The organism is Devosia ginsengisoli (assembly GCF_007859655.1).
Taxonomy (GTDB): Bacteria; Pseudomonadota; Alphaproteobacteria; order Rhizobiales; family Devosiaceae; genus Devosia; species Devosia ginsengisoli.
The window spans coordinates 113,906-224,678 of sequence record NZ_CP042304.1; the positions used below are offsets into that span (position 1 = coordinate 113,906).

A 110,773-nucleotide genomic window follows, 5' to 3' on the forward strand; every position below is an offset into this window, starting at 1 on the left:
CACCATCGCCATTCTCGACGCCATCTACCCCCACATCGTCCCCGGCGGCGGCATAGTGGTCGACGATTGCCTGGCCGAATCCCCCTGGGATGGCTCGCTCCAGGCCTACCAGGAATTCATCGCCAAACACGACCTCCCCTTCACCCGCGCCGGCCACAAAGGCGGCCTGATCCGCAAGGCCTAAGCCCGGCCATTGCCGACCAGACTGCCATACCCTCGGCTCCTGCTACCCCTCTCCCCTCGTGGGAGAGGGTGGAAATCCGCGTCCAGCGGATTTCCGGTGAGGGGGCTGCGCTCTCCCATGCTTTAATGATCGCAGATAGCTCCGTGCCCCCTCATCCGCCCTTCGGGCACCTTCTCCCACAAGGGGAGAAGGCAAACGCCCCAGAGCCAGAGGTAGACACGCCCATTGAAGGAGCAGAAGCGCTTATGGCAGCTGGAGATCAGTATCTTCAGCTCCTGCCCACCCTCCCCCTTGAGGGGAGGGTAGCGTCGCCTGGCCCGCAGGGCCTTGGCAGAGCTAGGGAGGGGGTGTCGAGGGTTCATCTAGCATCGAAATCGTGGCGGACTCGACACCCCCACCCTCACTCCCTCCCCACAGGGGGAGGGAAGTCCGCTCAGCGGTTGGCGGGATATCGAGATGACCCTTGAGGATCGATCTGGCGCCTCCCTCCCCTTGATGGGCTTCGAGCCGGCCGAAGGCAAAATCGCTCCAGTGGAGCGATTTTAGGTGAGAAGGAATGAGGGTGGGGTGGCGGGAGCCACAGAAGCTTCAGGTGAACACCCTCTCGGAGGTCAAGGTCCCCGCCCTCAGGCCTCATGTATCCGCGGCTCCCGCCCCGTCGCACCCTTCAGCGTCATCGGCAGCCCGGCCACGATGAAATGCACTTCCTCGCAAATTTCCGCCAGCCGTTGATGCGCAGATCCCGCCAGGTCGCGGAATGTCCGCGCCATGGCATTGTCGGGCACGATGCCCAGCCCCACTTCATTGCTGACCATGATCACGTGCGCGCTCTTGAGCTGCACCAGCGTCGCCCCCAATTCGCTCACCGCCTTGGACACATCCTCGTTGGCCACCAGCAGGTTGGTGATCCACAGCGTCAGGCAATCCACCAGGATCACATCATGCTTTTTCGCTGCCGCCATCAGCGCGTCGGACAGCGCCAATGGCTCTTCAATCGTGGTGAAACGGTCCCCGCGCCCCGCCTTGTGGCTGGCCACCCGGTCGCGCATTTCGGCGTCCAGCGCTTCGGCCGTCGCCAGATAGGCCGGCTTTTTGCCGCTGCGAATGGCCAATTGCTCGGCAAAGGCCGTCTTGCCCGAGCGCGCCCCGCCCAGCACCAGCACATGTCCTGTCATCGTGTCCTCTCCAACCATCCGCCGCTGAACCCTAGCAGCAAAAAGCCTGAGCGCCGAACCGGTTGCGCCGCTTGCGTCCACAAGCCAGGCGCGCCGCCCTCCGGGCAGGCATTTTTTGTGCCTTATTCTACTTTCGTCTTAGCAGCTTTCGCATTATGGTCCGCGCCGAACCGACACCCTAGAATCCCTCCAGACTCCGGAGAAACTTCGCGTGACCAGATATTATCTTGGCGTCGATGGCGGCGGCACCAATTGCCGCGTGCGTCTGGCCGATGAGAATCTGAAAACGCTCGCCGAAGTCAGGAACGGTCGCTCCAATCTGCAGATCGATGATGGCGAGCCGGCCTTCAAGGCCATCAGCGACGGTACCCGCGACGTGTTCAAGGCGGCCGGCATCGACTATGCCGAAACCGCCAATACCTTTGCCTGCTTCGGCATGGCCGGTGGCCGCATGGATACCGCCCGCGCCGAATTCGCCGCGCGTCCCTGGCCCTTTGCCGGCGTGAAAGTCTATGACGATATCGACATTGCCCATGCCGGCGCCCTGGGCGGCGAAGAAGGCGGCGTCATCATCGTCGGCACCGGCTCGGCCGCCCTTTCCATCGTCGATGGCCAGCGCCACCAGGCCGGCGGCTGGGGCTTTCACATCGGCGACCAGATGAGTGGCGCCATCCTGGGCCGCGAACTGGCCCGCTATGCCGTGGAAGCCGAGGACGGGCTGGTCGAGGCCTCTCCGCTCACCAGGGCCGTCACCGCGCAACTGGGCGGCGACAACCAGGCCATCATGACCTGGTCCTTCGCCACCGAGATGGACCTCAAGCTCCTCAGCCGCGATGGCAGCGAAGGTTGCGACGACGCCCTGATCGGCCGCGCCCCGGCCGAATTCGGCAAGCTCATGCCCCTGTTCATTGACTATCTCGAAAAGGGCGACCCGGTCGCCCGCAAGATGCTCGATATCCAGCTCGGCTACATCGACACCTATGTGAACTGGTTCAAGGCTCACAATGCGCAGGTCATGGCCATTGTCGGCGGCTTCGGCCAGCGCCTGTTCCCGATCCTCGTGGAGCGCTACGGCACCTTCGTTGCCCTCCCCAAATTCGAGCCTCTGCATGGGGCCATCATCCTCGCCAAGCAGAACTTCGCGTCAAACTAAGGGACTGCCCCAGTGTCCAGCCGTATCATTCCCGTCCAGCCTTTCGACTATGTGGTGTTCGGCGCCACCGGCGACCTGACCAAGCGCAAGCTGATCCCGGCGCTCTATCACCGCTTCAAGGATGGCCAGTTCGACGAGAACAGCCGCATTATCGGCGCCTCGCGCAGCAAGCTCTCCGACGCCGATTTCCAGCAATCGGCGCGCGATGCCATCACCGCTTTCGTGGAAAAGGAATATCAGGACGCCAAGGTCATCGACCGTTTCGTCAAGATTTTCTCCTATGTCCCGGTCGATGCCAGCAAGCCCGAAGAGGCCGGCGATCTCGGCAAGAAGCTGCGCGACGATCCCGAAGTGGTCCGCGCCTTCTATCTCGCCGTGGCGCCCGACCTGTTCGAGCCCATCGCCGAATATCTCCATTCCAAGAAACTCTATCGCCGCGACGCCCGCGTGGTGATCGAAAAGCCGCTCGGCCACGACCTGGCTTCCTCGGTGGAAATCAACGACGGCGTCGCCAAGATTTTCAAGGAAGATCAGGTCTACCGCATCGATCACTATCTGGGCAAAGAGACGGTCCAGAACCTCTTGGCCCTGCGCTTCGCCAATACGCTGTTCGAGCCCATCTGGAACTCGGCCCATATCGACCATGTCCAACTGACCGTGGCGGAATCGGTCGGCGCCGGCACGCGCGGCTATTACGACGAGAGCGGCGCCCTGCGCGACATGATCCAGAACCACATGCTGCAGCTGCTCTGCCTCGTGGCCATGGAGCCGCCCGCATCGGACGACGCCAACGCCCTGCGCGACGAAAAGCTCAAAGTGCTCCGCGCCCTCAAGCCCATCTCCAATGGCGACGTGGCCCGCAACACCGTGCGCGGCCAGTATAAGGGCGTGAAGTCCGAAACCACTTCGGTCGCCGGCTATCAGGATGAATTGCCCGACGACAAGAAGGGCAGCCGCACCGAAACCTTCGTCGCCCTCAAGGCCGAAGTCGAAAACTGGCGCTGGTCGGGCGTGCCCTTCTATTTCCGCACCGGCAAGCGCATGGCCAACCGCGTCTCCGAGATTTGCATCCAGTTCAAGCCGATCCCCCATTCCATCTTCGACCATGCCGAAGGCGCGCCCAAGGCCAACAAGCTCATCATCCGCCTGCAGCCCGACGAGGGCGTCAAGCTGATGATGATGATCAAGGATCCAGGCCCCGGCGGCATGCGCCTGCGCGAAGTGCCGCTGAACCTGAGCTTTGCCGCCACCTTCTCCGAGCGCACGCCCGAAGCCTATGAGCGCCTGCTGATGGACGTGATCCGCGGCAGCCAGACCCTGTTCATGCGCCGCGACGAACTCGAAGCCGCCTGGAAATGGATCGACCCGATCCGCGAAGCCTGGGAGCGCGCCAGCGAGCCCCCCAGGCCTACACCGCCGGCACTTGGGGCCCCTCCGGCGCCATCGCCCTGATCGAACGCGACGGCCGGACGTGGTATGAGGATGATGTGTGATAGATCGTGGCACGCCCTCGTGGTTCGAGGCGCTGAAGAAGCGCACCTCACCATGAGGGCTGTTGATACGCCGAGCTAGAAGTAGCCCTCATGGTGAGGTGCGAGCCCTTCGCGAGCCTCGAACCACGAGGGCGTGGCACAAAGGAACAAGATGACCATCGACCGCCGCAGCTTCGCCGATAAGCCCACCCTCGCCAAGGAACTGGCCGAGGCCGTGGCCGACCGCATCCGCGCCGCCATCGAAGCGCGCGGCATCGCGGCCATCGCGGTCAGCGGCGGCTCCACCCCCGGCCGCTTCTTCCAGGCCCTCGGCAAGACCAAGGATATCGACTGGTCCAAGGTCATCGTCACCCTGGTCGACGAACGCTGGGTCGATGAAACCAATGACCGCTCCAACGCGCTCCTCGTCAACGAGCGCATGCTGCAAGGCCCCGCCGCCACGGCCCGCTTCTTCCCGCTCTATTCCGGCGGCGCCGAGCCCGATGCTGCCGCCGTCGCCAAGACCAATGCGCTCCTGGCCGAATTGCCCGACACTTTCGCCGCCGTCATTCTCGGCATGGGCAATGACGGCCACACCGCCAGCTTCTTCCCCGGCGGCGACACGCTCGATGCAGCGCTGACCTCGGAAGGCCCGGCCCTCGCCATCCGCGCCCCCCGGCGCGGGCGAACCGCGCATCACCTTTACCCTTCCGCGTCTCCTCCGCACGGATGGGCTGTACCTTCACATCGAAGGGGAGGAAAAGGCCGACGTGCTCGACACGGCTCTGGGCGATGGTCCCGTCGCGGACATGCCCATTCGTGCCGTCCTGCGGTCCGGCCACGCCGTCACTGTCTACTGGTGCCCCTAGGAGACTGTTTGAGAACTCGCTCTGGTGAGTCAACTGGCGTGATTTTTGAGAACCGGAGCGCAGCGTACGTTTGGTACGTGAGCACCGGAAGCGCAGAAAATTGCGTCAGGTGGCCGCCGGAGTAGAGTTCACAAGGGTCTCCAAGTCCCCTCGGCGGTCCCCAATTGACCGCCCTGGCCACCAAAGGATGCCAGCCGGCGTGTTCCTGCGAAAAGGTGCTCCCGCCTTTCGCCGCGTGAACGCGCCCTGAAACTAGGAGTTCGACCATGTCTGTCCGCCAGGCCATCCAGGATGTCACCGACCGTATCGCCGCGCGCAGCCGCGACAGCCGCCGGGACTACCTCAACCGCCTCGATGCCGCCCGCGAAGCCGGCGTCAATCGTGCCGTCCTCTCCTGCGGCAATCTCGCCCACGCCTTCGCCGCCTGCTCGCCCGCCGAAAAGGCCCAGCTCGCCGGCAGCAAGTCGCTGAATCTCGGCATCGTCACCAGCTATAACGACATGCTCTCGGCCCACCAGCCGTATCAATTCTACCCCGACATCATCAAGGAAGCGGCCCGCGAGATCGGCGCCACCGCCCAGGTCGCCGGCGGCGTGCCCGCCATGTGCGATGGCGTGACCCAGGGCCAGCCGGGCATGGACCTGTCGCTCTTCAGCCGCGACGTCATCGCCATGTCCACGGCCATTGCGCTGAGCCACAACATGTTCGATGCCGCCGTCTATCTCGGCATCTGCGACAAGATCGTGCCCGGCCTGCTCATCGGCGCGCTGACCTTCGGCCATATCCCGGCCGTCTTCGTCCCCGCCGGCCCCATGCCCTCGGGCCTGCCCAATGACGAAAAGAGCAAGGTCCGCCAGCTCTATATGGAGGGCAAGGTCGGCCGCGCCGAACTGCTCGAAGCCGAATCCAAGTCCTACCACTCCGCCGGCACCTGCACCTTCTACGGCACCGCGAACAGCAACCAGATGCTTATGGAAATCATGGGCCTGCACCTGCCCGGCGCCAGCTTCGTCAATCCCGGCACCCCCTGCGCGATGCCCTGACCAAAGAGGCCACCGTCCGCGCCCTCTCGCTCACCGCTTTGGGCAATAACTACACCCCGGTCGGCCACGTCATCGACGAAAAGGCCATCGTCAACGGCCTGGTGGGCCTGCATGCCACGGGCGGTTCCACCAACCACACCATGCATCTGATCGCCATCGCCGCCGCCGCCGGCCTCCAGGTCACCTGGGACGACATGAGCGATCTCAGCGATGCCACCCCGCTCCTCGCCCGCGTCTATCCCAATGGCGTCGCCGACGTGAACCACTTCCACGCCGCCGGCGGCATGGGCTTCCTCATCCAGGAACTGCTCGAATCCGGTCACCTGCATGAAGACGTCAAGACCGTCTGGGGCGAGGGCCTCTCCGGCTACAAGGTCGAAGCCAAGCTGATCGAGGACAAGCTCACCTTCGAGCCGGCCCCCAGGGAATCCGCCCTCCCCAAGGTCCTCACATCGACCAAGACCCCGTTCCAGACCTCCGGCGGCCTCAAGCTCCTCACGGGCAATCTCGGCCGCTCGGTCATCAAGGTCTCGGCCGTCAAGCCAGAACACCGCGTCGTCGAAGCGCCCGCCCGCGTCTTCCACGGCCAGGAAGGCCTGCAGGCCGCTTTCAAGGCCGGCGAACTCACCGGCGACATGATCGCCGTGGTCCGCTTCTCCGGCCCTCGTGCCCTCGGCATGCCCGAATTGCACAAGCTCACCCCCTCGCTCGGCATCCTGCAGGATCGCGGCTTCAAGGTCGCCCTGCTCACCGACGGCCGCATGTCCGGCGCATCAGGCAAGGTCCCCGCCGCCATCCACATGACCCCCGAAGCCATCGACGGCGGCCCCATCAGCAAAATTCGCGACGGCGACATGATCCGCCTCGACGCCAACGAAGGCACGCTCACCTTCCTCGGCGACGAACGCGAATTCCTCTCCCGCACCCCGGCCACCGAAGACCTCCGCCCCCAGCACTACGGCATGGGCCGCGAACTCTTCGCCGGCTTCCGCAGCCTGGTCGGCGTGGCCGATCGCGGGGCCAGTGTGTTCCAGTAGGCAAACGCCGCGCCCACCGCTTCCCCCTTCTCCCCTCGTGGGAGAAGGTGCCCGAAGGGCGGATGAGGGGGCTTCTAGGCCGCTGGCAGCACCATCGGTTGGCGCGCCTGTCTTCGACACAGAATCACGCCTATATGCTTGACCGCAACACAGGAGAGAAGACGTGGTTATTCATGACGATGCTGACATGGCTACAGTAGTTGGCGAGACGGTCCAAGCCATTAAGGAAAGCGCCCGACACGTCGGAAAGGCAGACCGTGCGATTTCGGCTGTTCAGATCAGCGAGATTGAAGCGGCCGTCGAGATATTGCAGAAAACCCTCGAACTAAAAAAGCGTGTCAACGCAGTTGCGCGATCCTAGGCGACGAACTTCATTGGGACTTAGCGAGTTGCTAAGTCCCGCCATAGGAGGTGGACGACTACACACTTATTACCTCGTCCGCCCGAACAACCGCTCGATATCCTTCTTCTTGAGCTCGACATAGGTCGGCCGCCCATGGATGCATTGCCCGGAATGCGGCGTTGCTTCCATGTCGCGCAGCAGCGCATTCATCTCGTCCACGCGCAGTCGCCGCCCCGAGCGTACCGAGCCATGGCAGGCCATGCGCGCGATGATCGCCTCCATCCGGTCCGAAACAGCGGCAATGCTCTCCCATTCCGCCAGCCCGTCCGCCACGTCGCGCACCAGCCCCTCGATATCCGAATTGCCCAGCAGAGCCGGGGTCTCGCGCACCGCCACGGCCCGCGGCCCGAACCGTTCGAGATAGAGCCCGAACCGCTCCAGCTCGCCCGCTGCCTCTTCCAGCCGCGCGCAATCCTCCTCGGGCAATTCCACCACCAGCGGGATCAACTGCGCCTGGCTTGCCACCGGCCCCGACGCCAGTTGCGCCTTGAACCGCTCATAGACCAGCCGTTCATGCGCCGCATGCTGGTCCACCAGCAACAGCCCCTCGCCATTCTGCGCGATGATAAAATTGTCGAACATCTGCGCCCGCGCCGTGCCCAGCGGGAACTCCATCAAAGCGGGCGCCGCTTCGGCTTCCACCCGCGCGCTGGGCTCGCGCAACCCCGCCATCGCCGCCTGCCCGAAGTCCGGCGCAAACGGATTGGCATTGCCCGCGCCGCCCGCGCGCTCGTAACCGGCAAACGGCGCCATGGCATCCGCCCGATAGGCCGGGGCAGGGGCCGAGGGGGAGGCATAGGCCGGCGCCGTGAACGCCCCCAGCACATCCTCGGCCACCGTGCCCGAAGCCTTGAACCCCGCCGCGGCCAGCGCCTCGCCAATGGCGCGGATCACCGCGCTGCGCACCGCCCCGGCATCGCGAAACCGCAATTCCGCCTTGGCCGGATGCACATTCACATCCACCTCGCCCGGGTCGATGGCGATATAGAGCGCCACGACAGGAAAACGGTCGCGGAACACATAATCGGCATAGGCCGCCCGCACCGCGCCCACCAGCACCTTGTCCTTCACCGAGCGGCCATTGACGAAGTAGAACTGGCTCAGCGAATTGGCCCGCGTATAGGTCGGCAACCCCGCCAGCCCCGCCACGACAACGCCATGCCGACTGGTCGCCAGCGTCACCGCATTCTGCGAAAAATCGTCGCCGATCACCTGGCCTAGCCGCGCCTGCAGGGCCCCGGTCCCCGTCACCGCAGGCCAGTTGCTCGCCGTGCGGTCGCTGCCATTGAGCACGAAGTGAACGCCCGGATTGGCCATGGCCAGCCGCTTGATCACATCGGTGATCGCCCCCGCTTCGGCCCGGTCGGTTTTCAGGAATTTCAGCCGCGCCGGCACATTGGCGAACAGGTTCTTCACCTCGACCACAGTGCCCCGGTTCATCGCCTGCGGCACCGGCCCGGCCCGCAACCCGCTATTCACCGTGATACGCAGCCCGCTCTCTGCCTCCGCCGTGCGCGAGGCAATGCTCAGCTCCGCCACCGACCCGATCGAAGCCAGAGCCTCACCCCGAAAGCCCAAAGTCCGGATGTCGTCGAGATCGTCGGCCGAGAGCTTGGAGGTCGCATGCCGCTCCACCGAAAGCACCAGGTCGGCCCGGTCCATGCCATGCCCGTCATCCTCGATCCGGATCAGCCCCTTGCCGCCCGCCGCCGTGGTGACGACAATCCGGCTGGCCCCCGCATCGATGGCATTTTCCACCAGTTCCTTGACCACGCTACTGGGCCGCTCCACCACCTCGCCGGCGGCAATGCGGTTGATCAGGTCTTCGGGCAGTTGGCGAATGGACAAAGGGCGATTCTCCTTGGCGAAGAATATAGGGCAGGGGAGGTCGGTTTCCGACCCGGTTTGCGCAGTCTTTGTGGGATACCCCCACCCAACCTCCCCCTGATAGGGGGAGGAGCCACACCGCGACTGGGGCAAGATCGCGCCACACACGCGATCTGTTCCTCCCCCTATCAGGGGGAGGCTAGGAGGGGGTATCCCAACAAAACCTCTCTTGCCGCCACCTGCCGCCACCCGCTAAACCTCCCCCATGCCCAGCCAATCCCCCATGGACCTCGCCCTCACCCTCGCCGAAGAGGCCGCCGCCCACGGCGAGGCCCCGGTCGGCGCCGTGGTCATGGAAGGCGAGGTGATCCTCGCCGCCGAGCGCAACCGCATGAAGGCCCTGGGCGATCCCACCGCCCATGCCGAAATGCTGGCCATCCGCACCGCGCTGCAAACTCGCGGTACCGGCCGCCTCGATGGCTGCGACCTCTATGTCACCCTCGAGCCCTGCGCCATGTGCGCCGGCGCCATCGCCCATACCCGCCTGCGCCGCGTCTATTTCGCCGCCGAAGACCCCAAGGCCGGCGCCGTCGAAAACGGCATCCGCCTCTTCACCCAGCCCACCTGCCACCACGCCCCCGAAGTCATCTCCGGCCTCGGCGCCACCCGCTCCGAAACCCTGCTCCGCGAATTCTTCCGGGCCTTGCGGAGTTAGGCTGGCCTGCTTTGGGTTCCCACACCCCCGATGTCATCCCGGCCTTGAGCCGGGATCCATCCTGAGATGCGTCAAGGCAACGCGATCGATGGAGAGAAAGCCCTACCGCGCCACCAGCATCGCCACCGCCGACAGCGCCAGCCCCGCCATCATCCCGAACGGATACATCGCATAAGCCGGCACATCATCCGGCAATTCCACGCCCGGCGGCCTGAACTTCGTGCAAATGCGCCATTGCACCGGTGGCACGGCCCCCTCCAGCCGGTCGCGATAGAGCGGCACCCAGTGCCGCGCATCGTCGAAGGTTATCGCCATGGGCGCATTGCAGCATGTCGCCACCATGCGGCTGGTCTTGGTATCAGGCGTCAGCTTGTGCGCCTCCAGCAGGTGCCCGCCCTTGCTCACCTGCACCCGATCCTTGCGATAAAGCACATTCCCCGTGCCCCCCGCCGTATCGAGCAGCGGCGGCGCATCGGGCAGGGCGCCCAGCGCCCGTCCGGCCGCCTGGCAGTCGTCGCAATGGCAGATCACGCTGGCAATCGGCTTGCCCCACGCTTCGATTTCCACCTGCCCGCAACTGCAGCGGGCCATCACCTGTTTGTCCTTCATCCGGCCTCCTTGTTACAGGCCAGACGAACGGATCATCGGGGATTCGACAAGCCAATCATCAGTTAGTGCGGATCGCTCTCCACCACCGGCACCTTGCCGGCGATATAGGCTTCCACCTTGTCCGCCAGGATGCGCTTGAAGCGCTCCTTTTCGGCTTCGGCATGCGCCACGATCTCGCGCACCCGCCAGAATTCCAGCGCCCCGAAATTGGCGACATGCGGGCGGATATAGATGTCGGGCGGATAGGCCGCCATCATATGCGCCGTCAGCGAATGCATCATGATCTGGGCCGAGCCGAACCAGATGTCGATCGCCTTGTGGTCCGTCTTGGAAATGCCCTCCGACGGATCGCCATTGACGTCGATGCCGATCAGGAAATCGGTATTGATGTCGGCCTGGTCCAGCGGCAGCGGATTGACCACACCCCCATCGACAAGGATGTGGTTGGCATAGACCACCGGCTTGAACAGGCTCGGAATGGCGATCGATCCCGCAATGGCCGGCCGCAGCAGCCCCGAATTGAACACCACCTGGTGCCAGCTCTGGAAATCGGTCGCCACCACATAGAGCGGCACCTTCAGGTCCTTGAATTCGAGCGGAAAATTCTCCGGCGTGAACGTATCGACGATACTCGTCGCATCGAGCTGCATCGAAATCCCGTTCTTGAGAATCCCGCTGATGCCGCGGATCTGCGTCGCCCACAGCTTGGTGGCGATGATGCGCATCGTCCCCAGCACCTGGTAGGAATGCTCGCGCAATTCCTTGCCCGTCATGCCCGCCGCCCAGCCCGAGCCGATCAGCGCCCCGATCGACGTGCCCGCTATGACCGAAGGCTTCAGCCCCAGCTCGTCCATGGCCTCGATATAGGGAATATGCGTCAGCCCGCGCGCCGAGCCGCCGCCCAGTGCCACACCGATCCGAGGTCCAGATATCGTCTCCATCCCGCCCCGCTCCTTGCCTTTCGAACGCAGCCGGTCGGCGAGCGCCTTGCCCCGCAATTGCAGCGGCGTCAGCACAGGTTGCGACGGCGTCTCGTCAAAGACGGTCTTGAGCAAGGGTAGGCTGGCGAAGTTGAGGAATGGTTCAGGACGTCGTGCGGGCGATTTCGCGCCAGCCGATGTCCCGGCGGCAAAATCCGGACGGCCAAACAATCTTGTCCACGCCTGCGTAAGCACGGCTCTGCGCCTCTTTCACACTCCCGCCCAGAGCGGTGACGTTGAGCACGCGCCCGCCGGCAGCAAGTAAACGCGTACCGTCCCGACGCGTTCCGGCGTGAAACACCTGCAATGTGTCGCTATCCAGTCCCTCGGCACCCCTGATTTCGCTGCCCTTGCCATAGCTGCCCGGATACCCCTCGGTCGCCATGATGACGGTCAGCGCATACTGGTCCTTCCAGGCCACGTCATGGCCGGCAAGCGTCCCCGTCGCCGTGGCATGCAGCAATGGCAGCAGGTCGCTCTCCATGCGCAGCATCATCACCTGCGTTTCCGGGTCCCCGAACCGCGCATTATATTCCACCAGCTTAGGCCCATCCGAAGTCAGCATCAGCCCGGCATAAAGCACGCCCTGATATGGCGTTCCCCGCGCCGCCAGCCCCTTCACTGTCGGCCAGATCACCCGCTCCAGCGTTTCCTCATAGATCTCGCGCGTCATCACCGGGGCAGGGGAATAGGCCCCCATCCCCCCGGTATTGGGTCCGGTATCGCCGTCGAAGGCCCGCTTGTGGTCCTGCGCCGTGGTCAGCGGCAGGATGTCGGTGCCGTCGCACAGCACAAAGAGCGAAACCTCCTCGCCCTCCATGAATTCCTCGATCACCACTTCGGCGCCCGATGCCCCGAACGCCCCGGCAAAGCAGTCGACAATGGCCGCCTCGGCCGCCTCGACATCAAGGGCCACCGTCACGCCCTTGCCCGCTGCCAGCCCATCCGCCTTGATGACGATGGGCGCCCCCTGCGTATAAAGATACGCCAAAGCCGCCGCTTCATTGTCGAAGCGCCCATAGGCCGCGGTGGGAATGCCCATCTCGTCGCACAAGGCCTTGGTAAAGCCCTTCGATCCCTCCAGCTGCCCCGCCGCCTTGCTGGGGCAGAAGCAGGTGATCCCGGCCGCCCTGACATCATCGCCCAGCCCCGCCACCACCTGCGCATCGGGCCCGACCACGACAAAGTCGATCGCTATCAGCTTGCAGAAATCCACCACCGCCTTGTGGTCGGTAATGTCGATCACGACATTCTCCGCCACCGCGCCGGTCCCGCCATTGCCCGGCGCAATGAAGAGTTTTGTCAGCAGCGGCGATTGGGCAATCTTCCACGCCAGCGCATGCTCGCGCCCACCCGACCCGATCACCAGAACCCGCATGAACCGCCCTCCGTGCTTGTTGGGGGCGTGATGCACGAGTGGGGCAGGAGAGGCAATTGTTTTTGTAAGAAACCCGTCGCGTCAGCGACTGTTAGTCTTGTGAGCAGAGGAAAGAGGCGAGGCATGCCCCAGCGGGCCAAACGCGAAGCGCAGTATCGGAGCATTGCCGACCGGCAGGGCGCTGCCATTGCGCGTCTGGCCGCCGTTTACGAGAAGGACCCGGCTTTGCGGCAGGATCTGGAACAGGACATCCACCTGCATCTCTGGCGGAGCCTCGACAGCTTCCGCGAGCAATGCAGCCTCAGCACCTGGACCTGGCGGGTGGCGCATAATGTCTGCGCCCGCCATGTCGACAAGGCCGTGCGGTCCCGCTCGGCCGGCGACTGGATCGACATCGACAGCGTCGAGCCGGCCGACCACCGGGCCACGCCCGAGCAGGCCACCGGCACGGCCCTGACCCTGGAACGGCTCTATACCCTCATCGACCGGCTGCGGCCGATCGATCGGCAGGTGGTGCTGCTCTATCTCGAAGATGTCGAGGCCGAGGCGATTGCCGAGGTGACAGGCCTGTCACCGGGCGCCGTAGCCACCCGCATCCACCGCATCAAGGCGCTGTTGGCGCAAGGATTTCAGCCGGAGGCAGCGTCATGACCATCTCGCCCGATTCCAACGCACCTGACCCCAAAGCCCTCTGGAAAGGACAGGCTATGACACCGCAGACCTTGACCCCCGAACTGCTCGAAACTCGCTCGCGGCAGCTTGACGACCGCATCGGCAAGCGTAATCGCTGGGAATACCTGGCCGGCCTGATTGGCGGCGTCGCCACCCTGGTTCTGGGCCTCTTCGTGCTGCTGTCCGGGCCGCTCGATCCGCCCGCCATCACCACCGGCGCAGGCTTCTTGCTGCTCGCCGCCGGTTCGGTTGTCGCCATGCTGCAATTGCATCGCCGCACCGGCGGCGGCACATCCATCACCGGCGCCACCGCCATCCTCGCCAGCTACCGCGCCGAACTGGTCCGCCAGCGCGACGCGCTGCGCTCGGTGCTGCTCTGGTATGTGCTGCCCTTCATTCCCGGCTTCCTGCTGATCTACAGCGCCGCGCTGTTCACGCCCGGTGGGTCCGCCTGGGGCGCCCTGATCCCAGCCGGCATCACCCTCGCCTTCCTGGCATGGGTCTACCACGCCAACCGCAAGGCCGCCGACTGCATCGACACCGAAATCGACGAACTGGACCGCCGGGCGCACGGCTGAGACCGATGCCGCCGCCCAAGCCCTCCAAAACACGGTGTCCGTGTTTGTAGGGCGTGAGGGGGCGGCGGAGGCAAGGTTTAGTTAGCCTGTGGGCAGGGAGTCGATTGGACGCTGCGTAGCTGCACTACTCTATCGGTACCTGCCCACCCTCCCCCTTGAGGGGAGGGTAGCGTCGCCTGGCCCGCAGGGCCTTGGCAAAGCTGGGGAGGGGGTAACCCTGTAGGCCACCAAACGATCCCTCCCCCTCAAGATGAGGCAAGGAACCGAGCTTCTTGCCTCATCTCTAAAAATAGGGTACCCCCCTATCCCATGTCGCATCTCATCAGAAACAAATCCAAGCTCCTCGCCCGCATTCGCCGCCTCAAAGGCCAGGTCGAAGCGATCGAGCGGGCGCTCGAGGCCGAGGTCCCCTGCGGGGAAATCCTCAATCTCACCGCCTCGGTCCGCGGCGCCATCAGCGGCCTCACGGCCGAGCTGATCGAGGATCACATCCGCGAACACATTTCCAACCCGGACAAGGACGAAAACCCCGCCCGAGCCCAGGGCGCCGCCGAATTGATCGAAGTCGTCAGGATGTATCTGAAATGAGCGATGCCGCCGCTCGGCTGTCCAGCCCACACACGCATGTCTTCCTCGGCCAGGACCATGCCCGCAACGAGCGGCGCACCTGGCTGGTCATCGCCATCACCGCGACCATGATGGTTATCGAGATCGCGGCGGGCACCATTTACGGCTCCATGGCACTGGTTGCCGATGGCTGGCACATGTCGACCCACGCCGCCGCCATGCTGATCGCGGCCTTGGCCTATCTCTTCGCTCGGCGTCACGCCACCAATCCGCGCTTTACCTTCGGCACCGGCAAGTTCGGCGATCTGGCCGCCTTCGCCAGCGCGGTCGTGCTGGCGCTGATCGCACTGCTGATCGGCTGGGAAAGCCTGCTGCGCTTCGCCAATCCCGTCACCATCAATTTCCAGCAGGCCATCATCGTCGCCGTGGTCGGGTTGGCGGTCAACTTGCTCTGCGCCTGGCTCCTGCGCGACGACCACAGCCATCACGGCCACCACCATCACGATCATGCCCATGACCATGAGCATCCCCACGATCATGCCCACCATGCCGGCGACAACAATCTCCGCGCCGCCTATCTCCACGTCCTGGCCGATGCCCTGACATCGGTCCTGGCCATTGTCGCGCTGGTTCTCGGCAGCCTCTATGGCTGGAACTGGATGGACCCGGCCATGGGCATTGTCGGCGGCCTGGTCATCGCCCGCTGGTCATGGGGCCTGATCCGCGATGCGGGTGGCGTGCTGGTCGATTACGTCCCTACGGCTGAAGACCTGCCCGACGAAATCCGAGCCGCCATCGAACTGGGTGACGACACGATCACCGACCTGCATGTCTGGCAACTCGGCCCCGGCCACCACGGCGCCATCATCTCCATCGCCTCGCCCACCCCACAGAACCCCGCCGCCTACCGCGCCAGGCTGGCCCACATCTCCGATCTTTCGCATGTCACCATCGAGGTCGAACGCGCCGGCTGAGGGTCTTTTCAGGCGAGATCTATGGGTCATCCCCTTCTCCCCTCGTGGGAGAAGGTGCCCGAAGGGCGGATGAGGGGGTTACTGCGCCAGCCGTTCGATCCGAAGCAAGAGGATTTTCTACCCCTCTCCCGCAAGGGGAGAGGGAAGCCCCTACATCTCGGCTTCCCTGAACACCCGCGTCACATCCCCGTCCCATTCGCCGCGGAACTTGTCGACCCAGCGCTGGGCCGGCGACTTGGCCAGGCGGATCGTCTCTTCCAGCGGCGCCAGGTGGATGGTTTCGTCCTTGCCCTGCGCGTTGCGCCTTCCGCGCCGCACCAGCCCGGCCTCGGCAATACCCACGGCCTGCGCCGCGACATCATAGAGATTGGAACGATCATGCGGCGTCATCAGCGCCAGCCGCGGCACTTCGCGGCGCATGTCGTCGCGTTCCTCGCGCGTCCACGGCTCGATCAGCTCATAGGCCGCTTCCAGCGACACCGGATCGTAGAGCAGCCCCGTCCAGAAGGCCGATAGCGCCGTCACCGATTTTTCGTCGCCCATATCGGCGCCGCGCATTTCCAGGAACTGCTTGAGCCGCACTTCCGGGAAAATCGTCGACAGATGGTCTTCCCAGTCCTTGATCGTGGGTTTCTCGCCCGGCAGTTGTGGCAGCTCGCCCCGCAAAAAGGCCCGGAAACTCTCGCCCGCCACATTGATATATTGCTTGTTGCGGATGACGAAATACATCGGCACATCAAGCGCATAGTCGGCATATTGCTCGAAGCCGAACCCTTCGTCGAAGGCAAAGGGCAGCATGCCGGTGCGGTCGTCGTCGGTATTGAGCCAGATATGGCTGCGGAAGCTGAGATAGCCGCTGTCCCGCCCTTCCGAGAAGGGCGAATTGGCAAACAAGGCCGTCGCCACCGGCTGCAGCGCCACCGCCACGCGCAGCTTCCTGACCATGTCGGCTTCGCTGGAAAAATCCAGATTGGCCTGCACCGTGGCCGAGCGGAACATCATCGATGTGCCCAGCGTGCCGACCTTTTCCATATAGGGCTTCATGATGCCGTAGCGCGATTTCGGCATGGCGCAGATCTGGTCCACCGACCATAGCGGCGTCACGCCCAGCCCGAGAAAATGAATATCGAGCGGCGCGGCCACCTTCTTGCTGACGCGCATATGCTCGGCCAGCTCCGCCGCCGTGCCATGCAGGTCCACCTGCGGCGAGCCTGACAGTTCGAACTGCCCGCCCGGCTCCAGCGAAATCCCGCCAGCCACTTCGTCATTGCGCAGCCCGATCGGGTTGTCCCCGTCATAGAAGGGATGCCAGCCGGTTTCCTTCTCGATCCCCTCGAGCAGCGCGCGGATGCCGTTGGGGCCTTCATAGGCCACCGGCCGCAGCGGATTGGTGTGGAACACGTGCTTCTCGTGTTCGGTGCCGATGCGCCATTCGCTCTCGGGCTTGGCCCCGCGCGCCATGGCCTCGATCAGGTCTGCTCGCGTTTCGATCAGGGGCGAAGTGGTGGCGGCGCCGGCCATAGGCAGTCCTCTGGAAATACTGGCGGGGAACATAACGTCGCGCGAGCCGAAAGCAATCGCCTTTTATCGCCAATCACCGATGGTCGCTTGAATCACCGCCAATGCGGCCACCGCGGCTGTGTCCGCCCGCAGAATACGCGGTCCCAGGCTGACAGGCACCACAAAGGGCAGGGCGCGCAATCTGGCGCGTTCCTCGTCGGAAAATCCGCCTTCCGGCCCGATCAACAGGCCCACCTGCCGCCCCTTGAGTCCTTCCAGCGCTGCAACAGGCGATGATGACGCCTCCCCCTCATCGGCAAAGACCAACACCCGTTCCGCCGGCCAGCCATCGAGCAGCCGCTCCAGCGTCACTTCCGGCTCCACCCTGGGTACGCTGAGCACTTCGCATTGCTCCGCCGCCTCAATGGCATTGGCCACCAGCCGCTCATGCTTGAGCCGCGAGACCTGCGTAAACCGCGTGAGCACCGGCTGGATCGTGCCCGCGCCCATTTCCACCGCCTTCTGGATCACATAATCCAGCCGCTCGGTCTTGAGCGGGGCGAAGCCATACCAGAGGTCGGAAGCCGGCGTCTGGACGGCGATTCTCTCCACCAGCGCCAGCACCACCGATTTCTTGGCATCACTGACCAGCCGCGCCAGCCACGCCCCATCCCGCCCATTGAACAGCACCACTTCATCGCCGACGCTCTTGCGCAGCACGGCAGCCAGATACAGCGATTGCTCCTTGCCCAAGGCAACTTGCCCGCCCGCGACCAGATCGGGTTCGACATAAAGACGGGGCAGGGCGGCATGGGTGCGGGGCATGGGAATTCCAGTTCATGGCACTATATTGCCGCAACCACCAGCCGGCACCTTGACGGGGGAGGTTGGGAGGGGGTGTCGTTTAGCCCTGATGTCTGGGCTAAACACCCCCCTCCCTGACCCTCCCCGCGAGGGGGAGGGTGTCGACTGTGACAATTGCGGTCGAGAAGAGGTCTACTAGCTGTCCGGCGTTTAGAGTAGACCTCATGGTGAGCCTGTCGAACCACGAGGTCGTGGCACCATGTCCGATATGAACCAATCCCCCTCCGCCACAGTCCCCGACGCCAAGCGCGGCAACTGGCTCGATCGCTATGCCCCCGCCTGGCTGAAACCCTACGGGCGTCTGGCCCGCTGGGATCGCCCCATCGGCTTCTACCTGCTGTTCTGGCCCTGCGCCTGGGGGCTCGGCCTCGCCGCCGTTGCCAACCCCGCGCAGGGGTTCGACTGGTGGGGCGCGGTGCTCATGCTCATCGGCGCCATCCTCATGCGCGGCGCCGGCTGCACCTTCAACGACATTGTCGATCGCGACATCGACATGCAGGTCGCCCGCACCCGCCTGCGTCCGATTCCCTCCGGCGCCGTTACCGCCCGCGATGCCCTGGCCTTCCTCGTCGCCCAGGCCCTGCTCGGCTCGGTCATCCTCTTCCAGTTCAATCGCTTCACCGTCTGGGCCGGCGTCGCCTCGCTGGTGCTGGTCGCCATCTATCCCTTCATGAAGCGCGTCACCTGGTGGCCTCAGGCCTTCCTCGGTCTCGCCTTCTCCTATGGCGCCCTGGTCGGCTGGACCAGCCAGACCGGCGGCCTCGCCTGGCCGCCCGTGCTGCTCTATGCCGGAACAATCCTCTGGGTCATCGGCTATGATACGATATACGCCTTGCAGGATATCGAGGACGACGCCCTGGTCGGCGTCAAGTCCACGGCACGCCTGTTCGGCGACCATGTGAAGCCCGCGGTCGCCACGCTTTATGCCGGGGCCTACATGCTCTGGATGGCGGCGGGCGTCATGGCCGGGGCCGGCATTGTCTTCGCCACGCTGTCGCTGCTGGCGGCCGCGATGCTGGCCTGGCAGGTCTGGACGGTCGATGCCGACGAGCCGGATAATCCCCGCTTCCGTTTCGACAGCAACAAATATGTCGGAATTGTCCTGACCCTGGCGCTGCTGGCCGACTGGGTCTGGTAGTTTGCGTTAGCATTATGCTGTGGTTTTGGGCCCGTCGGTGGTGCCAAATGCTAACAGTCCGCTAACCAATTCACCCCCAAACGTCAAAAGGGCCGACCGCACCACCGGTCGACCCTTTCCACGTGCTTTGGAGGAGCAGAAACTCAGGCTTCGGGCTGCATGCCCGGCTTGCGGCGATTGAGGAAACGCGGGCGGCGACCGGCCTCGGCCACCAGCTTGCGGCGGCTCTGCGTATGGCCCACCATCACCCCGTCAACCTGCTGGCTATAGGGCATATAGGCGCCGTCGCCGGCCTTGATGAACAGCGGCAAACGGAGCTTCTTGCCCCAGTTCTGCCACTCGGCAACGACGTTGTGATTGCCCTCTTCCTCGAACACCCGGTAGTTCAGTTCGCTGTCCGAATGGACCAGTTCGATCGAGCTGACCAGCACGCCGTCCTCGGAAATCCTTGTCGCCACGGCGACACCGATGAATTCGGTCACCGGCACCTTCACCTTGATGGCCACGCCGCTCTGTTCGAGGATGCGGCGCACGGTAACGGTCTTGACGGGATCCTTGGGACCGTTGTCGTTCGCCGCCACGAAGCGGCGGTCTGCCAGCGTCGGGCGGCCGAATGCGAGTACGACCGAGGTTCCTTCCATCGCGACACCATGAACCATTTGAATTCGCCTTCCTGTCAACTTCGAGAGCTGGTTTTTGGCGCTCTCTTTTGTAGGCCCACCATACCCGCCCGCCTTACCTGCCCCCTTAATCGGTTCGGTTAAGTTTATCTTGTTTTCCGAGAGGGTTAGCAGGGTCTTGCATAGGGTAGGGACCGGTTAACCGCGCCTGGTGCGGTGGCATTAACCCTGCCATATTTGCCGCCGCGATCACGCCATCGGGCGCAGCCCTTGCTCAAGCCCGGCGCCAAGCCTAAAAGGCGCGCTTATGCCAGCGCCCGCCACGACCTACAGCGACGATCTCGAACTGCTCCGCTCCTCGGCGGTTGCGGCCGGCATCATTGCCAGTTCCTTCTTCCGCCGCGACGTCAAGAGCTGGACCAAGGACAATGCCTCCCCGGTCAGCGAGGCCGATATCCTGGTCGATCGCTACCTGGCCTCCTCCCTGCTGCAGGCCCGCCCCGACTATGGCTGGCTCAGCGAGGAAACCGCCGACAATCCCAGCCGCCTCGATTGCGATCGCGTCTTCGTCGTCGATCCCATCGACGGCACCCGCGGCTTCCTGCGCGGCGAGGATAGCTGGACCGTGGCGCTGGCCGTGGTCGAACACGGCATTCCCGTAGCCGGCGTGGTCTACGCTCCCGCGCGCGACGAAATGTATGAAGCCGTCCGCGGCGAGGGCGCCCGCCTCAACGGAAGGCCAATCAGCCGCAGCCGCCGGGCCGGCGCCGCCCCACTGATCCCCGCGCCCGGCGCGGTGCATCAGGAAATGCAGGCGGCGGGCCTGCACTACACGCGTGGTCCGGCCTATCCCTCGCTGGCCTATCGGCTGGTGCAGGTGGCGACGGGCAAGCTCGACGGCGCCGTCGCCCGCCGCGGCAGCCAGGACTGGGATATCGCCGCCGCCGCGCTGATCCTTGATGAATCAGGCATCGATTTTGCCGATGTCTGCACCGGGTTCCCCCATTTCAACAAACGAGATGTGCGCCACGGGGCGCTTGCGGCACTTGGTGACATGAGCCTAAAACCCCTTGTCCACGCGGCGCTGATCAAGGTCTATGGCTGCCCGGCCGCAGATGCGGACGCCGAACCGATTGCTCCTTCACACACGGACCTGACCGATGGCTGAAAAAGAAGCTCCCACCAAGCAGTTGCTCCACCTCGTCATCGGCGGCGAGCTGTCGAGCCTTGAAGGCGTGACCTTCGCCGACCTCGACAAGGTCGATATCGTCGGCCTCTATCCCAACTACGCCTCGGCCTATGCCGTGTGGAAGCAGAAGGCCCAGATGACCGTGGACAGCGCCCAGACGCGCTACTTCATCGTCCACCTGCACCGCCTGCTCGAGCCGGAAACCCACAAGCCGTAAGCACGGGCGCACACCGCCCCGAACTATCCACGGTGTCATTCCCGCGAAAGCGGGAACCTCCGTTTCACTTTGGCATCACCACAAACAGGGGTTCCCGCTTTCGCGGGAATGACCCGGTGGGTACCACCGTAGAACTAGCCCACCAGCGCCTCAATAATCGCCTGCATAGCCCCCGGCCCGCCAATGCGCTGCCGCCCGATATTGGCCAGCCTCCGGCGTTCTTCATCATCACCGAGCAGCTTGCGCAACGCCGCCCCGACGGCCGGGGCTTCGGCCGCAACCACCGTCCGCGCCTCCCCGAACAGCATCTGCTCATCGTTGAAGCGAGAGCGCCGGTCGCGTGGATTGACGAAGGTGATGGCGGGTTTGCCGAGCCCCAGCGCCTGCACCGTGGCCGTGCCGGCCTGCGACAGCACCAGGTCCGACGCTGCCAGCAAATTGCCCATCGCCCCGCCGCGGGCCATATGGATGGTGATATCGCCATCCGACAATTCCCCCAGATCGGCGGATTCCACGCTCAGCATCGTCGTGCGCTTGAGCCCGGCCTTCCGGGCGAGCTCATCGACGCTGACGCCGCCTGCAACGGCCAGGAACATGTCGGGCCGCAGCTCGGGGGCAGGGTGCGCAAAGCCGCAACCTGCAAGGCAAAGCTCTCCGCCGTCAGTGCCCGGCTGCCCGGCAGCAGCGTCACCGCCAGCGGCCGTTGCCGTCGCGCCTGCGCGTCATAATCCCCGTGCGGAATGGCATCCATCATCACATTGCCAGCCGAGCGGGCATCGACGCCGATATGCTCGAGCGAACGCGCCAGGTTGTCGGCACGGCAGAACACGGTCTTGCAGGCCTGCTTGATGGTCCAGCGTTCGGCGGCGGAATAGAGCCGTGCCGATCCCGTCTTGTAGACGTCCAGATAATAAAGCCCGCGATGCCCGGTGAAATAGCAGGCCAGCACGCCCACCATGTCGCCCACCACAACCACGCGATCATATTTGCCATTGATCCGGCGCAGGAAATTGAGCGCCGGCGGCACCGTGCCGAGCCCGCCGGTGATGATGTCACGCCGCAGCGAGCCCTTGACGTTGCGCCAGCCTTCCGAAGCCAGCGTGGCCCGCGGCCCCACAACGGGGCAGATGCCGGCATAGGCATTGCCCGCCCCGATCATCGGATAGGCTTCCACCACAACCGTCTTGGGCATGTTTGCCACGATGGCGGCCGCGATGGCGTCCTCGCCATGGCCATTGGAAATGAACAGGAACCGGCTTGGGCCCGACGCTTCGGCCGCCACCGTCAGGCTCCGCGGCCGAAACGCTCGAAGGCGGTATGGGCCGCCACGGCATCGGCGTAGGGTTCCTGTCTGTCGACGCTCCAGTAGAACAGCTCATCGAGCGGAATGGGCTTCTGCGTAATGGCGCAGCGCACGAAACTGCCGGGTTTGAGCACCACATAGTCGCCGTCGAGATAGCGGATGACGGCTTCGGTGGGTGCAAAGCCTTTGTCGAAGATGTTCATTCTGGCATCCCTTCAACCTTTGCCCCGATATAGCGAGCTACGGGTCAGATCAAAAGAGGCTTTCCTGTGCGTCGCCGTCCGATTGCGGGCGTGGCTTCTTCTTTATGACCGGGCTGCCCGAAATCGTTGCCCCCACCTCGCCATCGGCGAATTCGATGGCAATGGGCGCGCCGGGCAGCAGGCCGGCCCGTTCATGCACCAGATGACCATCGGCATCCTTGATGACGGCATAGCCGCGCGCCAGCACGCTCTTGTAGCTGAGCGAGTCGAGCAGCTTGCCGGCCTGGGCAAGGGCTGCGCCGCGCAGGCTCAGGCCCTGCAGCATGCTGGCATAAAGTCGTGTCCCCAGCGGCCCCAGCCGCGTCTGGCCATGGCGCAGCTCCGCCCGCAGCGTATTGGCCGAGAGTTTGGGCCCGATCGCCGCAAGTTGCGCCCGCTTGCGCTCGACCAGCTGGAGGGCCGAGGCCCCCAGGCGTTCGGCGCGCGGATCATAGGTCAGGCGCGCCCGGTCCACGGTCTTGCGCAGCCCGGCATCGGCGCGCAGCGCCAGGTTTTTCAGCCGCTCGCCGAATTCCGACTGCCGCCGCGCCAGCAATTGCGGCGCCAGCCGCGGTTCGACGCGCGACAACCGCACGCGATGGTCCTGCACCGAATGGCGCAGCCCGGCGAACAGATTGCTCGCCGCATGATCCAGCCGCTGGCGCTGGGTCGAAACCAGGTCGGCCGGTCGCGGCAGGCCGGCACTGGCGGCGCGCAACCGGTCGCGGGCACTTCCGGCAATGCGCCGCGCGCCCTGCCTCTGGCGCGAGCCAAGGTCATCGACATAGCCGATCAGCTCGGTCCGCACCGGCACTGCGGCCTCGGCGGCCGCCGTCGGCGTCGGCGCGCGCATGTCCGAGGCATAGTCGACCAGCGTCGTATCGGTCTCGTGGCCGACAGCGGAAATGATGGGAATGCCGCTGGCGGCAACCGCCCGCACCACCGCTTCCTCGTTGAAACCCCACAGGTCTTCGATCGACCCGCCCCCGCGCGCCACGATCAGCAGGTCAGGCCGGGGGATCGGCCCATCGGGCAGCAGCGCGTTAAAACCCTCGATGGCGTTGACCACTTCGGGCGCACAGGTATCGCCCTGCACACGCACCGGCCACACCAGCACATGGCTGGGAAAGCGATCAGCCAGACGATGCAGAATATCCCGGATCACGGCCCCGGTCGGCGAAGTGACGACGCCGATGACGCGGGGCAGATAGGGCAGGGGGCGCTTGCGCTCGCGCGCGAACAGGCCCTCGGCATGGAGCTTGCGCCGCCGTTCTTCCAGCAGTGCCATCAGCGCCCCGGCGCCGGCCGGCTCGATATTGTCGATGACGATCTGGTATTTCGACGAGCGCGGAAAAGTGGTCAGCCGCCCGGTGGCGATGACTTCGAGCCCTTCCTGCGGCTTGAAGGTCAGGCGGGCATAGCTGGTTTTCCACACTACGGCGTCGATCGCCGCATTCTCGTCCTTCAGCGTGAAATAGGCGTGCCCCGAGGCATGCTGGCCGCGAAAGCCGGAAATCTCGCCGCGCACGCGCACATGGCCGAACTCATCCTCGACCGTGCGCTTGACCGCCTGGGCGATCTCGCTGACGGAAAATTCGGCGGCATTGGTCAGAGTATCGGCCATGCCCTTCTGGTGCGGCAATTGATGAGTCCGGTCAAGGGCAGCGCTCAGGGTCTTGCCCAGACTTCGTCTGGCCGGCCGTGGCGCCACCAGGCGAAATAGCGGAACCCATCCTCGTCCGGATCCGAAACCGGAACGAATCCGGCAGCCAGCACTAGCTTCTCGCTCGCGAGATTGCTAAGCTCGATACCGGCAAAGAACTCTTCAATTCCGCCATTCTCCGGCAGCGCCGTCACCGCCTCGACAATCGTCCTGCCAAGGCCTCGTCCACGCTCAACCGGCGCCACCACTATGGCAAAGCTGGCCCTGCAATCCTCGTACTGCTCACAGTCGATGAAGCCGACGATCCCGCTGTCCGCCAGCGCTACATAACTTTGTCGGCCGGGCCCGCGCAGCCGCAAGCTCTCGTCCGGCCAGTCCCGTCCGCCGAGCCATCGCTGGGTGGCCGCGTCGTCAAACCAGGTGCGGACGACAGGCAGGTCGGTCTCGCTGGCAGCGCGCAGGATCAAGACTACTCCGCCGCCTCCGTCGCCCGCGGGGCATCGAGGTTCCCCATGGACTGCACGATATGGTTGGCCAGCGCGTCATAGATGCCGCCATAGGCGTGGCTGGCGCGCTTGAGCGCGATCTGGGCATCGTCGAGCCGGGGCAGGCCGATTTCGTCATTGACCACCCGCATGCCCGGCTGCAGCGCGCTTTCTGGCAGGAAGCCCACCGCCAGGTCCGACAGCACGGCGCTCGATATGGCCGTGGCGTTGGACGAGGTATAGGCCACGCGATAGTCCTTGTTGCTGCGGTCCAGCGCTTCCATCGCATCCTTGCGCCAGATGCAATATTGCGGCCCGCAGGCAATCGCCAGCGGATCGCTGGCCAGCGCCCGGCCGCCATGGCTGGCCACCCAGAACATCTTTTCGGTGCGGAACAGCTCGCCGTAATTCTGCTCGGTGCCCTGGGTGAAGACGATCAGGTCATAGCGTCCCGCCCGCATGCCTTCGAGCAGGTGCTCGGAGGCCATGCAGGCGACGTCGACCGCAATCTTGGGATGCGTGCGCTGGAAGCTGGACAGAATCACCGGCAGCAGGCGCACCGCATAATCGTCCGGCACGCCGAAGCGGATCGAGCCCGCCAGGTCGCCGTCGGAGAAATGGTCGAGAATCTCGGCATTGGTGCGCAGCATCTTGCGGGCGCGGGAATAGAGCGCCTCGCCATGCAGGGTCAGCGTCACGCTGCGCCCGTCGCGGGTCAGCAGGGTCTGCCCGAGCCGTTCCTCGAGCCGCTTGATCTGCATCGACACCGCCGACTGGGTCTTGTTCACCCGCCGCGCGGCCTCGGTGAAACTGCCGCAATCGGCAATCGCGCAGAAGCTCTGGAGCTGGTCGAGGTCGAGGGGAGCCGTCATGGCGTTCTTCCATCACCCAAATTGATAGATCGAATGAAATCTATTTGTTGGACGAATGGATGTCCAGAGCGCTAACTCGGCAGCATTGGCGCTATAGCGTCGAATCCTCGCCGGCCTCCCTTCGGCACAACCACATGACTGGAGACTATCATGGCTTTCTCGCTTCCCGGCGAGCGGTCACTTGCGCCCGCCACGCCCGCCAATCCATTTGCCGCCTTCGCGCGCTGGATCGCCAAGGCGCAGGCCGCACGTACCCGTCGGGCAGCTTTGGCAGCCTTGCTGGACCTCGATCATGAGCAGTTGAACGATCTGGGCGTCTCGCGCGACGACATCGTCGCCGCGCTGGCGTCAGGCGCCCAGGCCGGCCCGATCCTCAACGCGGCGCGCGCCCGCAGCGCCTACGCCTGATCGGCGTTACGAATTCGAGCTTGCGCCGGCCCGACCTCCAGTCGGCGCTTTCTTGTTGGTACGAACAATCCTTGCGAGCGCTCGTGCCATCTCCTGGGGTTGACCTGTGGTCGATCCCGTCAGGGTCGGCCTTTGGCCGATCCCGTCCGGGCCGGTTTGCCGCCGGTCCCCCGGGTCGGCCTTTGGTCGATCCTGTTTCCTGATGACTTGCCGGACCGGCGCCTTGCGCGCTTGTCCGGCTTTTTTGTCAGGCCTGTTCGAAGCTGACGCCCATTTCGGTCTCGGTCTTCCAGATCGAGCGGCAGGCAAACTTCTGGCCATCATCGAGCAGCAACTCGAACGTATCGGGAATGCCGACAATGCTGGCTATCCGCAGCCGCGCTCCGGCTTCGGACAGGTTACGCACGGTGCATTGCAGCGTTGAAAAGCCGCTATTGGTGACGATACGCCCGCCCTTGAGGGTGCGGTGGCGAATGGTGGCGCGACGTTCCTCGGTCAATGGAACCTTCTCCATGCTCAGGGGAGCTGGGCAAACCCGTCCTTGAAGCCATTGAGCGACACGGGAATGCCGATGCCCTCTTCCGGCGTCTTGAATACGACGAAAATGGCACTGTCGCCATTCGACAGCGTCTCGATCAGGCTGTCATCCAGCACGACCTCGGCAATGCAGCCATTGGGCAGGCAGCGCACGAAGGCGACGCGCCCCATATCCTGCCCGTCGACATTGAGGCCGAGCCCGTTGGGCAGCAGCACGCCGAGCGGCGCCAGCACGCGCAGCAGGCGAGCCTCGCGGTCGGCCGTGCGCAGCACGATGACCGACAGGCCCACATTGGGCTGATCTTCCGCCATCACATTCTGGATGATGGCGCATTGCTCGAAACTGGCGCCGGGCGGCGTATCGCAGCTCATCTGCCAGTCACCATACTGGGCCCGTACCACGCCCTGGCCCGAACTGGTTCCGGCCATCGTCCCGACAACCACCAGGGCAAGGCCCAGTCCGGCCAGACAGTGCTTCACAATCCGCTTCACTCTACAATTCTCCCGACGAGATCGCGCGCCAACGCGAGGCTTTTCCTGTTTCCGACAGGCACGGGGCCAAGTCAACCAAGGCCCGGATTTGCTGGGGATATGCCGGCCAAACTGCGGCAGCGGTGAGGCGCAGGGCGGATAGGGCCGCGCAATATGACGCAGTTGCCGGCCCGTTTGCCGCAATGGACTTGGCGTTTGCGATGTGATTTAGGTCGATGAAGAGTTTTTCGCTCCGAGGTTGAGTCGGGGCGGCGTTTGCTATGCCGCTGTTTTTGCCCCTCAATCCCGGTGTGGATGCACCAATTGAAGTCGACAGGGGGTTTAGGTGACCGGGCAGTTCTTGAAAAAGATGGGGGCTCTTTCGGCGGCCGCAATGGCGCTGAGTCCGGCTCTGGCCGTCGCGCAGGAAGAGGCAGGCTACACCGCCGGTCATCCGCTTCCCGGCCAGTTCCACCTGCAGCGTTCGGTGACGCCGATCATGGACTCCATCACGGTATTCCATGATGGCATCCTGATGTGGACGATCAGCCTGATTGTCGCTCTCGTGCTGGTGCTGATCCTGTGGATCGCCTTCCGCTATAATGCGAAGCGCAACCCGGTACCGGCCGCCTTCACCCACAATACGCTGGTCGAGATCGTCTGGACGGTCCTGCCTGTCGTCATCCTCATCATCATCGCCATCCCCTCTTTCGGTGTGCTGAGCGACCAGCTCACGACGCCCGATGGCGAACGCAAATATCTCGGCGCGAACATCTTCTCTTTCGGCGAAGTCGAGGTTCCCGCGCCCGAACTCACCGTCAAGGCCACCGGTCAGCAGTGGTACTGGGACTATGAATATGTCGATCAGGGCGTGGCGCTGACCTCGCTGATGCTCAACGAGGAAGACCGCGCGGCCACCAAGCCCGGCCAGCCGCGCCTCCTCGCCGTCGACAACGAACTCGTCGTGCCGGTCGATACCACCGTGCGCATGCAGATCACCGCCGATCCGACCGGCGTGATCCACGCCTTTGCCGTTCCGTCTTTCGGTATCAAGATCGATGCCGTGCCGGGGCGTCTCAACGAAACCTGGTTCAACGCCCGCGAGACCGGCATCTATTACGGCCAGTGCTCGGAGCTTTGCGGCAAGGATCATGCCTTCATGCCGATCGCCGTGCGCGTCGTCACCAAGGAAGAATTCGCAACCTACATGGCGGCGTTCGAGGGCGGCGATTACGAAGCTGCCAACGCCACCCTCGCGGCTGTGCAGTAAGAAGGGTCAGGGGACTTAATCATGGCTGATACTACCGCTCACCTCGAAGCCCACGCGACTGGACACGACCACGCCGCGCATGCGCACGAGCCCACTGGCTGGCGCCGCTGGGTCTATTCGACCAACCACAAGGACATCGGCGTGATGTACCTGATCTTCGCCATCGTGGCGGGTGTGGTTGGTGGCATCCTGTCCGGCTTCATGCGCATGGAGCTGCAGGAGCCCGGCATCCAGATTTTCCACGGCCTGGCCAGCATGGCCTATGGCGTGGAAGGCGGCGAGGCGCTCGACGCCGGCAAGCACATGTACAATGTGTTCACCAGCGCCCACGCCCTGATCATGATCTTCTTCGCGGTTATGCCTGCCACCATGGGCGGCTTTGCCAACTATTTCGCGCCGCTGATGATCGGGGCGCCGGATACGGCCTTCCCACGCATCAACAATATTGCGTTCTGGCTGTTGCCTCCGTCCTTCCTTCTGCTGATCGCCTCCATGTTCTTCGAGGGCGCTGGCCCCGGCGCGCTGGGCTTCGGTGGCGGCTGGACGGCCTATCCGCCGCTGTCGACCACCGGCCATCCCGGCCCGGCCATGGATTTCGTCATCCTGTCGCTGCATATCGCCGGCATCAGCTCGATCCTGGGGTCGATCAACCTGATCACCACCATTTTCAACATGCGCGCTCCCGGCATGACGCTGCACAAGATGCCGCTGTTTGCCTGGTCCGTGCTGGTCACTGCCTTCCTGCTGCTGCTGTCGCTGCCCGTTCTGGCTGGCGCCATCACCATGCTGCTGACCGACCGTAACTTCGGCACGGCCTTCTTCCGGCCGGCCGAGGGCGGTGATCCGGTGCTGTTCCAGCACCTGTTCTGGTTCTTCGGTCACCCCGAAGTGTACATCATGATCCTGCCGGGCTTCGGCATTGTCAGCCACATCGTATCGACCTTCAGCCGCAAGCCGATCTTCGGCTACATGGCCATGGCCTATGCCATGGTAGCCATCGGCTTTGTCGGTTTCGTCGTGTGGGCGCACCACATGTACACGACCGGCCTCAGCCTCGACGTGCAGCGCTACTTCGTGGCGGCGACCATGGTCATCGCGGTGCCGACCGGCATCAAGATCTTCAGCTGGATCGCCACCATGTGGGGCGGCTCGATCACCTTCAAGTCGCCCATGCTCTGGGCCATCGGCTTCATCTTCCTGTTCACCGTTGGTGGTGTGACCGGTGTGGTGCTCGCCAATGCCGGTGCCGACCGTGCCCTGCACGACACCTATTACGTGGTTGCCCACTTCCACTACGTGCTGTCGCTGGGTGCCGTGTTCTCGATCTTTGCGGGCTGGTACTACTGGTACCCCAAGATGTTCGGCTACATGTACAACGAGTTCCTGGCCCAGGCGCATTTCTGGATCATGTTCGTCGGCGTGAACCTGATCTTCTTCCCGCAGCACTTCCTCGGCCTTGCCGGCATGCCGCGTCGTTACATCGACTATCCCGACGCGTTCGGCATGTTCAATCGCGTGTCGTCGATCGGCTACTACATCACCTTCGTCGCCATGCTGATCTTCTTCTACGCGACCTGGGAAGCTGGCCGTAAGAAGCGCCCGGCCGGTGACAATCCGTGGGGTGAAGGTGCAACCACGCTGGAATGGACCCTGTCCAGCCCGCCGCCGTTCCACCAGTTCACCACGCTGCCGAAGATCGACTCGACCAGCGCGCATTAATATATCGAGGGCCGCGTCCGCGCGGCCCGCCAACCACACGAGAAAGCAAGCCCATTGGCTCTGATCGACGATAGCAGGAACCTGCCCGGCATGGCCGGCGAAGCGCGCATGGAGGATTACCTTGCGCTGCTGAAGCCATCAGTCATGCAACTGGTCGTGTTTACCGCCATCGTCGGTCTGGTGGTGGCGCCGGGCGGCATCAATCCGTTCATCGGCATCATCGCCATCGCCTGCATCGCCATTGGTGCCGGCGCCTCGGGCGCGCTTAACATGTGGTACGATGCCGATATCGACGCCATCATGAGCCGCACGCAGAACCGTCCCATTCCGGCCGGCCGCATGGCCAAGGAAGAGGCGCTGGTTTTCGGGCTGGTGCTGTCGGTATTCTCGGTGGCCCTGCTGGGCCTCGCGACCAACTGGGTCGCGGCCGGGCTGCTGGCTTTCACCATTTTCTTCTACGCCGTCATCTATACGGTCTGGCTCAAGCGCTCGACGCCGCAGAATATCGTCATCGGCGGCGCTGCCGGCGCCTTCCCGCCGGTCGTCGGCTGGGCTGCGGTGACCGGCACGGTCTCGTTCGAAAGCGTCGTGCTGTTCCTCATCATCTTCCTGTGGACGCCGCCGCATTTCTGGGCCCTGGCGCTCTACAAGCAATCCGACTACGGCGCTGCCGGCGTGCCGATGATGCCCAATGTCGTCGGCAATGCATCGACCAAGCTGCAGATTTTCGTCTACACCCTGCTCCTGGCCGCTTCGGCCATGTTGCCGACCTGGTTCGGTTTTGCCGGCTGGATTTACACGGCTGTGGCTGTGGTCACCGGTGCATCCTTCGTGCTGCTGGCCTGGCGGCTGCTGCGGACGGATGAAGATGTGGCCATGCGCAAGGCGGCCCGCACGCTGTTCAATTACTCGCTGAGCTACCTGTTCATCGTGTTCTTCGCCTTCATGACCGACAACCTGCTGACCCGCTTCGGGAGTTTTGCCTGATGAGCGCTCCAGACGAAATCCGCAGCGTCGAGGTGGAATCGGCTGAAATGGCTGCAGCGCGCGCCAAGATCCGCCGCCGCCGCTCCATCGCGCTTGGTGTTGCCCTGGCGCTTTTCGCCCTGACCTTCTACGTGCTGACCATCGTCAAGATGGGCCCGGCTTTGTTTGATCGGGCCCTCTGATGACCGAATTGCATCATCCCGGCATTAACCCCGAAATGGCGCGCCGCAACCGGCGGGTCGCCATCATGGGCATGGCTATCGCCGCCGGCATGGTCGGGTTGGCCTATGCCTCTGTGCCGCTCTACCAACTGTTCTGCCAGGTGACCGGCTTTGGCGGCACGCCGCAGACCGCCAGCGAAGCCCCCAAGGGCTATATCGACCGGCAGATGACGGTGCGCTTCGATTCCAACGTCGCCAACGATCTGGCCTGGACGGTTACGCCCGCCGCGCTCGTCAACGACAACATCGGCAAGGTCGATACCGTCAACTATGTGGCGACCAACAATTCGGACAAGCCGATAACAGGCATGGCCGTGTTCAACGTCTCGCCCGAACGGGCCGGCGTCTATTTCAACAAGATCGAATGCTTCTGCTTCACAGAGCAGACGCTGCAGCCCGGCGAAACCGTCGACATGCCGATCGTGTTCTTCGTCGATCCTGAGCTCGACGATAATCAAGAGCTCAACACCGTCAAAGAGATCACGCTCTCTTATACCTTCTACGCTTCAGACAACGAGGGAAGCTGACCATGGCCGGAATAGCCAAGAATCACGACTACCACATGGTCGAACCGAGCCCGTGGCCGTTTGTTATGTCGGCCGCCGTGCTGGTGTTTGCCGTCGGCATCATCTCCTGGATGCATCACTGGACGCCGTTCATATTCTTCATCGGCCTGGCCGGCATTCTCTACACCATGTATGCGTGGTGGAGCGACGTCATCAAGGAAGCCAATGGCGGCGATCACACGCCCGTCGTGCAGATGCACCACCGCTACGGCATGATGCTGTTCATCGCCTCCGAGGTGATGGTGTTCTTCGGCTTCTTCTGGGCCTATTTCGACGGCTTCTTCCGTCTCGATGACGTCGAGCAATATGCCCGCGTCGCCGCGACCGGCGGCATCTGGCCGCCCACCGGCGTCGAGCTGTTCGACCCGTTCCACCTGCCGCTGTTCAACACGCTGCTGCTGCTGACCTCAGGTACCACTGTCACCTGGGCCCACCATGCGCTGCTCGAAGGCGACCGCGAGGGCCTCAAGTGGGGCCTGATCCTGACTGTGCTGCTGGGCGCCGTCTTCACCTGCGTTCAGGCCATCGAATATATGGAAGCCGGCTTCAGCTTTGCCGGCAACATGTATGGCGCGACCTTCTTCATGGCCACCGGCCTGCACGGCTTCCACGTGCTGATCGGCACCATCTTCCTGCTGGTCTGCCTGCTGCGTGCGCTGCGCGGTGACTTCACTCCCGAGCGCCATATCGGCTTCGAATTCGCCGCCTGGTACTGGCACTTCGTGGACGTGGTCTGGCTGTTCCTGTTTGCCTCGATCTATGTCTGGGGCAGCTGGGGCGTGGCGATCCACCACTAGGGTCGCGCGGACGGTTTTTCTCGGGGCGCGGCCGCAAGCTGCGCCCCGACTTTTTTGGAGCCCCCGGATTGGCCCAGTCGTCGCCCATATTGACCGGCCTCAAATGCCGCTGCCCGCGCTGCGGCGAGGGCAAGCTGTTCGCCGGCTATCTCAAGGTGGCGCCGGTCTGCCCGGTCTGCGGGCTCGACCTGAAATTCGCCGATAGCGGCGACGGCCCGGCGGTCTTTGTCATCTTCATCGTTGCGCCCATCGTCATCGCCTTGGCTCTGCTGGTCGGCGCGCTGTTCAATCCGCCGCCCTATATCCACCTGATCCTGTGGATCCCGACCACGCTGATCCTGTCGCTGGCCTTGCTGCCGCCATTCAAGGGTGTGCTGGTCTCCCAGCAATACCGGCACGATGCGCATGAGGGGCATCAATGAGCGAGCGCCGCGGCCTTGGGCCGGTCATGACCTGGTCCTTCGTGGTGCTGATGCTGGCCCTGGCCATTGTCTGCGTCTGGCTCGGCACCTGGCAATTGCAGCGCCTCGGCGAGAAGGAAGCGCTGATTGCAGCCGTGGATGCCCGGCTTGATGCCGACCCGGTTCCCGTCCCGCCCGCGGACCAATGGCCAACGCTCGATCTGCAGGCGCACAATTTCCAGCCCGTCTCGCTGACAGGCGCCTTCCGCTACAACCAGACGGTCACGGTTTTCACCAGCCTCGCCAATGCGCGCGGCCCGGCCTCCGGCCCCGGCTATTGGGTGGTAACGCCCTTCGTGCTGGCCGATGGCGGCACCGTCTTCGTCAATCGCGGCTTCATCCCGCAGGATTTCCAGGAAGCCGCGGTCACCGACGGGGAGGGCGACGAAAGCCAGGTCACCATTACCGGCCTGCTGCGCCCCGGCGAAGCCGCGGGCTTCATGACGCCCGAACCCAATATGTCGGACCGCATCGACTGGGTGCGCGATCCTATCAGGCTCGCCGTCATGGTCGATCCGGCCCTGGCGCCCATCGCGCCCTTCTATGTCGACCTGCCGGCCGGTCCCGCTGGTCAACTGCCCCAGGGCGGCGAAACCGTTGTCGAATTCCCCAACAACCACCTCGGCTATGCCTATACCTGGTACGGCTTTGCCATCGTTGCCGTCGTCATGCTCGGCTTCTGGCTCGCCCGCCAGCGCGCCGGCGCCAAGGGCTGAACCGGCAAACTTGCGGTTCATCCCCTGTTTGACTAGGTTGCAACAATTCTAAAAGGGCACTTCCCCCGAATGCAGTTTGTTTCAACGCGTGGCCAGGCGCCCGTGCTCGGCTTCTCTGACGCGGTTCTCGCAGGTCTCGCGTCCGATGGCGGACTCTATGTGCCGCAGAGCTGGCCCCAAATCAGCCCCGCCGAGATCGCTGCCTTCGCCGGCAAGCCCTATGCCGATGTCGCCTATGCCATCATCAGCCGCTTCACCGGCGACGAGATTGCGCCGGCCAAGCTCAAGGCTATCATCGATGAAGCCTATGCCGGCTTCCGCCACCCCTCGGTGACACCTTTGCTCGAGATCGAGCCCAACCATTTCGTGCTGGAACTGTTCCACGGCCCGACCCTGGCCTTCAAGGATGTGGCCATGCAGTTCCTGAGCCGGGTGATGGACCACATCCTGGCCGAACGCGGCCTCAAGGCCACCATTGTCGGCGCCACGTCCGGCGATACCGGTTCGGCCGCCATCGAGGCCTTCCGCGGCCGCGACACGACGGACATTTTCATCCTGCACCCGCAAGGTCGCACCTCGCCGGTACAGCGCCTGCAGATGACGACGGTGCTGGACGCCAATGTCCACAATATCGCGCTCGAAGGCACGTTCGATGACTGCCAGAACATCGTCAAGGCGATGTTCAACAACCACAAATTCCGCGACCGCGTACGCCTGTCGGGCGTCAACTCCATCAATTGGGGCCGCATCGTCGCGCAGATCGTCTATTATTTCACTGCGGCCGCCTCGCTGGGCAGCCCGCACCGCAAGGTCAGCTTCACCGTGCCCACGGGCAATTTCGGCGACATCTTCGCCGGCTATTGTGCCAAGGCCATGGGCCTGCCGATCGATCGCCTGATCATCGCCACCAATGCCAACGACATCCTGCGGCGCACCATGGATACCGGCCGCTACGAGATGGATGGCGTCGCCCCCACCATCAGCCCGTCGATGGATATCCAGATTTCATCCAATTTCGAACGCCTGCTGTTCGAGAGCGCAGGCCGCGATGCCGGCGCCGTTATCCGCATGATGGATGGCCTCAAGCAGTCTGGCGGCTTCGCTTTGCCGGACAATGCCCTTGCCGCCATCCGCCGCGACTTCGCCGCCGGCACGACAGGCGAAGCCGAGACCAGGGCAACCATTGCCGGCACGCTCAAGGCCTCCGGTTACCTGCTAGATCCGCATACGGCGGTAGGCGTCCATGTGGCTCAGGCCTATCTCGGCGCCACGCCCATGGTGACGCTGGCCACCGCCCATCCGGCCAAATTCCCCGCCGCCGTCAAGGACGCGGCGGGCGTGGAGCCAGCTTTGCCGGCCTGGCTGGCCGATCTTCATTCCCGCGAGGAACGCCTCAGCGTCCTTGCCAACGACCAGAATGCGGTCGAAGACTTCATTGCAGCGCGTACGCGCGCTGCCTGACGAAACGGGGGCCAGGTGGTCGCCCGACCGCCAGGCCTCGTGGAGGAGCCTAGCGTGAGCGTACGATCGACAACCCTTGATAACGGCATGGTGGTCCTGACCGACGACATGCCGCATCTCGAAAGTGCTTCCCTTGGCGTCTGGGTCAAGGCCGGCGCGCGCAGCGAGCGCAAGGCCGAGCACGGCATTTCCCACCTGCTCGAACACATGGCCTTCAAAGGCACCACTTCGCGCACGGCGCTGCAGATTGCCGAGGCCATCGAGAATGTCGGCGGCGACCTGAACGCCGCCACCTCCATCGAACATACCGGCTATTTTGCCCGCGTCCTCAAGGAAGACGTGGTTCTTGCTGCCGATATCCTCGCCGATATCCTGCAGAATTCCCTGTTCGAGGATGATGAGCTTACCCGCGAGAAACAGGTCATCGTCCAGGAGATCGGCGCCGCGCGCGACAACCCTGATGATCACGTCTTCGACCTGTTCCAGGCCGCCGCTTTCCCCGTCCAGCCCATCGGCCGCACCATTCTCGGCACCGTGGATTCGGTGCGCGAGTTCAACCCCGACACCATCCGCAAATATATGGGTCGCAACTATGTCGGCGACCATATGGTGATGGCGGCCGCGGGCAATGTGGACCATGACGAACTGGTCGATGTCGCCCGCCAGCGCTTTGCCGACCTCAAGCCCAATGGCGCCCCGGCGCCGCAGCGCGCCGAATATCATGGCGGCGAGGAGAGGCTGATCTCCGATCACGAGCAGGCCCATATCGTCGTCGGCTTCGAGGGCCGCGCCTATAATGCCGATGGCTTTTATGCCGCGCAGGTCCTCGCCTCCATCCTGGGTGGCGGCATGAGCTCGCGCCTGTTCCAGGAAATCCGCGAGAAGCGGGGCCTCTGCTATTCGGTCTATTCCTTCCACTGGGCCTTCGCCGATAGCGGCGTGTTCGGCGTTGCCGCGGCAACCGGCGAGGACGAAGTGGGCGAACTGGTGCCCGTCGTGCTGGACGAATTGAAGCGCGCCACCGAAAACATCACCGACGACGAGGTGATCCGCGTGCGCAACCAGATCAGGGCCGGGCTGCTCATGTCGTTGGAAAGCCCGTCGGCCCGCGCCGGCCAGCTGGCGCGCCAGCAAATCCTCTGGGGCCGCCCCATTCCCATGCAGGAGACAGTGGATCGCATCAACGCCATCACCGCCAAACGCGTGCAGGACGTGGCCGAACAGATTTTCACGCAAGGCACGCCCACGCTGGCGGGCATCGGGCCGATCGGCAATCTGGCCGACCTCGGCGCCATTGGCGATCATCTCAAGCGTTGAGGCGCGCACAAGCCATGCTGTGGCCCTGGTCGTCCCCCGCTCCACTGATCGCTCTGCGCGGGCCGCGGGTCCTGCTGCGCCTGCCGCAAATGGCCGATTTTGAGCCCTGGTACACCCTCCGCCACTCCAGCCGGGATTTCCTGCGGCCGTTCGAACCCCGCTGGACCGAAGCTGATCTCGGCCGGCGCGTTTTCGTCACCCGCGTCAAGCGGGCGCGGGAAGAGGCGGAGGAGGGCTCCGACTATTCCTTCTTCATCTTCCTCGCGGATGGTCAGCGCGAGACCCTGGTGGGCGGAATTACGCTGTCCAATGTCCGCCGTCGCGCCGCGCAATTCGTCAATCTCGGCTATTGGATGGGCCAGCAATTCGCAGGGCAGGGGCTGATGAGCGAGGCGGTGGGCGTGAGCCTGCCCTTCATATTCGATACGCTGGACCTGCACCGCGTCCACGCCGCCTTCCTCCCCGGCAACACCGCCTCCCGCCGCGTGCTGGAAAAGAATGGTTTCGCCGAAGAAGGCTTTGCCGAGAAATACCTGCAGATCAACGGCCGCTGGGAAGATCATGTCCTGTTTGGCCTGACCAAAGAACGCTACGAAATGGACCGCTACCTGCGCCGAGTCTAAGACGCGCAGTAACGAATTGGCACCATCGCCACCCCACCCCCGATGTCATCCCGGCCCTGAGCCGGGACCCATCCCGAGATCGCGCCACGGCCGCAAGGTGGAGTGGGGCCAAACCACCCCCACCCTCATTCCCTCCCCACAAGGAGGAGGGAGGCGCATGACCGCATTCCGAGTTTCATCTGATAGGTCCATAGCCACCGGCCAGGCTTCCCTCCCCCTTGTGGGGAGGGAAGCGAGATAGGACTTAGCATCAGCTAAGTCCGTGATCGAGCAGGGTGGGGGTAAGCCACAAGCTCGATATTCGCCCCACGTCAGCCCCGAGGATGCGCGGTGGCATTGACGCACCATTGCCATCCCACCCCCAATGTCATCCCGGCCTTGAGCCGGGATCCATCCCGAGGTCGCGCCACAGCCGCAAGGTGGATCGTCCGACCACTGGATATGCCCCACCACCTCAGGATGGATCCCGGCTCAAGGCCGGGATGACACCGAGGGAGAGGATCGCGCGGTGCTCCACTTACCCATCTTATCCCCCAGCCCAAAACCGCGCGTATCATCCTGCCATCTTCCGGGATACGGGCGGCGCTGCAGCGACGGGCGTCCGGAAGCCAGCCGGGGGAGTGGGGGTCGCGCTCCGCTCCGGGTCGAGCGGACGAGGCGTTTGGGCGGGGTGCTACGGCTAACCGCTAGGGTCTGCGATCGCGCCGTCCGAACAAGTCCCGGCATCCCGAGACGGCTTCCGTCTCATTACTAAATTTACCAGAGGCGAAAGCCGTCTCGGGATCCGCACGTCCGCGGCCGCACTTGCGGTCCGCATCCGACAACCGCATTGCAGGCGGCACTTGCGCTCGTCCCGATGGCATAACTGTTGCTATCGAGCAACATACCACTAACCTTGTCGCACGCATCATTCCCCGCTACCAAAGGGCGCTCCCGCCAAGAGGATGCCGTTCAGCGTCTGATGCGCTTGCACTCTTTCGCCGGAACGCTGCCACAATGAAGCCTACCGCAGGATATAATCGCCCCTGATGCGTCATCTCTTTGCACTCGCGGTGTGGCTTGCCTTCGCGCTGACCACCCTTGCTCCGTCCGCCGCCTTCGAAGTCATTTCCGTCCCCGAAGACGTCAATGCCGTCAATCTGTCCGAGGTGATCGAGATTCAGCCCGGCACCAACGGCCGTGTGCAATTGTCCACCGCGCCGGGCGAAGACGGCATCATTCGCCGCATCGAAGTGCTGGCCAGCGAGCAGGACACCAACCCGAATTTTGCGCTGTTTGCGCTGCGCAACGAGAGCGACCAGCAGATCGAACGCCTGCTCGTGGCGCCCTTCTTTCGCCTGCCGGGCTCGGGGATTTTCCAGCCCGACCTGGGCGACGACCGCCTCAAGGCGCTGACGCCGAGCGCCGGCATTCGCCCCGTCCGCCTCACCGACAGCGAGGCCGACGTTTTTGAGGTGACGCTGGACCCCGGCGCCACGGTGACTTTCGTGGCCGAACTGGCGGGCGCGCAACTGCCCGAACTCTATCTGTGGCAGCCCAATGGCTACCGCGACTACGTGAACTCCTTCACCCTGTTCCGGGGCGTGGTGCTGGGTGTCGCCTCGCTCGCGGCCGTGTTCCTCACCATCATGTTCGTAGTCAAGGGACGCGGCATCTTTCCGGCCACGGCGGCCTTTGCCTGGGCCGTGCTGATCTATCTGCTGATCGATTTCGGCGTACTCGGACGCGTCCTCGGCCTGCCGGCAGGCGGTATGCAGCCATTGCGCGCCGCAGCGGAGGCGGGCATAGCGACGACACTAGCGGGGTTCCTGTTCATTTATCTGAACCTGCATCGCTGGCACCTGCGCTTCATTCACCTGGCGCTCGGCCTTGCGGCCTTGTTCCTAGCGCTCTTTGCTTTTGCTTTCTTCCAGCCCGCCATAGCCGCCACCATTGCCCGGCTCGTGCTGGCTTTGCTCGGCGTATCCGGCTTCTTCCTCATCCTGCTGCTGGCCCTGCGCGGCTATGACCGCGCCGTGCTGCTGGTGCCCACCTGGATCATCCTGATCTCCTGGCTGTTCTATTCCTGGCTTGTGGTCACCGGGCAGGTCTCCAACGACGTGGCGCAACCGGCCGTAGGCGGTGGCCTCGTCCTCATCGTCATGCTGCTTGGTTTTACCGCCGTACAGCACGCCTTTTCCGAGGGGCAGGTGTCGATCGGCACGCTATCCGAAGTGGAACGGCGCGCATTGGCGCTCACCGGTTCGGGTGATTTCGTCTTCGACTGGAACATCGAGCGCGACCGCGTCTCGGTGAGCGACGAACTGGCCACGCGCCTGGGCGAAAAACGCGGGGCATTGCGCGGCGCCATCAAGCGCTGGCTCGACCGCGTCCACCCCGACGACCGCGACCGTTTCCGCACTGCTTTCGATACGCTGGTGGAACTGCGCCGCGGCAAGGTTTCGGCCGATATGCGCGTGGCCGGGCATGATGGCAGCTATCGCAGCTTCCGCATGCGGGTGAAGCCGGTGCTGGGCGGCGACGGCCAGGTCAACCGCATCGTCGGCACCCTGCAGGACGTCACGGAGGATCGCGCCGCTCGCGAACGCCTGCTGCATGATGCCGTGCATGACAGCCTCACCGGCCTGCCCAATCGTCAGCTCTTCCTCGACCGGCTGGAGCGCGCTTTGGTCCGCGCCCGTACCCCCGGTGGCACCAAGCCGGCCGTGTTCCTCATCGATATCGACCGTTTCATGGAGCTCGAAGAACGCATCGGCCATTCGGCGGCCGATTCGGTGCTGCTCGCCATTTCCCGCCGCATCGCCCGCATCATGCGGCCGCTCGATACGGTGGCCCGCGTTACCGGCGACCAGTTCGCGGTGATTCTCGCTTCCGAACAGGCCGCCGGCAAGATCGCCGAGACCGCCGAACAGATTCGCAAGGCGCTGAAAGCCCCGTTCAATTTCGGCGACCACGACCTGTCGCTATCGGCTTCCATCGGCGTCACCATCTATGACAGCAACCCGGCCGAGGCGACCGATGTGCTGCGCGATGCCGAACTGGCCATGTATTACGCCAAGCGTCTCGGCGGCGACCGCATCGAGGCCTACCGCGCCTCGGCCCGCTCCATCGCCGCCTATAACCGCGCCAGCGAGGAAGACCTCGAGCGCGGCATGAAGCAGGGCGAACTGCATGTGCAGTTCCAGCCGGTGACCGATATCCAGACCGGCCAGATGGTCGGCGCGGAAGCGCTGATGCGCTGGATTCACCCGACACGCGGCGTGGTCAATCCGGATGAATTCGTGCCGCTGGCCGAGCGCTCGGGCCAGATCGAAAAACTCGGCCGCCTGGCTTTCGAGCAATCGACCGCCCAGGCCAAGGACTGGATGACGGCCTTTGGCCTGCCCGAGGAGTTCTTCATTTCGGTCAACCTGTCGCCCACCCAACTGGCGACCGAGACATTGCTCAACGACATGCGGAGCCTGGTCAGCCAGGACAAGGAACTGGCCAGCCACCTCAAGCTCGAAATCACCGAGAGCCAGGTGATGACCAATCCCGAGCATTCCGCCTATATGCTGCAGGCCCTGCGCAATCTGGGCCTGGGCCTGGCGCTCGACGACTTCGGCACCGGCCATTCGTCACTGAGCTATCTGCACCGCTTCCCGTTCGACACCATCAAGATTCCGGCCGCCTTCGTCAGCATGGGCGGCACGACCGGCATTGCCCATACCCAGGCGCCGATCATCAAGGCCGTGGTGGCGCTGGCTGCCGATCTCGACCTCATGGTGATTGCCGAGGGCGTCGAGACGCTCGACGAAATCGAACGCCTGCGCCAGCTCAATTGCCGCTACGCCCAGGGCTTTGCCTTCGGCGCGGCCATGACGGGGGCAGAGTTCGGCAAGAAGCTGGCGACGCAGCTCGGTCGCTAGGCGTGGCCGGCGTCGGAACTCAGGCTGGCCCGCGTGATGCGCAGGCTGGCCAAAGCCGCGTCGTAGCGCTCTTCCACCGGCGTCTCGAACAGCAGTTCCTGGCTGAATGGCACGGTCAGCCAACCATTGTCGCTGATTTCGCCTTCGAGCTGGCCGGCGCTCCAGCCACAGCAGCCCAGCGCAAACAGCGACGCGCGCGGCGCCGGCCCAAAGGCCATGGCCTTGAGAATGTCGAGCGTAGCGGTGAGGCAGGTGTCCTCGGTCACCGGATAGGAGTTGTCGCTGCGGTAGTCCGACGAATGCAGCACGAAGCCGCGGCCCTTTTCCACCGGCCCACCCCGCATGACCATGCGCTGGCGGATGGAATCGGGCAGGCGGATGACGGCATCGGGATCGCCCAGGTCGAGCTCGTCGAGAATATCGGCGAAGCGCAGATTGGCCAGTTCCTGATTGACCACAATGCCCATGGCACCCTCCTCGCCGTGGCCGACCAGCAGGATGACGCTTTCCGCGAAGCGCTCGTCGCTCATGTCGGGCATGGCGACAAGAAATTGTCCTTCGAGCGAATTCATGCGCTAATTGTAGGCATGGTCGCCCCCCATGCCAAGTTACGATGGCCTGATCGGGCCATGCTTCACGAAGGCATGATGGGCCATCAGCTATTTCTAAACCCGTTCCTGCGCTAATCCCTTCCCCATGCGTCCCATCTTGCTTGCCCTCAGTCTTGCTTTGCTCGCCGGCCCCGCCCACGCGGGCGAAACCGCCTGGCAGGAAGTCGCGCCCGGCGTGAAGCTGCGGCTGATCAGCACCGGGCAGATCAAGCCCGATGGTACCACGCTGATCGGGCTCGAAATCGATATGCCCGATACCAACAAGACCTATTGGCGCGTTCCCGGCGATACCGGCCTGCCGACCGAACTGGACTTTGCCGGTTCGATGGGCGTGCTCGGCCATCGGATTGTCTGGCCTTACCCGACTCGTCAGGAAACGGCTGAATATCTCGATTACGCCTATTTCGGCCCCACCGTCCTGCCGGTGGAGCTGACGGTCCAGCCGGGGTCGCCCAGTGCCGAGCTCAGCGCCGTTCTCGGCATCTGTTCGGATATCTGCGTGCCGGCCCAGGCAAGCTTCTCCCTGCCGCTCGCCGATACCGCGCCGGATCGCCCCAATGGCCTGCGCATTCGCCAGGCCCTCGCCACGACGCCCATGGAGTGGGAGGGGGATGCGCAGCCCATCGGCAATGTCGAGTTGTGGAGCGATGCCGGCATGCTGGCGGTGCAGGTCGATGATCCCGATATTGATCCGACCTCGCTGATCGCGGCGACGGATGGTGGCGATCCGCTGTTCGGCACGCCGCAAAAAAGCCCGGAACCGCACCTAGTGCTCATCCCCATCCTGGGCAAAGCCGATGAAATTGACTTGGAAAACCAGGCTGTTCAGCTCACATTCCTGACGGATATGGGGGCTTTCGAGGTCAGGCGCACCATTATGGTGCCCAAGGCCGACTGAACGGTGTGAGGGGGAAAGGGGCAATAGGCCTTGTCGGCGGCGCCAAAGCCGCTTATCCCGATTGCACTTGAGACCGAGCAACGGCCGCCGCCCGGTGGCCTGAATCATGGGGCGCATCCTTTTATGATCGAACGCGGCAGTCCGGTCCCGTCCGTGCGGGTAAAACTTGTGGGCGCCGATGGCGCAACGGACACGACCAGCGATGCCGTTCTCGGAACGGGGCTCGTGGTGTTCTTCGCCGTGCCGGGCGCCTTTACGCCCACCTGTCACGTCAACCATCTCCCCGGTTTCATTGCCAACGAGGCCAAGCTCAGGGCTGCGGGGGTCGATCGCATTGTCTGCGCCGCGGCCAATGATCATCATGTGATGAAGGCCTGGGCCGAGGCCTCGGGCGCGCTGGGGAAGATCGATTTCATCGCCGATGGCAATGCCGAATTTGCCGAAGCTCTCGGGCTCGCCAAGGACATGTCGGGCTCCGGCATGGGCAAGCGCTTCGCCCGCTCGGCCATGCTGATCCGCAACGGCGTCGTCGATGCCGTTTTCGTCGAAGATGCGCCGGGCGTGAATGCCAGCGGTGCTCCCGCCATTCTCATGGCGCTCGAAGCCGCCAGAAGCTAGTGTTTGCGTCAGGAGATAGCCTCATGAACCAGTTCCTTTCCCTGACGCTGCGTCTGACTGCCGCCTGCGCCACCGCGACGCTGCTGGCAGCATGCTCGATGGGCGGTCTGTTCGGCGGTGGCAATGCCACGCAGAACCAGCAATTGCAGAATGCCACGGCCACGCCGGCCGCAGTGGCGCAGGCGCAGAGCAGCGCCTTGCCCGCCATTGCCACGCAGTGCCCGCCGATCCGCATTCGCCCCGGCGGCGAAGCCATGTTCTATTATGGCAGCGGCCGCGTGGGCGACGCCAGGTCGTTGCAGTACCAGGGTGTGATCGACGAAACCTCGCGCAACTGCGTGGTGTCCAACGGGCTGATCACGGTCAATATGGGTGTTGTCGGCCGCGTCCTGCTCGGCCCTGCCGGCAACCAGACCTCGGTCAATGCTCCCATCCGCTTTGCCGTCGAGCGTGATGGGCAGGCGATTTTCTCCGAGAAATATACGATGCCGGTTTCCATTGCCGCGCCGGCGCGGTCGTCCGAATTCGTCAAGGTGATCGAAAACGTCGCCATCCCCTATCTGGGCGGCGAGGAAATCACCATCTGGGTCGGTTTCGATACGCGCGGCTGACATCTGCGCTTGCTCGAACCGGCAGGTCCGGGCTAAGGAGCCGGCATGATCAGAGCCGCCACCTTTTTCATTCGTATCCGCACCGCCTGAAGGCGGTGTCGATCCATGACGTTTGGGCCGGCCGCCTGGCAGCCGGACTGAACGCGTATGCGGGGGCTTGGCCGTAAGGCTGTAGGGCCGGCCTCCGAAACCGGCGCCGTCTCGTCTCTCGAAGCAGCTTTCGAGACACCGAGACCAATCATGAAAAGAAATATCAATCGTGCCCGCTCGCAGAGCTGGGATGCCGTCGCGCAATGGTATGTCGGCTGGACCGGCAACAATGGCAGCCGCTATCATCGAGCCCTCGCCGTGCCGCTGTTGCTGGAAATGCTCGATCCTCGGGCGGGTGAGCATATTGCTGATCTGGGTTGTGGCCCGGGCATTCTGGCGCCGCCGGTCGCGGCGCGGGGCGCCAGCTTTGTCGGCATCGACCTGTCGCCGCGGCTGATTGCCGAAGCGCGCAAGAGCCATGGTAAAAGCGGGCGGTTTGTGGTGGGAGACGTGACCCGCCTGCCGCGCCATGTGCATCTGCCGGTGGGCGGATTTGATGCGGCGTGCTTCCTGCTGTCGATCCAGGACATCAATCCGCTTGACGCGGCAATGGCCAGCGCGGCCAGGCTCCTGAAACCGGGTGGACGGCTGGCTGTCGTGATGCTGCATCCCTGCTTCCGCGTGCCGCGGCAGAGCGGGTGGGGCTGGGACGAGGGCAGGGGGCTCAAGTTCCGCAGGCTCGACTCCTATCTGACGCCACTCGCCGTACCTATGCAGAGCCATGGCAATGGCACCACGCGCAGTTATCATCGTCCGCTCGGTGCCTATGCCGAAGCGTTGAGTTTAGCCGGCTTGGCGTTGACGGGGATAAGAGAAGTTGGCGATCTGCCTGTGCAGGGCGATAGCCGGGCTGACCGGCGAGCCGCGGGGGAGTTTCCGCTCTTCCTCGGGCTGCGGGCAGTAAAGCTCTAGCCGCGAACACCACCCTCTCCTGCGAGGAGAGGGTGGTGTTTCTGCATTTATTCCGCCGCCTGCGGCAGTTCTTCCGCCCGCTCCCATTTGAGGATGGGCGAGCGCGCGGCGCGGGTTTCGTCCAGCCGGCGGCGCGGTGCCTTGAGGGGAGCCGAGGTAAAGCGCTCGGCATTGCCGGCCTTGGCGTCGGCGGCCAGCTCTTCCATCACGGCACAGAAATGGTCGAGTGTCTGCTTGCTCTCGCTTTCGGTCGGCTCGATCAGCATGGCGCCATGCACGACCAGCGGGAAATACATGGTCATGGGGTGGAAGCCCTCGTCGATCAGCGCCTTCGCGAAATCGAGTGTGGTAACACCAGTACCGGCGAGGAAACTGTCGTCGAACAGCGCTTCATGCATGGTCGGATAGTCGCCGAACGGCACCGAGAAGGCGTGCGCGAGGCGGGCCTTGATATAGTTGGCGTTGAGCACCGCATCCTGCGCCGCCTGCGCCAGGCCGTCGCCGCCATGGCTGAGCATGTAGGTCAGCGCGCGGACATACATGCCCATCTGGCCCTGGAAGGCGGTGATACGGCCCAACGCATCGCCTTCGGCATGCTCGACCAGCTCGAGGCCATCGCCGGCCTTGCGCACGAAGGGCACGGGCGCGAAGGGGGCGAGGGCCTTCGACAGCACGACCGGGCCCGCGCCGGGGCCGCCGCCACCATGTGGCGTCGAGAAGGTCTTGTGCAGGTTGATATGCATGGCGTCGATGCCGAGATCGCCCGGCCGCACCACGCCCATGATGGCGTTGAAATTGGCGCCGTCGCAGTAGAAGAACGCCCCGGCCGCATGCACGGCTTCGGCAATCTCGATGACATCGGGTTCGAACAGACCGCAGGTATTGGGATTGGTCAGCATGATTGCTGCCACGTCTGATGACAGCGCATCCTTGACGGCTTGCACGTCCACCGTGCCGTCGTCACGGGCAGGAATGGCCTTCACGCTATAGCCGAGGAAGGCTGCGGTGGCCGGATTGGTGCCATGGGCGCTTTCGGGCACCAGCACGATTCTGCGGTGGCTCTGGCCGGCCGCTTCCTGCGCCGCCTTGATGGCCATCATGCCCAGCAGCTCGCCATGCGCGCCGGCCTTGGGCGTCAGCGCCACGGCAGCGGTATTGGTCAGGGTCATCAGCCAGTGGCTGAGCTGCTCCATCAGTTCCAGCGCGCCCTGCACGGTCGAAACCGGCTGCAGCGGGTGAATGTCGGCAAAACCGGGTAGGCGGGCCATCTTCTCGTTGAGGCGCGGATTGTGCTTCATCGTGCACGAGCCCAGTGGATACATGCCGCTGTCGATGGAATGGTTGAGGCGGGAGAGGCGCACATAGTGACGCATCGCCTCGGGCTCGGTGAGCCCGGCCAGATCAAGCGGCATCTTGCGCTCGAAGCCGCCGAGGCGGCTGGTGGAGACGCTGACGTCAGGCAGGTCGACGCCGGAATGCTCGGTGTCGCCGATTTCGAACAGTAGCGGCTCGTTCGGCAGCAGCGCCGAGCCGGTGGAGGACGCGAAGCTCGACGTGCCCGTGCCGGTGGGGCGGCCCTGATTGTTCATGCTCATTGCAGTTCCTCCGCAAGGGCGGCGCAGAGCGCGGCGATATCGGCATCGGTGGTGAGTTCGGTGGCGGCCACGATGATCAGGTTGGCAACCGAGGGGTGGTCGGGCTCGAGTCGGCTGACCGGCACGCCGGCCAGGATGCCGCGGGCGGCCAGACGCTCCACCAGTTCGGCGGCCGGTTGGCTGGTTCGGATAGTCATCTCGTTGAAGAAGGTCTTGTTGAGCACTTCCACCCCGCCAACCGCAGCCAAAGCGTCGGCAAGCTTGCAGGCATTCGCGTGATTGAGGCGGGCAAGCCTGGTGAAGCCGGCTTCGCCCAGCAGCGCCATATGGATGGAAAAGGCGAGGGCGCAGAGGCCCGAATTGGTGCAGATATTTGATGTCGCCTTCTCGCGGCGGATATGCTGCTCTCGGGTCGAGAGCGTCAGCACGAAGCCGCGCTGGCCTTCGGCATCGACGGTTTCGCCGCACAGCCGGCCCGGCATCTGGCGGATGAATTCCTTGCGGGTCGCCATCAGGCCGAGATAAGGCCCGCCGAAATTGAGGGCATTGCCGATGGACTGGCCTTCGGCCACCACGATATCCGCGCCATAGGCGCCCGGCGCTTCCAGCAGGCCGAGCGAAACCACTTCGGTGATGACAACGATCAGCAGCGCGCCCTTGGCATGGGCCGCATCAGCCGCCACCTTGAGGTTGCGCAGGTGGCCGTAAAAGTCCGGCGTCTGGATGACGATGGCGGCAGTCTGCTCGTCGATACGGTCGAGAATATCGCCCTGGCCTTCCGGCGAAGCGGAGAGGCATTGCAGATCGGTATCGTCTTTGAGATAGGCCTTCACCACGTCGCGGTAATGTGGATGGAGCCCACCGGACAGCACGACCTTGTTGCGGCGGGTGAGGCGGCGCGCCATCAGCACGGCTTCGGCCGTGCCGGTCGAGCCGTCATAGAGGCTGGCATTGGCCACATCCATCCCGGTCAGCTTGGCCACTTGCGTCTGGAATTCGAACAGCATCTGCAGGGTGCCCTGCGAGATTTCCGGCTGGTAGGGCGTATAGGCGGTGAGCCATTCCGAACGCTGGATCAGGTGATCGACCGTGGCCGGCACATGGTGGCGATAGGCGCCCGCACCGACGAAGAACGGGCCGTCTGCGCCAGCGCGGTTCTTACCGGCCAGCGCTCGCATATGCGCCTCGACCAGGAATTCGGGGCTATGGGCCGGCAGGCCGAGATCGAAACTCCTAAGCGCCGATTTGGGCACGGCACTGAACAGCGCGTCGATATCGGCCGCGCCGATCACGCCAAGCATCTCGGCGCGTTCATGGTCGGAATGGGGGAGGTAGCGCATGATGCCTCTTTACTTCGTCAGGTCCGCATAGGCGGCGGCGTCGAGCAGGTCGTCGAGTTCGCCGGCATCTGCGATGGCGATCTTGTAGATCCAGCCGCCGGCTTCCGGATCGGCGTTGATCAGGCCGGGTTCGCCGGACAGGGCATCGTTGACTTCGGTCACGGTGCCGGCGACGGGGGCGTAGATTTCCGAGGCGGCTTTCACCGACTCGACCACGGCAGCCTCGTCGCCCTTCTTCAACACCTTGCCGACGCTGGGCAGCTCGACGAAGACGATGTCGCCCAGCGCTTCCTGTGCGTAGTTGGTGATACCGACAATGCCGGTCGAACCCTCGACGCGGATATATTCGTGGTCAGGGGTGAACTTGGTGGTCATGGCTGGCCTCTCAACTGGCTTTGGCTTTGCGGAAATAGCGATGCGGCACGAAGGGGGTAGGGACCACTTCGGCCGGCTGGGCGCGGCCACGGACCGACACCTGAAGTTTGTTGCCATGGGTGGCGTGGGCGGGGGGCACGAAGCCCATTGCAATGGCCTTGCCCAGCGAGGGCGCAAAGCCACCGCTGGTGACGACGCCGATGGCATTGCCCGAGGCATCGAGGATTTCGGCGCCTTCGCGGGCCGGAGCGCCTTCGACGATCAGGCCGACGCGGATACGTGACGGGCCGCTTTCGCGTTCGGCGAGAATTCTGGCGGCGCCGGGGAAATCACCGACCTCGCGGCGGCGCTTGGAGATGGCGAAGCCGAGATCGGCCTCGATGGGGGAGATGGTCTCGTCGAGGTCGTGGCCATAGAGCGGCAGGCCGGCTTCGAGTCGCAGGCTGTCGCGGGCGCCCAGGCCGATCGGTTTGACGCGGGAGTCGGCGAGCAAGGCATCCCACAGGGCGACGGCGTCACGCGAGACGACCAGAATTTCGAACCCGTCTTCGCCGGTATAGCCGCAGCGCGAGACCACAATCTTGTCGCTGCCCCAGTCGAAGGCATTATAGGTCATGAAACCGAGATCGATGGCATCAGGCGCGATCTGGGCCATGACATTGACCGCTTCCGGCCCCTGCAGGGCGAGCAGGGCATAATTGCTGTCGGCCCGGATCAGGCGGGCCTTGCCTGCGGCGGCCGCTTCGATGCGGGCAAAATCGGCGTCCTTGGTGCCGGCATTGACCACGATATAGAGCCCGCCCGCGACGAGCGGCGAACGGGCGATCATCAGGTCATCAAGCACGCCGCCCTGCTCGTTGAGCAGCAGCGAATAGCGAATCTGGCCGGGTTTGAGGCCGGCAATGTCGCCTGATATCAGCGGTTCGATGACGGCCGATATGGCGGCGTGATCAGCCTCGGCGTCGCCGCTGAGATTGTCGAGCACGAGGAAGCTCGGGCCCATATGGGACACGTCGAACAGGCCGGCCTGTTCGCGGGTCCATTTGTGCTCGGCCATGATGCCGGACGGATATTGCACGGGGAGCGAATAGCCCCCGAACGGCACCATGCGGCCGCCGGCGGCATTATGGCTCTCGAAGAGCGGAGTGGTCTTGAGGTTTTCGGCTGAGGTTTCGGCCATCAACACATCCCGGGAAATGAACAAGGCGACACGACAAGCTTCGCCCTGCGGCGAATTCCGTGCCCCCTCTGTCCTTGCCCTGAGAGATTTCCCGGCTGAGCGCCGGTTGCTCCTTCGGTGGGATCGGTTCCCCGATCCGCTTTCCAGAGTTGTTGACCTGACTGCGGTCCTTTTGCCTGAGAGTTTCCGGGGCGGTTGCTCCTTCGGCGCTGGAGAAAATCCAATCTCTCCCGCAGTGGCCGCAACATGGTCGAGATTCCGGGGCGCGTCAACGCGCCATTATGCTTGTCCCCTTGCGGCGATCGGCGAGGAGTATAGCGCAAATGAAAAGGGCGGGCATAAATGCCCGCCCCTGATCCGTTCTGCGCTTTCGCTCAGTTGAGCTTGGCGCCGACATCCTCGATGGCCTTGGCGACAAGATCGTCACCCTTGCTGGCCATCTGCTGGTTCAGCACGATGCGCGCAGCCGAGACGGTCAGCTCGGCGGCGCTGGCGCGCACTTCACCAAGCGCCTGGGCCTCGGCCTGGGCGATCTTGTCCTCGACGGCCTTGGTCCGGCGGGCGATCAGGTCGGTCAGCTTGGCGCTGGCGTCGTCGGCCAGGCGCTTAGCCTCTTCCTTGGCGGCGGTGACGATGCCTTCGGCTTCGCCCTCGGCGCTGACGCGCTTGCGCTCATATTCGACCAGCAGCGCTTCGGCTTCTTCGCGCAGGCGCTTGGCCTCGGCCAGGTCCGTTTCGATCTGCGCAATGCGCTGATCGAGCATCTTGGTGATCATCTTCGGCACGCCGAAATAGATGATGATGCCGATGAAGATGATCAGGGAAATGGTCGCCCAGATCGTGGCCCAGGTGGTTGCGTCGATAGATGAGAAATCCATCAGTTTACTCCTTGGCCGCGGCGGCGACGGCCTTGCGGGCCTCGTCGGCAGTGGCCGAGCCGGTCAGTTGCTTGACCAGGGCCTGCACCGTATCGGCGGCGATTTCGGCAACGTGGCCCAGCGCTTCGGCCTTGGTGGCCTGGATGCTGGTCTCGGCAGCCGCGACCTTGGCGGACAGGTCGGTTTCGACGGCCTTGCGCTTGGCGTCGATATCGGCCTGGATACCGGCACGGGTTTCCTCGGCAATGGCCTGGGATTTCTGCCGCGCGGTCGCCAGCGCTTCTTCATAGGCGGCGATGGCCGCGTCGGTCTTCTGCCTTGCGGCATCCGCAGCGGTCAGATCACCGTCGATGCGCGACTTGCGATCGGCGAGAATGCCACCGATGCGCGGCAGAGCCAGCCGGCTCATGGTGAAATAGAGGACCACGAAGCTCAGGGCCAGCCAGATCAGCTGGGGCCCGAAAGTCGACGGGTCGAAGGGTGGAAACGCACTGGAATGCTCTTCGCCGCCATGCGCTTCAGTCGTAGCATGGACAACGCCGCCTTCGGCGGAGGCATCGATGTGCTCGGCACCATCGATTGCTACTGGAGTTTCGGTTTCCATATTGATCTACCCATAAAGCAGCAGGCCCGAAAGCCGTATAAGGAAACGGCAGCCCGAAGGAAAATCCTCCCGGCCGCCGCTTCGACTGGGTCGCGGGAAATCAGACCGCGAACAACAGCAGCAGGGCGATCAGGAACGAGAAGATGCCCAGAGCTTCGGTCACGGCGAAACCGAAAATCAGGTTACCGAACTGGCTCTGTGCAGCCGACGGGTTGCGCAGGGCACCCGACAGGAAGCTGCCGAAGATGTTGCCCACGCCCATGGCGGCGCCGGCCATACCAATCGCGGCAATGCCCGCACCAATAAACTTCGCTGCTTCAGCTTCCATTATTCTGCTCCTTTGAGACTATGCTCGGTGTCCGGGTCAACGCAGTGACGACCACGGAACGGTTGAAGTCCAGTCTAATGCGACGGATGGATCGCATCATTGATGTACATCGCGGTGAGCACGGCAAACACATAGGCTTGCAGCGCCGCCACGAGGAATTCCAGGGCCGTGATCGCGATGGTCATGATCAGCGGCAGCGAGGCGCCGAGGAAACCCAGGACGCCCAGCGAACCGAGCGACATGATGAAACCGGCGAATACCTTGACGGTAATGTGGCCCGCCAACACGTTGGCGAACAGACGAACCGAGTGTGAAATCGGACGCGAGATGAACGAAACGATCTCGATCGGCACCACGATGGGCAGCACATAGGCCGGCACGCCGGCAGGCACGAACAGTTTGAAGAACTTGAAACCGTTGCGATAGATGCCGTAGCCGATGACCACCACGAAGACCAGCATGGCCAGCGCGAAGGTGACGATGATGTGGCTGGTGACGGTGAAGAAGAACGGGATCATGCCGAACATGTTGGCGATGAGCACAAACATGAAGAGGCTGAACACGAAGGGGAAGAACTTCATGCCTTCCGAACCTGCCGCGCCCCTGACCATATTGGCCACGAAATCGTAAAGCAGTTCGGACACCACCTGGGCGCGGCTCGGGACCACGCTCCGGCGCGCGGTCGAACCAACCATGTAGATAATGATGAGGCCAACCGTCAGCACCATGAACAGGGCTGAGTTGGTGAGTGCGAAGCCGCCTTCGCCAATCGAGAAGACGTCGGTGATCGCGAACTGGTGGATCGGATCTACTTTATTCGGATCGGCCACGCCCAAACCCCTATGGTCTACCTGTCGTCTTCATCGTCTGCCACGTTCGGGCCAAGGTCCGAACCTGGTGGCGGCGGCGCCGCCTTGTTCATTGCTGTCACCACGCGGGTGACATTGAGTATTCCGGCAGCGAAGCCCACCATGAACATGATGAGCATTCCCCATGGCCTGGTTCCCAGGCCGAGATCGATGAGATAGCCGATACCGGCCCCCACCAGGATCGCGGCGATGAACTCGGTACCGATGCGCATGCCGCGCGCCATACCGCTCATCTCCGGGGGGCGTTTCTCGAGGCTCTGTTGTCCTCGATATCGCGGTCCCGCTTGGCAGAGGCAATGCGCGATGCGAGATCACGCGTCACCCCTTTGGCGCTGTCCGGCTGGCTCTGGTCATCTTGCGGTCTTGCCATCCGCTCGCTCCCTCGGCCGGCTTCTCCGGATATTTCCGGGACGCCCTTTCAAGTCGCGCGCAACATAGTGGTGGGGCTGGGGAGTGTCAAGATAACGTTAGCGCCCATAAGGCTTTGAAATATAATGTGAAATCAGCTTGTCGCAGGGGTGCGGCATGCTGTCCATGGGTCGTGGCGACGGCGCAGGGGCCGGACAGGGGGGATTCTGGTCCACCAAGACATGGCAAAGCGCCGCCTGTGATGCGGTTGTCGATAGACGAACGCATGCCAGGACTGGCAGCGAGCGGATCCCGAGACGGCTTTCGCCTCTGATAAATTAAAAATGAGACGGAAGCCGCCTCGGGATGCCGGGACTTGCTCGGACGGCGCGATCGCAGACCCTAGCAGTTAGCCGTAGCACCCCGCCCAAACGCCTCGTCCGCTCGACCCGGAGCGGAGCGCGACCCCCACTCCCCCGGCTGGCCTCCGGACGCCCGTCGCTGCAGCGCCGCCCGTATCCCGGAAGATGGGAGGATAATACGCGCGGTTTTGGGGTGGGGGATAAGATGGATAGATTTGTGCTTGTGAGTACCCCCACCCCCGATGTCATCCCGGCCTTGAGCCGGGATCCATCCTGAGGTGGTGGGGCTTGTACAGTGGTCGGACGATCCACCTTGCGGCCGTGCCGCGATCTCGAGATGGGTCCCGGCTCAAGGCCGGGATGACATCGAGGGTGGGGTGCGATTGCGCCACTTGTATCCAGAGGTCATAGCGGGCCCTCGATGATCGGCTCGGGCCGGCCGCGCCAGATCATGCGATAGACATCGCCCTGCCGCACCGATTGCACGGCGGCGGGGCGTAGCGCCACGAGACAGGTGCCGTCGGGGTGTCGGACCGATGGGTAGATGATGCCATTGAGGCCTTCGGCGCGCGCACTCTCGGCCAGGGCATTGCCAAGCGGATAGGCGGTGGCGATGTCGGCGCCAAGCGAGGGGTGCTGCGGGCGCTGCCGCAGGTCGATGAAGTCGCCTGCCAGGCTGCAGAACATTTCAGCATATTCGACCGTGGCATTGAAATCGCCGGCATCGCTCAGCGCCTTGGTCAGGTGAAAGCCGACCTCGGCCAGGCAGGTTTGCAGCGCCAGCGCCGCATACCAGGCGCCGCGATTGGCGCCGTTGAAGCGGTTGGGCTGCTGCGGCTTCGCATAGGCAAAGCAGGCATTGATGAAATGGGCATGCGGCACGTCATAGACGAGTTCATTGGCGGCCAGGCCCGATATGCCGCGCTCCTGCGCCATCAGCCGGGCGCTGGTGGCACCCTCGATTTCGCCGAGCAAAGCGAGCTCATCCTCACTGTCGACCAGGGGCATGAGCACCGGGGCGCGCAGGCGTGCGGTCGTCACCAGACGCACGGTCCGGGGAAACGCCTCGGTCGTGACGGGAATGCCGTCGACCTGCAAACTAAAGGCCCCCGCGCACGGCATCCACATAGCGGCGCACGTCGAGCATCTGCGGGATGCCGCCCCTGATCATCGATTCGATCGGGCTCATGCGGGCAAAGAGCGGCGCCTTGTTGCCCAGGCTCGGCCAGCGGTCGGCCATGTCATCGGCAAACAGCAGGTGCAGCCCCTTGAACACGCCGACCAGCGCCGAAATGCGCGTCATCTGGTCCTGGCTCAGGGCCTTGCCCTTCTCGTCCTGCTTCATCCGCTCCCAGGTGCTGACCGACACGTCGAGCAGGGCGGCGGCCTGATGGCCGGTCAGCCCCCATTGCTCGACCAGCCGCCGGTAAGCCCTGAGCGCAACCTTCGACAGCCGCGCGCGATCGGCATCGCGGGAGAAATCCTGGCGATCAGGGGTATCCGGAACGGATTGCAGCGCGCTTTGCATTGAAATTCCTTCAAATGACGTAGGGTTTATACATCAAATGATGGCGTGTGTCGAGAAGTTCAAGGGCTTAGCCCGCTTCGCGGAAACTCTCGGCCGTGGTCAGGTCAACGGACACCAACTGGCTGACGCCGCGCTCGGCCATGGTGACGCCGAACAGGCGATCGACCCGGCTCATGGTGATCGGATTGTGGGTGATGACCATGAAGCGCGTATTGGTGCGCTGGCGCATGGAATCGAGCAGGTTGCAGAAACGCTCGACGTTGGCGTCATCGAGCGGGGCATCGACTTCGTCGAGCACGCAGATCGGTGCCGGATTGGTGAGGAAGACCGCAAAGATCAGGCTCATCGCGGTGAGCGCCTGCTCGCCGCCCGACAGCAGGGTCATGGTCTGCGGCTTCTTGCCCGGCGGGCGGGCGATGATCTCGAGGCCCGCTTCGAGCGGATCGTCGCTTTCGACGAAGCTGAGCTCGGCCGTGCCGCCGCCGAACAGCGTGGTGAACAGCTCCTGGAAATGCGCATTGACCTTGACGAAGGCCTCGTTGAGGCGGGCGCGCCCCTCGCGGTTGAGCGACTGGATGCCGGTGCGGAGCTTGGCGATGGCCTCGATCAGGTCTTCCTTGTCCTTGACCATCAGGTCGAGCTTTTCCTGGACCTCGACGGCCTCCTTTTCGGCGGAGAGGTTGACCCCGCCCAGCCGCTCGCGCTCGGCCTTGAGACGATCGACCTTCTGTTCGGTGGCGGGTTCGGAGGGCAGGGGATCGCCGGCGCGGATGCCGGAGGCCTCCAGCGTCTTGCTGGCCGGAATATCCAGCACTTCCTCGATCTGGCGCTCGATCTGCTGGCGCTGGGCGATGAAACCCCGGATGCGCTCCTCGATGCGGGTGACTTCGATGCGGGCATTGCCCAGCAGGTCGCTGGCGGTCTTGAGTGCCTTGTCGGCCTCGCGCCAGCCGGACTGGGCGACATTGAGGCTGTCGCCGGCGGCCTTGTGCTCGATCTTGGCCTGCTCGATCTGGTCCTCGAGCTGGGCGCGGCGGGCGGCGAAACCATCGGGCGTTTCACTGACGCTGGCGAGCTGGGCGCTGACCTCGGCGCTGCGCTGGTCGAGCGTCGAGAGCTGGGCCAGGGCGCCGTCGCGGCGGCGCTGCCAGCTCTGAACGTCGCGTTCGAGCTGGGCGAGCCGGCTATCGCGCATGCGGGCGGCGGTCTCGAAGCTGCCCAGCTTGAGCCGGGCCTGATCGGCGCGCTCGCGGGCCGTGTCGAGGGCGGCCTGGTGCGCCTCGGCAAGGCGGGCCGCATCGTCCTCGGTGCCGGCTTCGATCAGCGCCTGTTCGGCATCGGCGCGGATGGCCTCGGCTTCGCTAAGGCTGGAGGCGAGGCGGATGCGGGCCTCTTCCAGCGCCGACTGGCGCGTGGTGAGATCGCCGATGGCGCGCTGGGCCTTGTCGACCTCCGCCTGCGCCGTGCCGATGGCATGCTGGGCGGTGCGCCAGGCCTCGCGGCGGCTGCGCTCGTCCTGACGGGCGGTTTCGAGCGCGGCGGTCAGGGCTTCGACATCGCGCTTCCAGGCGTTGCGCTCGCCCTTGGTATGGGCGATTTCCTCGTCGAGATCGGCCAGGCGATTGCGCTGGGCGAGGCGCTGTGCGGCAGCGCTCGGCGCATCGGCGGCGGCCACAAAGCCGTCCCAGCGCCACAGGGCGCCGTCAAGCGTGACGAGGCGCTGACCGGGTTTCAGCGCATGCATCAGGCCAGGGCCGTCGGCAGCGTCGATCAGCCCGATCTGGTCGAGCCGGCGCTTGAGCAGCGGGCTGCCGGTGACATAGCGGGATAGCGGTTCGGCGGCCTGGGGCAGGGCGGCATCGTCCGTATGATCGACGGGCACCGACCAATGCATGGGGGCGCCGGCATCCGAGCTGGCTTCGAGATCGTCGCCCAAAGCGGCGCCGAGCGCGGTTTCGTAGCCGGGGGCGACCTTGAGCTGGTCGACAATGGCCGGCCAGAGGCTGGCGCCGACATTGAGCATCTTGCCCAATGTGGCGGCCTCGGCTTCGAGACGATTGAGCGCGGCGTCGATTTCGGCGAGGCGCGGGCGGGCGGCGTCGAGCTTGCCTTGTGCGCCGGCAGTGGTTTCCTCGGCCGCGGTGGCAAGCTGTTCGGCTTCGGCGATGGCGGCCTGGGCGGCGGCGAGGGCGGCGCGCTTGAGGCTGAGCGTTTCGTCGGCATCGAGGCTGGCGGCGACGGTGCGCGCCTCGTTGTCCACTTCGGCAACTTGCTGGGTGAGGCGATTGATGCGCGCCATGGCATCCTGCGCCGAGCGGAGCGCCTGGGCACGGCGGGCGCGGACCTGCGCCAGCGCATCTGATGCAGCACGGGCTTCGGTCTCGGCGCCGGCTACCGCTTCGCGGGCCGCATCAGCTTCGGCGCGGGCGATGTCGAAATCGGCCTGGGCGGCCTCGCCTTCGGCGGCAAGGCGAGCCTGCTCCTCGGCATAGGCGGCAAGCGTGGCTTCGGCTTCGGTGACCAATTCGCGCTCGCGCACGCCATCGGCGGCGAGCTGGCGGATGCGGTCTTCCAGCTCGGCCCGGCGCTGGTCAGCGCGGCGGGCTTCCTCGGCCAGTTGCTCGGCATGGATCGTGTAGCGCTGCAATACGGCGCCGGTGACGGCTTCGCGGTCACGCAGGGGCTGCAGGGCGGCGTCGGCGGCTTCGAGCTTTTTCTGCGCCTGCAATTCGAGATGGGTGGCGTCGGCCAATTCGCGCACCAGAACCGCCTGCTGCGCCTCGGTTTCCTTCTCGGCGAAGCGGGCCGCGACCCAGCGGATATGATAGAGCGTAGCTTCGGCGCGGCGGATATCGCCTGAGAGCGAGCGATAGCGCGTGGCCAGCCGCGCCTGGCGCTTGAGGGTTTCGAGCTGGGTCTCGACCTGGGCGATGATGTCATCGACGCGTTCGAGATTGGCCTCGGCCCCGCGCAGGCGCAGCTCGGCCTCATGGCGGCGCGAATGAAGGCCCGAAATGCCCGCAGCCTCTTCGAGCAGGGCACGCCGAGCGGTGGGCTTGGCGGCGATCAGCTCGCCGATCTGGCCCTGCCGCACCATGGCGGGGGAATGGGCGCCGGTGGACGCGTCGGCGAAGAGGAGTTGGACGTCGCGGGCGCGCACTTCCTTGCCGTTGACGCGATAGACCGAGCCGGCCTCGCGCTCGATGCGGCGGGTGACTTCCAGCACATCGGCCGTGTTGAGAGCGGCGGGGGCGGTGCGGTCGCTATTATCGAGGACGAGGGTGACTTCGGCCGAATTGCGGGCGGGACGATTGCCCGAACCCGAAAAGATCACGTCATCCATGCCCGAGGCGCGCATGGCCTTGTAGGAGCTTTCGCCCATGACCCAGCGCATGGCCTCGACCAGATTGGACTTGCCGCAACCATTGGGGCCGACAATACCGGTCAGGCCCGGCTCCATAACAAGCGTGGTCTCGTCGCAGAACGACTTGAAGCCATGCAGCTTGAGGCGGGAGAATTTCATGGCAGCGCCACCGGAGCGGCGCTGCCGAAAGGCAGGTTACTGCGCAGCAGGAGCCATCGCATCCGGTGCGGGTGCCATGGTGTCGACAGCCGGAGCCATGGCATCGGTCGCGGGCACTTCGGCTGCGGGCGCGGTAACCACGAAATCGGCAGGGATGAGCGGATCGATCTCAGCGGCGAGCTGCTCGAGCGTCTTGTCACCAGTGAGTGTCTTGCCGTTGACATAGAATGTCGGGGTGCCTGAAAGACCGAATTCATCCAGCGCCTGTTCGCGCAAGGCTTCCATCCCGGTGAACAGCTCCTGATTCGTCAATGCGGCATCAAAAGTTTCCTGGGTAAAGCCCAGTTGCTTGGCGATTTCGAGGATCGCGTCACGCGGGGTCTGCGATGCAGCCCAGTTGGTCTGCGTCTTGAAATAGGTCGCCAGCACATTGTGGTAATTGGTCGGGCCGGCGGCCTCGGCCAGCATGAACACCGCGGCGTCGAGCACGTTGCGCACGAAGGGGCGGGTGATGAACTTGACCTTGCCGGTATTCACATAGGCTTCGATGAACGCCGGAGCGACCTGAGTGGCGAAGGTGGCGCAGTGCGGGCAGGTCGGCGAGGCATATTCGATGACCGTGACGGGCGCGGTTTCGCTACCCTGCACATGGTCCGCCACGCCGCCGGCGGGCGCCATCAGCTTGGCCATGTCGATCATGTCGCCTTCGGCCGCATTGGCGGTGGCGACCCCGCACAGGCTCAAAGCCGATGCGGCAGCGGCCAGGATAAGGGTGTCACGGCGGTTGAATTTCACGGCTAACGCTCCTGTTTTGATGTGGGCGACACTACACGGGGCAATTGTGTGGGCAAGTGGGCACATTCATCAACCTACGGTGAACGGTCCGCTTGCATTGTCAGTTAGGTGATGCCGGCCTGCAAAGCCCGGTATTCTCCGCTTCCGGTGCTCACGTGCAGAACGCACGCTGCGCGCCGGTTCTCGAAAACCGAACTTTTCGACTCGGCCTGACCTAACTGTTCCGCCCCGACCTGCTGGATAGCGCGTGACCCAATGTCCGCAACGCTTCCCTCAGATCATCATCTGTCACATCGGCCACCTGGGCCCCGACCTTCGCGATAGTGCTCTGGTTCGGTTGATCGGTCTTCTGCGCCTTCTGCCCTGAACCTGGTGTGAACGGCTCGGCCGAGAGCTTGACGGCACCCACCAGCACGAAGCCGAAATAGCGGTTGACGGCGGCGGCGATCCGCGGGCCTTCATGGGCGATCGCCAGCGCGTGGCCGGGCACGCAGCGTAGCAGCAATGTCGCGCCCTCGGCGCTGCGCTCGCCCCGCGGCCAGGTCAACTTGTCGGGAATGGCCACGCTATCATAGGGCTCGGGCGCCATGGCCGCCCAATGGGTAATGATGTCCCGGCTGGCAAAGCCGCGCTTCTTCAACACAGGGTCCAGCGCGCCGCTGAGCACATCGGCGACGGCCATGGTTCTGTTTCGGCGCTTGGGCTCGGGCAGGTCGTCTTTGGCCATGGGCATGGAGTATCGCCCGGGATGTCGCGCTGCAAGGTGCCACGACCTCGTGGTTCGACAGGCTCACCATGAGGTCTACGAAATATCGAGTCCCAGGCAGACCTCATCCTGAGCCCGTCGAAGGACGAGGTCGTGCGCTTGTGGCCCGGGCAATGTCGCGTTATCCGATAGTCATGCATCTCCCCGCCCCCATCGATGCCCCGGCCGTGCTTGCATGGTACGATCGCCATGCCCGCGACCTGCCCTGGCGCGTTGCGCCGGCGGATCGGGCGCGGGGCATCAGGCCCGATCCTTATCGGGTCTGGTTGAGCGAGGTCATGCTGCAGCAGACCACGGTTGCTGCGGTGAAGAATTACTTCCTGCGCTTCACCAGCCTGTGGCCTGATGTATTCGATCTTGCCGCGGCCCCGCTCGACAGCGTGCTCAAGGAATGGGCCGGGCTGGGCTATTATGCCCGAGCGCGAAACCTGCATGCCTGCGCGCAGGCGGTGGTGCGCGAGCATGGCGGCGTGTTTCCGCAGACCTCGGCGGGCTTGCAGACCCTGCCGGGCGTCGGCGCTTACACCAGCGCCGCCATCGCCGCGATCTGTTTCGACGAGCGTGTGGCGGTGCTCGATGGCAATCTCGACCGGGTGCTGGCGCGCTATTACGCACTGCCCGTGCCGGTGCGCGAGGCCAAGGAGGAGCTGCGGGCCGCCTTGCAGGCCTCGGTGCCGTCAAGGGCAGGGGATTTTGCGCAGGCCATGATGGATCTGGGCGCTACCATTTGCGCGCCGCGCATGGCGGCCTGCATGCTGTGTCCGATCCAGCCGGGATGCCTAGCGACCAAAGAGGGCGATCCGACGCGCTATCCGCTCAAACCCGCCAAGGCCGAACGCCCGGTGCGCAAGGGCCATGCCTATGTGATGCTGGACGCCGATGGTGACGTCTACCTGCAATCACGCCCGGAAAAGGGCCTGCTGGGGGGCATGAGTGAGGTTCCGGGTTCGGACTGGGCTTCGGTACTGCCCGATGTTGCCTATCCCACCGAAGCCGACTGGCGGCATCGCGGGCAGGTTGTACATGTTTTCACCCATTTCCGGTTGGAGCTGGAAGTGTGGTCGGCCACGGTCATTCCTGATGGGCTCGATGGCGGCTGGTGGGCCGAGCGCCGGGCGCTCAAGGGCGAAGCGCTGCCGACGCTGTTTCGCAAAGTATTGGCCGAAGCCGGGCTCGACTAGGCCGCAGCGCGAGGCGAGGGCGTTGTCGTCACATCCGGGTTGGGCATGAAGGCACTGACCTGGTTGCGGCCCGCCTCCTTGGCCCGGTAGAGCGCCACATCGGCCCGCCGGAAGGCCGCGCGGGGGCTTTCGCCCGGCGCACAATAGCTGACGCCGAAGCTGGTGCTGAGCCATTCATTGGGAGAAAGAACCGGATGCAGCGTGCCGTTGAAGCGCGCCCGGATATCGTCGGCCAGTTCCATGGCGCTCTCGACGTTTTGTCCCGGCAGCAGCAGGGCGAATTCCTCGCCGCCGATGCGGCCGGCGGGATGACCGGATTCGGCCAGCAGCGCGGCGAGGGTGCAGATCACGTCGTCGCCCGCCTCATGGCCGAACCGGTCGTTGACCTGTTTGAAATTGTCGATGTCGCAGAAGATTACCGCGCCGCCGTTGCTCAGGGCGGCGTCGGCGGTGGTGTCGAAGGCGCGCCGGTTCAGCAGGCCGGTCAGGCCATCGCGTTCGGACTGGCGCTGATAGGTGGCGATGGTGTCGCTGACCGTACGGGCCAGCAGCAGGAAGATGATCGGCGGCACCAGCAGGCCGGAAACGCTGAGCAAAGCCGTTTCCAGCCAGGACTGGCGGAACGAGGTGAAGGTGACTTCGGGTCCGAAGAGGTTCAGTAGCAGCGGCACTCGCACGGCGGAGAAGGCGACCAGCGCGCAGAGCAGGGCAATGGTGACGCCATCCAGCAGGCTGCGGCGGGCGCGACGCACCATCTGATAGGCCGCGTCGCCCACGGCAATGGTGCAGGCCAGCTGCACCGCCAGCGCCTGATAGAAATAGGGCGAGCCCATGGCCTGCAGCACCAGCGCGGTCGCCGAAAGGCCGAGCACCACTGCCACCACCGGCAGGCCGCTGCCGGGGCGGGGTGCCAGGGCGCGAATGGCCCGGCCGGCGCTGAGATAGGCCGGCGGCGCAAGCATGGCCGCCGCCGAGGCCTCGAACCAGCTACCGCCGGCAAAGGTCATCACCAGTGTCTGTACGCTGCCCATGGCGAGGGCGACCGCGAGCCAGCTCATGGGTCTGTTGCCGCGCATGCCCATGCTGGCCCCGGCGCACAGTGCGGCGGTGAAGCCCAGAATGCCGGCAATGACGATGTTCAATCCAACCATGACGGTCACGGCAGCGGTCCCCCTCGCATGCGTGTCGGCGGCGGCGATATTGAACCTGGTCGGGTTAACAACGGCCTTGCAAACGCAAGAAACAGACCTGGCAAGCCGTCACTATCGTTAAAGAAAATTGCGCCCGCCCGTTCGGCTTCGGCATTGACAATATCCCTGCCATCCCCGACGCTGGCGTCATGAACTGCTGCCGCAACACGTCCACGAGCGCGAAAAAAACGCCCCACAGGGGCTGATGGTCGTCGCGCGCAGTTTTTAGCAAGCATTCGGATCAGAAAGACCCCGCCGGTTCGACGGGGATTTTATGCATGCTCTGTCTCCGGCCCACAGGAGATGACATGGAAACGAACCACCCTGAATTACCCGGCCTCTGGCTGCCGCTGGTCACGCCATTTCGCGACGGAAAGCTGGATGAGACCTCGCTGCACCGGCTGGTGGCACATTATGCCGCCCAGCCCGTGGATGGCCTGATCCTCGGCGCGACGACGGGCGAGGGCCTGTCGCTGGACGATGCGGAGGCGCAGCTTCTGGTGTCGGTGACTTCAGCCGCGCTGGGTGCAGCGGGGCGGAACATTCCGATCTATCTCGGGATTTCCGGCGCCGATACGCGCAAGATCGGCAAGGCCCTGGAGCGGAGCGCCGGCTGGGGCATGCAGGGCTACCTGATTGCCTGTCCCTATTATACTCGCCCCTCGCAGGAGGGATTGTTCCAGCATTTCTCGGCGCTGGCCGACAGCACCGACAAGCCCATCATTATCTACAACATCCCTTATCGCACCGGGGTCAATCTCGGCAACGAGACCATGCTGCGATTGGCCGGGCGGACCAATATCGTCGGGGTCAAGGATTGCTGCGCTGACCCGGCCCAGTCCTTCGACCTGGTGCGACGGAAGCCGGCGGATTTTGCCGTGCTGACGGGGGAGGACGCGTTCTATTATTCCGCCCTGACGCAGGGCGCGGATGGTGCCATCCTTGCTTCGGCCCATGTCCATACGCGTGCCTTCGCTGCCATCCGCACCAGGCTGCTGGCCGGCGACCAGCCCGGCGCCCTGGCCGACTGGCAGCAACTGGCCGATATACCGCGCCTGCTGTTTTCAGAACCCAGCCCCGGCGCTATCAAGTATTGGCTGTGGCGGCAGGGACTGATCGACAGCCCGGAAATGCGGCTGCCCATGGTATCGGTCAGCGAGGGGCTGGCGGGGCGGATCGAGCAGGCGATAGCGGAAGAAAAGTGAATCCGTTTGTCGCGCGCGTCGGCGCCGGAACGTCATATGGCGTGAGCGCATTTTGATATGTGCCCTTCAAGCCGAACCCGATGACCCGGACGCGAAAGGATAGAGCAATGGACATTGCCAAGAACACGATCTGCATATGGTACGACAAGGACGCCGAGGCCGCGGCGCGTTTCTATGCCGCGACCTTTCCCGACAGCTCGGTTGGCACTGTCTCCGCCGCGCCCAGCGACAACCCCTCCGGCCAGCAGGGCGAGGTGCTGACCGTCGAATTCACCGTGCTCGGCATTCCCTGTCTCGGGCTCAATGGCGGGCCGCAATTCAAGCATAGCGAAGCATTTTCGTTCCAGATTTCCACCGACGACCAGGAAGAGACCGACCGCTACTGGAACGCTATCGTCGGCAATGGCGGCGAGGAAAGTGCCTGCGGCTGGTGCAAGGATAAATGGGGTCTCTCCTGGCAGATCACGCCGCGCGCCCTGACCGAGGCAATGGCGGCCGGCGGCGGTGAAGCAAAGCGCGCCTTCGAAGCCATGATGAAAATGAAGAAGATCGACATTGCCGCAATCGAGGCGGCCCGGCGCGGCTGACACACCCAAACAAAAAGGCCGCCGGGGCAAACCGGCGGCCAGTGAGTAGAGCCTGAGACGTGATTGGAGGTCAGGATCAGGCAGAAAGCAAATCAAGTTTTTGACGGATGTCGGTCCTCAACGTGTCGATGGGCTCCATCCGCCCGGATTGCTCGTGGTGCCAGAACGTCCACCCGTTGCATGCCTCGGCCCCCTGAACCAAAGCGCCAACCTTGTGGATGGAGCCCTGGTGGGTACCCGAGACGAGCGAGCCGTCTGCGCGAACCATGGCGGAGTAACGTTTCGTTAAGTCGAAGAGTTGCGTGCCGGGATCAATAAGGCCCTGCTCGACCAGCGAACCGAACGGAATGCGGGTTTCCTTGCGCTTCGGCGTAACCGACTGCAGCGCCTCGAACACGCCGGGCCGGATGGAGGCGATGCGCTTGAGCGCGGCGTTGATATAGGTCTGCTCGCGTTCGATGCCGATGAAGTGGCGACCCAGCTTGCGCGCCACGGCCCCCGTCGTGCCGGTGCCGAAGAAGGGATCGAGCACGATGTCGCCGGGTTTGGTCGTGGCATTGAGAATGCGGAACAGCAGGGCTTCCGGCTTCTGGGTCGGATGGACCTTCTCGTCATCCTCGCCCTTGAGCCGTTCGGCCCCGGTGCAGATGGGGAACAGCCAGTCGCTGCGCATCTGCGTGTCGTCATTGGCCAGCTTCATGGCTTCATAGTTGAAGGTGACGCGGCTCTTTTGGCTGCGGGCGGCCCAAATCAGCGTTTCATGCGCATTGGTGAAGCGCGTGCCGCGGAAATTGGGCATCGGATTGGCCTTGCGCCACACAACGTCGTTGAGCATCCAGAAATCGAGATCCTGCAATGCCGTGCCGACGCGGAAGATGTTGTGGTAGCTGCCGATGACCCACAGGGCCCCATCCGGCTTGAGCACACGGCGCGCCGCCTTGAGCCAGGCGCGGGTAAAGACGTCGTAATGGGCGAAGCTGTCGAACTTGTCCCAGTCGTCATCCACCGCATCGACCTTGCTCTGGTCGGGGCGGGTGAGGCCCTGGTCGAGCTGCAGGTTATACGGCGGATCGGCAAAGATGAGATCGACCGAGCCGGCCGGCAGGGCATTCATGTGGTCGATGCAATCGCCCACGAGAATGGTATCGATCGGGAGGCGCGATGCCTCTTCCGCAGTGGCCTCTGGAGCCATACGCGCGGTACGCAACATACACTTAACCCTAACGCAGTACTAACCAGCCCGTTATAGGCCGGCCAGGGTTAATGGAGCGTTTTTAAGGGGTTAGCGGGAGGTTAAAGTGTGGCGGTTCAGGCCACTTTACCCCGCACGCGCTCCCAGGCCTCGGCCACCGGGGCGAATTCCTCGCGGTGGTGCCGGCAGGGGCCATGTTCCACCAGCGCCCGCATATGCTGGGGCGTGGAATAGCCCTTGTGGCCGGCAAAGCCGAAATGCGGGGCGTCGCAGTCCATGATCCGGCACATGCGGTCGCGGGTGACTTTGGCGACGATGGAGGCCGCGGCAATGGACACGCTGCGCCCGTCGCCGCCGATCAGCGCCAGCCCCTCGCAGGGCAGGCCCATGGGCACGTCACGGCCGTCGATCAGCACGCGGTCGGGCCGGAGACCGAGACTGCAGGCCGATTGGGCCATGGCCCAGAGCGTGGCGCCGCGAATATTGCGTGACAGGATGATGGAGGGTGGAGCCACCACCACCGACACGGCCAGCGCCGTGGCCATCACCTGCTCGAACAGCAATTCGCGCTGCTCTTCGGTCAGCTTCTTGGAATCGTTGAGCCCGGGCGGAATGGCGCTGGCGTCGAGCACCACCGCCGAGACCACCACCGGTCCGGCTAGAGGCCCACGGCCGGCCTCGTCGACGCCGGCAACGATGCGGGCGCCGCGCGCCATGAGCTCGCGCTCATGGCTATAGTCGGGCTCAGTCTGGATGGACGAATCGAACAGCATGCCGCCAGCATCCGCCCGCCGCGCGACAAGTCAACCGAGGCGGGCGATGAGGCTTTCGTGATCGGGCACGAACAGGTGATGCCCGCGCCGGTTGGTCTCATAGACGAAGTCGTGCAGTGCCTTGCTGGCCGCGACCTCGACTGCGATATCGCCCTGGATGACCAGCCGCCGGCTATATTGCTCCATCTTCTGGAACACTTCGCCGGCAATGCGCGTGCTGAGATCGAGGAAGCCGGGCGCGAGGCGGGAAACCGGCACCACGATGATGTCAGGGTCGGCCTCATAGGCTTCCCCCGATAATGTCGGGGGCGGTTAGATCGCTGCCCAGCAAGCCACCCTGCGGCGGCAATTCGCAGATGGTGAGCCCCTTGTGCCTGACAATATTCATCGATCCCTCCGTGATTTAGCCCTGTGCCGGGCCGGGGCCGGTTGCTATAATCGGTTCCGCCGGGGGGCGCCAGCAAAAGAGAATTCGATGATCGCCAGGATCGGCAGCGCCTTTATTGTTCTTCTGGCCTCCTGCCTGCCGGCTGCGGCCGAACCGTTTCACCATCCATTCGGGGAATGGCGGGAATATCATCGCGATTGGCTGGCGGTTTGTCCTGACATTATCGATGAGGACGCCACCGACTATTACGGTTTTTCCTGCTTCGCCAGCACCGGCAGCCAGGGCCTGAACAGCGCCAACCTGCCGGCCTACAAGCTCACTCTGTTCCGCAACCGGCTCAATGGCGAACTCGACCTGGCCATCACGGTGGCCGCCGACGGTGTCGCGGTCGATCCCAGCCGGCCGCTAATCCTGGCCTTTGGCGGCGAGGCGCCCGAGCAGTTCAGTTTCACCGGGGATCTGGAGACGCGGTACAATACCACCAACCAGTATTTCGTGGCCGATCCCGATCGCAAGGCGGCGCTGATCGAGCGGATGAAGGAGCGCAATGCCCTGCTGCTTACGGTGCCGCTGACCGGCGGGGCGGAGGCCAGCAAGCCGGTGTGGCTCTCGCTGCGCGGCGTCATCGCCTCGCTCGATTTCATGGCCACCTATGCACGCCGGGTGGCGCAATATTAGCGGCGCTCGGCCCAGGCCCACAGCACCGCCAGCAGCCCATCGATATGGGCCGGCAGATGGGCTTCCATTGCCAGTTCCCACAGCCGATGCACCGCCGTCAGCAGGTCGACGCGATCGCGATCGATGCTGAGGCCGGTATGGCCTTCATAGGCCGTGATGATCCGCGCCGTGAGATCGGCCGAGATCAGGTTGGAATAGATGAATTCCTGGTGCCGCGGTCCGATGCCGGAATCGGCAAAGTCATAGATGCCGTTGAGCCGGCCCGCGGCGTGGTCGAATGCCATGTTCCAGCCATGGCCGTCGAAAAAGCCATAGGTCATACCAAGCGGTTCCGGCGCCAGTTCGGCCCAGCGCGCCATGGTCGTTTCGGCGAATGGCCGCAGCGCCTGCGGCAGCACCGGCTGGATGCGCCGCAGGATTTCCTCGGCGCCCAGCCAGGTCTCTACCGGCAATGCGCCAGAAGCGGTGGCGTCGGCAAGCTCGATGCGGTGCAGTTCGGCATAGAACTGGCCCATCACCTCGCCCAGCCTTTGCCGTGAACGCTCATCCAGCGCGTCATACTGGGTGGTGACCAGATGCTCGCCGGGGATTTTGTCGTGCCGCGAAAAGATCCGGGGTGTCTCGAAGAGCCCCAGCACCGGCACGCGCATGCTGACCGCGGCACCAACCAGGCCCAGGATAGCCACCTCGCGGCGCAAGGCCGCTTCGCCATGGGGATGGCGCGGGAACTTGAAGATGATCCGGTCGCCGACATCGACCGCGACGCTGTCCCAGCCTTCCGAGATCATGATGCAGCGCTCATCCGCCAGCTCGGGGAACCGGCCGACAATGATATCCCTCAGCCCTTCGAGGGTGAATTCCGATGCCGGCATGCCTGTCTCCGGTTGGCGGACAACCGGTGTGCCGCTACCCTGCGCTTCTAGCGGCCGCATCCTCGTTCTGGAAGCCTTGCCCCTCTAGAACAGGCTCATCTGCCGCTCTTCGAGCTTGGGCGCGACGAACAGGTCATTGCGCAGGCCCGGCAATTTGGCATCGAGCCCATAGCGCTCGCGCGCCTTGTCGAGGCGCTGGCGGAGCAGGGTGGCATAGGGGCCTTCGCCGGTCATGCGGGTGCCGAAGCGGGAATCGTAGTCCTTGCCGCCGCGCGTATCGCGCACCAGCGACAGCACATGGCGCACCCGGTCGGGGAAATGGCGCAGCAGCCATTCACGGAACACCTCGCGCACTTCGCCGGGCAGGCGGAGCAGAACCATCGAGGCGCTTTTGGCGCCCTGTGCGGCAGCGGCATCGAGAATGCGCTCGAGTTCCATGTCGTTGATGGCAGGGATCATCGGCGAGGCGAACACGGCTACCGGCACGCCGGCTTCACTGAGCAGGCGGATGGCCTCCAGCCGCCGGGCAGGGGAGGACGCGCGAGGCTCCATCTTGCGGCTGAGCTTGTGATCCATCGAGGTCATGGAAATGGCCACCTTGACCAGGCCCAGTCTGGCCAGTTCGGTCAGGATATCGAGGTCACGGATGATCAGCGCCGATTTGGTGGTGATCATGACAGGGTGGCGGGTTTCCAGCATCACTTCGAGAATGCCGCGCGTCAGCTTGTGCTTGCGCTCGGCCGGCTGGTAGGGGTCGGTATTGGTGCCCATGGCGATGGGCTTGGCCTTGTAACCCTTGGCGCCGATCTCGGCGCGCAAGGCCTCGACGGCGTTCACCTTCACATAGATGTCGCGTTCGAACTCGATGCCGGCCGAGTGGCCGAGAAAGGCATGGCTCGGCCGCGCATAGCAGTAAGAGCAGCCGTGCTCGCAGCCGCGATAGGCATTGATCGAGCGTTCGAAACCGATATCGGGGCTGTCATTTGACGTGATGATGGTCTTGGCGCGTTCGACATGCTCCACCGTCTCGAAGATCGACAGTGGCTCCACATTGTCCCACCCGTCATCGAACCCCTCGCGCTTCTGCCGTTCGAAGCGGCCGGTGTGGTTGGACTGCGCCCCGCGGCCGCGGATGCAGTCGGGATCAAGCAGTTCGCGCCGCGCCAGATCGGCGTCGCGACTACGGCTGAGCTTTTCCAATGCTTCGAAAGAAGGGGCCTGATAGAGGGCCATGAGACATCTCCTGCCGGGCGCGCCGCAGTCGAATCGTGACTGCAGAACGTCTGGAAGATGTAGCAGTTCCAATGGAACAAAACAAGAACATGATGGGCGGTAGACCGTGCCAAGGGCGGTCGCCTGGCGCATACATGGGTATCGGACGGCCTGACTTGAAGGGCCAAAAACACGATTTCGCAAGGCAGAATTGCGTTTATGCGGGTGGACCTCGCCACCCGATCGGCCTAGATACGCCCTCCCTTCGCCTTCGGGTCATTGCGATCGTTTAATGCTTAAGCGAAAGATTTAGCATTGACCCTGGCGGATGCATAAATTACTAAAGCCATTACTTAACCAAAGATGCTGCTGACAGGGGCTGTCGCGGAATCTTTTCAAGGTGACGTCGAAATCCCGCGACGCCACCCGTCGTCCCGCTGACAAGGCAATTCCAGTTTTCAAGGAAAACACCATGAGTAACGACGCAACCACATTCGACGCGGACTTGATCGGCGCGCCGCCGGTCGTCCAGAACGATGCCGCGCGCAACAGGCTGGTCATCGCCCTGCTGCTTGTTTCCACTTTCGTGGTGTTTCTCAACGAAACCATCATGAGCGTGGCCATTCCCCATCTGATGACCGATCTGGGCGTCGCTGCCAGCGTCGCGCAGTGGCTGACCACGGCCTTCCTGCTGACCATGGCGGTCGTCATTCCGGTAACTGGCTTCCTGCTGCAGCGGCTCAATACGCGGCCGATCTTCCTGCTCGCCATGTCGATCTTCACATTGGGCACGCTGCTTTGCGCGGTGTCGCCCGGCATCGAACTGCTGATCGCCGGCCGCGTCGTGCAGGCCGTCGGCACGGCCATCATGATGCCGCTGCTGATGACCACCGTCATGACGCTGGTTCTCCCGGAAGCCCGCGGCAAGACCATGGGCAATATCTCCATCGTCATGTCGGTGGCTCCGGCCATCGGCCCGACCATTGGCGGCTTCATCCTGGCCAATCTCGAATGGCGCTGGATGTTCATCCTGGTGCTGCCGATCGCCATCGGTGCCCTGCTGCTCGGCTGGCGCAAGATCCAGAACGTGTCGACCCCGCGCTATGCGCCGCTCGACGTGCTCTCGGTCATCCTGTCGGCTTTCGCCTTTGGCGGGCTGATCTATGGCCTGTCCAGCTTCGGAGAGAGCTTCGCCCATCCCGGCGAGGCGACCGCCATGCCGATCTGGTTGCCGATCGTGGTGGGTGTGGCTGCCATGGTCGCCTTCGTCTGGCGGCAGCTTGGCCTGCAGCAGGACAATAAGGCGCTGCTCGATCTGCGTGTGTTCCAGTCGCGGAACTATACGGTGTCGGTCAGCATGATGCTGGTTGCCATGATGGCGCTGTTCGGCACGGTGATCCTGCTGCCGATCTATACGGTGCAGGTGGTCGGCCTCGATACGCTGCAGACCGGTCTGCTGCTGCTGCCCGGCGGCCTTATCATGGGTCTGATGGGTCCGGTGGTCGGCCGGCTCTATGACCGGGTCGGGCCGCAGGTGCTGGCCGTGCCGGGCGCCATCCTGGTCTCGGCGGTGCTCTGGGCGCTGACCATGGTGGGCCAGGATACCTCGGTCTGGGCGCTGCTGGCTGGGCACGTCGTGCTGAGCATCGGCCTGTCGCTGATCTTCACGCCGGTCTTCACCTCCTCGATGGGGTCGGTGCGCAGCGAGCTTTATTCGCACGCCTCCGCGGTCCTGGGTTCGGTGCAGCAACTGGCTGGCGCTGCGGGCATTGCGCTGTTCATCGCGCTGATGACCATCCGCACCGCGGCCCTGGTGGGTGAGGGGCTCGATCCGGTCGAAGCCCTGGCTGCCGGCATCCGTTCGGCCTTCCTGGTCGGTGCGGTGATCTCGCTCTTCGCGATCGTTGCGGCCTTCTTCATCCGCAAGCCGGAAGGCAATGCGGGCATGAGCCACGGCCACTAAGACCAAATCCCATCCCAAACTGCAGCGGCGCCGGTGAACTTCACCGGCGCCGTTTTGTTGGATCAGCGCTCGTCCAGCCGGGGCATCAGTTCGACGAAGTTGCACGGCTTATGCCGGTAATCGAGCTGGTGGGTCAGGATGCCCTCCCAGGCATCGCGGCATGCGCCACGCGAGCCAGGCAGGCAGAAGACGAACGTGGTGCCGATCAGCCCCGCCGTGGCGCGCGACTGTAGCGAACTGGTGCCGACAGTGGTGGCCGAATATTGGTGGAACAGCACCGAAAAGCCTTCCATCCGCTTGTCGAACAGCGGCTCGACCGCCTCGGGCGTCACATCGCGACCGGAAAAGCCGGTGCCGCCAGTGGTTAGAATCACATCGACCTGTGGGTCGGCGACGAAACCCTGCACGGCCTGGCGGATGAGCTGGATATCGTCGCGCACCACGACCCGACCGGCGCAGCTATGGCCATCGGCCTCCAGCAGCGATTTGAGCAGGGCGCCCCCCGTATCGGTTTCGAGCGTTCGCGTGTCGGAGACGGCAATAACGGCAATGGAGAGCGGCTTGAACGCCCGGTCCTCAAATCGTGCCGTCTTGAACATCGCGCTTCTCCTCCACCGTCTCGATCAATTCCTCCGGCACCGGCGCTTCATGCGCCACCGGCTCGTCGGCGCTATCACTATCAGCCCGCGGGTCGAGCACAATGGTTTCCGGCGTTACCTGCTTGTCGCCCATCGGCTGGAATGGCGCCCGCTCGGATGCATCGACGCTCTTGCGGATGCGCATCCGCAGCCAGGCGGTGATGGCGAGCGCCCCGTGGAAGGTGGAGGTAACGATGAACAGGCCCACCGGCGACCAGGCGCCCATGATCAGCGACGCCACGGCCGGGCCGATGGCCAGGCCCACTCCCAGGATCAGCAGCATGCCGCCGGCAATCTTGGCGAAGTCGCCATCCTTGGCGAAGTCATTGGCATGGGCCACGGCGACGGCATAGATCGGGTTGGCGGCAAAGCCATAGGCCGCGAACAGCACGAACATCATCCAGTTGGGTCCCGGATTGATGAGCGCGGTCAGCGCGCCGATCACGGCGGCAAAGCCGGACAGTCCGATCAGCACCAGCCGCCGGTCGATGCGGTCGGACAGGCGCCCGAACGGAACCTGCGCCGTTGCACCGAGAATGGCGGCAACGGCAAACAGCAGCGAGATACCGCTGGCATCGAGCCCCTGCTCATAGCCATAAACCGGCGCCAGCGTGCCGAAGGCGCCATTGGCCATGCCGACCGAAAAAGCGGCGATCGCTGCCACCGGCGAGGTACGGTAGAGCAGGCCCACATCGATCTTGGCTGACGACAGCGGCCGCGGCTGCGGGCTCGATGTCAGCGCCGTGGGCAGCACTGCGCAGATAAAGCTGATGGCACCGAGCACGAAAGGCACATAGCCGGCCGTGCCGGTAATCGACATGGAAATCTGCCCCAGCGTCGAGGCGGCCAGGTTGATGGTGACATAGATCGAAAAAATCGTGCCGCGGCTCTTGTTCTCGGCCACCTCATTGAGCCAGCTCTCGACGATCATCGCCGCCCCGGCAAAACAGAAGCCGGACAGGGCTCGCAGCAGAATCCAGCTGATATCATTGATCAGCAGCAGATTGAGCAGGATGGTCACCGTGCCGATGGCCGCCATGACCGAAAAGGCACGGATATGGCCGACCTTGCGGACCACTATCGGCACGGTGATCGACCCGGCCACGAAGCCCACCGACCAGCCGGTGCCGATCAGGCCCAATGACAGCAGCGAAAACCCTTCCTCGGCGCCGCGCACCGAGAGCAGCAGGCCCTGCAAGCCGCCGCCGAACATGAGCAGCGCGGAACCCAGGAACAGGGCATAAATCTTGATGACAGAGGCCATGACGCTTTCGATTGTGCTGGATCGGAACGTTGCAAATCGCAACGGTCACCATAGCGCGCCGTTCCCCGAATGGCAGGGCGAAAAATCAGCCGATGCCCAGGAACACAGCGAGCTTGCGCGTAATCTCGAGCATAATGTCATCGCGCAGGGTGCCGATCACCCCGCCGACCTTGTCGCGTCGGACATTGGTAATCTTGTCGATCATGACATGCGATGGGTGACGCAGGCCATTGTCCGGCGACGGCTCCAGCAAGACCCGAAATAGCGTAATGTCGGTAAGGTCACTGGTCAGGGGCAAAACCGCGACGGTCCCGGTTGCATCATATGCGTCTGACTGGACGACAAGCGCGGGGCGCGGTTTGCCGAGGTCGCCGGGCAAGGCAACTTTGACGACACTACTCCTCTTCATAAGGAGGCCAATCCTCGGCTAGGTCCAGCAATGCCGCGTCCAGGAAACTCTGCAGCTCCGGATCGCGCGCATCTGCCTCGGCGGCAAGCAGCGACTGACGACGAGCTTCTTCGGCAAACCCCGGTGCCGTTACGTCGGGCAGCCATATTTGTACAGGCCGAAGACCCTGCGCCCGCAGGGCATCGCGCCGCTTCTGTACTCTCTGACTGACCGATGAAACCATGGCTGCCTCCGTTACATGTAACGTAGTGCGAGAGCGGCCGAAGGTCAAGCAAGCCCCAAAGCCTCGACCTTCAGCTTGAGGCTCAGCATGTCCCGCCACGCCTGCTGCTTGGCGGCCGGGTTGCGCAGCAGATAGGCCGGATGCAGTGTGGGGATGGCCTCGGCCGTGTGGTTGCCGATGGCGACGCTCGACCACTTGCCGCGCATCTTGATGATGCCTGTCGTGGTGGAGAAAATGGTCTGCATGGCCGGGCCGCCCAGTGTCATCACCACCTTGGGCGCGACGAGTTCGACCTGCCGATGCAGGAAGGGCAGGCAGAGCGCCATTTCCTCGGGGGTCGGGGTGCGATTGCCGGGCGGGCGCCACGGCACGGTATTGGCGATATAGACCTTGGTGCGGTCCAGCCCGATGGCGCCAAGCATGCGGTCCAGCAATTGCCCGGATTTGCCGACGAAGGGCTTGCCCTGCCGGTCCTCTTCGGCGCCAGGAGCCTCGCCGATCAGCATGATCTTCGCTTCCGGATTGCCATCGGCAAAGACCAGTTGGGTGGCGCGGAGCTTCAGCCCGCAGCCGTCATAGGCGCCGAGAATGGTCTGCAATTCATCGAGCGACTGCGCCGAAGCGGCGAGGCTGCGCGCTTCCGACGGGTCGCCGCCGAGGACAGGCGTTTCCGCAGGGCGCTCGGCAGCCTGTTGCCGGGTAGGGGCAGCAGGTGACGGTGTCATCCGCTGCGGCGCGCGCTGCGCAAAGCGGTCGACCGGCTCTTCGCCCACAGCGATATCGACCCCCGCCGCTCGATACCAATCGAGCACGGCGACCATTTCGTCGTGATTTAGCGGTCGATCTTGAGCCATGTTCTCTGTTATGTCACAGCCCGTTTGGCGCGGCCAGACGCGATCAGGTTTCACACGGGACGTTGAGGACAACTCTATATGGCAGAGGCCGGTTCGCGCGAAACCCTTTCGACCGACGTGCTGATCGTCGGCGCGGGTCCGTCGGGCCTGGCAGCGGCCATCCGCATCAAGCAGCGCCACCCCGAAATAGCAGTGACCGTGGTGGAAAAAGCCGCCGAAATTGGCGGGCATATCCTGTCTGGCGCGGTGATGGATCCGGTGGGCCTCGACGCCCTGATCCCCGATTGGCGGCTCAAGGGTGCGCCGGTTGGCCCCGATGTGACGCGCGATACCTATCACCTGCTGACCGAAAAGCACGATTTCGCCCTGCCGCACCTGCTGGTACCGCCGCAGTTGAAAACCCGCAATGGCGTTATCATCAGCCTGGGCAATCTCGTGCGCTGGCTGGGCGAGCAGGCTGCCGAGCTGGGCGTGGATATTTTCCCGATGACGGCGGCGGTCGATGTGCTGTCCAGCGGCAAGGGGCCGGTGCGCGGCATCATCACCGGCGACCTTGGCCGCGACCGCGCGGGCAATCCCAAGCCGGGCTTTGCCGAAGGCATTGCGCTCGAAGCCAAATATACGCTGATCGCCGAAGGCGCCCGCGGATCGCTGGCCAAGCAGGTCATTGCCCAGCATCAGCTAGAACGCGAGCCGCAGAAATACGGGCTGGGCATCAAGGAAATCTGGGAAACTGCCCCGGAAAAGCACCAGCAGGGCAGGGTGGACCACTATCTCGGCTTCCCGCTCGACAATGCCACGGCAGGCGGCGGCTTCGTCTACCACGCCGAAGATCGCAAGCTCTATGTGGGGCTGGTGACCTATCTCGACTATGCCGATCCCACGCTCTCGCCCTTCGACGAATTCCAGCGCTTCAAGACGCATAAATCGGTGGCGCCGCTGCTCGAAGGCGCGACGCGCATCAGCTACGGCGCGCGCGCCGTGACGGCCGGCGGCTGGCAATCCATCCCCACTTTGGCCTTTGCAGGCGGTGGGCTGATCGGCTGCGCGGCCGGCTTCATGAATGCGCCGCGCCTCAAGGCCATCCACAATGCCATCCTGTCCGGCATCGGCGCGGCCGATGCGGTGGCCGAGGCCATCGGCAAGGGCCGCCAGCACGACCTGATCAAGGATTTCGGCCATCGCATCATGGCGACCGGCATTGCCAGGGAATTGCAGGGCGTGCGCAACGTCAAACCCCTCTGGACGCGGCTGGGCACGGTGCTTGGCGCATTGGCGGGTGGGGTGGAGCTGTGGAGCGCGGCCATATTCCGCGGCTCGCTGCTGGGGACGCTGCATCACAAAAAGCCCGACTATCAGGGCCTCAAGCCCAAGGGGACGTTGCCAGCCCGGACCTATGCCAGGCCTGATGGCAAGCTGACCTTCGACCGTGCTTCATCCGTCTATCTCGCCAATCTGGTGCATGACGAAGACCAGCCGGTGCATCTGCGCCTTGCCGATCCCGATGTGCCGGTGCGCGACAACCTGCCCAGATATGGCGAACCGGCGCCGCTCTATTGCCCCGCCGGCGTATACGAAGTGGCCGAGGAAGGCGGGGCGCCCGTCTTCCGCATCCATGCTGCCAACTGCGTGCATTGCAAGACCTGCGACATCAAGGACCCGGCGCAGAACATCACCTGGGTCCCGCCCGAAGGCGGCAGCGGACCCAACTACAGCGGAATGTGATTTGCGGCAGCGCCTCGCATTGGCGCTTGCCCTTGCGGCGCAGTCCCAAAACGGACAATCTTCGCGCCCAGAACGGCCCCGAAAAGGCCAAGGGAGTATCCAGCCTCGTGACATCGTTTCTGACCCGCATCGCGCGCCCGGCATTCATCGCCCTGCTGCTCTCGGCGACCGGCGTTCATGCGACGCAATCGGCCCAGTCCGTAAAGACGGCACAATCCGACCCGCTGACCGCCTTCGGCCTCATGCCGATGTTCCGGACCAGCGTTACCGGCTCCTACATGGCCGGCCAGCAGGCATTGCAGGATTTGCGCACCGACGAGGCCGCCCGCTATTTCTACCAGGCGGCGCAGGGCGATTGGGATAATCCGGTTCTGGTCGAACGCGCCTTCATCGCCTTTGCGGCAGACGGGCAGATCGGCCAGGCAGCATCCACCGCCAAGCATCTGCTCGACCTCGACCCCGACAATGAGCTGGCCGAACTCGTGGTCGCCACCGAGGCGCTGAAGGAGCGCCGCTATAACGCCGCCGAACGGCTGCTGGGCGCCATCGGGCAGGACAGCTTTACCGGCATCACCGCCGGCATTCTGCGCGCCTGGGCGCTGGTCGGCGACAACCGCAAGGACGAAGCCGACAAGGCGCTCGACCAGCTCGGCCAGTCGGGCCTCGAGGATTTCCTGGTGTTTCACCGCGCGCTGATGGCGGAAGCTGCCGGCGACACGGATAGTGCCATCGAACTGGCCGGCCGCGCCTTCGATGCCGAACCCTATGTCGCCCGCATTGTAGAGGTCTATGCGCGTATTCTGGCCAATGCCGGCCGCTTCGACGAAGCCAAGGATGTCATTGCCGAATTCGAGAACCAGGGCCTGAGCCATCCCGTGGTCACCATTGTCAAGGAACAGGTCGAAGCCGGCCAGCGTCCGGGCATTTTTGCTGCCAATGTCCAGGTCGGCGCTGCCGAAATGTTCCATGGCATTGGCGTGGCGCTGTCGCGCGATGGTAGTCTCGATCTGTCGCTGGTCTTCCTGCGCATGGGGCTCTATCTCGACCCCTCGGCCGATGTGATCGCCTTGGCGCTGGGTCAGTTGCTCGATGCCGCCGGCCAGCATGATGAGGCCAATTCGATCTACGAGGCCGTGCCGGCCACGTCGCCGATGAAGCCGACGGCGGTGGTGCGCGTGGCGCAGAATCTCGATGCCATCGGCAATCGCGATGAGGCGCTGCGTCGCCTCAACAATATCGTCAACAGCCGCCCCGACGATCTCGACGCGGTATCGGTGCTGGGCGACCTGCTGCGCTATGACGAGCAATATGTGGCCGCGGCCGATGCCTATACCGATGCGCTGGCATTGACCGGGGGCGACAGCCCGTCCGACTGGCGCTTCTACTATGTGCGCGGCATTGCTTATGAGCGGGCCAAGGAGTGGCCCAAGGCCGAGGCCGATTTCCTCAAGGCGCTGGACCTTAATCCCGACCAGCCCGCAGTGCTGAACTATCTCGGCTATAGCTGGATCGACCAGGACATGCACCTCGAAGAGGCGCTGGGCATGATCGAAAAGGCCGTCGAAGCGCAGCCGCAGGATGGCTATATCGTCGATTCGCTGGGCTGGGCCTTCTACAAGCTCGGCCGCATCGACGAGGCGGTGGCGACGCTCGAGCAGGCCGTTTTGCTGCGCCCCAACGATGCCGAGATCAACGACCATCTGGGCGACGCCTATTGGCGCGCTGGGCGCAAGCTCGAAGCCAAGTTCCAGTGGAACGTGGCCGCTTCAGTGGACGAGGTGGGTAACGTCAAGGAGCGGGTGGCCCCCAAGCTGGCCGATGGGCTGACCGAAGCCAACGCGACCGAATAGAGGCATGGTCGAACCGCTTCTCCAGCGCGCACCGGCCAAGGTCAATCTGGCGCTGCATGTGACGCGGCGTCGTGACGACGGCTATCACGACCTCGAAAGCCTCGTCGTCTTCGCCGATGTGGCGGACGAGCTCGAGGCGGTGCCGGCGTCGGCCGATACGCTGACTATTGGCGGCCCCTTCGCCGGGGCATTGGGTCTGGGCGAGACCAATCTGGTGTCGCGCGCCGTGGCCGCGTTCCGTGCCCGCTGGCCCGATGCGGTTGCGACGGGGCTGGCTTTGCACCTCACCAAGAACCTGCCGGTGGCGGCGGGGATTGGCGGCGGCTCGGCCGACGCGGCGGCGGCCCTGCGCCTGATGGCTCTGCTGTCCAACCGCCCCATTGCCCTGGCCGAACTGGCCGACATGGCGGCGGGGCTGGGCGCCGATGTGCCCGCGTGCCTCGTTTCGACGCCGCTGGTGGCCCGCGGCGTGGGCGAAGTGCTGGCGCCGCTGCCGGAATTCCCGGCCTGCCATGTCGTGCTGGTCAATCCTATGGTGCCATTGGCGACGGCCGATGTGTTCCGGCGGCTGCGTGCGCATGACAATTATCCGCTGCCCGAACTGCCCATGCCGCTGACCCGGCCGGCGCAGCTCGGCATCTGGCTGGCCGAAACCCGCAATGACCTGCAGCCACCGGCGGTGAAACTGGTGCCCGCCATTGGCGATATCGTGGCGCAACTGGCAGGAACGCAGGGCTGCATGCTGGCGCGTATGTCGGGCTCGGGAGCGACGGTGTTCGGCCTGTTCGGTTCCAGCGGCCAGGCCCATCAGGCGGCGCAGGTGATGCGGGCCGCCAATGCCGATCACTGGGTCGCGGCAGCGCCGCTCATCCTGCCCGGTCAGTAAGCCCGCAACACGCTGAATTCGACCACGTCGGAGAGCAAGGCCCGCATGTCCGAGGCCGGCAGGACTTCAAGCGCCTGCTGTGCCGAACGGGCATGGGCGTGGGCCTGGTCCAGCGTGCGGGCCAGCGTCTTGTGCCGCTCCAGGATCGCGACCACGTTGGCGACCTGTTCGGCCGTAGCTTCGGCATCGCCCAGGGCTGTGGTAATGGTGGCGCGTTCGGTTTCGCTGCCCTCGGTCAGCGCCAGGATGATCGGCAGGGTCATCTTGCCCTCGCGCAGATCGTCGCCGGTATTCTTGCCCAGCGTGCCGGTCTGCCCGCCATAGTCCAGTGCGTCATCGACCAATTGGAAGGCATTGCCCAGTTCGAGCCCGTAGCGGGCCAGCGCCTCGCGGCCGGCCGCGTCGGCCCCACCGGACATGGCGCCCACTTCACAGGCCGCCTCGAACAGCACGGCGGTCTTGGCGCGGATGACTTCGGCATAGTCGGCCGGCGTGGTGGTGAGATCGCCGGTCTTGGCGAGCTGGAACACTTCGCCCTCTGCCATGACGGCCGAAGCAGCCGAAAGCACACCCAGCGCCGCGATATCGCCGGTTTCCACCATCATCATGAAGGCTTGGCCGAGCAGGAAGTCGCCGACCAGGATGGAGGCCTTGTTGCCCCACACCATGCGGGCGGCCGGCTTGCCGCGGCGCATGTCGCTCTCATCGACCACATCGTCGTGGAGCAGGGTGGCATTGTGCATGAATTCGACGGCGGCCGCGAAATTGATGGCCGAGCCCTTGCCCTTGCCGAAAAGCTGTGCGGCGGCGACGGTCAGCATCGGCCGAAGGCGCTTGCCACCGCTCTCGATGAGATAGCGGGCGAGTTCGGGCACCATTTCGACATGGGAATCGGCGCGGCTCAGAATAAGCGCGTTGACCTGAGCCATATCGGCAGCGGTCGCCTCGAGCAGCCGCTCGATCGGATTGACCACTGGCGCTTCTCTCATCTGCGTCAGAACTGACACTGCTGTTTTCCGTCCTCGTTTGCCGCTTTGGGCAAATCTGGTTGAGCCTGCGGCACAAGGCCAATAAGGTCGCGCCAAAACCGGCCTTTCGGGGTGCGATGTCCCTAGACCAGCCAAAAGCCTTTGTAAAACACCAATCGGTAACGCGCGATGCCTTTTTAGGCGGCAGGCTCACTCTGTCGCAGCCCGGCCGGGGGTTTCGCGCCGGGCTTGATAGCGTGCTGCTCGGCGCGGCGGTGGCAGAAGGTCGCAAGACCCTGCTCGATATGGGCTGCGGCGTTGGTACGGCCGCTTTCGTCGCCATGACGCATAATGCGGGAATCGCGGCTACGCTGGCCGACCGCAATGCCGATATGGCCGCGCTGGCACAAACCAATGCTGCCGATAACGGCTTTGCCGACCGAGCCCGGATCGTCATTGCCGATGTGGCAGGCAAGGGTGCCGACCGGCGCGAAGCGGGCCTCGTGGAGAACGGCTATGACAGCGTCATCGCCAACCCTCCCTTTTTCGACGACAGCGGTGGCACATTGGCCAGCGATCCCGGCCGGGCCGGCGCGCGTCACATGGATGCGGCGGCGCTGGATCTCTGGATCAAGACCGCCGCTGGGGTCGCGGCGCCCGGTGGTGAAGTGATCTTCATCTATCCGGCACAAAGCCTGTCGCCCTTGCTGGCCGGTTTCGTCAGGCGCTTCGGCGCCGTCACCATCTTGCCGCTGATCCCGCGGGCCGGAGAATCGGCGAGCCGGGTGCTGCTGCGCGGCATCAAGGGCTCGCGGGCGCCGCTGACCCTGCTGGCCAGCCGTGCCCTGCATGACGCTGAAACCCGCGCCTTCCGCCCCGAATTCGACGCTATCTTCCGCGGCACGGCGCGGCTCGTCTGGTAATCGCGACCGACACGCCCTAAATCTGGCGCGACGCAACGGGGAGCGAGCATGGCCGACCTGACCACGACCATCGAGGACCATTCATGACCGGCATGCTGCTGCGCGTCCTGATCTTCTTCATCATCGGCCTCGTCATCTGGCTCGGACTGCGCAAGATCTGGCGGGACTGGAGCAGCCAGTTCAAGGCCGACGACGAGGAAGTGCGCCGCCTGCGTCGCGAGCGCGACCAACGCGAACGCGCCCAGCCCGGCATTATCGAGCTCAAACGCGACGAGGACGGCACCTTCCGGCCGGACGAAGACGACAAACGCCGTTGACCCTGGCCTAGGGTCAAACTAGAGGTTTGTCCCGAAAATCAGGGACTGCCAGATGACCAACCGCCCTTCGCATATGGACCCGAAGAATTCCTTCCAGGGTCTGATCCTGACGCTGCAGAATTACTGGGCGGAGCAGGGTTGCGTCATCCTGCAGCCCTACGACATGCAGATGGGCGCCGGCACGTTCCACACCGCGACCACCTTGCGTTCGCTCGGCCCCAAGCCGTGGAAGGCCGCCTACGTGCAGCCCAGTCGCCGCCCCAAGGATGGCCGCTACGGCGAAAACCCCAACCGGTTGCAGCACTATTACCAGTTCCAGGTGATCCTGAAGCCGTCGCCGGACAATATCCAGCAACTCTACCTGAACTCGCTGGCCGAGATCGGGCTGGATGCCAGCCTGCACGATATCCGTTTTGTCGAGGACGATTGGGAAAGCCCGACCTTGGGCGCCTGGGGCCTGGGCTGGGAATGCTGGTGCGATGGCATGGAAGTCAGCCAGTTCACCTATTTCCAGCAGGTGGCTGGGTTCGAATGCTCGCCCGTGCCGGGTGAAATCACCTATGGGCTTGAGCGTCTCGCCATGTATGTGCAGGGCGTCGAAAACGTCTACGACCTCAATTTCAACGGCCGCGAGGGCGATGAAAAGGTCACCTATGGCGAGGTGTTCCTGCAGAACGAGCAGGAATCCTCCAAATACAATTTCGAGGCAGCCGATACCGAAATCCTGTTCCGCCACTTCGACGACGCGGAAAAGGAATGCCGTTCCATCCTGGCCAAGGGCGCGGCGGGTAACCGCCAGACCATGGCCATTCCGGCCTATGAGCAGGTCGTCAAGGCCAGCCACAATTTCAACCTGCTCGACGCCCGCGGCGTCATCTCGGTCACCGAGCGGCAGAGCTATATCCTGCGCATTCGCGAACTGGCCAAGAGCTGCGGCGAAGCCTGGTTGCAGACGGCAGGCGGCGGGGCGGAATAACCGCCCCGCAAGGGATTACGCGCCCGGCTGCTCCACCGACAGCACCGTCAGCATATGCCGCTTGTGCGCCCGATCGCGCCAGGTGATGGACTGGCCGACGCGCAGCCCGATCAGGGCTGTGCCAACGGGCGTCAGCACGGAAATGCGGCCTTCGGCAATATCGGCATCGACCGGATAGACCACGGTGACCTGCGGCTCCTGGCCGGCATCGGTGCGGTAGCGCACGGTCGAACCCATGCGCACGATATCGGCGGGCACGCTGTTGGCATCGAGCACGCGGGCGCGTTCGAGTTCATACAGCAGGTTGTCCGACTGCTCGGGCGTGTGGTTGAGCCCGGCCATGGCCAGGATATTGAGCTGGTGGTGATCCGCCGTGCTCAGGATGATTTCGGGATTGAGGTCGTTATGGACGGTCGTCGTCGTCATGGTGTGTGTTCTCGTATGGCCGCCGTCGCGCATGCGCGCGCCGGTTCGGCGGATGAATGAATGGGAATGATGCGCCAGATCGCGGCAGAACTGCTGCGCGCCTACCCTAAGCAGGCGCCGGCGCTGCGGGCATGCTTAGGGTTGATATCCCGCGAGGGGATTTTCCAGCCAATGTGCAGCGCTTCTGATCATGCCCATGAACGTAGTGATGGAACCGGCTAAAGGCAAGACACCGCCCATTGCGCCCGAATAAGCACAGTGCCAATGTCCGGACACCTGCGGTGCGCATGAGGAGTCACGCATATGTTCGGTTGGATTATCCTGGGTCTGGTTGTCGTGGCCGTCCTCTACGCCATCACCATCTATAACGGGCTGGTGAAGAACCGGCAGATGGTGGAGGAGGGCTGGTCAGGCATCGATGTGCAGCTCAAGCGCCGCACCGATCTCATCCCGAACCTCATGGAAACCGTGAAGGGCTATATGGGCCATGAGCGCGAAACGCTCGAAGCGGTGACCAATGCCCGGGCTGCCGCCACCAGCGCCGCCAATGGCACGCCCGAACAGCGCGCTGCGGCCGAAGGCCAGCTGTCCTCGGCCCTGGGCCGGCTGATCGCCACTGCCGAGGCCTATCCCGATCTCAAGGCCAACACGACCTTCCTTGAATTCCAGGAAGCCCTGCAGACGGTCGAGGACGAAATCCAGATGGCGCGCCGCTACTACAACGGCGCGGTGCGCAATCTCAACGTCATGGTCGAATCGGTGCCCTCCAACTTCATCGCCGGCCCCTTCGGTTTCCAGAAGGCCGAATATTTCGAGCTGGAGAACGAGGCCGATCGGGCCGTGCCGAGTGTGAAATTCAACTAGCCGCCATGCGCCTCTTCATCCGGCTGGTCATTGCCCTGCTGGTTGGGCTGCTCCTCGCGCTGCCCGCCACGGCGCGCGAGGAAATCCGCTCGTTCACCTCCGACGTGACCCTCAATATCGACGGCTCGGTGGATGTCACCGAGACCATCGAGGTCAATGCCGAGGGTATGGAAATCCGCCGCGGCATCTATCGCGACATTCCGGTGGTGATGCTGGGCAGCGATGGCGGCAAGGTGCGTCCCGACCTCGACGTGACAGATGTCACCCGCGATGGGCGTGCCGAAATGTTCCGCGTCGAGCGCATGGGCGATTTCCAGCGCATCTGGATCGGCGATCCCAACCAGCTCATCAGCCGCGATGTCCACCGCTATGTCGTCCGCTACAGCATGACCCGCATGGCGCGGGCCTTCGACGACCATGACGAGCTCTACTGGAACGCCACCGGCAATTACTGGATATTCCCGATCCTGGCGGCGCGGGCCAATGTGACCCTGCCCGATGGCGCGGTGATCACCAACCTCGCGGGCTATACCGGTGCGGTCGGCTCCACCGAGCAGGCGGTATCGATCAAGCGTGTATCGGAGACCGAGGCCAGCTTCCGCGCCAGCCGGGCGCTGGGGGCGGGCGAGGGCATGACCATTGCCGTGGCCTTCAACAAGGGCGTCATCGCATTCCCGACGGGCTTTGCCGCCTTCCAGCAGCGATTGGGCGACCTCAGCGAAATCATCCTGCCGGTGCTGGCCGCTTTGCTGGCCATTGCCTACAACGCCCTGGCCTGGTTCCGCGTCGGCCGCGACCCGGAAAAGGGCATCATCATCCCCCTGTTTCACCCGCCCAAGGGGTTTTCCCCGCCGCTGGTCCACTATGTCCACAAATGGGGCTTCGAGAATGCCGGCTGGACGGCGCTGACCTCGGCCATTTTCGATCTCGGCGTCAAAGGGCTGGTGCAGATCGACAATGGTTCGGGCACCTTGACGATCAACCGGACCGGCAAGCAGCCCGCCGAGCCGCTGCCGGTGGGCGAGAAGGTGGTTTTCGACTATCTCAGCGCGCGGGAAACCACCCGGATCGACAAGACCACGGGTCCTGACCTGGCCAAGCGGCGCGCCGAATTCACTGGCGCTATCGAGCGTGAGAACCGCGCTTTGTGGTTCCGCAACAATACCGGCTATGCCGTGCTCGGTTTCCTGCTCGCCCTTGGTCTGTTGGGCGGCATGGCGGCCCTGCAGATGCTCTCGGTGGCATGGCTGATCGGTGCGGTTGTCGTGGGCATTTTTGCCGGCGCGGTTCTCGGCGCGATCGGGCGCATCGGCAAGGGCGGCGGTTTCATGCGCTTCTTCGGCATTTTCTGGCTGGCCATATTCGGCTTCAACGTCTTCGGCGCCTTCATCGACAGCTTCACCAGCTTCGAGATCAACACGGCGGCAATTTCGGGCATCACCATCGTGGCGGTGACCATCGTCTTCGCCATCCTGATGCGTGCCCCCACCCTGCAGGGTCGCAAGGTGATGGATCAGATCGACGGGTTCAAACTCTATATCGAGACCGCCGAAAAGGAGCGCCTCAACATGGCCGAGGCACCGCCCATGACAGTGAGCCGCTTCGAGCGCATCCTGCCCTATGCCATTGCCCTGGGCGTCGAGAAGCCCTGGAGCAGCCATTTCGAGGCGGAACTGGCGCGCAACGCCGTTGCCGATGTTTCGGGCACGTACCATCCCGCGTGGTACCATGGTTCACCGGGCTCGGCCGCACGTTCGGTCTCCAGCATGACCAACGCGGTGAGCGCCGCCGCGGCCAGCATGACCGCCGCCATGGTCGCCGCCCAGCCGGTGCAGGCCAGTTCCTCGGGCTTCTCCTCGGGTGGCGGTGGAGGCGGGGGCTCCTCCGGTGGTGGAGGCGGCGGGGGCGGAGGGGGCGGCTGGTAATCGCCAATAGACATCGCTGCCCGCCCAAGCTAAGCAAACCGCGCCTTTCCAATCCCGGTATCCGCCATGCCCGAACTGCTGCTCGAACTCTTTTCCGAGGAAATCCCGGCCCGCTTCCAGCGTCGCGCCGCCGACGACCTCAAGAAAGCCGTGACCAATGCGCTGGTCGATGCGGGTCTGGTCTATGAGGGCGCGAAGGCATTCGTGACGCCGCGCCGCCTGGCGCTGACCGTGACCGGTCTGCCGGGCCGCTCGCCCGATACGCATGAGGAAAAGAAGGGCCCAAAGGTTGGGGCGCCGCAGCCGGCCATCGATGGGTTCCTGCGTTCGGCGGGGCTGAGTTCCATCGATCAGGCCAAGGTGGAAAGCGATCCCAAGAAGGGCGATTTCTATGTCGCCCATATCCACAAGCCGGGCGCCGAAGCAGTGGAACTGCTCTCGGGTATCCTGCCGAAGATCCTGACTGATTTTCCCTGGGCCAAGTCCATGCGCTGGGGCAGTGGCAGCTTCAATTGGGTGCGCCCACTGCGCGCCATCACCGCCACCTTCGGCGCCGAAAACGAAGAGCCCGTGGTTATCCCCTTCGCGTCCAACGCGCTGGAAGCCGGCCAGACCACGTACGGCCACCGGTTCCTGGCGCCCGAAGCCATTCGGGTGCGCCGCTTCGACGATTATGTCGAAGCGCTGGAGCGCGCCAAGGTGGTGCTCGATATCGACCGCCGCAAGGATATCATCCGCGCCGATGCCGAGCAGTTGGCCTTCGCGCAGGGCCTGACCGTCATCGCCGATGAGGGCCTGCTGGAGGAAGTCGCCGGGCTGGTGGAATGGCCGGTCGTGATGATGGGATCGTTCGATCCCGCCTTCCTCGAACTGCCCGAGGAAGTCATCATCGCCACCATCCGCGCCAACCAGAAATGCTTCTGCCTGCGCGATGCCAATGGCAAGCTGGCGCCCAATTTCATCATCACGGCCAATACGATCGCCACCGATGGCGGCGCGGTGATCACCGCAGGCAATGAGCGCGTCATTCGCGCCCGCCTCAGTGATGCCGCCTTCTTCTATCGCGGCGACCTGGCTCTGCCGCTCGAGCATGGCCTGCCCAAGCTCGAGGAAACCGTGTTCCATGCCAAGCTGGGCACGCAATTCGCCCGCGTCGAACGGCTGGTGAAGCTCGCTGCCGAAATCGCTCCGCAGGTCGGCGCCGACGTGGAACGCGCCAAGCGCGCTGCCATGCTAGCCAAGGCGGACCTGACCACCGGCATGGTCGGCGAATTCCCCGAATTGCAGGGGCTGATGGGCCGCTATTACGCCGTCGCGCAGGGCGAACCATCAGACATCGCGACCGCTATCGAGATGCACTACAAGCCGCTCGGCCCCACCGACAAAGTGCCGACCGAGCCGGTTTCCATCGCCGTCGCCCTGGCCGACAAGCTCGACCTGCTCACCGGCTTCTGGGCCATCGACGAAAAGCCCACCGGCTCGCGCGATCCCTTCGCTTTGCGTCGCGCCGCTTTGGGCGTGATCCGCATCATTTCGGAAAACGGCCTGCGCTTTCCGCTCAAGGTCGATCCCGACCTGCTGGCCTTCTTCCATGATCGCCTCAAGGTGTCGCTGCGCGATGCCGGCGCGCGCCACGACCTGGTGGACGCTGTTATCTCGGCCGACAGCGACGACATATTGCAGATCACCCAGCGCGCCGAGGCGCTGTCAGCGCTGTTGTCATCGGCCGATGGGCAGAACCTGCTGGCCGGCTACAAGCGCGGCGCCAATATCCTGGCCGCGGAGGAAAAGAAGGACGGCAAGGCCTATGCCGGCGCCGTCGAGCAGGACGCCCTGAAGCTGCCGGAAGAAACGGCTTTGGCCTTTGCGGTCGATGCCGTGCACGCCGCAGTGTCGAGCCATGTGGCCAAGGACGACTACAAGGGCGCCATGGCCGAACTGGCGACGCTCCGCACGCCTGTGGATGCCTTCTTTACCGCCGTGCTGGTCAATGACGCCGATCCCGCCGTGCGTGCTAACCGCTTGAACCTCTTGGCCCGCCTGCGCGACACCATGCATCTGGTGGCCGACTTCTCCAAGGTTGCCGGCTGAATGCAACCAGAGACCCCGTGGTGAGTTTGTTGAACCACCACGGGGCTGTTGAGAGAGGGGCATGAATGTCTGTTGGTTTGCTGGCGCTGCTCGATGACGTTGCCGGTCTCGTCAAGGTCGCCGCAGCGTCGCTGGACGACGTGGCGGGGCAGGCCGCCAAGGCCGGCGTCAAGGCCGCAGGCGCTGTCATCGACGACGCGGCGGTCACGCCGAACTACGTGCAGGGCTTCACCGCCGACCGCGAATTGCCCATCGTCGGCAAAATCGCCTGGGGATCGGTCAAGAACAAACTGCTCTTCCTGCTGCCCGCGGCCCTGCTGCTGAGCCTCTTCGCGCCCTGGCTGATCACCCCATTGCTGATGATCGGCGGCGCCTATCTCTGCTACGAGGGTGCCGAGAAGATATTCCACGCTTTGGCCCCGCACGATGCGGAAAAGCATGAGGCGGGTCTCGAACCGGTCGCCATCGCCCCGCAATCGCTGGAAGACCAGAAGGTGGCAGGCGCCATCCAGACCGACTTCATCCTGTCGGCCGAGATCATGACCATTATCCTCGCGGCCATCGAAGTCCCCGATTTCTGGACGCGCGCGGCGATCCTGGCCCTGGCGGGCGTCGGCATCACCATCGCCGTCTATGGCGCGGTGGCGCTGATCGTGAAGGGCGACGATTTCGGCGTCTGGACCGCCCGAAATGCCCGCACCGGTGCCGGCCGCGCCTTTGGCCGTGGCCTCGTCAGCTTCATGCCGGTCTTCATGCAGGTGCTGAGCGTGATCGGCACCGCCGCCATGACTTGGGTCGGCGGCAGCATCATCGTGCACGGTCTCTACGAATTCGGCTTTGCCGGCCCCGAACATATCGTCGAAGCCGCCGCCCACTGGGCCGCGCAAGCCGTGCCGGCCATTGCCAGCGTAACAGGCTGGCTCGCCACCGCCGCGGTCGACTTCGTCTTTGGCCTGCTGCTCGGCGCCCTGATGATCCCGGTCGCCGGCTATGTCATTGCCCCGACGCTGAAGGCCGTGAAGGGACTGCTGCCAAAACGTGCCTAAAGTAGCCCTTCAGCGCTGTTATAAGTCTTTCGCAAAACGCTTATAACTCGTTGCAGGTGAGATTGATAAGAGTTATAAGCAATCTGCATTTTGCTTATAACGGTACGCGACAATGAAGCAGGTCGACCTAATTTACCGCACGGCATATGCCGAACTGGTGCAACGGTCTCTCGACGCATCATTCGATGCCGATTTTCCGGCTACTGGAAATTTTGTCTCGGTTCCCGTGAAAGGGCGGAAATACTGGTATTTCGAAGATAGCCATACCGTGCCCAAAAGGCGGTATGTCGGTCCTGCGGATGACGCTGAGATCAACCGAAGAGTGACCGAGTTTAAGCGCGGCAAAGATGGCTTTCGCGGCCGCAGGAAGCTGGTCTCGACACTTACGCGGGAGGCAGGCCTAGGCGCTCCCGAGCGGTTTACTGGTGACATTATCGCGGCGCTGCAAAGAAACGGGCTGTTTCGCCTGCGGGCCGTTCTGGTCGGAACCGTGGCATTTCAGGCCTATTCGGCCCATCTCGGTGTTCGGTTGCCGAGCGCTTCGCTGCAAACCGGGGACGCCGACTTCGCCCAGTTCCATTCGGTTTCGGCCGAGGTCGGCGACAGCTTGCCTCCAATCCTCGATATCCTGCGGCAGGTGGACGACACTTTCCGACCGGTGCCGCATATGAACGATGGCCAGCAAAGCACTCAGTTCATCAACAGCCAATCCTACAAGATCGAGTTCCTGACGCCGAACCGTGGCAGTGCCGATCATGATGGCGAGCCCTCGCGGATGCCGGCGCTGGGCGGGGCGGCGGCACAGCCGTTGCGCTTTCTCGATTTTCTCATCTATCAGCCGGTTTATGCCGTGTTGCTGCATGGCGGCGGCATCCCCGTGCTGGTGCCGGCGCCCGAGCGGTTTGCCGTGCACAAGCTAATCGTGTCCACCCGACGCCGCGACGACCCGAATGGCTTTGCCAAGCGGGAAAAGGACCTGCATCAGGCGAGCCTGCTCGTCGATGCCATGGCTGAGACACGACGCCTTTCCGACCTTGCCGAGGCCTATATGGAAGCCTGGGAGCGGGGCGACCATTGGCAAAGCGCGCTGACCGGTGGGCTGAACGGACTGGGAGCCGCGCGCGCCGGGCAGGTCACGGCGGCCTTGCGGGCCGGCCTGGAGGAATTGGGGGAGGAAAGCGATCGATACTTTCGCTCGCCGCATTCCTAAACCGGCGGCAGCAGCTTTTCTTCGCGGCGCTTTGGCTTGAAGGGGGCCATGCCTTCATTGGCCAATTGGTCGGCGCGTTCGTTGAGTTCATGCCCGGCATGGCCCTTGACCCATTTCCAGGTGATGGTGTGGCGCTTGGTGGCTTCGTCCAGCGCCTGCCAGAGTTCAAGGTTTTTCACCGGCTTCTTGTCGGCGGTTTTCCAGCCGTTCTTCTTCCAGCCGAGCATCCAGCTCTGGACGCCGTTTTTTACATACTGGCTGTCGGTATGAAGCTCGATAGTGCAGGGGCGTTTGAGCGCGTTAAGCGCTTCGATGGCCGCGGTCAGCTCCATCTTGTTGTTGGTGGTCAGCGCCTCGCCACCCTTCAATTCCTTGGTATGTCCGCCATATTCGAGAATGGCACCCCAGCCGCCGGGGCCGGGATTGCCCGAACAGGCGCCGTCGGTATGGATAGTGACGGTATCAGTCATGATTGGCTCCGACACATTGCGACGCACAGGCTAAGGCCCGGCGGGCAAGCGGGGATAAATATTTCATCTTGCGACGGCGGCTTCGATGGTGCGCAGCTCGCGCGGAATGTTGAAGGCGATGTTTTCCTTGGCCGTGACGCGCGCCTCGACCTTGATGTCATAGCGCTGGGCAAAGGCCTCGATCACCTCGTCCACCAGCTTTTCGGGCGCCGACGCGCCGGCCGAAACACCCAGGCTTCGGATGCCCTCGAGCCGCGACCAGTCGATTTCGGCGGCGCGGTCTACCAGCATGGCATTCTTGCAGCCGGCCCGCTCGGCCACTTCCACCAGCCGTAGCGAATTGGACGAATTGGGCGAGCCCACCACGATCATCGCATCCACTTCCGGCGCCACGGCCTTGATGGCCTCCTGCCGGTTGGTGGTGGCGTAGCAGATGTCTTCCTTGTGCGGACCGTTGATGGCGGGGAAGCGCTGCCGCAGCGCCGTCACGATCTCGCGCGTGTCATCGACCGAAAGCGTGGTCTGGGTGACGAAGGCCAGGGTTTCGGGATCCTTCGGCTCGAACACCATGGCGTCGGCCACTGTTTCCACCAGGGTAATGGCGCCCTGTGGCAATTGGCCCATCGTGCCGACCACTTCGGGGTGTCCCTTGTGGCCGATCAGCACGATCTCGTGCCCCTCGGCAAAATGGCGCTGCGCCTCGACATGCACCTTGCTGACCAGCGGGCAGGTGGCATCGAGGAAGAACATGTTGCGGCTGCGGGCATCCGCCGGCACCGATTTGGGCACGCCATGGGCCGAAAACACCACGGGCGCATCGGTTTCCGGGATTTCGCTCAGTTCCTCGACAAACACCGCGCCTTTGTCTCGCAACCCGTCGACCACATATTTGTTATGCACGATGGCGTGGCGCACATAGACCGGCGCGCCGTATTTTTCGAGCGCGAGCTCGACAATCTGGATGGCCCGATCGACGCCGGCGCAAAAACCGCGCGGGGCGCATAGCAAAATGTCTAGTTGTGGCCGCTTTTCCATATCAGTCAGATGCTTTCGACGTCGCAGCAAGTCAAGTCTTGTTGCAGCGGCCAAGCCGCGCAGGCATTATAGGTTCGCAATTACGGCAAGGACTTAACGGTGAGTTTGGCGCAGGAAATGTTCGCGATTGCCCCGGCAATGGGGAAAGCGAACCTGTCCGCCAGCCAATTGAAGCTGTTGAGCGGCAAGGCCCGCTGGGTCTTCCGTGTCGGGGAAGCCGGCTTCCCTACCATCCCCACCATCGCGCTGACCCGGGCCGCCTGGGAGGCCCTGCAGGGCGAGCGCGCCCGCCGCGAAACCAAGCTGCGCACCCATTGGGTCGCGTGCCTGTTCAAGCTGGTGGACAAGGATGGCCGCCCGCCGGCCCTCGTCGTGCGCACCTCGGCAGCGGCGCATAATGGCGGACTGATGCCCGCCCGGATGGGCATTGCCGCCCCCGCCAATCCCGAAGATTCGGTCGATCCGACCCGCCCCCTGGCCAAGGCCATCAAGGCGGCCTTTGACAGCTATGGCTTCGGCCAGGGCTGGACGGCGCGGCCGGATGAAGACCGCGGCAAGCAGATCGTGCTGGTGCAGGCTGCGGCCGATGGCGAGATCGAGCAGTTCCTGACCCGCAATGCGGTGACCGGCGCCATGGGCCCGGCCCCCGTCAACGGCGCGCCCCTGCCGCGCATGTCCGAATCCATCACCGCCCTGGTCAACCTGCTCGACGCCAAGGCAGGCCGGCACATGAATTGCCTCGTCGCCATCCAGCGCGGACAGGTGCAGTTCCTCTCGGCGCGTCCGGTACAGGTCACCGCGGCGGCCGAACTCGAAGCGGCGGTGGATCGGGTCAATCGCAAGGTCTGGTCGGCGCAGAACGCCGTGACCCGCGTCGATCCGACAAGGCTGACGCAATTGCTGCATCCGCGGCTCAAATCCACCGACGGCGCTACGCCTATCGCCTCCGGCCTGGGCGTATCGCCTGGCGCGGCCAGCGGCATCATCGTCTTCAATCCTGAAGATGCGGCGCGCATGCGGGCGCGCGGCAAGCATTGCATCCTCGTGGTCAACGAGACCGGTCCGGCCGATATCGAGGGCATGAAGGCCGCCACCGGCATCCTGACCGCGCGCGGCGGCATGACCAGCCATGCCGGCGTGGTCGCCCGCATCACCGGCAAACCCTGCGTGGCCGGGGTGCGAACGCTCTCGGTCGACACCAATGAAATGGTCTGCCGCATCGGCGACCGCGAATTCCGCAGCGGCGATCGGCTGACCATCGATGGCAGCGACGGGCAGGTCTATGCCGGCCAGCTGCCCCTGGCCCAGCCCCATATCGGCGGCGCTATCGGCACGCTGCTCGGTTGGTCCGATGCCAGTCGCACCATCGCCGTGCGCACCAATGCCGAGTCGGTCGAGATCGGCGAAGACCGCGCTGAGCTTCGGCGCCGAAGGCATCGGTCTGGCGCGGTCCGAGCATATGTTCTTTTCGCCCGAACGCATGGTGGCCCTGCGCCGCGTCATCCTCAGTGAGGACGAAGAGGATCGCAGCCGGGCCATCAACGGGTTGATCGATTACCAGACGGGCGACTATTCGGCTTTGTTCTCGACCATGAAGGGCTTGCCGGTGACGGTGCGCCTGTTCGATCCGCCGCTGCACGAATTCCTGCCGCGCAGCGATGAGGATATCGAGGAAACCGCCGCGTCGCTTGGCCTGGCCGTACGCGCCTTGCGGCTGCATCTGGAGCGGATTGCCGAGATCAACCCCATGCTTGGCCATCGCGGCGTACGGCTGGCCATCACCTATCCCGAAATGCTGCAGATGCAGATGCAGGCGCTGATGGCCGGCGTTCGCGCCGCCAGTGAGACGCAGAGCGAGCCGGTTGCCGTCGAGATCATGGTGCCCTTCGTCTCCACCGCCAGCGAAGTGGCCTGGGTGCGCGACCGCTTCAACGCCATTGCCGCCAATTCGGGTCTGCTGCGCACCGACCGGGTCAAGTTCTCCTTCGGCACCATGATCGAATTGCCGCGTGCCTGCCTGCGCGCCGGCGACATCGCCCAGATGGTCGATTTCTTCTCGTTTGGTACCAATGACCTGACCCAGACCACATTCGGCATTTCGCGCGACGATGCGCCGACCTTCCTCGCGGCCTATCAGCGCAAGGGCATCTATGAGCGCGATCCTTTCGTCAGCATCGATGAAAAGGGCGTGGGCGAGATGATCTCCATTGCGATTCAGCGGGGCAGGGCGGCCAATCCCCGGCTCAAGATCGGCATTTGCGGCGAACATGCCGGCGATCCGACCTCGCTGAAATTCTTTGCCGGCCTGGGCGTCGACTATGTGAGCTGCTCACCCTATCGTGTGCCGGTTGCCCGGCTGACGCTGGCCCAGGCTTCTGCTTAAATAGCGCAGCGACAATCCCCATATGAAGGGGAGGGGCCGGGCTCGGCCGCAACAGGGATGGGACATACCGACGTGAGATTATTGCCGGTTCTGGTGGTGCTGCTGCCGCTGCTGACTGTTTCAACGCCCGCCGTCATGGCCCAGCCGACCGGTTCTCAATGTACCTCCATTGCCGCCGACGCCGAGCGCCTCGCCTGTTTCGATGCCGCCTTTGCCGTACCGGCGGGTGCGGTTGCCGATAGCGTGGTGTTCCAGTCCGAGCAGATGATTCCGGCCCGCCCCAGCGGTCGTCAGCCCGCCACGATCACGATCGCTTGTGCCAATGGCGTGCTGAGCGTCGCCTTTGCCTTTGCCGGCAATACCATGTCGGCCTTGGGCAGGGATGCTGGCATTACCTGGCAGTTCGACCTGCAGGCGGCCCGTAGTCGCACCCTGCCGGTCAATGCCGAAAATACCGCGATCCTACTGAACAATACCGCCGATTCCCTGGACTTCATCCAGAGCGTTGCCGGGGCGTCGAACCTTACCGTACGGGTTACTCCGGCCAGTTCGCGCTCGCTCAACGTGCGCTATCGGCTCGATACCTTCGCCGATCAGGTTGCCCCGGTGCGGGCCGCCTGCGGGGTCTGACAGTTCCCGCCGCTCATACCCATCTAACCCACCCACCAGCCGTCACCCTCGGGCTTGACCCGAGGGCTCTGCACTTGCGGAGTGATGGTCAAGTATAACGCCCTCGGGTCAAGCCCGAGGGTGACGCGCGGTGGGTGATGCGGCGGCGGTGCATCATCACCTGCCGGTGTTTCACCGCGACAAATCCGCCTGCCGCATTCCTGCCCGTGCTGTGCCACGGTTAACTCATTGCTGCGCCGCAAATCTTGTTTACGCGCTGCTAACCCTAATCAGACATCATAACAATTGTCGGCATTTTAGCGTCACTTTCGCCGATCAGTAGTTTTGTTGCGTAGCGTTGAGTAGCGTTTGATGGCTTCTTCCCACCGGCTGGTGCGTTCGCGCCCGGTCAGAGCGGTTCGCCGGCATCCCTTCACCAGGCTTCTGGTCGTCGGGATTTTTTGTGGCCTCGGCTATGTCGGGCTCACCAACGGCGCCTTCGGCCCCGCTACCGATCTTGGTGACATTGCGCCGCCCCAGGTCGCGCTCGCTACTGCCAGCATTTCCTATTCAGGTGTCGATCCTGTCATCACCGGGTCGGTCGATCATCTATTCGAAACCGCCAGCTTCACCGGCCCCAACCGGGCTGAAAAGACCGATCGCATGCGGCCGCCTGTCGATGTGCTTGCCCTGTCCCGCAGCTTCGAAGAGGTTCGCGTGCGCCTGGCGTCGCTGCGCGGCACGCCGATCGACCCCACGGACCTCGGCCAGTCGCGGCTCGCAGCTATCGATATCCCGGCGACGGGCGATGTCGAGATCGGGCCTCGCATGTCGGTGGCATCGATCGATCCAGCCACCGCCGCCGCGCTCGACGCCATTGCCGGAATTGCGCCGGAAGCGGCACTGCCCATGCCCGTCATGGCCTCCGAGCAGCTGGCCTATGCCCGCTCTACCGCCCCGGTTACCGGCGGTTTTTCGACCGGACCTTCCATGCAGGTATCGGACAAGGAATTGTGGTGCCTGGCTACGGCGATCTATTTCGAAGCGCGCGGTGAAACCTATCGCGGGCAGGTGGCAGTGGCCCAGGTCGTGCTCAACCGCGTCAAGGATTACCGCTATCCCGACACCATTTGCGGCGTGGTGTTCCAGAACCAGAGCCGGCGCAATTCCTGCCAGTTCTCTTTTGCTTGCGATGGCATTCCCGAGACCGTCAACGACCGCAAGTCATGGGCGCAAGCCGAGGATATTGCCAAGAGATTTACCGATGGTCAACTGTACCTGACCGAAGTCGGCGACGCCACGCACTACCATGCCAGCTATGTGCGTCCGGCCTGGGCCCCTCGCATGACCAAGGTCACCCAGATCGGGTTGCACATTTTCTACAAGTTCAAGCGCGGTTGGCTGTTCGGCTAGCGGTTGAAGCCGTAATAGACGAAGGAGCCGGCGGTGCCGGTGCGGAAGGCCGACCAGCGGCCGTTGGTCCAGTAGCTGAAGAAGTTGCGGTCGGGTTCGGCGGGGGAGACACTTATCCCCGGATACTGGACGTGATTGGAGAACATCGCGTCGGTTGAATAAGTGCCTGATGCGGTGGTGGTGATGCTCACATAGCTGACCTTGCCGGCCTCGACCTTCTTGACCCTGATAGTCGAGAGCGGATCGGTGGCGACCCAGTCTTCATAGTCGACGAGATAGTCGCGGTCCTCGAACTTGACGAGCTTGCTGGCATCGACGCCGCTGGGTGCGAATTCATCGGCCAGAGCCGTAAAAACCATGCCCGGGCCGATGGCAGCGACGCCGGTGGCGCAGATGGCGCCGAGGGTCATGCCAAGCAGCAGGCGGCGATCTGGCAGGTTCATGGCTGTTTCGTCCCGAAATGAAGCGATTGGCGACATTGTCTTAACGGTTCAGTAACCATGGCGGCCCCATGGGGGCAAAGTTCATCTTTGATTAAGGTTAATGTCCACAGGCCCGCCGGCCCTTGGCCCTAGACCGAAATCGCCTCGAAGGCGGCGATGAAACGGTCATGCGCCTCGCGCGTCGGCCAGGGCCGGATCAGCCGGTCGAAGGCATCGACGTCAAAGGCCGGCAGGCTGGGCTCGCCGAAGAATTTACGGGCCTCGGCTTCTTCGAAGCCGGCCAGGTGGATGGCCTCGAAAAAGGCGGCTTCCCGGTCGGCTTTCTTGACCTGCTTGGCCAGGGCCGCTGGCATGGCAGCGGGCAAGGAGAAGCGCAGGTAAATGGCCGACAGCAGCCGGTTTTCGACATCCTTGTAATTGCCGCCCATGGCCGCCTTGAAGGGCGAGATGATGTCGCCCATGACATATTCGGGCGCGTCATGCAGCAGCGCCTGGGCCTGGGAAACCGAGTCGCAATCGGGGCTGTGGGCGCGGAATAGTTCGAGGACCAGCACCGAATGCTGGGCCACCGAAAACGGATAATCCCCCCTCGGTCTGCCCGTTCCAGCGGGCGACGCGCGCCAGCCCATGGGCTATGTCGGAGAGCTCGACATCCATCGGCGAGGGATCGAGAATATCGAGCCGGCGCCCCGACAACATGCGTTGCCAGGCGCGTGCGCTTATGCGTGCCATCGGTCCCCAAATGCTAACAGACTGTTAGCATCGACAGTAGCATCGGGGCTCGATTCGCTGAACTGTGGTGAAAGCTGCCCGGAGCCCTCATGGTGAGCTTGTCGAACCACGAGGGCGAGCGAGTGGAGGCTTGGGTGCCACGCCGCTCGTGGTTCGACAAGCTCACCATGAGGGCTACTGGGGCTACTCTTCTGTCGCTGCCTCACCAAACGCATATGTCGCCCATGCGGGCAGCGTAACCGTCACCTTTTTGCCGCCCACTGTGACCGCTTCGGAATCGGTGATGCGATCGAGCCGGACTATGGCTACGGCCCTGCCGTCGACGACCTGGCCGATCGTGCCGGCTTCGCGACTGCCGGCGACCACGGCGCTGCCGGCGGGGGCGTCTATATCAGAGACAATGACCGGGCGGCGACGAGCCGTGCCGCGATGCTTCATGCGGCTGACGACTTCTTGGCCGACATAGCAGCCCTTCACGAAGTCGATGCCGTCGAGGATGTCGAGGCCGATATCGTGGGCGAAGGCGTCATTAGCGGGGAAGTCATTGCCCTGATGGACGATGCCGACACCGATCCGCTCGGACTGGTAGAAGGTGTCGTCCTGCACCCAGCCTTTGGCGGCTTCGACCGGGGCAATGGTGCGCCAGCCCATGTCGATGGGCCCCATGCGATCGGTATGGCGGATGCCTGGTGGCTCCTCGTCCTGCGCGAAGCCGACGCGGTGGGTTTCTCGGAGGTCATCGATCACGGCCTGGGCGCGCAGGCGATACATCTTCATGCGCTTGAAGAAGTCGTCGGCAACGGACTGGTGCACATCGACCCAGATGGCATCCTCGGCATGGCCGGCAAGGCCCTCGGCGAGTATCTTGCCTTGCGGTGACAGCAGAGCCCAGGCCGCGGCCACTTCGCTTTCGCCTGTGCCCGTGGTCGGAATTTCGCCGGTCACCACGTCGTTCAGCAGTTTATGCGCGTCGGGCCCGGAGAAACGGAACACGGCACGGTCGGCGCGCAGATGGATGGTCATAGACTTGCCTCTCGAAGCGCCCGTCGCATATGTCGTGCTACAAACATGCTACAAAAGCGACAGGACCCAAGACATGGCGCAGTACGATACCATTTTCAAGAACGCGACCGTGGTCAACCAGGACGGCGAGGGGCTGGCCGATATCGCGGTCAAGGACGGACGCATTGCCGCGCTCGGGACTGTCGAGGGCAGTGCTGCCGAAGTGGCGGATTGCACCGGGCTGCACATCCTGCCCGGCGTCATCGATACACAGGTGCATTTCCGCGAGCCGGGGCTGACGCATAAGGAAGACCTCGAATCGGGGTCGCTCTCGGCTGTGATGGGCGGGGTGACGAGCGTGTTCGAAATGCCCAATACCAACCCGCTGACCACCACGCGCGAAACCTTCGAGGCCAAGATCGCGGCGGGCACCAACCGCATGCATTGCGACTTCGCCTTCTATATTGGCGGCACGCATGAGAATGTCGGGCAACTGGCCGAACTGGAGCGGCTGCCCGGCTGTGCCGGGGTCAAAGTGTTCATGGGATCGTCCACCGGCTCGCTATTGGTGGCCGATGACGACGGCGTTGAGAGAATTCTGCGAGCAATCAGCAGGCGTGCAGCCTTCCATTCGGAAGATGAATACATGCTGGAAGAGCGCAAGCATCTGCGCGTGCCGGGCGACCCGTCGAGCCACCCGGTCTGGCGCTCGCCCGAAGTGGCGATGCGCTGCACCACAAGGCTGGTGAACCTGGCGCGCAAGACCGGCAAGCGCATCCATGTGCTGCATATCTCGACCATGGAAGAGATGGTCTACCTGGCCGACCACAAGGATGTGGCGAGCGTGGAAGTGACGCCGCATCACCTGACGCTGGACGAGACGGCCTACGTCACGCTGGGCACCTATGCGCAGATGAACCCGCCGGTGCGCGACAAGGCGCATCGCGCGGGCATCTGGAAGGGCGTGGCCAATGGCGTGGCCGACATCCTCGGCTCGGACCATGCGCCGCATACGCGCGCGGAAAAGGACCATGCCTATCCCGAAAGCCATTCGGGCATGACCGGGGTGCAGACGCTGGTGCCTACCATGCTGGACCATGTGAATGCCGGGAAACTGAGCCTGCAAAGGTTCGTGGACATGACCAGCCACGGGCCTAACCGGCTGTTCGGCATCGCCAACAAGGGGCGGATCGCGGTGGGCTATGACGCCGACCTGACAGTTGTGGACCTCAAGCGCCGCGAGACCATCACCAATGATTGGGTGAAGTCACGAGCCGGCTGGACGCCTTATGACGGGATGACGGTGACCGGCTGGCCGGTGGGCACGGTTGTGCGGGGGAAGACGGTGATGTGGCAGGGCGAACTGGTGACGCCGAGCGTGGGGCAGCCGATGCGGTTTCTGGAGAGTTTGTAGTTTTGGGGGATACTTCCCCTGATAGGGGGAGGAATCCGCGCGGTGGGCTGGACGATATTGCGCCGCGACCACGATCTCCCTTCTCCCCTTGCGGGAGAAGGTGCCCGAAGGGCGGATGAGGGGTAGCATGGGCGAACGCAGGACCCCTCACCCGATTTTTCCGGCTGAACGCCGCAAAAATCACCCTCTCCCGCAAGGGGCGAGGGGTGGCTCCACTCCTGGGGCGGCGTGGAGTTCCGGCTCTCAATCCCCGGCCACGAAGGCCTGCCATTCGCCGTTTTGGCCGACATAGACGCGCCACCAGAACCAGCCGCCGAACTGGTGCATGTCTTCGAGCTGTTCCGGCGTGATCACCCGATAGGCGTCGACGGTCTGCTCGGGCGTCAGGTTTTCGATGTCGGCGAGGGCGAGATAAGGCCAGACATAGTTTGGCGTGTCGCTGGAGGCGCCCAGCACGGCATAGGGCATTTCGAGCAGGTTGCGTAGCAGAGCCAGCATCTGGCGGCCCTCGGGATCGGCTGATTGCTCCTTGAGGTAGGCCACCGGATCGTCGGGCAGGCCGAAGCTGACATTGGGCGGAGTATCCTGCGCGGCGATGATGGCGCGCAGGCTTTCGATATCGCCGGTCTTCGTCGCCTCGATCAGTTGCTCATGCTTGAGGCGCACGGTTTCGGGCAGGGCGCCCAGATCGTCGCTGACCACCATATCGGCATAGGGATCGTAATCGGCTGCATCCTGGGCCAGGGCGGCCGGCATTGAGAGCAGCAGGGCGCTGATGATGGTAACGACGAGGCGCATGGTCGAATCTCCCGGTGACGGATAATCGGACGCTAGCACGGGGTCATGCCGGTTCTGAGGCAGGTCACTACTGCAGGATGCGCTCGAGATTGTATTCGCCGGAGCGAATACGGTCGGGCAGCAGGGCGATGAGGTCGGCAGTGGCGTCGTCGCCATGCATCTTGACGAAGGTGGCGAGCGCCGCGAACAGCGAGGCATGGGCCAGGGCCGCGCTCTGCACGCCATCGTCTTCGGCGCAATTCCAGGCTTCGGCGAGATATTCGAGGGCCAGTTGCCGCTCGCCCTGGTCACGGTCGAAGACGGCGGTGCCGGAGGCGGGTGCGAACATGGTTTTGCTCGTGGTCATGGCATCGGGACTAGCATGGTGGGGGCGGGGTGGCGCGCAGGAAGTAACCCGAAGGTTAACGGAGAGTGCGCACTTGTACGGAGACGTCCTTATGCGGCCTATTCGGCAAAGCGCGTATGGATGTCGCGCGCCGTGGTTTCGGCCTCGACCAACAGCCGGGTCAATGCCTCGCGGGCGGCCGGCGTGCAGGCGCGATGGAAGCGCGAATAGGCGGTGTAGCCGACGTTGAACGCGCCGGCCAAACGCTGGCGGCGGTCTTCATCGGGCTCGTCCAGCGCGATGAGTTCGGCCATCTGGGCGCGCCAGTCCTCGGTGCCGGCATCGCAAAGCGGCTGCAGGAAATAGAGGCTGCCCATGATCTCGGCCAGCCGCTCCATCTGGCGCTGATAGGGCGGATCGATGGCGAGGGCCGGAGCGATGCCCAGGGCAAGCAGGAGGACGATGGCGAGGCGGATGCGCTTCATGGCCGATTGCTTATCACCCTTGCGCCAAAACTGCGAAGGCCCTCGCAAGCACGTCATCCAGGCGGCTGGTGGTGCGCAGGGCGATGAGCGCGGCCGGGTCCATCCATTGGTGGCCGGCCACCTCGTCGGAGGCGCGCAACTGGCCGGAGAAATCGCGCGTGGCAAAGACCGCCAGCCGGAAGGTGCCGTCGCGACCCAGCGCCTGCACCATGACCGGGCGCGGATTGCGGATGGTGAGGCCGACTTCCTCCGATATCTCGCGGATGGCGCATTGCTCGATGCTTTCGCCTGGCTCGATGCGGCCGCCGGGCAGGGTCCACAGGTGCTGATAGGGCGCGAAGGCGCGCTTGATCAGCAGCACCTTGCCGTCGCGGACAATGGCGACGCTGGCGGCATTGGGAACTTCGTCGGTCAATTGAGGCTCATTTGCGATTCGGTTGCTTGCAGACTACCTGTTGTTTGCTGATTCAGGAGTGCGATCATGTGCGGACGCTACGCTTCGACGCTGCCGCCCGAAATGATGGGGGAATTGTTCAAGCTATTCAATTCCATCGATCTGGTGCCGCGTTACAATATTGCGCCGACCCAGCCGGTGGCCGCCATCTGGGAAGCGCATGGCAGGCGCGAGGCACATTTCGCCCGCTGGGGGCTGGTGCCCGGCTGGGTGAAGGATCCGCGCGACTTTCCGCTGCTGGTCAATGCGCGTGTGGAGACCATGGCGGAAAAGCCGGCCTTTCGCGATGCACTCAAGCATGGCCGCTGCATCGTTCCGGCCAGCGGCTATTACGAGTGGCACACCAATCCGGACAAGTCCAAGCAGCCCTATTACATCACCATGGAGGACGACCGGCCCATGGCTTTGGCTGGGCTCTATACGAGCTGGATGGGTCCCAATGGCGAGGAAATCGACAGCGTGGCGACGATCACCGTGCCGGCCAATGAGCAATTGTCGGAAATCCATCACCGCATGCCGGCCATTCTCGAGGGCGAAGCGATCGAGGATTGGCTGAATGTGCGCGAGGTGCGGGCGCGCGAGGCCTGGCAGCTGGCACTGCCGCTGGAGGATGGCGCGCTGAAGTTCCATCCGGTCTCGACGCGGGTGAACTCGGCCCGGGACGACGATGCGGGGTTGATCGAGCGGGTAGCTGTGGTGAAACCAGAGCCGAAGCCAAAGGTCGCCGGGGGTGGGCAACTGGATTTGTTCTGAGGGGGCGCCGCAGCCTCGGACCACACCCTCCCCCTTGAGGGGAGGGTAGCGTCGCTCGGCCCAAAGGGGCCGTAGCAGAGCTGGGGAGGGGGTTGCTGATGCCCCAAAGGTCCGCGTTCGTGGAACCCGCGACACCCCCCACCCTGCTCGATTCAACGGACTTAGCAAACGCTAAGTCCTATCTCGCTTCCCTCCCCTCAAGGGGGAGGGTGGGGCCAGCGGGGTGGTCGCTACATGATGCCGAAATAGCCCAATGCGTCGCCCATGGCGTCTTCTTCCCAGCCCAGATGAGAGAGCAGGACCTTTTCGAGGGCGTGATAGACGGTTTTGGCGTCTTCGAAGCGCGTCGGGGTCGGCTCGGCGGCGAGCGCATTGAGGGCGGCGACCAGGCGCTCGAGCAATTCATGCACCACGACATGCTCGGCCGTCAGCCGCTCGGCAATGGCCTTGAAGGCAGGCCCCTGCATGGCGAGCACCGGGAAGAGGTGGTGATCCTCGATGGAATGATGCGTGTCGACAATGCCGCAATGCTGGCCGCAGAGATTACCGAAGCGGCGGTAATTGGCGACCATGGCCAGATCGCCGGTTTCGGCGGTGATCTCGGCCGGCGTCACGCTGCCGGCATTGGCGCGTTCGATGAGCTTGCCGAGGGTGACCATGTTGTCGCGCAGGTGATCGTGGATCATGCGCAGGTGTTCCCCCGGTCCGCGCTGGGTGTCGGTCAGGCCTTCGAGCTTGGGTACCGGTGGGCGGGTGGCGTCGTCGAGGAAGGTGATATTGAGCAGCATGGCGGATAGATGGGGCCAGCGCGGGATGAGTGCAAGACGGCACTGCCATGTGGTCGGGTTCCGCGTATGTGACTGGCTCGTGCCATTCGGGCATAGCCCTCATGGCCTTCTTACCTAAATCCGCTCCACCGGAGCGGATTTGCCCTACGGGCCGGCTCGAAGCATCTTCCCCGGATTGAGGATGCCCTTGGGATCGAGCGCCATCTTGATTGCCCGCATCATGTCCAGCGCCACGGGATCCTTGACCTGTTTCAGCAGGTCCACCTTGAGCTGGCCGATGCCATGTTCGGCCGAGACCGAACCGCCGAGGCGCAGCACGATTTCGTAGATGGCCTCGTGCAGGATTTCGTCGGCGCTGGCCATGAAGGCCTTGGGATCGGCGCCGACCGGCTGGCTGAAATTGAAGTGGATATTGCCGTCGCCCATATGGCCGAAGGGCACGGGGCGGATGCCGGGGACCAGGCGCAGGGCGGCGGCGCTGCCCTCGGCGATGAGCTGGGGCACGGCGGCGATGGGCACCGAGACGTCATGCTTGATGGAGGCGCCTTCCTTTGATTGCACCTCGCTCATCTGCTCGCGGAAGGCCCACATGCGGGTGCGGTCTTCGAGGGATTCTGCGAAGACGGCATTGTCGAGCAGGCCTTCGGCAAAGGCGGCCTCGATGGCCGTCTGCAATGCGCCGGGCGCGCCGCCCTTCATGCGGCTGACTTCGATCAGCGCATACCAGGGGGAGGGGCCGGCGCTGGGGTCGCGGTCGAGGTCGCCATGGCGGAGCTGCATGTCGAGCCCGATCCGGGGCACGATCTCGAAAGCATTGAGGCGGCTGCCGATGCGCTCGCGCAGGTGCTGGAACAGGGTAAGGGCAGCTTCGGGGCCGGTAATGCTGATCAGCGCGGTTTCATAATCTTCCGGCTTGGGGAAGAGCTTGAGCGTCGCGGCAGTGATGATGCCCAGCGTGCCCTCGGCGCCGACCAGCAGGTCCTTGAGGTCGTAGCCGGTATTGTCCTTCTTGAGGGAATTGAGGCCCCGGTAGAGGCGGCCATCGGCGAGGACGGCCTCGACGCCCATGGTGAGCTCGCGGGCATTGCCATAGGCCAGCACATTGACCCCGCCGGCATTGGACGAGAGCAGGCCCCCGATACGGGCCGAGCCCTGCGAGGCCAGCCAGAGCGGGAAGATCATGCCTTCGGCCTCGGCGGCCTTGTGGGCGTTTTCGAGAATGGTGCCGGCCTCTGATGTCATGGTGCCGGCGGCGGTGTCGATGGCGCGGATGCGGTCGAGCTTCTGCAGGCTCACGATGACCTCGTCGCCGCGCAGGGGAACCTGGGCGCCCACCAGGCCGGTATTGCCGCCCTGGGGGATCAGGCCGACGCTGTTTTCATTGGCCCAGCGGACGATCGCCTGAACCTGTTCGACCGAAGCGGGCAGGGACACGGCCGCCGCCTTCTGGTGGAAGCGTTTGCGCGGCTCGTTGATATAGGCGCCCATCCGGTCCGGATCGCCGATGACGCCATTGGCGCCGAGAAGCGCGGTGAGCTGGGCAATCGTGTCGGCGGGGGAGAGGGTCATGGGAAACCGGAACCTGGTGTCATGCGGCTGGCGAATTCATCTTCCATGTGCCACAACCAGCGCAACGACTCCACTGCCTTAGGACGCGCCGGCTCAGCGGCGCGGGAATATCATGACAGCCCTGGTCTGGCCGGAAATCTACTTTGTCCGGCATGGTGAAACGCCCTGGAATGCCGAACGTCGCTATCAGGGACGCAAAGACATTCCGCTCAATGACAAGGGGCGCGGCCAGGCCAACCAGAATGGCCGGACACTCGCCGCCCTGTTCGCGGCGCGCGGGCTCGATCCGCAGGAATTCGAATGGCACGCTTCGCCCCTGGGCCGAACACGCGAGACCATGGACCGGGTGCGGGCAGGGTTCGCGGGGCATCTGCCGGATGTGCAGTATGACGTGCGGCTGATGGAGATTTCCTTCGGCGTGCTGGAAGGGGAACTGTTCGAGCAGCTTCCCGCCAACATGGCCATCGCGCCGGGCGAACGTACCGAGGATTACTGGGACTATCGGCCCGAGAACGGCGAAAATTACCGCGATGTCGAAGCGCGGCTGGCCGAATTTTCCAGCGTGCTCGGGGGACCGTCGGTGGTGGTAGCGCATGGCGGCATCGCCCGCACCCTGCGCGTGCTGATCGAGCATGCACCGATCGTCGAAGTGATCAACTGGGCGCCGCCGCAGGATGCGATCATGCATTTCACACCGGGGCGGATGGAACTGCTGCGGGGGTAGGTTGTTTGTGGGGCTGATCAGGCATATGTTATTGGCATATGCCTGATGGAGGCGCCAATGAACCAGATCAAGGTCGACAGCAAAGCCAGGACGGCGAGCCTGTTTCGCAATGGGCGCAATCAGGCTGTGCGTATTCCCGTGGAGTTCGAACTGCCCGGAACCGAGGTGACCATCCGCAAGGACGGCGACGCGTTGGTTATTGAGCCAAAGGCTGCGCCCAAGTCCTTTCTCGACGTGATTGCCAAATACGGTCCGGTCGATTTCCCCGATATCGACGACTCAGATCTGCTGCCGCTTGATGAGCCTGACCTGTGACGCTTCGGGCCATGCTGGACACGAACATCGTGTCGAGCCTGATGCGCTTAGGCCAAGGCGCGCTATGGAACAAGATGCACCACTTTGGGGCGCATCATATCGGCGTCAGTATCATCAGCGCGGCGGAACTTCGATTTGGTGCCGAAGCGAAAGGCTCAGCGCGGCTGACCAAGGAAGTTGAAGATTTTCTCCACGACATAGCGGTACTGCCGTTTGCCGCGCCAGCGGACGCGCATTACGCCCAGATCAGAGCTTATTTAAAGCGCGCGGGAACGCCGATCGGTGGTAACGACCTCTTCATCGCCGCCCACGCCCTGGCCCTCGATCTCACTCTCGTCACCGACAATATCCGCGAGTTTTCCCGCGTACCGAATCTGCGCGTCGAGAACTGGCTTGATTGACCTTGTAGCGTGGCCTGCCTAGAACAGCCCCAACCACGGGGCCGCGCCATGTCGTTCAATACATCAGGACATCTCTTCCGCTTCACCACCTGGGGCGAGAGCCACGGGCCGGCGCTGGGCGTGGTGGTGGATGGCTGCCCGCCGGGCATTTCCCTGACGCCGGAGATGATCCAGCGCGACCTGGACCGGCGTAAGCCGGGGCAGAGCAAATATACGACGCAAAGGCGCGAGGCCGACGAGGTGAAAATCCTCTCCGGCGTGTTCGAGGACGAACGTACCGACGGGCCGCGCACGACCGGCACGCCGATCTCGCTGGTGATCGAGAACACCGACCAGCGCTCCAAGGATTATGCTGACATCCGCGACAAGTACCGGCCCGGCCATGCCGACTATACCTATGACCAGAAATACGGCATCCGCGACTATCGCGGCGGCGGCCGCACCTCCGCACGCGAGACGGCGGCGCGGGTGGCCGCGGGCGCCGTGGCACGGCAGGTGCTGTCGGGCATTTCGATTCGGGCCAGCCTCGTGCAGGTTGGGCCGCACAAGATCGACTATGACAATTTCGACTGGGATCAGGTGGGCGAGAACCCGTTTTTCTGCGCCGACGCCAAGGCCGCAGCGCTATGGGCCGACTATCTCGACGGTATCCGCAAGGCCGGCAATTCGGTGGGCGCGGTGATCGAGGTGGTGGCCGAGCATGTGCCGGCGGGCTGGGGTGCGCCGATCTATGGCAAGCTGAGCGCCGACCTGGCCTCGGCCATGATGAGCATCAATGCGGTCAAGGGCGTCGAGATCGGCGCCGGCTTCGAGGCGGCGAGCCTGACAGGCGTCGAGAATGCCGACCAGATGCGGGCGGGCCCGGAGCGCCCCTATTTCCTCAACAACCATGCCGGCGGCATATTGGGTGGGATTTCCAATGGCGACCCGGTCGTGTGCCGCTTCGCGGTGAAGCCGACCTCGTCCATCCTGACGCCACGCCAGACGGTGACAACGGCCAACCAGGATACCGACATCATCACCAAGGGGCGGCATGACCCCTGCGTGGGGATCCGCGCCGTGCCGGTGGGTGAGGCCATGATGGCGCTGGTGCTGGCCGACCATGCCCTGCGGCATCGCGGCCAGACCGGGCGCGAGGGCGCGGTGGGGTTCGAGCGGAACTAGCGCTCAGCGTTTGCGTACGAATTCGGTGCGCAGCACGAGGCCCTTGATGGCGTCGTGGCGGCAGTCGATTTCCTCGAGATTGTCGGTCAGCCGGATCGACTTGATGACTGTGCCCTGTTTGAGGGTCTGGCCCGCACCCTTGACCTTGAGGTCCTTGATCAGCACGACGGAATCGCCATCGGCCAACACAGTACCCGATGCGTCGACAACGGTCGGCCCGGCTGCGGCCTCGGCCGCCAGTTCGGAAGCCGGGCGCCACTCCCCGGTCTGCTCGTCATAGACATAATCGTCATTGGCATCGGTCATGCTGGAATCCTGTCGAGGTCTCGGGGTTTGCCTTGCCCTAGCCGAAGCGGGCGGCAAAGACAAATTCGGGTGCTAGCTGGGGTCGCCGCGACCGAACACCAATACGGTTTCCACATTGCCATCGCCACCGGCAATAGGCGAGGGAACCGACAGGCGATGGGCAAAGCCCTGCGCGGCGACAAAGGCGGTGACCTCGGCCAGTGCGGCGGCGATGGCGGCTTCGTCCGTCACGATGCCGCCCTTGCCGACATTTTGGCGGCCGACCTCGAATTGCGGCTTGAACAGGATGACCGCCGCGGCATCGGGCGTGCAGAGCGCCAGGGGGCGGCGAGAACCTTGGTGACGGAGACGAAGCTGATATCGGAAACCAGCAGGTCGATGGGGTCGGGGATCATCTCGGACGTCAGGTCGCGGGCATTGACGCCCTCCATGCTGACGACACGATCGCTGCCCTTGAGGCGGCTATGTAACTGGTCATGGCCGACATCGACGGCATAGATGCGGGCGGCGCCGCGCTCCATGAGGACCTGGGTGAAACCGCCGGTCGAGGCCCCGACATCGAGACAGGTCTTGCCGGTAACATCGATCTGGCCGGCGTCGAGCCCGGCAAGCAGCTTGAGGGCGGCGCGGGACACATAGTTGGCGGCGGGGTCGCTCAGCGCCAGCGTGTCAGCCGGGCCGACCATCTGGTGCGGCTTGATCGCGGCAATGCCGTTGATGGTGACTGTGCCGCGCAGGATGGCGTCGCGAGCCCGGGCGCGGCTGGGCAGCAGACCGCGCTGTTCGAGGGCGAGATCGAGCCGGATGCGCTCGCTCATCCCTCGACCAGGCGCTTGACCTTGGCGAGTGCGGTGTCGCTGGCTTCCTCGTAGGACACGGTGCTTTTGAAAGTGCCGTCGGCATCGATGAGGAAGGTCAGGGCGGTGTGATCGACGAGGTAATAGGGATCGTCCTCGGCATAGCCATCGGCCTTTTCGCCAATCACGCCAAAGGCGGCCTTGACGGCTTCGGTCTGCGCTTCGTTACCGACCAGGCCAATGATGGAAGGATCGAAGCCTTCGACATAGCCCTTGACCACATCGAGCGTATCGCGTGCCGGATCGACCGTGACGAAGATGATGCGGAGCTGTTCGGGCGTGAGGCCGAGCGCTTCGCGCCAGGCGGTGGTTTCGGCCAATGTGGTGGGGCAGACATCAGGACAGAAGGTGTAGCCGAAAAAGATCAGGCTTGGCGTGCCCCTGAGGCTGTCCTGCGTGAAATTGCCGCCCTGGGTGGAGGCCAGTTCGAACGGCTGGCCGGTGACGCCCAGCGGGCGGGCCGGGGGGCGGAACAGGTAAAGCGCGGTGGCGCCGATGGCCACCACGGCGACCAGCGCCCAGAGCACGATGCGGAAATTGCGAAGGGATTTGGAGCTGGTTGTCATGGATATATGCCACGACCTCGTGGTTCGACAGGCTCACCATGAGGTCTACTGGGAGCCGTGATGTGAAGTAGACCTCATCCTGAGCTGGTCGAAGGACGAGGGCGTGGCGCGATATTTACGCGTCCAGCGGCTCGGTGCCAGTAGGCTTTCCGTCGCGGGAGAGGGTGATCTTCTCGATGCGGGCCTCAGCGGCCTGGAGCAGGGCTTCGCAATGCTTCTTGAGGGCTTCGCCGCGCTCATAGATGGCGATGGATTCGGCCAGGGGTGCACGGCCCGATTCGAGCTTGCCGACGATTTCCTCGAGCTGGGCCAGAGCGGCCTCGAAGCTCAGCGTCTTGACGTCGTCATTGTCGGCCATCGTTCCGGCTCCTAGTCTTCCAAGCGCCCGGTGGCGCCGTCCATCAGCATGGCGACATGGTGCGAAACACCGCCCGCCAAGCCCTTGAGGTCATAGCCACCTTCGAGCAGGGACACAATGCGGTTGCCGCAGCACTGCGCGGCGGCATCCATCAACTTTCCCGTGAGCCAGCCATAGTCGGATGATTGCCAGTTGAGCTGGGCCAGCGGGTCGCGTTCATGCGCGTCGAACCCGGCGGAGATGAGGATGAGATCGGGTGCGAAATCGATCAGCGCCGGGATGATGCGGTCGGCATAGGCCTCGCGCATGCTCTCCCCGCCGGTCTCGGGATCGAGCGGCGCATTGGCGATATTGCCGACACCGGTCTCGCTGGCCTTGCCGGTGCCGGGATAGAGCGGCATCTGGTGGCTGGAGGCGTAAAAGACCGTGGGGTCAGCCTTGAAAATGTCCTGCGTGCCATTGCCGTGATGCACGTCGAAATCGACGATGGCCACGCGCTCGGCACCATATTTGCGCTGCGCCTCGCGGGCGACGATGGCCGCGGTATTGATGAGGCAGAAGCCCATGGGCGTGGCGATTTCGGCGTGATGGCCGGGCGGGCGAATAGCGCAGAAGGCATTGTCGACTTCGCCCAGCAGCACCGCTTCGAGCCCGGCCAATGCGCCGCCCAGCCCGGTGGCGGCGGCGGAGAGGGAATTGGCGGAAATGAAGGTGTCGGCATCGAGCTGGCCGATGCCTTCGGCCGGGCGACCATTGCGCAGATGGGCGAGGTAGTTGGAATCGTGGACCAGTTCGGCCAGCATGAGGTCGCCCATGGGGGCGTTGCGGCGGATGAGCTTGTCGAAGCGCGGACGGCTCAGCGCCTCCTCGACGGCGCGGATGCGGTCGGCGCGCTCGGGGTGACCCTGCGGCGTGACATGGTCGGCAAAATTCGGCTGGCTGACGAGCAGCGTGGTCACGCGGGACGAGTCTCCTGATTCGGTCCTTCGTCTTGACGTGCGGGGGCGTCATTGTCAAACAACCGGCATGACCGACACCGCCGCCGACCCCCGAACCGTGGCCGAAGCCGCCGCCCTGCTGCGCGCGGGCAGGCTCTGCGCCTTTCCCACCGAAACCGTCTATGGACTGGGGGCGGATGCGACCAATGCCGACGCGGTGCTGTCGATCTACGAGACCAAGGGGCGGCCGCGCTTCAACCCGCTGATCGTGCATTGCGCTGACATGCAAATGGCAAGCATGCTTGCCGATTTCTCGCCGCTTGCCCTGAGATTGACTGCACTTTGGCCGGGAAGCCTGACGCTGGTGCTGCCGGCGAGGAAGGGCAATGGACTGGCCGATGTGGTCATGGCTGGGCTCGACAGCGTGGCGATCCGCATTCCCGATCACAAGCTGGCGCTGGAACTGATCGCGGCGGTAGGCCGGCCACTGGCAGCGCCGTCGGCCAATCCGTCGGGACGGCTGTCGCCGACCACGGCGGAGCAGGTGCGGCGGGGTTTTGCGGGGAAGGTGCCGGTGCTCGATGGCGGGCCATGCCGGGCGGGGGTGGAATCCACCATCATCCAGGTCGAGGGGGACCGACTGGTGCAGTTGCGGGCCGGGGCGGTGGCACGGCGGGAGATTGAGCGGCGGCTGGGTGTGACGGTGGAACTGGCTAAGAAGGGCGGTGCGGTGGCGGCGCCGGGCATGCTGGCGAGCCACTATGCGCCCAATGCGCAGATGCGGCTCAATGCCGAACCGCTTGCGGGCGAGGCCTATCTGGCGTTTGGGGATGCGCCGGACTTTGGCGGGGTGATGCGGAACCTGTCAGTGACGGGGGATCTGCACGAGGCGGCGCGGAATCTGTTCTCGATGCTGCATGAGCTGGATGCGGCGGGGGTGGGGGTGATTGCGGTAGCGCCGGTGCCCGAGGAGGGGTTGGGCGAGGCGATCAATGATCGGTTGGTGCGGGCGGCGGCGCCGCGGGAGTAGGCGCCTAATCTCCCAATACCTCGATGTCATCCCGGCCTTGAGCCGGGATCCATCCTGAGATGGATGGACTTGTCTGGTGGTCAAACGGCCTACCTTGCGGTTGTGGTGTGATCTCGAGATGGGCCCCGGCTCAAGGCCGGGGTGACATCGAGGGTGGGGTTGGTTTTGGAGCTTAATCCCGCA

At 64.1% G+C, this 110,773-nt stretch carries 116 protein-coding genes, 4 pseudogenes and 1 riboswitch (2 of these 121 cut by a window edge); of the genes and pseudogenes, 58 read left to right on the top strand and 62 right to left on the bottom strand.

The window, feature by feature from the left end; all coding sequences use genetic code 11:
- Positions 1-184, top strand: partial view of a TylF/MycF/NovP-related O-methyltransferase gene (locus FPZ08_RS00605; protein WP_146288189.1) — the 3' portion only. Its footprint begins 476 nt before the window's first position; the window shows 184 of its 660 coding nt (coding positions 477-660); its start codon lies beyond the left edge, outside the window; the stop codon is at positions 182-184.
- A 626-nt stretch (positions 185-810) separates the two neighbouring features.
- On the opposite strand, the gene cobU is transcribed toward FPZ08_RS00605, so the two are convergent.
- Positions 811-1,359 (bottom strand): bifunctional adenosylcobinamide kinase/adenosylcobinamide-phosphate guanylyltransferase, encoded by a 549-nt coding sequence (gene cobU, locus FPZ08_RS00610; RefSeq protein ID WP_146288190.1) that lies wholly within the window; start codon positions 1,357-1,359, stop codon positions 811-813.
- Between the two features lie 211 nt (positions 1,360-1,570).
- On the opposite strand from cobU, the gene FPZ08_RS00615 reads away from it, so the two are divergent.
- From FPZ08_RS00615 to FPZ08_RS00635, 5 genes and pseudogenes are all read left to right on the top strand, one after another.
- Complete coding sequence (locus FPZ08_RS00615; RefSeq protein WP_146288191.1) at positions 1,571-2,512, top strand: glucosamine kinase nucleotide-binding domain-containing protein; 942 nt, start codon at positions 1,571-1,573, stop codon at positions 2,510-2,512.
- A gap of 12 nt (positions 2,513-2,524) precedes the next feature.
- Positions 2,525-4,005 (top strand): annotated as a pseudogene (zwf, locus tag FPZ08_RS00620) (glucose-6-phosphate dehydrogenase).
- 151 nt (positions 4,006-4,156) lie between these two features.
- A pseudogene (pgl, locus tag FPZ08_RS00625) lies at positions 4,157-4,853 on the top strand (6-phosphogluconolactonase).
- 266 nt (positions 4,854-5,119) lie between these two features.
- Positions 5,120-6,933, top strand: a pseudogene (gene edd, locus FPZ08_RS00630) (phosphogluconate dehydratase).
- A gap of 163 nt (positions 6,934-7,096) precedes the next feature.
- Positions 7,097-7,294 (top strand): hypothetical protein, encoded by a 198-nt coding sequence (locus FPZ08_RS00635; protein ID WP_146288192.1) that lies wholly within the window; start codon positions 7,097-7,099, stop codon positions 7,292-7,294.
- A 69-nt stretch (positions 7,295-7,363) separates the two neighbouring features.
- Here the strand turns inward: FPZ08_RS00635 and mutL are convergent, their stop codons facing one another.
- Positions 7,364-9,184 carry a DNA mismatch repair endonuclease MutL gene (mutL, locus tag FPZ08_RS00640; protein ID WP_146288193.1) on the bottom strand — a complete coding sequence of 607 codons (1,821 nt, stop codon included), beginning with the start codon at positions 9,182-9,184 and terminating at the stop codon, positions 7,364-7,366.
- Between the two features lie 244 nt (positions 9,185-9,428).
- Here mutL and FPZ08_RS00645 point away from each other — a divergent pair, with 244 nt between their 5' ends.
- Positions 9,429-9,878 carry a nucleoside deaminase gene (locus FPZ08_RS00645; protein ID WP_146288194.1) on the top strand — a complete coding sequence of 150 codons (450 nt, stop codon included), beginning with the start codon at positions 9,429-9,431 and terminating at the stop codon, positions 9,876-9,878.
- Between the two features lie 102 nt (positions 9,879-9,980).
- On the opposite strand, the gene FPZ08_RS00650 is transcribed toward FPZ08_RS00645, so the two are convergent.
- The 3 genes from FPZ08_RS00650 to purD all read right to left on the bottom strand — a co-directional run bounded on the left by FPZ08_RS00650 (position 9,981) and on the right by purD (position 12,845).
- Positions 9,981-10,487: a GFA family protein gene (locus FPZ08_RS00650; protein ID WP_146288195.1), complete on the bottom strand. Its 507-nt coding sequence runs from the start codon at positions 10,485-10,487 to the stop codon at positions 9,981-9,983.
- Positions 10,488-10,549: 62 nt separating this feature from the next.
- Positions 10,550-11,542 carry a patatin-like phospholipase family protein gene (locus FPZ08_RS00655; RefSeq protein ID WP_146288196.1) on the bottom strand — a complete coding sequence of 331 codons (993 nt, stop codon included), beginning with the start codon at positions 11,540-11,542 and terminating at the stop codon, positions 10,550-10,552.
- A 28-nt stretch (positions 11,543-11,570) separates the two neighbouring features.
- Positions 11,571-12,845, bottom strand: a complete 1,275-nt coding sequence (gene purD, locus FPZ08_RS00660) for a phosphoribosylamine--glycine ligase (RefSeq protein ID WP_146288197.1) — start codon at positions 12,843-12,845, stop codon at positions 11,571-11,573.
- A 123-nt stretch (positions 12,846-12,968) separates the two neighbouring features.
- Between purD and FPZ08_RS00665 the strand changes: the two genes are divergently transcribed.
- The 4 genes from FPZ08_RS00665 to dmeF all read left to right on the top strand — a co-directional run bounded on the left by FPZ08_RS00665 (position 12,969) and on the right by dmeF (position 15,636).
- Positions 12,969-13,496, top strand: a complete 528-nt coding sequence (locus FPZ08_RS00665; RefSeq protein ID WP_186767150.1) for an RNA polymerase sigma factor — start codon at positions 12,969-12,971, stop codon at positions 13,494-13,496.
- 56 nt (positions 13,497-13,552) lie between these two features.
- A complete protein-coding gene (locus tag FPZ08_RS00670) occupies positions 13,553-14,095 on the top strand; it encodes a hypothetical protein (RefSeq protein ID WP_146288199.1) in 543 nt (180 codons plus the stop codon).
- 309 nt (positions 14,096-14,404) lie between these two features.
- Complete coding sequence (locus FPZ08_RS00675) at positions 14,405-14,683, top strand: metal/formaldehyde-sensitive transcriptional repressor (RefSeq protein ID WP_146288200.1); 279 nt, start codon at positions 14,405-14,407, stop codon at positions 14,681-14,683.
- Positions 14,680-15,636 carry a CDF family Co(II)/Ni(II) efflux transporter DmeF gene (dmeF, locus tag FPZ08_RS00680; protein ID WP_146288201.1) on the top strand — a complete coding sequence of 319 codons (957 nt, stop codon included), beginning with the start codon at positions 14,680-14,682 and terminating at the stop codon, positions 15,634-15,636. The genes FPZ08_RS00675 and dmeF overlap by 4 nt, the downstream gene beginning before the upstream one ends.
- A 150-nt stretch (positions 15,637-15,786) precedes the next feature.
- Here dmeF and FPZ08_RS00685 read toward each other — a convergent pair whose 3' ends face one another.
- Together FPZ08_RS00685 and FPZ08_RS00690 are read right to left on the bottom strand one after the other, a co-directional pair.
- On the bottom strand, positions 15,787-17,157 hold the full coding sequence (locus tag FPZ08_RS00685) for a glutamate--cysteine ligase (RefSeq protein WP_146288202.1): 1,371 nt from the start codon (positions 17,155-17,157) through the stop codon (positions 15,787-15,789).
- A 63-nt stretch (positions 17,158-17,220) separates the two neighbouring features.
- Positions 17,221-17,961 (bottom strand): 16S rRNA (uracil(1498)-N(3))-methyltransferase, encoded by a 741-nt coding sequence (locus FPZ08_RS00690; RefSeq protein ID WP_146288203.1) that lies wholly within the window; start codon positions 17,959-17,961, stop codon positions 17,221-17,223.
- A 238-nt stretch (positions 17,962-18,199) separates the two neighbouring features.
- On the opposite strand from FPZ08_RS00690, the gene ubiA reads away from it, so the two are divergent.
- On the top strand, positions 18,200-19,138 hold the full coding sequence (gene ubiA / locus FPZ08_RS00695) for a 4-hydroxybenzoate octaprenyltransferase (RefSeq protein ID WP_246132766.1): 939 nt from the start codon (positions 18,200-18,202) through the stop codon (positions 19,136-19,138).
- Positions 19,139-19,281: 143 nt separating this feature from the next.
- On the opposite strand, the gene FPZ08_RS00700 is transcribed toward ubiA, so the two are convergent.
- Positions 19,282-19,797, bottom strand: a complete 516-nt coding sequence (locus tag FPZ08_RS00700; protein ID WP_146288204.1) for a DUF6101 family protein — start codon at positions 19,795-19,797, stop codon at positions 19,282-19,284.
- Between the two features lie 268 nt (positions 19,798-20,065).
- Here FPZ08_RS00700 and FPZ08_RS00705 point away from each other — a divergent pair, with 268 nt between their 5' ends.
- Positions 20,066-20,926, top strand: coding sequence for a 3'(2'),5'-bisphosphate nucleotidase CysQ (locus FPZ08_RS00705; RefSeq protein ID WP_146288205.1), 861 nt, complete (start codon positions 20,066-20,068; stop codon positions 20,924-20,926).
- Complete coding sequence (locus tag FPZ08_RS00710) at positions 20,919-21,164, top strand: DUF4170 domain-containing protein (RefSeq protein WP_146288206.1); 246 nt, start codon at positions 20,919-20,921, stop codon at positions 21,162-21,164. Before FPZ08_RS00705 ends, FPZ08_RS00710 begins: the two co-directional genes overlap by 8 nt.
- 134 nt (positions 21,165-21,298) lie before the next feature.
- On the opposite strand, the gene FPZ08_RS00715 is transcribed toward FPZ08_RS00710, so the two are convergent.
- From FPZ08_RS00715 to FPZ08_RS00740, 6 genes are read right to left on the bottom strand one after another with little or no spacing between them, the layout of a single operon-like run.
- Positions 21,299-21,760: a glycosyltransferase gene (locus tag FPZ08_RS00715; RefSeq protein WP_146288207.1), complete on the bottom strand. Its 462-nt coding sequence runs from the start codon at positions 21,758-21,760 to the stop codon at positions 21,299-21,301.
- The gene (locus tag FPZ08_RS00720; RefSeq protein ID WP_146288208.1) at positions 21,682-22,446 is read right to left on the bottom strand and encodes a glycosyltransferase family protein; all 765 of its coding nucleotides are present in this window, start codon (positions 22,444-22,446) and stop codon (positions 21,682-21,684) included. Before FPZ08_RS00720 ends, FPZ08_RS00715 begins: the two co-directional genes overlap by 79 nt.
- A gap of 2 nt (positions 22,447-22,448) precedes the next feature.
- Positions 22,449-22,670, bottom strand: a complete 222-nt coding sequence (locus FPZ08_RS00725; RefSeq protein ID WP_146288209.1) for a DUF2093 domain-containing protein — start codon at positions 22,668-22,670, stop codon at positions 22,449-22,451.
- A 49-nt stretch (positions 22,671-22,719) separates the two neighbouring features.
- The gene (gene xseA / locus FPZ08_RS00730) at positions 22,720-24,333 is read right to left on the bottom strand and encodes an exodeoxyribonuclease VII large subunit (protein ID WP_146288210.1); all 1,614 of its coding nucleotides are present in this window, start codon (positions 24,331-24,333) and stop codon (positions 22,720-22,722) included.
- A 44-nt stretch (positions 24,334-24,377) separates the two neighbouring features.
- On the bottom strand, positions 24,378-24,839 hold the full coding sequence (locus FPZ08_RS00735; RefSeq protein ID WP_146288211.1) for a GNAT family N-acetyltransferase: 462 nt from the start codon (positions 24,837-24,839) through the stop codon (positions 24,378-24,380).
- Between the two features lie 2 nt (positions 24,840-24,841).
- Entirely contained in the window at positions 24,842-25,729 is an 888-nt protein-coding gene (locus tag FPZ08_RS00740) for a LysR family transcriptional regulator (RefSeq protein WP_146288212.1), read from the bottom strand.
- A gap of 150 nt (positions 25,730-25,879) precedes the next feature.
- Here FPZ08_RS00740 and FPZ08_RS00745 point away from each other — a divergent pair, with 150 nt between their 5' ends.
- Positions 25,880-26,137, top strand: coding sequence for a YjiS-like domain-containing protein (locus FPZ08_RS00745; RefSeq protein ID WP_146288213.1), 258 nt, complete (start codon positions 25,880-25,882; stop codon positions 26,135-26,137).
- A 247-nt stretch (positions 26,138-26,384) separates the two neighbouring features.
- On the opposite strand, the gene FPZ08_RS00750 is transcribed toward FPZ08_RS00745, so the two are convergent.
- Together FPZ08_RS00750 and FPZ08_RS00755 are read right to left on the bottom strand one after the other, a co-directional pair.
- Positions 26,385-26,636 (bottom strand): PilZ domain-containing protein, encoded by a 252-nt coding sequence (locus FPZ08_RS00750; RefSeq protein ID WP_246132767.1) that lies wholly within the window; start codon positions 26,634-26,636, stop codon positions 26,385-26,387.
- A gap of 17 nt (positions 26,637-26,653) precedes the next feature.
- Positions 26,654-27,103: an invasion associated locus B family protein gene (locus FPZ08_RS00755; protein WP_146292842.1), complete on the bottom strand. Its 450-nt coding sequence runs from the start codon at positions 27,101-27,103 to the stop codon at positions 26,654-26,656.
- A 388-nt stretch (positions 27,104-27,491) separates the two neighbouring features.
- On the opposite strand from FPZ08_RS00755, the gene coxB reads away from it, so the two are divergent.
- From coxB to FPZ08_RS00815, 12 genes are all read left to right on the top strand, one after another.
- Positions 27,492-28,415: a cytochrome c oxidase subunit II gene (coxB, locus tag FPZ08_RS00760; protein ID WP_246132769.1), complete on the top strand. Its 924-nt coding sequence runs from the start codon at positions 27,492-27,494 to the stop codon at positions 28,413-28,415.
- Between the two features lie 21 nt (positions 28,416-28,436).
- Positions 28,437-30,134, top strand: a complete 1,698-nt coding sequence (gene ctaD / locus FPZ08_RS00765) for a cytochrome c oxidase subunit I (protein ID WP_146288215.1) — start codon at positions 28,437-28,439, stop codon at positions 30,132-30,134.
- 54 nt (positions 30,135-30,188) lie between these two features.
- Complete coding sequence (locus tag FPZ08_RS00770) at positions 30,189-31,121, top strand: heme o synthase (RefSeq protein WP_425457564.1); 933 nt, start codon at positions 30,189-30,191, stop codon at positions 31,119-31,121.
- Entirely contained in the window at positions 31,121-31,303 is a 183-nt protein-coding gene (locus FPZ08_RS00775) for a hypothetical protein (protein ID WP_146288216.1), read from the top strand. Before FPZ08_RS00770 ends, FPZ08_RS00775 begins: the two co-directional genes overlap by 1 nt.
- Complete coding sequence (locus FPZ08_RS00780) at positions 31,303-31,869, top strand: cytochrome c oxidase assembly protein (protein ID WP_146288217.1); 567 nt, start codon at positions 31,303-31,305, stop codon at positions 31,867-31,869. Before FPZ08_RS00775 ends, FPZ08_RS00780 begins: the two co-directional genes overlap by 1 nt.
- A 2-nt stretch (positions 31,870-31,871) precedes the next feature.
- On the top strand, positions 31,872-32,705 hold the full coding sequence (locus tag FPZ08_RS00785; protein ID WP_146288218.1) for a cytochrome c oxidase subunit 3: 834 nt from the start codon (positions 31,872-31,874) through the stop codon (positions 32,703-32,705).
- A 68-nt stretch (positions 32,706-32,773) separates the two neighbouring features.
- Positions 32,774-33,127, top strand: a complete 354-nt coding sequence (locus FPZ08_RS00790) for a DUF983 domain-containing protein (protein WP_146288219.1) — start codon at positions 32,774-32,776, stop codon at positions 33,125-33,127.
- A complete protein-coding gene (locus tag FPZ08_RS00795) occupies positions 33,124-33,882 on the top strand; it encodes an SURF1 family protein (RefSeq protein ID WP_146288220.1) in 759 nt (252 codons plus the stop codon). The genes FPZ08_RS00790 and FPZ08_RS00795 overlap by 4 nt, the downstream gene beginning before the upstream one ends.
- Positions 33,883-33,951: 69 nt before the next feature.
- The gene (gene thrC, locus FPZ08_RS00800) at positions 33,952-35,343 is read left to right on the top strand and encodes a threonine synthase (protein ID WP_146288221.1); all 1,392 of its coding nucleotides are present in this window, start codon (positions 33,952-33,954) and stop codon (positions 35,341-35,343) included.
- Positions 35,344-35,397: 54 nt separating this feature from the next.
- Positions 35,398-36,660 carry a M16 family metallopeptidase gene (locus FPZ08_RS00805; protein ID WP_146288222.1) on the top strand — a complete coding sequence of 421 codons (1,263 nt, stop codon included), beginning with the start codon at positions 35,398-35,400 and terminating at the stop codon, positions 36,658-36,660.
- A gap of 14 nt (positions 36,661-36,674) precedes the next feature.
- A complete protein-coding gene (locus tag FPZ08_RS00810; protein ID WP_146288223.1) occupies positions 36,675-37,283 on the top strand; it encodes a GNAT family N-acetyltransferase in 609 nt (202 codons plus the stop codon).
- A gap of 1,028 nt (positions 37,284-38,311) precedes the next feature.
- Positions 38,312-41,191 carry an EAL domain-containing protein gene (locus FPZ08_RS00815; protein WP_146288224.1) on the top strand — a complete coding sequence of 960 codons (2,880 nt, stop codon included), beginning with the start codon at positions 38,312-38,314 and terminating at the stop codon, positions 41,189-41,191.
- On the opposite strand, the gene FPZ08_RS00820 is transcribed toward FPZ08_RS00815, so the two are convergent.
- On the bottom strand, positions 41,188-41,763 hold the full coding sequence (locus FPZ08_RS00820) for a YqgE/AlgH family protein (protein WP_146288225.1): 576 nt from the start codon (positions 41,761-41,763) through the stop codon (positions 41,188-41,190). The genes FPZ08_RS00815 and FPZ08_RS00820 overlap by 4 nt on opposite strands.
- A 136-nt stretch (positions 41,764-41,899) precedes the next feature.
- Between FPZ08_RS00820 and FPZ08_RS00825 the strand changes: the two genes are divergently transcribed.
- The 4 genes from FPZ08_RS00825 (at position 41,900) to FPZ08_RS00840 (ending at position 44,931) form a co-directional block, all read left to right on the top strand.
- On the top strand, positions 41,900-42,700 hold the full coding sequence (locus FPZ08_RS00825) for a protein-disulfide reductase DsbD domain-containing protein (RefSeq protein WP_186767151.1): 801 nt from the start codon (positions 41,900-41,902) through the stop codon (positions 42,698-42,700).
- A gap of 123 nt (positions 42,701-42,823) precedes the next feature.
- Entirely contained in the window at positions 42,824-43,318 is a 495-nt protein-coding gene (locus FPZ08_RS00830) for a peroxiredoxin (RefSeq protein ID WP_146288227.1), read from the top strand.
- Between the two features lie 23 nt (positions 43,319-43,341).
- Positions 43,342-43,929: a hypothetical protein gene (locus tag FPZ08_RS00835; RefSeq protein WP_146288228.1), complete on the top strand. Its 588-nt coding sequence runs from the start codon at positions 43,342-43,344 to the stop codon at positions 43,927-43,929.
- 240 nt (positions 43,930-44,169) lie between these two features.
- Complete coding sequence (locus FPZ08_RS00840; RefSeq protein WP_146288229.1) at positions 44,170-44,931, top strand: class I SAM-dependent methyltransferase; 762 nt, start codon at positions 44,170-44,172, stop codon at positions 44,929-44,931.
- A 47-nt stretch (positions 44,932-44,978) separates the two neighbouring features.
- Here the strand turns inward: FPZ08_RS00840 and gcvPB are convergent, their stop codons facing one another.
- The 14 genes from gcvPB to FPZ08_RS00910 all read right to left on the bottom strand — a co-directional run bounded on the left by gcvPB (position 44,979) and on the right by FPZ08_RS00910 (position 59,389).
- Positions 44,979-46,526: an aminomethyl-transferring glycine dehydrogenase subunit GcvPB gene (gene gcvPB, locus FPZ08_RS00845; RefSeq protein WP_146288230.1), complete on the bottom strand. Its 1,548-nt coding sequence runs from the start codon at positions 46,524-46,526 to the stop codon at positions 44,979-44,981.
- A complete protein-coding gene (gene gcvPA / locus FPZ08_RS00850) occupies positions 46,523-47,866 on the bottom strand; it encodes an aminomethyl-transferring glycine dehydrogenase subunit GcvPA (RefSeq protein WP_146288231.1) in 1,344 nt (447 codons plus the stop codon). Before gcvPA ends, gcvPB begins: the two co-directional genes overlap by 4 nt.
- A 9-nt stretch (positions 47,867-47,875) precedes the next feature.
- On the bottom strand, positions 47,876-48,241 hold the full coding sequence (gcvH, locus tag FPZ08_RS00855; protein ID WP_146288232.1) for a glycine cleavage system protein GcvH: 366 nt from the start codon (positions 48,239-48,241) through the stop codon (positions 47,876-47,878).
- A gap of 10 nt (positions 48,242-48,251) precedes the next feature.
- Positions 48,252-49,421: a glycine cleavage system aminomethyltransferase GcvT gene (gcvT, locus tag FPZ08_RS00860; protein WP_146288233.1), complete on the bottom strand. Its 1,170-nt coding sequence runs from the start codon at positions 49,419-49,421 to the stop codon at positions 48,252-48,254.
- A gap of 154 nt (positions 49,422-49,575) precedes the next feature.
- Positions 49,576-49,664, bottom strand: a riboswitch (glycine riboswitch).
- 131 nt (positions 49,665-49,795) lie between these two features.
- Complete coding sequence (locus tag FPZ08_RS00865) at positions 49,796-50,299, bottom strand: F0F1 ATP synthase subunit B family protein (protein WP_146288234.1); 504 nt, start codon at positions 50,297-50,299, stop codon at positions 49,796-49,798.
- Between the two features lie 4 nt (positions 50,300-50,303).
- Positions 50,304-50,903 carry a F0F1 ATP synthase subunit B family protein gene (locus tag FPZ08_RS00870; protein WP_146288235.1) on the bottom strand — a complete coding sequence of 200 codons (600 nt, stop codon included), beginning with the start codon at positions 50,901-50,903 and terminating at the stop codon, positions 50,304-50,306.
- Positions 50,904-51,003: 100 nt separating this feature from the next.
- Positions 51,004-51,231: a F0F1 ATP synthase subunit C gene (locus FPZ08_RS00875; protein ID WP_056227959.1), complete on the bottom strand. Its 228-nt coding sequence runs from the start codon at positions 51,229-51,231 to the stop codon at positions 51,004-51,006.
- Positions 51,232-51,305: 74 nt separating this feature from the next.
- Positions 51,306-52,061, bottom strand: coding sequence for a F0F1 ATP synthase subunit A (locus tag FPZ08_RS00880; protein WP_146288236.1), 756 nt, complete (start codon positions 52,059-52,061; stop codon positions 51,306-51,308).
- A 17-nt stretch (positions 52,062-52,078) separates the two neighbouring features.
- Positions 52,079-52,324, bottom strand: a complete 246-nt coding sequence (locus FPZ08_RS00885; RefSeq protein ID WP_186767152.1) for an AtpZ/AtpI family protein — start codon at positions 52,322-52,324, stop codon at positions 52,079-52,081.
- Between the two features lie 891 nt (positions 52,325-53,215).
- Entirely contained in the window at positions 53,216-53,908 is a 693-nt protein-coding gene (locus FPZ08_RS00890) for an RES family NAD+ phosphorylase (protein WP_146288238.1), read from the bottom strand.
- A gap of 1 nt (position 53,909) precedes the next feature.
- Entirely contained in the window at positions 53,910-54,338 is a 429-nt protein-coding gene (locus FPZ08_RS00895) for an antitoxin Xre-like helix-turn-helix domain-containing protein (protein ID WP_146288239.1), read from the bottom strand.
- A gap of 67 nt (positions 54,339-54,405) precedes the next feature.
- Entirely contained in the window at positions 54,406-57,861 is a 3,456-nt protein-coding gene (gene smc, locus FPZ08_RS00900) for a chromosome segregation protein SMC (RefSeq protein ID WP_146288240.1), read from the bottom strand.
- 36 nt (positions 57,862-57,897) lie between these two features.
- On the bottom strand, positions 57,898-58,656 hold the full coding sequence (locus FPZ08_RS00905; RefSeq protein ID WP_186767153.1) for a thioredoxin domain-containing protein: 759 nt from the start codon (positions 58,654-58,656) through the stop codon (positions 57,898-57,900).
- Between the two features lie 214 nt (positions 58,657-58,870).
- Entirely contained in the window at positions 58,871-59,389 is a 519-nt protein-coding gene (locus FPZ08_RS00910; protein WP_146288242.1) for a DUF721 domain-containing protein, read from the bottom strand.
- Between the two features lie 146 nt (positions 59,390-59,535).
- On the opposite strand from FPZ08_RS00910, the gene mutY reads away from it, so the two are divergent.
- The gene (gene mutY, locus FPZ08_RS00915; RefSeq protein ID WP_246132770.1) at positions 59,536-60,603 is read left to right on the top strand and encodes an A/G-specific adenine glycosylase; all 1,068 of its coding nucleotides are present in this window, start codon (positions 59,536-59,538) and stop codon (positions 60,601-60,603) included.
- Here mutY and FPZ08_RS00920 read toward each other — a convergent pair.
- On the bottom strand, positions 60,600-61,754 hold the full coding sequence (locus FPZ08_RS00920) for a GGDEF domain-containing protein (RefSeq protein ID WP_246132856.1): 1,155 nt from the start codon (positions 61,752-61,754) through the stop codon (positions 60,600-60,602). The genes mutY and FPZ08_RS00920 overlap by 4 nt on opposite strands.
- 347 nt (positions 61,755-62,101) lie before the next feature.
- Between FPZ08_RS00920 and dapA the strand changes: the two genes are divergently transcribed.
- Entirely contained in the window at positions 62,102-62,998 is an 897-nt protein-coding gene (dapA, locus tag FPZ08_RS00925; protein ID WP_146288244.1) for a 4-hydroxy-tetrahydrodipicolinate synthase, read from the top strand.
- A gap of 113 nt (positions 62,999-63,111) precedes the next feature.
- Positions 63,112-63,585 (top strand): VOC family protein, encoded by a 474-nt coding sequence (locus FPZ08_RS00930; RefSeq protein ID WP_146292850.1) that lies wholly within the window; start codon positions 63,112-63,114, stop codon positions 63,583-63,585.
- Positions 63,586-63,661: 76 nt separating this feature from the next.
- On the opposite strand, the gene FPZ08_RS00935 is transcribed toward FPZ08_RS00930, so the two are convergent.
- The 3 genes from FPZ08_RS00935 to FPZ08_RS00945 form a co-directional block, all read right to left on the bottom strand.
- Positions 63,662-64,777 (bottom strand): site-specific DNA-methyltransferase, encoded by a 1,116-nt coding sequence (locus FPZ08_RS00935; protein WP_146292851.1) that lies wholly within the window; start codon positions 64,775-64,777, stop codon positions 63,662-63,664.
- A 116-nt stretch (positions 64,778-64,893) separates the two neighbouring features.
- Positions 64,894-65,550, bottom strand: a complete 657-nt coding sequence (locus FPZ08_RS00940) for a ribonuclease HII (protein ID WP_146288245.1) — start codon at positions 65,548-65,550, stop codon at positions 64,894-64,896.
- Between the two features lie 30 nt (positions 65,551-65,580).
- The gene (locus FPZ08_RS00945) at positions 65,581-65,811 is read right to left on the bottom strand and encodes a DUF4180 domain-containing protein (RefSeq protein WP_246132771.1); all 231 of its coding nucleotides are present in this window, start codon (positions 65,809-65,811) and stop codon (positions 65,581-65,583) included.
- A 214-nt stretch (positions 65,812-66,025) separates the two neighbouring features.
- Between FPZ08_RS00945 and FPZ08_RS00950 the strand changes: the two genes are divergently transcribed.
- On the top strand, positions 66,026-66,616 hold the full coding sequence (locus FPZ08_RS00950) for a hypothetical protein (RefSeq protein WP_146288247.1): 591 nt from the start codon (positions 66,026-66,028) through the stop codon (positions 66,614-66,616).
- Here FPZ08_RS00950 and FPZ08_RS00955 read toward each other — a convergent pair.
- Positions 66,613-67,488, bottom strand: a complete 876-nt coding sequence (locus FPZ08_RS00955; protein WP_146288248.1) for a phosphotransferase family protein — start codon at positions 67,486-67,488, stop codon at positions 66,613-66,615. The genes FPZ08_RS00950 and FPZ08_RS00955 overlap by 4 nt on opposite strands.
- A gap of 84 nt (positions 67,489-67,572) precedes the next feature.
- Positions 67,573-68,721, bottom strand: coding sequence for a PA0069 family radical SAM protein (locus FPZ08_RS00960; RefSeq protein WP_146288249.1), 1,149 nt, complete (start codon positions 68,719-68,721; stop codon positions 67,573-67,575).
- Positions 68,722-69,172: 451 nt separating this feature from the next.
- Here FPZ08_RS00960 and FPZ08_RS00965 point away from each other — a divergent pair, with 451 nt between their 5' ends.
- Positions 69,173-70,663: an MDR family MFS transporter gene (locus FPZ08_RS00965; RefSeq protein WP_146288250.1), complete on the top strand. Its 1,491-nt coding sequence runs from the start codon at positions 69,173-69,175 to the stop codon at positions 70,661-70,663.
- Positions 70,664-70,725: 62 nt separating this feature from the next.
- On the opposite strand, the gene moaB is transcribed toward FPZ08_RS00965, so the two are convergent.
- The 5 genes from moaB to FPZ08_RS00990 all read right to left on the bottom strand — a co-directional run bounded on the left by moaB (position 70,726) and on the right by FPZ08_RS00990 (position 74,051).
- Positions 70,726-71,262, bottom strand: a complete 537-nt coding sequence (gene moaB / locus FPZ08_RS00970; protein ID WP_146288251.1) for a molybdenum cofactor biosynthesis protein B — start codon at positions 71,260-71,262, stop codon at positions 70,726-70,728.
- Positions 71,240-72,565 (bottom strand): MFS transporter, encoded by a 1,326-nt coding sequence (locus FPZ08_RS00975; RefSeq protein WP_146288252.1) that lies wholly within the window; start codon positions 72,563-72,565, stop codon positions 71,240-71,242. Before FPZ08_RS00975 ends, moaB begins: the two co-directional genes overlap by 23 nt.
- Positions 72,566-72,650: 85 nt before the next feature.
- Positions 72,651-72,974 (bottom strand): type II toxin-antitoxin system PemK/MazF family toxin, encoded by a 324-nt coding sequence (locus FPZ08_RS00980; protein ID WP_146288253.1) that lies wholly within the window; start codon positions 72,972-72,974, stop codon positions 72,651-72,653.
- On the bottom strand, positions 72,961-73,197 hold the full coding sequence (locus FPZ08_RS00985; RefSeq protein ID WP_146288254.1) for an antitoxin MazE family protein: 237 nt from the start codon (positions 73,195-73,197) through the stop codon (positions 72,961-72,963). Before FPZ08_RS00985 ends, FPZ08_RS00980 begins: the two co-directional genes overlap by 14 nt.
- A gap of 44 nt (positions 73,198-73,241) precedes the next feature.
- Positions 73,242-74,051 carry a uracil-DNA glycosylase gene (locus tag FPZ08_RS00990; protein WP_146288255.1) on the bottom strand — a complete coding sequence of 270 codons (810 nt, stop codon included), beginning with the start codon at positions 74,049-74,051 and terminating at the stop codon, positions 73,242-73,244.
- A 78-nt stretch (positions 74,052-74,129) separates the two neighbouring features.
- Here FPZ08_RS00990 and FPZ08_RS00995 point away from each other — a divergent pair, with 78 nt between their 5' ends.
- The 3 genes from FPZ08_RS00995 to FPZ08_RS01005 all read left to right on the top strand — a co-directional run bounded on the left by FPZ08_RS00995 (position 74,130) and on the right by FPZ08_RS01005 (position 78,512).
- Positions 74,130-75,776 carry an electron transfer flavoprotein-ubiquinone oxidoreductase gene (locus tag FPZ08_RS00995; RefSeq protein ID WP_146288256.1) on the top strand — a complete coding sequence of 549 codons (1,647 nt, stop codon included), beginning with the start codon at positions 74,130-74,132 and terminating at the stop codon, positions 75,774-75,776.
- Positions 75,777-75,883: 107 nt separating this feature from the next.
- Entirely contained in the window at positions 75,884-77,626 is a 1,743-nt protein-coding gene (locus FPZ08_RS01000; protein WP_146288257.1) for a tetratricopeptide repeat protein, read from the top strand.
- 4 nt (positions 77,627-77,630) lie between these two features.
- The gene (locus FPZ08_RS01005) at positions 77,631-78,512 is read left to right on the top strand and encodes a 4-(cytidine 5'-diphospho)-2-C-methyl-D-erythritol kinase (protein ID WP_146288258.1); all 882 of its coding nucleotides are present in this window, start codon (positions 77,631-77,633) and stop codon (positions 78,510-78,512) included.
- On the opposite strand, the gene FPZ08_RS01010 is transcribed toward FPZ08_RS01005, so the two are convergent.
- Complete coding sequence (locus FPZ08_RS01010) at positions 78,506-79,519, bottom strand: polyprenyl synthetase family protein (protein ID WP_342780155.1); 1,014 nt, start codon at positions 79,517-79,519, stop codon at positions 78,506-78,508. The genes FPZ08_RS01005 and FPZ08_RS01010 overlap by 7 nt on opposite strands.
- Before the next feature lie 98 nt (positions 79,520-79,617).
- Between FPZ08_RS01010 and FPZ08_RS01015 the strand changes: the two genes are divergently transcribed.
- The 3 genes from FPZ08_RS01015 to FPZ08_RS01025 all read left to right on the top strand — a co-directional run bounded on the left by FPZ08_RS01015 (position 79,618) and on the right by FPZ08_RS01025 (position 81,696).
- On the top strand, positions 79,618-80,403 hold the full coding sequence (locus FPZ08_RS01015; RefSeq protein WP_146288259.1) for a tRNA1(Val) (adenine(37)-N6)-methyltransferase: 786 nt from the start codon (positions 79,618-79,620) through the stop codon (positions 80,401-80,403).
- Positions 80,404-80,486: 83 nt separating this feature from the next.
- The gene (locus FPZ08_RS01020; RefSeq protein ID WP_146288260.1) at positions 80,487-80,720 is read left to right on the top strand and encodes a hypothetical protein; all 234 of its coding nucleotides are present in this window, start codon (positions 80,487-80,489) and stop codon (positions 80,718-80,720) included.
- 52 nt (positions 80,721-80,772) lie between these two features.
- Positions 80,773-81,696: a glycine--tRNA ligase subunit alpha gene (locus FPZ08_RS01025; RefSeq protein ID WP_210246840.1), complete on the top strand. Its 924-nt coding sequence runs from the start codon at positions 80,773-80,775 to the stop codon at positions 81,694-81,696.
- Positions 81,697-81,711: 15 nt separating this feature from the next.
- Here FPZ08_RS01025 and rnk read toward each other — a convergent pair whose 3' ends face one another.
- Positions 81,712-82,122, bottom strand: a complete 411-nt coding sequence (gene rnk / locus FPZ08_RS01030; protein WP_146288261.1) for a nucleoside diphosphate kinase regulator — start codon at positions 82,120-82,122, stop codon at positions 81,712-81,714.
- A 303-nt stretch (positions 82,123-82,425) separates the two neighbouring features.
- Between rnk and FPZ08_RS01035 the strand changes: the two genes are divergently transcribed.
- From FPZ08_RS01035 to FPZ08_RS01055, 5 genes are all read left to right on the top strand, one after another.
- On the top strand, positions 82,426-82,986 hold the full coding sequence (locus FPZ08_RS01035; protein ID WP_146288262.1) for a LemA family protein: 561 nt from the start codon (positions 82,426-82,428) through the stop codon (positions 82,984-82,986).
- 5 nt (positions 82,987-82,991) lie between these two features.
- Positions 82,992-84,911, top strand: a complete 1,920-nt coding sequence (locus FPZ08_RS21800; RefSeq protein ID WP_186767154.1) for a DUF2207 domain-containing protein — start codon at positions 82,992-82,994, stop codon at positions 84,909-84,911.
- Positions 84,912-84,977: 66 nt separating this feature from the next.
- Positions 84,978-87,002 carry a glycine--tRNA ligase subunit beta gene (glyS, locus tag FPZ08_RS01045; protein WP_146288263.1) on the top strand — a complete coding sequence of 675 codons (2,025 nt, stop codon included), beginning with the start codon at positions 84,978-84,980 and terminating at the stop codon, positions 87,000-87,002.
- 65 nt (positions 87,003-87,067) lie between these two features.
- Complete coding sequence (locus FPZ08_RS01050) at positions 87,068-88,048, top strand: DUF808 domain-containing protein (RefSeq protein WP_146288264.1); 981 nt, start codon at positions 87,068-87,070, stop codon at positions 88,046-88,048.
- 112 nt (positions 88,049-88,160) lie between these two features.
- On the top strand, positions 88,161-89,258 hold the full coding sequence (locus tag FPZ08_RS01055; RefSeq protein ID WP_146288265.1) for a nucleotidyltransferase family protein: 1,098 nt from the start codon (positions 88,161-88,163) through the stop codon (positions 89,256-89,258).
- On the opposite strand, the gene rnhA is transcribed toward FPZ08_RS01055, so the two are convergent.
- Both rnhA and ispH read right to left on the bottom strand, forming a co-directional pair.
- Positions 89,255-89,728 (bottom strand): ribonuclease HI, encoded by a 474-nt coding sequence (rnhA, locus tag FPZ08_RS01060; RefSeq protein WP_146288266.1) that lies wholly within the window; start codon positions 89,726-89,728, stop codon positions 89,255-89,257. The genes FPZ08_RS01055 and rnhA overlap by 4 nt on opposite strands.
- A gap of 63 nt (positions 89,729-89,791) precedes the next feature.
- Entirely contained in the window at positions 89,792-90,763 is a 972-nt protein-coding gene (gene ispH / locus FPZ08_RS01065; protein ID WP_146292856.1) for a 4-hydroxy-3-methylbut-2-enyl diphosphate reductase, read from the bottom strand.
- 117 nt (positions 90,764-90,880) lie between these two features.
- Between ispH and FPZ08_RS01070 the strand changes: the two genes are divergently transcribed.
- The 4 genes from FPZ08_RS01070 (at position 90,881) to FPZ08_RS01085 (ending at position 95,168) form a co-directional block, all read left to right on the top strand.
- Positions 90,881-92,275: a PEP-utilizing enzyme gene (locus FPZ08_RS01070; RefSeq protein WP_146288267.1), complete on the top strand. Its 1,395-nt coding sequence runs from the start codon at positions 90,881-90,883 to the stop codon at positions 92,273-92,275.
- The gene (locus FPZ08_RS01075; RefSeq protein WP_246132857.1) at positions 92,205-93,146 is read left to right on the top strand and encodes a putative PEP-binding protein; all 942 of its coding nucleotides are present in this window, start codon (positions 92,205-92,207) and stop codon (positions 93,144-93,146) included. Before FPZ08_RS01070 ends, FPZ08_RS01075 begins: the two co-directional genes overlap by 71 nt.
- 72 nt (positions 93,147-93,218) lie before the next feature.
- Entirely contained in the window at positions 93,219-93,776 is a 558-nt protein-coding gene (locus FPZ08_RS01080) for a hypothetical protein (RefSeq protein WP_146288269.1), read from the top strand.
- Between the two features lie 351 nt (positions 93,777-94,127).
- Positions 94,128-95,168, top strand: coding sequence for a cell wall hydrolase (locus FPZ08_RS01085; RefSeq protein ID WP_146288270.1), 1,041 nt, complete (start codon positions 94,128-94,130; stop codon positions 95,166-95,168).
- Here FPZ08_RS01085 and FPZ08_RS01090 read toward each other — a convergent pair.
- From FPZ08_RS01090 to ygfZ, 3 genes and pseudogenes are all read right to left on the bottom strand, one after another.
- Complete coding sequence (locus FPZ08_RS01090; RefSeq protein WP_146288271.1) at positions 95,165-95,611, bottom strand: hypothetical protein; 447 nt, start codon at positions 95,609-95,611, stop codon at positions 95,165-95,167. The genes FPZ08_RS01085 and FPZ08_RS01090 overlap by 4 nt on opposite strands.
- A gap of 128 nt (positions 95,612-95,739) precedes the next feature.
- Positions 95,740-96,343 (bottom strand): annotated as a pseudogene (locus FPZ08_RS01095) (HD domain-containing protein).
- A gap of 183 nt (positions 96,344-96,526) precedes the next feature.
- Positions 96,527-97,366 carry a CAF17-like 4Fe-4S cluster assembly/insertion protein YgfZ gene (ygfZ, locus tag FPZ08_RS01100; RefSeq protein ID WP_146288272.1) on the bottom strand — a complete coding sequence of 280 codons (840 nt, stop codon included), beginning with the start codon at positions 97,364-97,366 and terminating at the stop codon, positions 96,527-96,529.
- Positions 97,367-97,439: 73 nt separating this feature from the next.
- On the opposite strand from ygfZ, the gene FPZ08_RS01105 reads away from it, so the two are divergent.
- Positions 97,440-98,759, top strand: a complete 1,320-nt coding sequence (locus FPZ08_RS01105; protein WP_146288273.1) for a dihydroorotase — start codon at positions 97,440-97,442, stop codon at positions 98,757-98,759.
- Positions 98,760-99,002: 243 nt separating this feature from the next.
- Here the strand turns inward: FPZ08_RS01105 and FPZ08_RS01110 are convergent, their stop codons facing one another.
- The 4 genes from FPZ08_RS01110 to FPZ08_RS01125 form a co-directional block, all read right to left on the bottom strand.
- Positions 99,003-99,557, bottom strand: coding sequence for a hypothetical protein (locus tag FPZ08_RS01110; protein ID WP_146288274.1), 555 nt, complete (start codon positions 99,555-99,557; stop codon positions 99,003-99,005).
- Between the two features lie 67 nt (positions 99,558-99,624).
- A complete protein-coding gene (locus FPZ08_RS01115) occupies positions 99,625-99,885 on the bottom strand; it encodes a hypothetical protein (protein ID WP_146288275.1) in 261 nt (86 codons plus the stop codon).
- A gap of 116 nt (positions 99,886-100,001) precedes the next feature.
- Complete coding sequence (locus tag FPZ08_RS01120; protein WP_186767155.1) at positions 100,002-100,367, bottom strand: TIGR02301 family protein; 366 nt, start codon at positions 100,365-100,367, stop codon at positions 100,002-100,004.
- Between the two features lie 13 nt (positions 100,368-100,380).
- On the bottom strand, positions 100,381-100,782 hold the full coding sequence (locus tag FPZ08_RS01125; RefSeq protein ID WP_186767156.1) for an NUDIX hydrolase: 402 nt from the start codon (positions 100,780-100,782) through the stop codon (positions 100,381-100,383).
- Positions 100,783-100,848: 66 nt separating this feature from the next.
- Between FPZ08_RS01125 and FPZ08_RS01130 the strand changes: the two genes are divergently transcribed.
- On the top strand, positions 100,849-101,574 hold the full coding sequence (locus tag FPZ08_RS01130; RefSeq protein ID WP_146288278.1) for an SOS response-associated peptidase: 726 nt from the start codon (positions 100,849-100,851) through the stop codon (positions 101,572-101,574).
- Between the two features lie 230 nt (positions 101,575-101,804).
- On the opposite strand, the gene FPZ08_RS01135 is transcribed toward FPZ08_RS01130, so the two are convergent.
- Entirely contained in the window at positions 101,805-102,362 is a 558-nt protein-coding gene (locus tag FPZ08_RS01135) for a hemerythrin domain-containing protein (protein ID WP_146288279.1), read from the bottom strand.
- A gap of 144 nt (positions 102,363-102,506) precedes the next feature.
- Positions 102,507-103,931 (bottom strand): FAD-binding oxidoreductase, encoded by a 1,425-nt coding sequence (locus FPZ08_RS01140; protein ID WP_146288280.1) that lies wholly within the window; start codon positions 103,929-103,931, stop codon positions 102,507-102,509.
- Positions 103,932-104,043: 112 nt separating this feature from the next.
- Between FPZ08_RS01140 and FPZ08_RS01145 the strand changes: the two genes are divergently transcribed.
- Genes FPZ08_RS01145 through aroC form a run of 4 tightly spaced genes read left to right on the top strand, consistent with a single transcriptional unit; the run spans position 104,044 to position 106,535 of the window.
- Positions 104,044-104,655: a histidine phosphatase family protein gene (locus tag FPZ08_RS01145; RefSeq protein ID WP_146288281.1), complete on the top strand. Its 612-nt coding sequence runs from the start codon at positions 104,044-104,046 to the stop codon at positions 104,653-104,655.
- 57 nt (positions 104,656-104,712) lie between these two features.
- On the top strand, positions 104,713-104,970 hold the full coding sequence (locus tag FPZ08_RS01150; protein WP_146288282.1) for an antitoxin: 258 nt from the start codon (positions 104,713-104,715) through the stop codon (positions 104,968-104,970).
- An 11-nt stretch (positions 104,971-104,981) separates the two neighbouring features.
- Positions 104,982-105,371 carry a type II toxin-antitoxin system VapC family toxin gene (locus FPZ08_RS01155; RefSeq protein ID WP_246132772.1) on the top strand — a complete coding sequence of 130 codons (390 nt, stop codon included), beginning with the start codon at positions 104,982-104,984 and terminating at the stop codon, positions 105,369-105,371.
- Positions 105,372-105,419: 48 nt separating this feature from the next.
- Positions 105,420-106,535 carry a chorismate synthase gene (aroC, locus tag FPZ08_RS01160; RefSeq protein ID WP_146288284.1) on the top strand — a complete coding sequence of 372 codons (1,116 nt, stop codon included), beginning with the start codon at positions 105,420-105,422 and terminating at the stop codon, positions 106,533-106,535.
- 3 nt (positions 106,536-106,538) lie between these two features.
- Here the strand turns inward: aroC and FPZ08_RS01165 are convergent, their stop codons facing one another.
- The 6 genes from FPZ08_RS01165 to FPZ08_RS01185 form a co-directional block, all read right to left on the bottom strand.
- Positions 106,539-106,841 carry an alkylphosphonate utilization protein gene (locus FPZ08_RS01165; RefSeq protein WP_146288285.1) on the bottom strand — a complete coding sequence of 101 codons (303 nt, stop codon included), beginning with the start codon at positions 106,839-106,841 and terminating at the stop codon, positions 106,539-106,541.
- A 72-nt stretch (positions 106,842-106,913) separates the two neighbouring features.
- Positions 106,914-107,162, bottom strand: coding sequence for an SAM-dependent methyltransferase (locus tag FPZ08_RS22750; RefSeq protein WP_342780182.1), 249 nt, complete (start codon positions 107,160-107,162; stop codon positions 106,914-106,916).
- Entirely contained in the window at positions 107,069-107,659 is a 591-nt protein-coding gene (locus FPZ08_RS01170) for a TlyA family RNA methyltransferase (RefSeq protein ID WP_342780156.1), read from the bottom strand. Before FPZ08_RS01170 ends, FPZ08_RS22750 begins: the two co-directional genes overlap by 94 nt.
- The gene (locus FPZ08_RS01175; protein ID WP_146288286.1) at positions 107,656-108,264 is read right to left on the bottom strand and encodes an SCO family protein; all 609 of its coding nucleotides are present in this window, start codon (positions 108,262-108,264) and stop codon (positions 107,656-107,658) included. Before FPZ08_RS01175 ends, FPZ08_RS01170 begins: the two co-directional genes overlap by 4 nt.
- Before the next feature lie 115 nt (positions 108,265-108,379).
- Positions 108,380-108,622, bottom strand: a complete 243-nt coding sequence (locus tag FPZ08_RS01180; RefSeq protein ID WP_146288287.1) for an exodeoxyribonuclease VII small subunit — start codon at positions 108,620-108,622, stop codon at positions 108,380-108,382.
- 11 nt (positions 108,623-108,633) lie between these two features.
- Positions 108,634-109,581: a histone deacetylase family protein gene (locus tag FPZ08_RS01185; protein ID WP_146288288.1), complete on the bottom strand. Its 948-nt coding sequence runs from the start codon at positions 109,579-109,581 to the stop codon at positions 108,634-108,636.
- Between the two features lie 67 nt (positions 109,582-109,648).
- Here FPZ08_RS01185 and FPZ08_RS01190 point away from each other — a divergent pair, with 67 nt between their 5' ends.
- Positions 109,649-110,590, top strand: a complete 942-nt coding sequence (locus FPZ08_RS01190) for an L-threonylcarbamoyladenylate synthase (RefSeq protein WP_146288289.1) — start codon at positions 109,649-109,651, stop codon at positions 110,588-110,590.
- A 172-nt stretch (positions 110,591-110,762) separates the two neighbouring features.
- Here the strand turns inward: FPZ08_RS01190 and FPZ08_RS01195 are convergent, their stop codons facing one another.
- Positions 110,763-110,773 carry the final stretch of a DnaJ C-terminal domain-containing protein gene (locus tag FPZ08_RS01195; protein ID WP_146288290.1) on the bottom strand. The gene runs 943 nt beyond the window's last position, so the window shows 11 of its 954 coding nt (coding positions 944-954); the start codon falls outside the window, past its right edge; the stop codon is at positions 110,763-110,765.

Coding starts and splice junctions, on each gene's coding strand:
- cobU (WP_146288190.1), bottom strand. CDS start 1,359: ATGACAGGACATGTGCTGGTGCTGGGCGGGGCGCGCTCGGGCAAGACG.
- FPZ08_RS00645 (WP_146288194.1), top strand. CDS start 9,429: ATGCCCAGCCAATCCCCCATGGACCTCGCCCTCACCCTCGCCGAAGAG.
- FPZ08_RS00650 (WP_146288195.1), bottom strand. CDS start 10,487: ATGAAGGACAAACAGGTGATGGCCCGCTGCAGTTGCGGGCAGGTGGAA.
- purD (WP_146288197.1), bottom strand. CDS start 12,845: ATGCGGGTTCTGGTGATCGGGTCGGGTGGGCGCGAGCATGCGCTGGCG.
- FPZ08_RS00665 (WP_186767150.1), top strand. CDS start 12,969: ATGCCCCAGCGGGCCAAACGCGAAGCGCAGTATCGGAGCATTGCCGAC.
- FPZ08_RS00670 (WP_146288199.1), top strand. CDS start 13,553: ATGACACCGCAGACCTTGACCCCCGAACTGCTCGAAACTCGCTCGCGG.
- FPZ08_RS00675 (WP_146288200.1), top strand. CDS start 14,405: ATGTCGCATCTCATCAGAAACAAATCCAAGCTCCTCGCCCGCATTCGC.
- dmeF (WP_146288201.1), top strand. CDS start 14,680: ATGAGCGATGCCGCCGCTCGGCTGTCCAGCCCACACACGCATGTCTTC.
- FPZ08_RS00685 (WP_146288202.1), bottom strand. CDS start 17,157: ATGGCCGGCGCCGCCACCACTTCGCCCCTGATCGAAACGCGAGCAGAC.
- FPZ08_RS00690 (WP_146288203.1), bottom strand. CDS start 17,961: ATGCCCCGCACCCATGCCGCCCTGCCCCGTCTTTATGTCGAACCCGAT.
- ubiA (WP_246132766.1), top strand. CDS start 18,200: ATGTCCGATATGAACCAATCCCCCTCCGCCACAGTCCCCGACGCCAAG.
- FPZ08_RS00700 (WP_146288204.1), bottom strand. CDS start 19,797: ATGGTTCATGGTGTCGCGATGGAAGGAACCTCGGTCGTACTCGCATTC.
- FPZ08_RS00705 (WP_146288205.1), top strand. CDS start 20,066: ATGCCAGCGCCCGCCACGACCTACAGCGACGATCTCGAACTGCTCCGC.
- FPZ08_RS00710 (WP_146288206.1), top strand. CDS start 20,919: ATGGCTGAAAAAGAAGCTCCCACCAAGCAGTTGCTCCACCTCGTCATC.
- FPZ08_RS00715 (WP_146288207.1), bottom strand. CDS start 21,760: ATGTTCCTGGCCGTTGCAGGCGGCGTCAGCGTCGATGAGCTCGCCCGG.
- FPZ08_RS00725 (WP_146288209.1), bottom strand. CDS start 22,670: ATGAACATCTTCGACAAAGGCTTTGCACCCACCGAAGCCGTCATCCGC.
- xseA (WP_146288210.1), bottom strand. CDS start 24,333: ATGGCCGATACTCTGACCAATGCCGCCGAATTTTCCGTCAGCGAGATC.
- FPZ08_RS00740 (WP_146288212.1), bottom strand. CDS start 25,729: ATGACGGCTCCCCTCGACCTCGACCAGCTCCAGAGCTTCTGCGCGATT.
- FPZ08_RS00745 (WP_146288213.1), top strand. CDS start 25,880: ATGGCTTTCTCGCTTCCCGGCGAGCGGTCACTTGCGCCCGCCACGCCC.
- FPZ08_RS00755 (WP_146292842.1), bottom strand. CDS start 27,103: ATGGCCGGAACCAGTTCGGGCCAGGGCGTGGTACGGGCCCAGTATGGT.
- ctaD (WP_146288215.1), top strand. CDS start 28,437: ATGGCTGATACTACCGCTCACCTCGAAGCCCACGCGACTGGACACGAC.
- FPZ08_RS00775 (WP_146288216.1), top strand. CDS start 31,121: ATGAGCGCTCCAGACGAAATCCGCAGCGTCGAGGTGGAATCGGCTGAA.
- FPZ08_RS00780 (WP_146288217.1), top strand. CDS start 31,303: ATGACCGAATTGCATCATCCCGGCATTAACCCCGAAATGGCGCGCCGC.
- FPZ08_RS00785 (WP_146288218.1), top strand. CDS start 31,872: ATGGCCGGAATAGCCAAGAATCACGACTACCACATGGTCGAACCGAGC.
- FPZ08_RS00795 (WP_146288220.1), top strand. CDS start 33,124: ATGAGCGAGCGCCGCGGCCTTGGGCCGGTCATGACCTGGTCCTTCGTG.
- thrC (WP_146288221.1), top strand. CDS start 33,952: ATGCAGTTTGTTTCAACGCGTGGCCAGGCGCCCGTGCTCGGCTTCTCT.
- FPZ08_RS00810 (WP_146288223.1), top strand. CDS start 36,675: ATGCTGTGGCCCTGGTCGTCCCCCGCTCCACTGATCGCTCTGCGCGGG.
- FPZ08_RS00815 (WP_146288224.1), top strand. CDS start 38,312: ATGCGTCATCTCTTTGCACTCGCGGTGTGGCTTGCCTTCGCGCTGACC.
- FPZ08_RS00820 (WP_146288225.1), bottom strand. CDS start 41,763: ATGAATTCGCTCGAAGGACAATTTCTTGTCGCCATGCCCGACATGAGC.
- FPZ08_RS00830 (WP_146288227.1), top strand. CDS start 42,824: ATGATCGAACGCGGCAGTCCGGTCCCGTCCGTGCGGGTAAAACTTGTG.
- FPZ08_RS00835 (WP_146288228.1), top strand. CDS start 43,342: ATGAACCAGTTCCTTTCCCTGACGCTGCGTCTGACTGCCGCCTGCGCC.
- FPZ08_RS00840 (WP_146288229.1), top strand. CDS start 44,170: ATGAAAAGAAATATCAATCGTGCCCGCTCGCAGAGCTGGGATGCCGTC.
- gcvPB (WP_146288230.1), bottom strand. CDS start 46,526: ATGAGCATGAACAATCAGGGCCGCCCCACCGGCACGGGCACGTCGAGC.
- gcvPA (WP_146288231.1), bottom strand. CDS start 47,866: ATGCGCTACCTCCCCCATTCCGACCATGAACGCGCCGAGATGCTTGGC.
- gcvH (WP_146288232.1), bottom strand. CDS start 48,241: ATGACCACCAAGTTCACCCCTGACCACGAATATATCCGCGTCGAGGGT.
- gcvT (WP_146288233.1), bottom strand. CDS start 49,421: ATGGCCGAAACCTCAGCCGAAAACCTCAAGACCACTCCGCTCTTCGAG.
- FPZ08_RS00865 (WP_146288234.1), bottom strand. CDS start 50,299: ATGGATTTCTCATCTATCGACGCAACCACCTGGGCCACGATCTGGGCG.
- FPZ08_RS00870 (WP_146288235.1), bottom strand. CDS start 50,903: ATGGAAACCGAAACTCCAGTAGCAATCGATGGTGCCGAGCACATCGAT.
- FPZ08_RS00875 (WP_056227959.1), bottom strand. CDS start 51,231: ATGGAAGCTGAAGCAGCGAAGTTTATTGGTGCGGGCATTGCCGCGATT.
- FPZ08_RS00885 (WP_186767152.1), bottom strand. CDS start 52,324: ATGGCGCGCGGCATGCGCATCGGTACCGAGTTCATCGCCGCGATCCTG.
- FPZ08_RS00895 (WP_146288239.1), bottom strand. CDS start 54,338: ATGCAAAGCGCGCTGCAATCCGTTCCGGATACCCCTGATCGCCAGGAT.
- smc (WP_146288240.1), bottom strand. CDS start 57,861: ATGAAATTCTCCCGCCTCAAGCTGCATGGCTTCAAGTCGTTCTGCGAC.
- FPZ08_RS00910 (WP_146288242.1), bottom strand. CDS start 59,389: ATGCCCATGGCCAAAGACGACCTGCCCGAGCCCAAGCGCCGAAACAGA.
- mutY (WP_246132770.1), top strand. CDS start 59,536: ATGTCGCGTTATCCGATAGTCATGCATCTCCCCGCCCCCATCGATGCC.
- FPZ08_RS00920 (WP_246132856.1), bottom strand. CDS start 61,754: ATGGTTGGATTGAACATCGTCATTGCCGGCATTCTGGGCTTCACCGCC.
- dapA (WP_146288244.1), top strand. CDS start 62,102: ATGGAAACGAACCACCCTGAATTACCCGGCCTCTGGCTGCCGCTGGTC.
- FPZ08_RS00935 (WP_146292851.1), bottom strand. CDS start 64,777: ATGGCTCCAGAGGCCACTGCGGAAGAGGCATCGCGCCTCCCGATCGAT.
- FPZ08_RS00940 (WP_146288245.1), bottom strand. CDS start 65,550: ATGCTGTTCGATTCGTCCATCCAGACTGAGCCCGACTATAGCCATGAG.
- FPZ08_RS00950 (WP_146288247.1), top strand. CDS start 66,026: ATGATCGCCAGGATCGGCAGCGCCTTTATTGTTCTTCTGGCCTCCTGC.
- FPZ08_RS00955 (WP_146288248.1), bottom strand. CDS start 67,488: ATGCCGGCATCGGAATTCACCCTCGAAGGGCTGAGGGATATCATTGTC.
- FPZ08_RS00960 (WP_146288249.1), bottom strand. CDS start 68,721: ATGGCCCTCTATCAGGCCCCTTCTTTCGAAGCATTGGAAAAGCTCAGC.
- FPZ08_RS00965 (WP_146288250.1), top strand. CDS start 69,173: ATGAGTAACGACGCAACCACATTCGACGCGGACTTGATCGGCGCGCCG.
- moaB (WP_146288251.1), bottom strand. CDS start 71,262: ATGTTCAAGACGGCACGATTTGAGGACCGGGCGTTCAAGCCGCTCTCC.
- FPZ08_RS00975 (WP_146288252.1), bottom strand. CDS start 72,565: ATGGCCTCTGTCATCAAGATTTATGCCCTGTTCCTGGGTTCCGCGCTG.
- FPZ08_RS00980 (WP_146288253.1), bottom strand. CDS start 72,974: ATGAAGAGGAGTAGTGTCGTCAAAGTTGCCTTGCCCGGCGACCTCGGC.
- FPZ08_RS00985 (WP_146288254.1), bottom strand. CDS start 73,197: ATGGTTTCATCGGTCAGTCAGAGAGTACAGAAGCGGCGCGATGCCCTG.
- FPZ08_RS00990 (WP_146288255.1), bottom strand. CDS start 74,051: ATGGCTCAAGATCGACCGCTAAATCACGACGAAATGGTCGCCGTGCTC.
- FPZ08_RS00995 (WP_146288256.1), top strand. CDS start 74,130: ATGGCAGAGGCCGGTTCGCGCGAAACCCTTTCGACCGACGTGCTGATC.
- FPZ08_RS01005 (WP_146288258.1), top strand. CDS start 77,631: ATGGTCGAACCGCTTCTCCAGCGCGCACCGGCCAAGGTCAATCTGGCG.
- FPZ08_RS01015 (WP_146288259.1), top strand. CDS start 79,618: ATGTCCCTAGACCAGCCAAAAGCCTTTGTAAAACACCAATCGGTAACG.
- FPZ08_RS01020 (WP_146288260.1), top strand. CDS start 80,487: ATGACCGGCATGCTGCTGCGCGTCCTGATCTTCTTCATCATCGGCCTC.
- FPZ08_RS01025 (WP_210246840.1), top strand. CDS start 80,773: ATGACCAACCGCCCTTCGCATATGGACCCGAAGAATTCCTTCCAGGGT.
- rnk (WP_146288261.1), bottom strand. CDS start 82,122: ATGACGACGACGACCGTCCATAACGACCTCAATCCCGAAATCATCCTG.
- FPZ08_RS01035 (WP_146288262.1), top strand. CDS start 82,426: ATGTTCGGTTGGATTATCCTGGGTCTGGTTGTCGTGGCCGTCCTCTAC.
- FPZ08_RS21800 (WP_186767154.1), top strand. CDS start 82,992: ATGCGCCTCTTCATCCGGCTGGTCATTGCCCTGCTGGTTGGGCTGCTC.
- glyS (WP_146288263.1), top strand. CDS start 84,978: ATGCCCGAACTGCTGCTCGAACTCTTTTCCGAGGAAATCCCGGCCCGC.
- FPZ08_RS01050 (WP_146288264.1), top strand. CDS start 87,068: ATGTCTGTTGGTTTGCTGGCGCTGCTCGATGACGTTGCCGGTCTCGTC.
- FPZ08_RS01055 (WP_146288265.1), top strand. CDS start 88,161: ATGAAGCAGGTCGACCTAATTTACCGCACGGCATATGCCGAACTGGTG.
- rnhA (WP_146288266.1), bottom strand. CDS start 89,728: ATGACTGATACCGTCACTATCCATACCGACGGCGCCTGTTCGGGCAAT.
- ispH (WP_146292856.1), bottom strand. CDS start 90,763: ATGGAAAAGCGGCCACAACTAGACATTTTGCTATGCGCCCCGCGCGGT.
- FPZ08_RS01070 (WP_146288267.1), top strand. CDS start 90,881: ATGTTCGCGATTGCCCCGGCAATGGGGAAAGCGAACCTGTCCGCCAGC.
- FPZ08_RS01085 (WP_146288270.1), top strand. CDS start 94,128: ATGGCTTCTTCCCACCGGCTGGTGCGTTCGCGCCCGGTCAGAGCGGTT.
- FPZ08_RS01090 (WP_146288271.1), bottom strand. CDS start 95,611: ATGAACCTGCCAGATCGCCGCCTGCTGCTTGGCATGACCCTCGGCGCC.
- ygfZ (WP_146288272.1), bottom strand. CDS start 97,366: ATGACCATCCATCTGCGCGCCGACCGTGCCGTGTTCCGTTTCTCCGGG.
- FPZ08_RS01105 (WP_146288273.1), top strand. CDS start 97,440: ATGGCGCAGTACGATACCATTTTCAAGAACGCGACCGTGGTCAACCAG.
- FPZ08_RS01110 (WP_146288274.1), bottom strand. CDS start 99,557: ATGCGCCTCGTCGTTACCATCATCAGCGCCCTGCTGCTCTCAATGCCG.
- FPZ08_RS01115 (WP_146288275.1), bottom strand. CDS start 99,885: ATGTTCGCACCCGCCTCCGGCACCGCCGTCTTCGACCGTGACCAGGGC.
- FPZ08_RS01120 (WP_186767155.1), bottom strand. CDS start 100,367: ATGAAGCGCATCCGCCTCGCCATCGTCCTCCTGCTTGCCCTGGGCATC.
- FPZ08_RS01130 (WP_146288278.1), top strand. CDS start 100,849: ATGTGCGGACGCTACGCTTCGACGCTGCCGCCCGAAATGATGGGGGAA.
- FPZ08_RS01135 (WP_146288279.1), bottom strand. CDS start 102,362: ATGCTGCTCAATATCACCTTCCTCGACGACGCCACCCGCCCACCGGTA.
- FPZ08_RS01140 (WP_146288280.1), bottom strand. CDS start 103,931: ATGACCCTCTCCCCCGCCGACACGATTGCCCAGCTCACCGCGCTTCTC.
- FPZ08_RS01145 (WP_146288281.1), top strand. CDS start 104,044: ATGACAGCCCTGGTCTGGCCGGAAATCTACTTTGTCCGGCATGGTGAA.
- FPZ08_RS01150 (WP_146288282.1), top strand. CDS start 104,713: ATGAACCAGATCAAGGTCGACAGCAAAGCCAGGACGGCGAGCCTGTTT.
- FPZ08_RS01155 (WP_246132772.1), top strand. CDS start 104,982: ATGCTGGACACGAACATCGTGTCGAGCCTGATGCGCTTAGGCCAAGGC.
- aroC (WP_146288284.1), top strand. CDS start 105,420: ATGTCGTTCAATACATCAGGACATCTCTTCCGCTTCACCACCTGGGGC.
- FPZ08_RS01165 (WP_146288285.1), bottom strand. CDS start 106,841: ATGACCGATGCCAATGACGATTATGTCTATGACGAGCAGACCGGGGAG.
- FPZ08_RS01170 (WP_342780156.1), bottom strand. CDS start 107,659: ATGAGCGAGCGCATCCGGCTCGATCTCGCCCTCGAACAGCGCGGTCTG.
- FPZ08_RS01175 (WP_146288286.1), bottom strand. CDS start 108,264: ATGACAACCAGCTCCAAATCCCTTCGCAATTTCCGCATCGTGCTCTGG.
- FPZ08_RS01180 (WP_146288287.1), bottom strand. CDS start 108,622: ATGGCCGACAATGACGACGTCAAGACGCTGAGCTTCGAGGCCGCTCTG.
- FPZ08_RS01190 (WP_146288289.1), top strand. CDS start 109,649: ATGACCGACACCGCCGCCGACCCCCGAACCGTGGCCGAAGCCGCCGCC.